This is a genomic window from Buchnera aphidicola (Chaitophorus viminalis), from assembly GCF_026122795.1.
In the GTDB taxonomy this organism is placed as follows: Bacteria; Pseudomonadota; Gammaproteobacteria; order Enterobacterales; family Enterobacteriaceae; genus Buchnera_J; species Buchnera_J aphidicola_BK.
Window position 1 is genome coordinate 1 of record NZ_JAIWQV010000002.1, and the last position, 83,451, is coordinate 83,451.

At 20.1% G+C, this 83,451-nt stretch carries 71 protein-coding genes, 1 tRNA gene and 1 other RNA gene; 49 read left to right on the top strand and 24 right to left on the bottom strand.

Translation table 11 applies throughout. From position 1 onward, the window contains the following. Window positions 1-190: 190 nt before the first annotated feature. From LDP12_RS01225 to fliP, 3 genes are all read left to right on the top strand, one after another. Window positions 191-1,795 (top strand): hypothetical protein, encoded by a 1,605-nt coding sequence (locus tag LDP12_RS01225; protein WP_265226562.1) that lies wholly within the window; start codon window positions 191-193, stop codon window positions 1,793-1,795. A gap of 435 nt (window positions 1,796-2,230) precedes the next feature. Beyond that, window positions 2,231-2,551: a flagellar biosynthetic protein FliO gene (locus tag LDP12_RS01230; protein ID WP_265226563.1), complete on the top strand. Its 321-nt coding sequence runs from the start codon at window positions 2,231-2,233 to the stop codon at window positions 2,549-2,551. A 71-nt stretch (window positions 2,552-2,622) separates the two neighbouring features. Continuing rightward, on the top strand, window positions 2,623-3,366 hold the full coding sequence (gene fliP, locus LDP12_RS01235; protein WP_265226564.1) for a flagellar type III secretion system pore protein FliP: 744 nt from the start codon (window positions 2,623-2,625) through the stop codon (window positions 3,364-3,366). Between the two features lie 784 nt (window positions 3,367-4,150). On the opposite strand, the gene rpmG is transcribed toward fliP, so the two are convergent. The 3 genes from rpmG to ppa form a co-directional block, all read right to left on the bottom strand. Continuing rightward, window positions 4,151-4,318, bottom strand: a complete 168-nt coding sequence (gene rpmG, locus LDP12_RS01240; protein ID WP_265226565.1) for a 50S ribosomal protein L33 — start codon at window positions 4,316-4,318, stop codon at window positions 4,151-4,153. 9 nt (window positions 4,319-4,327) lie between these two features. Next, window positions 4,328-4,552: a 50S ribosomal protein L28 gene (gene rpmB, locus LDP12_RS01245; protein WP_265226566.1), complete on the bottom strand. Its 225-nt coding sequence runs from the start codon at window positions 4,550-4,552 to the stop codon at window positions 4,328-4,330. An 81-nt stretch (window positions 4,553-4,633) separates the two neighbouring features. Further along, window positions 4,634-5,170 (bottom strand): inorganic diphosphatase, encoded by a 537-nt coding sequence (gene ppa / locus LDP12_RS01250; RefSeq protein ID WP_265226567.1) that lies wholly within the window; start codon window positions 5,168-5,170, stop codon window positions 4,634-4,636. Window positions 5,171-5,331: 161 nt separating this feature from the next. On the opposite strand from ppa, the gene pmbA reads away from it, so the two are divergent. Continuing rightward, window positions 5,332-6,681 carry a metalloprotease PmbA gene (gene pmbA, locus LDP12_RS01255; RefSeq protein ID WP_265226568.1) on the top strand — a complete coding sequence of 450 codons (1,350 nt, stop codon included), beginning with the start codon at window positions 5,332-5,334 and terminating at the stop codon, window positions 6,679-6,681. A 51-nt stretch (window positions 6,682-6,732) separates the two neighbouring features. On the opposite strand, the gene rnpB is transcribed toward pmbA, so the two are convergent. Beyond that, an RNA gene (rnpB, locus tag LDP12_RS01260) (RNase P RNA component class A) lies at window positions 6,733-7,116 on the bottom strand. Window positions 7,117-7,148: 32 nt separating this feature from the next. Continuing rightward, complete coding sequence (gene rsmI / locus LDP12_RS01265; protein ID WP_265226569.1) at window positions 7,149-8,000, bottom strand: 16S rRNA (cytidine(1402)-2'-O)-methyltransferase; 852 nt, start codon at window positions 7,998-8,000, stop codon at window positions 7,149-7,151. Between the two features lie 88 nt (window positions 8,001-8,088). On the opposite strand from rsmI, the gene LDP12_RS01270 reads away from it, so the two are divergent. The 4 genes from LDP12_RS01270 to dapE all read left to right on the top strand — a co-directional run bounded on the left by LDP12_RS01270 (window position 8,089) and on the right by dapE (window position 13,576). Further along, a complete protein-coding gene (locus LDP12_RS01270; protein ID WP_265226570.1) occupies window positions 8,089-9,327 on the top strand; it encodes a beta-ketoacyl synthase N-terminal-like domain-containing protein in 1,239 nt (412 codons plus the stop codon). A gap of 69 nt (window positions 9,328-9,396) precedes the next feature. After that, window positions 9,397-10,353: a transaldolase gene (gene tal / locus LDP12_RS01275; RefSeq protein ID WP_265226571.1), complete on the top strand. Its 957-nt coding sequence runs from the start codon at window positions 9,397-9,399 to the stop codon at window positions 10,351-10,353. Between the two features lie 47 nt (window positions 10,354-10,400). Then, window positions 10,401-12,413: a transketolase gene (tkt, locus tag LDP12_RS01280; protein WP_265226572.1), complete on the top strand. Its 2,013-nt coding sequence runs from the start codon at window positions 10,401-10,403 to the stop codon at window positions 12,411-12,413. A 32-nt stretch (window positions 12,414-12,445) separates the two neighbouring features. After that, complete coding sequence (gene dapE, locus LDP12_RS01285; RefSeq protein ID WP_265226573.1) at window positions 12,446-13,576, top strand: succinyl-diaminopimelate desuccinylase; 1,131 nt, start codon at window positions 12,446-12,448, stop codon at window positions 13,574-13,576. A gap of 119 nt (window positions 13,577-13,695) precedes the next feature. Here the strand turns inward: dapE and dapA are convergent, their stop codons facing one another. Together dapA and aroC are read right to left on the bottom strand one after the other, a co-directional pair. Further along, window positions 13,696-14,610 (bottom strand): 4-hydroxy-tetrahydrodipicolinate synthase, encoded by a 915-nt coding sequence (gene dapA, locus LDP12_RS01290; protein WP_265226574.1) that lies wholly within the window; start codon window positions 14,608-14,610, stop codon window positions 13,696-13,698. 164 nt (window positions 14,611-14,774) lie between these two features. Further along, window positions 14,775-15,851, bottom strand: a complete 1,077-nt coding sequence (aroC, locus tag LDP12_RS01295) for a chorismate synthase (RefSeq protein WP_265226575.1) — start codon at window positions 15,849-15,851, stop codon at window positions 14,775-14,777. A 222-nt stretch (window positions 15,852-16,073) separates the two neighbouring features. Between aroC and smrB the strand changes: the two genes are divergently transcribed. From smrB to gnd, 10 genes are all read left to right on the top strand, one after another. Continuing rightward, window positions 16,074-16,598 carry an endonuclease SmrB gene (gene smrB / locus LDP12_RS01300; RefSeq protein WP_265226576.1) on the top strand — a complete coding sequence of 175 codons (525 nt, stop codon included), beginning with the start codon at window positions 16,074-16,076 and terminating at the stop codon, window positions 16,596-16,598. 214 nt (window positions 16,599-16,812) lie between these two features. Next, window positions 16,813-17,712, top strand: coding sequence for an ATP phosphoribosyltransferase (hisG, locus tag LDP12_RS01305; RefSeq protein ID WP_265226577.1), 900 nt, complete (start codon window positions 16,813-16,815; stop codon window positions 17,710-17,712). Between the two features lie 7 nt (window positions 17,713-17,719). After that, the gene (gene hisD, locus LDP12_RS01310; protein WP_265226578.1) at window positions 17,720-19,033 is read left to right on the top strand and encodes a histidinol dehydrogenase; all 1,314 of its coding nucleotides are present in this window, start codon (window positions 17,720-17,722) and stop codon (window positions 19,031-19,033) included. Further along, window positions 19,026-20,093, top strand: a complete 1,068-nt coding sequence (hisC, locus tag LDP12_RS01315) for a histidinol-phosphate transaminase (protein WP_265226579.1) — start codon at window positions 19,026-19,028, stop codon at window positions 20,091-20,093. The genes hisD and hisC overlap by 8 nt, the downstream gene beginning before the upstream one ends. Window positions 20,094-20,120: 27 nt before the next feature. Next, window positions 20,121-21,188 carry a bifunctional histidinol-phosphatase/imidazoleglycerol-phosphate dehydratase HisB gene (gene hisB / locus LDP12_RS01320; RefSeq protein ID WP_265226580.1) on the top strand — a complete coding sequence of 356 codons (1,068 nt, stop codon included), beginning with the start codon at window positions 20,121-20,123 and terminating at the stop codon, window positions 21,186-21,188. Further along, window positions 21,188-21,787 (top strand): imidazole glycerol phosphate synthase subunit HisH, encoded by a 600-nt coding sequence (hisH, locus tag LDP12_RS01325; RefSeq protein ID WP_265226581.1) that lies wholly within the window; start codon window positions 21,188-21,190, stop codon window positions 21,785-21,787. The genes hisB and hisH overlap by 1 nt, the downstream gene beginning before the upstream one ends. Further along, window positions 21,784-22,530 carry a 1-(5-phosphoribosyl)-5-[(5-phosphoribosylamino)methylideneamino]imidazole-4-carboxamide isomerase gene (hisA, locus tag LDP12_RS01330; RefSeq protein ID WP_265226582.1) on the top strand — a complete coding sequence of 249 codons (747 nt, stop codon included), beginning with the start codon at window positions 21,784-21,786 and terminating at the stop codon, window positions 22,528-22,530. The genes hisH and hisA overlap by 4 nt, the downstream gene beginning before the upstream one ends. Further along, window positions 22,500-23,276, top strand: coding sequence for an imidazole glycerol phosphate synthase subunit HisF (hisF, locus tag LDP12_RS01335; protein ID WP_265226583.1), 777 nt, complete (start codon window positions 22,500-22,502; stop codon window positions 23,274-23,276). The genes hisA and hisF overlap by 31 nt, the downstream gene beginning before the upstream one ends. Beyond that, the gene (gene hisIE / locus LDP12_RS01340; protein ID WP_265226584.1) at window positions 23,270-23,884 is read left to right on the top strand and encodes a bifunctional phosphoribosyl-AMP cyclohydrolase/phosphoribosyl-ATP diphosphatase HisIE; all 615 of its coding nucleotides are present in this window, start codon (window positions 23,270-23,272) and stop codon (window positions 23,882-23,884) included. Before hisF ends, hisIE begins: the two co-directional genes overlap by 7 nt. Before the next feature lie 121 nt (window positions 23,885-24,005). Then, a complete protein-coding gene (gene gnd, locus LDP12_RS01345; protein ID WP_265226585.1) occupies window positions 24,006-25,421 on the top strand; it encodes a decarboxylating NADP(+)-dependent phosphogluconate dehydrogenase in 1,416 nt (471 codons plus the stop codon). A gap of 185 nt (window positions 25,422-25,606) precedes the next feature. Here gnd and leuA read toward each other — a convergent pair whose 3' ends face one another. The 4 genes from leuA to leuB all read right to left on the bottom strand — a co-directional run bounded on the left by leuA (window position 25,607) and on the right by leuB (window position 30,384). Continuing rightward, a complete protein-coding gene (gene leuA / locus LDP12_RS01350) occupies window positions 25,607-27,139 on the bottom strand; it encodes a 2-isopropylmalate synthase (protein ID WP_265226586.1) in 1,533 nt (510 codons plus the stop codon). Between the two features lie 115 nt (window positions 27,140-27,254). Beyond that, a complete protein-coding gene (leuD, locus tag LDP12_RS01355; protein ID WP_265226587.1) occupies window positions 27,255-27,878 on the bottom strand; it encodes a 3-isopropylmalate dehydratase small subunit in 624 nt (207 codons plus the stop codon). Then, entirely contained in the window at window positions 27,875-29,290 is a 1,416-nt protein-coding gene (gene leuC / locus LDP12_RS01360) for a 3-isopropylmalate dehydratase large subunit (protein ID WP_265226588.1), read from the bottom strand. Before leuC ends, leuD begins: the two co-directional genes overlap by 4 nt. Before the next feature lie 2 nt (window positions 29,291-29,292). Then, complete coding sequence (gene leuB / locus LDP12_RS01365) at window positions 29,293-30,384, bottom strand: 3-isopropylmalate dehydrogenase (protein WP_265226589.1); 1,092 nt, start codon at window positions 30,382-30,384, stop codon at window positions 29,293-29,295. A gap of 272 nt (window positions 30,385-30,656) precedes the next feature. Between leuB and dcd the strand changes: the two genes are divergently transcribed. Continuing rightward, window positions 30,657-31,238 (top strand): dCTP deaminase, encoded by a 582-nt coding sequence (dcd, locus tag LDP12_RS01370; protein ID WP_265226590.1) that lies wholly within the window; start codon window positions 30,657-30,659, stop codon window positions 31,236-31,238. Between the two features lie 101 nt (window positions 31,239-31,339). Continuing rightward, window positions 31,340-32,974: a methionine--tRNA ligase gene (gene metG, locus LDP12_RS01375; protein ID WP_265226591.1), complete on the top strand. Its 1,635-nt coding sequence runs from the start codon at window positions 31,340-31,342 to the stop codon at window positions 32,972-32,974. A gap of 1 nt (window position 32,975) precedes the next feature. On the opposite strand, the gene tilS is transcribed toward metG, so the two are convergent. Together tilS and LDP12_RS01385 are read right to left on the bottom strand one after the other, a co-directional pair. Next, a complete protein-coding gene (gene tilS / locus LDP12_RS01380) occupies window positions 32,976-34,298 on the bottom strand; it encodes a tRNA lysidine(34) synthetase TilS (protein ID WP_265226592.1) in 1,323 nt (440 codons plus the stop codon). 43 nt (window positions 34,299-34,341) lie between these two features. Then, window positions 34,342-34,415 (bottom strand) — tRNA-Val (locus tag LDP12_RS01385). Window positions 34,416-34,576: 161 nt separating this feature from the next. Here LDP12_RS01385 and LDP12_RS01390 point away from each other — a divergent pair. From LDP12_RS01390 to tyrS, 3 genes are all read left to right on the top strand, one after another. After that, window positions 34,577-35,185, top strand: a complete 609-nt coding sequence (locus LDP12_RS01390) for a riboflavin synthase subunit alpha (RefSeq protein ID WP_265226593.1) — start codon at window positions 34,577-34,579, stop codon at window positions 35,183-35,185. Window positions 35,186-35,319: 134 nt separating this feature from the next. Further along, on the top strand, window positions 35,320-35,952 hold the full coding sequence (gene nth, locus LDP12_RS01395) for an endonuclease III (RefSeq protein ID WP_265226594.1): 633 nt from the start codon (window positions 35,320-35,322) through the stop codon (window positions 35,950-35,952). A gap of 69 nt (window positions 35,953-36,021) precedes the next feature. Further along, window positions 36,022-37,302, top strand: coding sequence for a tyrosine--tRNA ligase (gene tyrS / locus LDP12_RS01400; protein WP_265226595.1), 1,281 nt, complete (start codon window positions 36,022-36,024; stop codon window positions 37,300-37,302). Between the two features lie 31 nt (window positions 37,303-37,333). Here tyrS and LDP12_RS01405 read toward each other — a convergent pair whose 3' ends face one another. Continuing rightward, window positions 37,334-37,702: an iron-sulfur cluster assembly accessory protein gene (locus LDP12_RS01405; RefSeq protein WP_265226596.1), complete on the bottom strand. Its 369-nt coding sequence runs from the start codon at window positions 37,700-37,702 to the stop codon at window positions 37,334-37,336. 210 nt (window positions 37,703-37,912) lie between these two features. Between LDP12_RS01405 and LDP12_RS01410 the strand changes: the two genes are divergently transcribed. The 8 genes from LDP12_RS01410 (at window position 37,913) to pheT (ending at window position 47,259) form a co-directional block, all read left to right on the top strand. After that, window positions 37,913-39,022 (top strand): AI-2E family transporter, encoded by a 1,110-nt coding sequence (locus LDP12_RS01410; protein ID WP_265226597.1) that lies wholly within the window; start codon window positions 37,913-37,915, stop codon window positions 39,020-39,022. 407 nt (window positions 39,023-39,429) lie between these two features. Then, on the top strand, window positions 39,430-40,476 hold the full coding sequence (locus LDP12_RS01415; protein ID WP_265226598.1) for a 3-deoxy-7-phosphoheptulonate synthase: 1,047 nt from the start codon (window positions 39,430-39,432) through the stop codon (window positions 40,474-40,476). 87 nt (window positions 40,477-40,563) lie between these two features. After that, window positions 40,564-42,471 carry a threonine--tRNA ligase gene (gene thrS, locus LDP12_RS01420; RefSeq protein WP_265226599.1) on the top strand — a complete coding sequence of 636 codons (1,908 nt, stop codon included), beginning with the start codon at window positions 40,564-40,566 and terminating at the stop codon, window positions 42,469-42,471. A gap of 25 nt (window positions 42,472-42,496) precedes the next feature. Then, window positions 42,497-43,033: a translation initiation factor IF-3 gene (gene infC / locus LDP12_RS01425; protein WP_265226631.1), complete on the top strand. Its 537-nt coding sequence runs from the start codon at window positions 42,497-42,499 to the stop codon at window positions 43,031-43,033. 56 nt (window positions 43,034-43,089) lie between these two features. Further along, window positions 43,090-43,293, top strand: coding sequence for a 50S ribosomal protein L35 (gene rpmI, locus LDP12_RS01430; RefSeq protein ID WP_265226600.1), 204 nt, complete (start codon window positions 43,090-43,092; stop codon window positions 43,291-43,293). Window positions 43,294-43,333: 40 nt separating this feature from the next. After that, on the top strand, window positions 43,334-43,693 hold the full coding sequence (gene rplT / locus LDP12_RS01435; RefSeq protein ID WP_265226601.1) for a 50S ribosomal protein L20: 360 nt from the start codon (window positions 43,334-43,336) through the stop codon (window positions 43,691-43,693). A gap of 167 nt (window positions 43,694-43,860) precedes the next feature. Continuing rightward, entirely contained in the window at window positions 43,861-44,847 is a 987-nt protein-coding gene (gene pheS / locus LDP12_RS01440; protein WP_265226602.1) for a phenylalanine--tRNA ligase subunit alpha, read from the top strand. A gap of 12 nt (window positions 44,848-44,859) precedes the next feature. After that, complete coding sequence (gene pheT, locus LDP12_RS01445; protein WP_265226603.1) at window positions 44,860-47,259, top strand: phenylalanine--tRNA ligase subunit beta; 2,400 nt, start codon at window positions 44,860-44,862, stop codon at window positions 47,257-47,259. Window positions 47,260-47,617: 358 nt separating this feature from the next. On the opposite strand, the gene glyS is transcribed toward pheT, so the two are convergent. Continuing rightward, a complete protein-coding gene (gene glyS / locus LDP12_RS01450; RefSeq protein ID WP_265226604.1) occupies window positions 47,618-49,690 on the bottom strand; it encodes a glycine--tRNA ligase subunit beta in 2,073 nt (690 codons plus the stop codon). 17 nt (window positions 49,691-49,707) lie between these two features. Continuing rightward, window positions 49,708-50,586, bottom strand: coding sequence for a glycine--tRNA ligase subunit alpha (gene glyQ, locus LDP12_RS01455; RefSeq protein ID WP_265226605.1), 879 nt, complete (start codon window positions 50,584-50,586; stop codon window positions 49,708-49,710). A 223-nt stretch (window positions 50,587-50,809) separates the two neighbouring features. On the opposite strand from glyQ, the gene nfo reads away from it, so the two are divergent. Next, window positions 50,810-51,655, top strand: a complete 846-nt coding sequence (gene nfo, locus LDP12_RS01460) for a deoxyribonuclease IV (RefSeq protein WP_265226606.1) — start codon at window positions 50,810-50,812, stop codon at window positions 51,653-51,655. Between the two features lie 60 nt (window positions 51,656-51,715). Continuing rightward, window positions 51,716-52,000, top strand: a complete 285-nt coding sequence (gene rplY, locus LDP12_RS01465) for a 50S ribosomal protein L25 (RefSeq protein WP_265226607.1) — start codon at window positions 51,716-51,718, stop codon at window positions 51,998-52,000. Window positions 52,001-52,130: 130 nt separating this feature from the next. On the opposite strand, the gene LDP12_RS01470 is transcribed toward rplY, so the two are convergent. Beyond that, entirely contained in the window at window positions 52,131-52,898 is a 768-nt protein-coding gene (locus LDP12_RS01470) for a DedA family protein (RefSeq protein WP_265226608.1), read from the bottom strand. Window positions 52,899-53,471: 573 nt separating this feature from the next. On the opposite strand from LDP12_RS01470, the gene rsmA reads away from it, so the two are divergent. Together rsmA and LDP12_RS01480 are read left to right on the top strand one after the other, a co-directional pair. After that, window positions 53,472-54,299 carry a 16S rRNA (adenine(1518)-N(6)/adenine(1519)-N(6))-dimethyltransferase RsmA gene (rsmA, locus tag LDP12_RS01475; protein WP_265226609.1) on the top strand — a complete coding sequence of 276 codons (828 nt, stop codon included), beginning with the start codon at window positions 53,472-53,474 and terminating at the stop codon, window positions 54,297-54,299. Between the two features lie 81 nt (window positions 54,300-54,380). After that, window positions 54,381-55,199, top strand: a complete 819-nt coding sequence (locus LDP12_RS01480) for a symmetrical bis(5'-nucleosyl)-tetraphosphatase (RefSeq protein WP_265226610.1) — start codon at window positions 54,381-54,383, stop codon at window positions 55,197-55,199. A 399-nt stretch (window positions 55,200-55,598) separates the two neighbouring features. On the opposite strand, the gene carB is transcribed toward LDP12_RS01480, so the two are convergent. The 5 genes from carB to ileS form a co-directional block, all read right to left on the bottom strand. Further along, window positions 55,599-58,841 carry a carbamoyl-phosphate synthase large subunit gene (carB, locus tag LDP12_RS01485; RefSeq protein ID WP_265226611.1) on the bottom strand — a complete coding sequence of 1,081 codons (3,243 nt, stop codon included), beginning with the start codon at window positions 58,839-58,841 and terminating at the stop codon, window positions 55,599-55,601. Further along, on the bottom strand, window positions 58,834-59,997 hold the full coding sequence (carA, locus tag LDP12_RS01490; RefSeq protein ID WP_265226632.1) for a glutamine-hydrolyzing carbamoyl-phosphate synthase small subunit: 1,164 nt from the start codon (window positions 59,995-59,997) through the stop codon (window positions 58,834-58,836). Before carA ends, carB begins: the two co-directional genes overlap by 8 nt. A gap of 63 nt (window positions 59,998-60,060) precedes the next feature. Continuing rightward, complete coding sequence (gene dapB / locus LDP12_RS01495; protein ID WP_265226612.1) at window positions 60,061-60,879, bottom strand: 4-hydroxy-tetrahydrodipicolinate reductase; 819 nt, start codon at window positions 60,877-60,879, stop codon at window positions 60,061-60,063. A gap of 119 nt (window positions 60,880-60,998) precedes the next feature. Then, window positions 60,999-61,502 carry a signal peptidase II gene (locus tag LDP12_RS01500; protein ID WP_265226613.1) on the bottom strand — a complete coding sequence of 168 codons (504 nt, stop codon included), beginning with the start codon at window positions 61,500-61,502 and terminating at the stop codon, window positions 60,999-61,001. Beyond that, window positions 61,503-64,325, bottom strand: coding sequence for an isoleucine--tRNA ligase (gene ileS / locus LDP12_RS01505; RefSeq protein ID WP_265226614.1), 2,823 nt, complete (start codon window positions 64,323-64,325; stop codon window positions 61,503-61,505). Window positions 64,326-64,500: 175 nt separating this feature from the next. Here ileS and rpsT point away from each other — a divergent pair, with 175 nt between their 5' ends. After that, entirely contained in the window at window positions 64,501-64,767 is a 267-nt protein-coding gene (gene rpsT / locus LDP12_RS01510; RefSeq protein WP_265226615.1) for a 30S ribosomal protein S20, read from the top strand. A gap of 93 nt (window positions 64,768-64,860) precedes the next feature. On the opposite strand, the gene dnaJ is transcribed toward rpsT, so the two are convergent. Both dnaJ and dnaK read right to left on the bottom strand, forming a co-directional pair. Continuing rightward, window positions 64,861-65,997, bottom strand: coding sequence for a molecular chaperone DnaJ (dnaJ, locus tag LDP12_RS01515; protein WP_265226616.1), 1,137 nt, complete (start codon window positions 65,995-65,997; stop codon window positions 64,861-64,863). A gap of 109 nt (window positions 65,998-66,106) precedes the next feature. After that, window positions 66,107-68,026 carry a molecular chaperone DnaK gene (gene dnaK / locus LDP12_RS01520; protein ID WP_265226617.1) on the bottom strand — a complete coding sequence of 640 codons (1,920 nt, stop codon included), beginning with the start codon at window positions 68,024-68,026 and terminating at the stop codon, window positions 66,107-66,109. A gap of 334 nt (window positions 68,027-68,360) precedes the next feature. Here dnaK and ndhC point away from each other — a divergent pair, with 334 nt between their 5' ends. From ndhC to LDP12_RS01585, 13 genes are all read left to right on the top strand, one after another. Continuing rightward, entirely contained in the window at window positions 68,361-68,762 is a 402-nt protein-coding gene (gene ndhC / locus LDP12_RS01525; RefSeq protein WP_265226618.1) for an NADH-quinone oxidoreductase subunit A, read from the top strand. Between the two features lie 15 nt (window positions 68,763-68,777). After that, a complete protein-coding gene (locus tag LDP12_RS01530) occupies window positions 68,778-69,440 on the top strand; it encodes an NADH-quinone oxidoreductase subunit B (RefSeq protein ID WP_265226619.1) in 663 nt (220 codons plus the stop codon). A 68-nt stretch (window positions 69,441-69,508) separates the two neighbouring features. Further along, the gene (gene nuoC / locus LDP12_RS01535; RefSeq protein WP_265226620.1) at window positions 69,509-71,296 is read left to right on the top strand and encodes an NADH-quinone oxidoreductase subunit C/D; all 1,788 of its coding nucleotides are present in this window, start codon (window positions 69,509-69,511) and stop codon (window positions 71,294-71,296) included. Between the two features lie 7 nt (window positions 71,297-71,303). Then, the gene (nuoE, locus tag LDP12_RS01540; RefSeq protein WP_265226621.1) at window positions 71,304-71,804 is read left to right on the top strand and encodes an NADH-quinone oxidoreductase subunit NuoE; all 501 of its coding nucleotides are present in this window, start codon (window positions 71,304-71,306) and stop codon (window positions 71,802-71,804) included. Beyond that, window positions 71,801-73,114, top strand: coding sequence for an NADH-quinone oxidoreductase subunit NuoF (nuoF, locus tag LDP12_RS01545; RefSeq protein WP_265226622.1), 1,314 nt, complete (start codon window positions 71,801-71,803; stop codon window positions 73,112-73,114). Before nuoE ends, nuoF begins: the two co-directional genes overlap by 4 nt. A 113-nt stretch (window positions 73,115-73,227) precedes the next feature. Then, window positions 73,228-75,945: an NADH-quinone oxidoreductase subunit NuoG gene (nuoG, locus tag LDP12_RS01550; RefSeq protein ID WP_265226623.1), complete on the top strand. Its 2,718-nt coding sequence runs from the start codon at window positions 73,228-73,230 to the stop codon at window positions 75,943-75,945. A gap of 1 nt (window position 75,946) precedes the next feature. Beyond that, window positions 75,947-76,924, top strand: coding sequence for an NADH-quinone oxidoreductase subunit NuoH (nuoH, locus tag LDP12_RS01555; RefSeq protein ID WP_265226624.1), 978 nt, complete (start codon window positions 75,947-75,949; stop codon window positions 76,922-76,924). Window positions 76,925-76,937: 13 nt separating this feature from the next. Next, complete coding sequence (nuoI, locus tag LDP12_RS01560) at window positions 76,938-77,480, top strand: NADH-quinone oxidoreductase subunit NuoI (RefSeq protein WP_265226625.1); 543 nt, start codon at window positions 76,938-76,940, stop codon at window positions 77,478-77,480. Window positions 77,481-77,492: 12 nt separating this feature from the next. Continuing rightward, the gene (locus tag LDP12_RS01565) at window positions 77,493-77,996 is read left to right on the top strand and encodes an NADH-quinone oxidoreductase subunit J (protein ID WP_265226626.1); all 504 of its coding nucleotides are present in this window, start codon (window positions 77,493-77,495) and stop codon (window positions 77,994-77,996) included. Window positions 77,997-78,013: 17 nt separating this feature from the next. Next, on the top strand, window positions 78,014-78,316 hold the full coding sequence (nuoK, locus tag LDP12_RS01570) for an NADH-quinone oxidoreductase subunit NuoK (protein WP_265226627.1): 303 nt from the start codon (window positions 78,014-78,016) through the stop codon (window positions 78,314-78,316). Beyond that, complete coding sequence (locus LDP12_RS01575) at window positions 78,313-80,175, top strand: NADH-quinone oxidoreductase subunit L (RefSeq protein ID WP_265226628.1); 1,863 nt, start codon at window positions 78,313-78,315, stop codon at window positions 80,173-80,175. The genes nuoK and LDP12_RS01575 overlap by 4 nt, the downstream gene beginning before the upstream one ends. Before the next feature lie 53 nt (window positions 80,176-80,228). Beyond that, complete coding sequence (locus tag LDP12_RS01580) at window positions 80,229-81,701, top strand: complex I subunit 4 family protein (RefSeq protein ID WP_265226629.1); 1,473 nt, start codon at window positions 80,229-80,231, stop codon at window positions 81,699-81,701. Window positions 81,702-81,750: 49 nt separating this feature from the next. Continuing rightward, window positions 81,751-83,214 (top strand): NADH-quinone oxidoreductase subunit N, encoded by a 1,464-nt coding sequence (locus LDP12_RS01585; RefSeq protein ID WP_265226630.1) that lies wholly within the window; start codon window positions 81,751-81,753, stop codon window positions 83,212-83,214. The last annotated feature ends 237 nt before the right edge of the window (window positions 83,215-83,451 follow it).

Consider the following 83,451-nt stretch of genomic DNA (forward strand, 5'->3'; position numbering starts at 1 on the left):
TTACTTGATTAATATAAGTTATATTATTTTATAGTGTTTTTTATTATTTTTAATATAAAAAATTTTATATACTTTATATAATTTTATTTTATTATATTAGATGAATAAATACATAAAAACTCAATCTGTTTTATATATTTTTTTTTTAGATATAATATAATAATTTATATAAATTAGGTTATTTTAAATTATGAATTTTTATTTTCAAGAAAATAAGTACATAAAAAAAAAAATATTTATAGTAAATATTTTATTATATTTACGTAATAATACAAATATTTTACTTTTCATATTTTTTTTAATTTTTTCTATTTTTTATTCTTTAATTTATTGGAATAAATCAATATATTATAAAATTATTTGTAAAAATTTATCTATAAGAAATAGTCAAATAATAATTCAAAAATTAATAAATTTTAAAATTCCGTATAAATATTCTAAAATTTCAAAATCTTTATTAATTCCTGAAAAAAAAATACATTTGTATAATATTTATTTGAAAAATATTAATTTAGAAAATAATTTTATAAAAAATAAATTATTTAATTTTAAGAAATTTCAAATTAACAGATTTTATAATAAAATCAATTCTCAAGATATATTGAAAAAAAAGTTTTTAAAATATATTAATAATTTTAATTTTATGAAAAATATTTTTTGTCATATGAATTTTTATAAAAATTTTTTTACTTTAGATGCATGTAATAAATCTTTTGAATTAGTTTTTGTAAATTTTGATATACAACAGAATATCATTTCAGAAGATTTTTTAGATGCAACTATTTATTTATTGTCTAAAAAAATTCCAAATTTTTTAAATACAGATTTTATTTTTTTAAATCGATTTGGAGATTCATTAAATTTAAAAAAAAATCATTTATATTTTCAATTAAATTATCAAAATTTTTATAATATTAATTTAATTCAAAATAATAATAAAAGTAATATAGAAAATTTTTTATTTTATGTATTTAGAAAAAAAAATACATTAGATAAAATTACGAAAAAAAATTATTTGAATAGATTTCATTATAAAAATAATTCTTATATATTATATAAAAAACATTTACTTAATTCTGAACATTATAATTTATTTCAGAATAATAAATATATTATTAATAAACATTATAGTAATAATCATACACTTAAAGAGAATAAAAAAAATTATGGTACTATTATTTTTAGTAATTATGATCAGAGATATGATATAAAGAAAAAATATCATATATTAAATTTTTTAAAACATGAAAAATATAATTTTGATTTTAATAAAAAAAATATATTAAATTCAATTAATTTATATACAAGTAATCTTGAAGATTCTAATTTTAAGTTTGATTGTTCTTTTAAATCAAATTTTACTTTAGATATTGGAGAGATTACTAATTTTTCTAAATCTTTATTAATTTATAATGAACAAGAAGATAATGAAAATAGATATATTTTTTTAGTAAATAATGAATTTTTAAATATAAAAAATTTATTTAAAGAGTTTATAGAATGTTCTTTATTAAAAGATGATTCTACAGAAATTGTAAATTGTAATTTTATTGAGCCAGAAATTCCTGTAATTCCATATATACCTATTACAAAAAACGAATCATTTAACAGAATATTACATTTAGTTCCATGGTTTATATTATTTTTTTTTATAGTTTTATTAATAACTTCTTTTTTTTCTTTTAAAAAATTAACTAAAAAAATTCAAGATAGTAACATAAGTATTATGTGTAATACAAAAAATAACATTACAAATTCAAAAGATAATAATATTTCTAATGAAAATAAAACATAAAAACATATAATTTTAAAAAAAAATATAATACAATTTTTATATAAAATAATTTTTTAATATATATAAAATATTATTTTTATTTAATTAAATAAATTTTACAATGAGCATAATTTTTTTTTAAATGAATATTTTTTAATTAGTTTAAGTATAAAAATTATTATTTTTATACAAAATTAATTTCATATATGAATTATTATAAATATAATTTATTTATTTTTAATTATTTAAAATAAAATATTTTTAATATAATTGTATAATAAATTATAAATTAATATATAAAATATCAATTTATTACATAAAATAAATTTTATTAAATAAAATAAATGGTTTTATTAAAAATAAAAAATATAATATTTTTTTAAAAAATGTATTATTGAATTTTCAATTTAATAACAAACAATCACATTATTAATATACTACAAAACAGCATAAAATATGAAAACATTATTGCAATCTATTAATTATTACTTTCCTTTAAACAACACAAATAATTGTTTATATTTGTATTATTGTATTATTATTCTTGTAATAATATTTATTATAAATAGATGTATTTACTTTGCTAATTATAGAAATAATTCTTATATAAAAATTAAATCGAGTATTTCAATTAGTCCGAATCAAAAAATTGTTTTTTTAGATCTCAAAAACGTTAGATTAGTGTTAGGTATCACTACAGATAAAATAGTTGTTTTACATCGTTATGAAAACAAAAAATTTAGTTCAAAAAAAGAAATTAAAAGTAAAAAAATTTAGATACAATAAAAAAAATTTATGAAATTATTTTTTTTAAATTAATATTTTGAAAAAAAATTTGGAATAATATTATGACATATTTGTTTTTTTTTATAATAATGTTTGTATTTTTTTCACCTAATGTTTATGCTTATAATTTATTCTCTGTAGAGAATTTTTTATCTCATACTTATCATTCTGTGAATACATCTTTATCTTCTCAAACATTATTTTTTCTTACTTTATTGGTTATTTTACCATTTGTTATATTTACAATGACTTGTTTTACAAGAATTGTTGTTATTTTAGGGTTTTTAAAAAATTCTATAGGAATGCCATGTTCTCCTCCAAATCAAATTTTAATTAGTATATCTTTATTTTTAACTTTTTTTATCATGCAACCAGTTTTTCATAGAATTTATTCGAATTCATATATTCCTTTTATAAATAATCAAATTAATATTAAAACAGCTATAAATAAAGGATTAATGCCTTTAAAACAATTTATGTCGCATCAAACAAAACAATCAGATTTATTAATGTTTTCAAAATTAATGAATATTAAGTTACGTGATCATAATATTAATCATGCTCCGATTAGAGTTCTTGTTCCTTCTTTTATGATCAGTGAATTAAAGTTTGCATTTAAAATAGGATTAACTATTTTTCTTCCTTTTTTAATTATTGATTTATTAGTTTCAAGTGTCTTAATGCTTTTAGGAATGATGATGATTCCACCTGCTACTATTTCTATACCATTAAAATTAATAATTTTTATTTGCGCAAATGGATGGACGCTTCTTATTAGTTCTTTAGCATTTGGTTTTTATTCTTAAATAAAATTAGTAGTTAGAAAAATTTTTTATATAAAAATTTCTATAAATTATTTAATTTATTAAAAAAAATTTTAATTTATTTTATATAATTTTTAATTTTTAAATGAAATTTTATTTATATTTTAAATATTGATTTAATTTTTAAAATTAATAGAATTTTATAAAAAAATATATTTTTTTTATATCTAATTTAATTTAAAAAATATATTATATTTTCTTAGATATTTATTATAAGTTCTTTATAATTTAATTATAGTTTTTTAAATATTTGATTGTAAAAAATTTATTTTAAAAAACAATTTTTTATTTTTAATAGTTAATTTTTTTTAAATAATATAAAAATTAAACTGTTTCACTATTAATATTATTTTGAAATTTTTATTTATTAAAATATTTTTAAGCAAAAATTTTTTTTAATTTTTTTTAATGTATAAAAACATTTTCATTTGATGAAATAGATGATATTTTATATTAATTAATATAAATTAATTTTATATATTTTAGAATAATTCTTATAAATAAAAATATTGATATATAATAAATTTTTTTATTTTATTTTTTTTAATTTTAATATATCATCTCATTTCTGAAATTTTTAAGATATAAATTTATAAATTATAAATTTTATAAGATTTTGAGTTTTTATAATTTCAAAAAAAAAAAAAAAAAAAAAAAATGAAAATTTTTAGAAAATATTTTTTAAAATAGTATAAAAATATAAAATTTTTATACTAATTTTAATTTTTAAAAAGATACTTAAATTAGAAAATATAAAAAAATATATTTATCTTAATTTAAATTCTGTATAAAACGCTCTTTTACGTGCAATTGGATCATATTTTATTATTTTTAATTTTTGTGTGGTATTTCTTTTATTTTTTGTTGTTGTATAATAATGTCCAGTTTTTAGAGAAGAAATTAATTTAATTTTAATTCTAGAACTTCTAGCCATTTTTTTTTCCTATTTTTTATTTATTTTTTTTAAAAAATATTCTATACTTTTTTTATTAATTAATCTAATTGCTTGAGTAGATACTTTTAGTTTAATAAATCTTTTTTCAGATTTAATCCAAAATTTATGATTTTTTAAATTAATATTAAATTTTCTTTTAGTAGTATTTAAAGAATATGATTTTCTATGACCAAAAATAGCTTTTTTTTTAGTAATTTGACAAATTTTAGACATTTTAAATTTTTACCTATTTATAATAATTTAGCGTTAAAATTTTTATTTTTTTTTAAATAGAAATATATTTATAATATTTTGTTATATTTTATTTTTTTTATATCTTTTTATAGATTTTAAAATTTCTTTATATGTATAATTTTTGTCTTTCCATCCTAATATTTTTGTCCATTTATTATTTTCTAATTTTTTGTAATATTTAAAAAAATGTTCTATTTGATTTAATGTCTTTGGAGATACATCAGAAATATTTTTAATATTATTATATTGAGTACATATTTTTTTTATTGGTATACATATTATTTTATAATCTTTTCCAGATTCATCTTCCATATTTAATGTTCCTATAGGTTTACATAAAATAATTGAATACGGAAGAAGTGGATAAGGTGTAATTACTAAAGCATCTAAAGGATCTCCATCTAACGATAATGTTTTATTAATAAAACCGTAATTACAAGGATAAAACATAGCTGTAGGAATAATTCTATCTACCGTTAATAATTGATTAGTTTTATCAATTTCATATTTTATTGGAGTAGAAGATGCTGATATTTCAATAATAACATACACTTCTTTTGGTATTTTTGTTCCAGTTTTTATTTTTTTTAGATTCATTTTTTTTTTATTATTAAATAATTGATAATTTTTTAAGAATTTTATATATCATATGTTATGCATATTATTATAGCAATATTTAGAATTTGAATAAAAATATACTTTTATTAAAATATTTTCATATATAGGAATTTTTAAAATAAATTACAAGAGAGGTATAAATGTATGTTATCAAAGATATTTTAAATGAAGAAAAGTTTTTAAAAAATATAATTTCTAAATCTTTATTAATAGCTCAAAATAAAGTAGATGAAGCGTTTATATTTATTAGAAAAACTTATGATATGAATTCAGTTATAAGAAATGGAAGTAAAGAATATATAGAATTTCATGAAGATTGTTCTTTTTCAATTACAGTATATTCTAATTATCATAAGGGATATGCTTCATCTACAGATTTAAATATACAATCTATTAAAAATACTATTACTGCAGCAATTGAAATTTCTAAATATACATCTAAAGATATTTATTCTACACTTCCTAGTATAAATTTAAAAAAATATAAAGTTTTAGATTTAGATTTATTTCATTTATCTAATTTAAATTTAAAAGAAAGTTTAAAAATGGCATATTTAACAGAAAAATACACTTTAGATTTTGACAAAAGAATTGTAAATTCTGAAGGTGGATGTTTTTCTAGTGGATATACAATTATTGCTTTTGGAAATACAAAAGGTCTTATTCAAACATATAAATTCAGTCAATATTCTTTATCTATTTGTGTTGTTGCAGAAAATAATAAATTCAATACACAAGAAAGAGATTATTATTATTCTATTTCAAGAAAATTAGATGATTTAGAATCTCCTCGATCTATAAGTAAAAAATGTGCAAAAAAAGTTTTGTTAAAATTAAATTCAAAAAAAATTATTACTCAACGTTGTTCTATCATTTTAACTTCTGATGTTGCTGCAAGTTTATTTAATCATTTTGCAAAATCTATTTTTGGATATCAAGTTTATAATAAATCTACTTTTTTATTAGATAGTTTAGGAAAGTTAATTTTTCCAAAATGGTTAAGTATTTTTGAAAATCCTCATATTAAAAAAGGGATTGCTTCATCTCCATTTGATAATGAAGGAACTTTAACTAAACCTCGTTTTATTGTAAAAAATGGAGTTTTACAAACATGGTTATTAGATTCTTATTCATCTAAAAAATTAAATTTAAAGAATACAGGTCATTTAGGAGGAATTTATAACTGGATTTTTATACAAAAAAATAATATTTCTTTTCAGGATTTATTATATCAAATGAATACAGGTTTAGTAATAACAGATTTAATGGGACATGGAGTAAATATTGTTAATGGAGATTATTCTAGAGGTGCTTCAGGATATTTTATAGAAAATGGATTGTTTAAATATTCTGTTAAAGAAATTACCATTTCTGGAAATTTAAAAAATATATATAAAAAAATTATTGCTATGAGTAATGATTATGATATTAGAAAAAATATACAATGTGGATCAATTTTTATTTCTAAAATGATTATTTCTGGAAAATAAATAACAATATATTTTACCAAAATAGATTTATTGAAATTATTTTATTTAGTATTATGAAGTTGACCTATAAGCCGGATTCTGTATTAGACAATCATTAATCTTGACTAAAAATCACTTTTTAGTTCTATCGGCTTACCCAGGTTTATAAAGTATGGACCATACGTAAATCACCTATATTTAGCCTTTCTCCAAGCGGAGTTTACCTAATGTCTATATATTGTTACCAATACATACGGTGTGCTTTTACCACACCTTTTCACCCTTACCTAAAAAATATTTTATAGGCGGTTATTTTCTGTGGCACTATTCGTAGATTTTCATCTCCCAGATGTTATCTGGCGCTTTGTCCTAATGGAGCCCGGACTTTCCTCTCTCATTATATAATTATAATTAAATATATAAAAAATTTTTAAGAGCGATTGTCTGGTCAACTTCAATATAAATTTTATAATATTTTTTTAAATATGTCATTTTTTTGTTTTATTAACAAGATATTTATATATATATTGTTTTTTTATATTATACATTTTAGAAATTATTACAGAAATTTTATTTTTCGGTAAAAATTTTTTTAAGATAGATAATATATATTTAACTTTTTTTGAGATAATTTTTTTTTCTAAATTTTTATAACCTGATAAAATTAAAACTATTTCACCTTTACAGATTAATTTATTATTTTTATACTTATAAAGTATATTTTCAGCTGTATCAAATATAATTGATTCCCAAGATTTAGTTAATTCTTTAGCTAATGTGATTTTTCTTTTTTTTCCTAATATTTCTACTATATTTTGTAAACTATTTATAATTCTATGTGGTGTTTCATAAAAAATTATAGTTCTTGGTTCATATTTTAATAAATTTAGTATTTTTTTTCTTTTTATTTCTTTTGATGGTAAAAATCCTTCAAAACAAAATTTATTTGAAGGAATTCCAGATGCGCTTAAAGCAGTAATAGCTGAACATGCTCCAGGTAATGGAATAACTTTTATTTTTTTTTGATGACATTCTCTAATTAAACAAAATCCTGGATCATTAATAGTTGGAGTTCCAGCATCTGAAACTAATGCGATATTTTTTTTTTTTTCGATTTTATTAAATATTTTTTGAATTTTGTTAAATTCGTTATGTTGATTAAAAGATATAATTGGTTTACTAATATTAAATTTATTTAAAATTTTTTTTATTTTTTTATAATTTTCAGCTGCAATGTAATCAATTTTTTTTAAAACTTGAATTGATCTATATGTTATATCATATATATTTCCTATAGGAGTAGGTATAATAAAAATTTTTCCATATTTTTTTTTTTTCATTTTTTTTTTTTATTAACATTTTTTAAAAATTATATCATATCTGTTTATATTATTAATGTTATTTTATAATGAAAGATATAAGGTTTTTATGAAGAGAGTAGTTATAACTGGAATAGGATTAATATCTAGTATAGGAAATAATAAATTTGAAGTGTTAAAATCTTTAAAAAATGGATTTTCTGGAATTTTTTTTTCGAATGAAATGAAAGAATTAGGTATGAAAAGTAATGTTTGGGGTAAAATTTTTTTAAATTTTAATACAAAAAATTCAAATAAATTTTTAAAATATATGAATACAGAAACTTTGTTTTCTTATTTAGCTATGAAAGATGCTATTAAAGATTCTTTTTTAAAGAAATCTGAATATCAAAGAAATACTAAAGTAGGCATAATAATTGGTAGTGGATTTTGTTCTTCTAGAAATTATTTATTAAATTTAAAAAACAAATTACATATTAAGAATGTTTGTAATAATTTAGATCATGTTAATATATATACTATATTTAAAATTATGAATTCTAGTATTTCAGCGTGTTTATCTACTTTTTTTAATATTTATGGAATTAGTTATTCTATTAGTTCAGCTTGTGCAACTTCTTCTAATTGTATTGGTCATGCTTATGAATTAATTAAATCTGGAAAGCAGGATATTATGTTTGCAGGAGGTGCGGAAGCTTTAACTTTAGAAACAGCTTCATATTTTGATAAAATTAATGTTTTATCTAAAAATTTTAATGATAATCCTAAAATATCATCTAGAGTTTATGATATAAATCGTGATGGATTTGTGATATCAGAGGGTAGCGGTATAATAGTTCTTGAAGAATTGAATTCAGCTTTATTAAGAAATGCACATATATATGGAGAAATTATATCATATAGTTCAAATTCTAATGGATATAGTTTATTTATGCCATCACAAAAAGGTATAGAAAGATGTATAAAATCTTCTATAAAAAAAATAAAAAAACAAACTATAGAATGTATTAATGTTCATGCTACTTCAACAAAAATTGGAGATATTAAGGAAATTAATGCAATAAAAAAAGTTTTTAAAAATCAATTTATTCCATATATTTCTTCTACTAAATCAATGACAGGGCATTCTTTAGGCGCTTCAGGAGTACATGAAATAATTTTTCTGTTATTAATGTTAGAAAACAATTTTATAGCTCCAAGTATTAATATTAAAAATTTAGATCCAGAAATTAAAGATATTAAAATTATTACTTGTTATACAAAAATAAAATTAAATATTGTGATGTCTAATAGTTTTGGTTTTGGTGGAGTTAACACAGTCATAATATTTAAAAAATTTTATAAATAAAAATTTTTATAACAAACTTATTTAAATAAACAGATAAATAAATTTTATTAATTAATGTATGGTAATTATATGAATCAATTAGAACAATTAAAAAAATATACTAAAATTGTTATAGATAGTGGAGATATTGAAAAAATTGAAAAATATACTCCATATGATGCAACTACTAATCCTTCTTTAGTATTAAAAGCTATACAGATGAAAAAATATAGATCTTTATTACAAGAATCTATTAATTATGCTAAAAAAAAAGGAGGAAATAGAAATAAAATAATTACTAATGCTACTGATAAAATTATTGTTAGTATAGGAGCAGAAATTTTAAAAAAAATACCTGGAGTTGTATCTAGTGAAGTAGATTCTCGTTTATCTTTTGATACACATAAAAGTATAGAAAAAGCAAAAAAACTGATTTCATTATATGAAACAGAATTTGGTATTAGTCGATCTAGAATTTTAATTAAACTTGCAGCTACATGGGAATGTATACAAGCAGCAAAAGAATTAGAAAAAGAAAATATTCGTTGTAATTTAACTTTATTATTTTCTTTTGCACAAGCGCGTGCATGTGCAGAATCTAAAGTATTTTTAATTTCACCTTTTGTGGGAAGAATTTCGGATTGGTATAATGTAAATTATTCTAGTTCTCAATATAAATCATCTTTAGATCCAGGTGTTCAATCTGTACAAAAAATTTATAAATATTATAAAAAATATTCTTATAAAACTGTTATTATGGGTGCTAGTTTTAGAGATATTAAGCAAGTATTATCTTTATCAGGATGTGATTGTTTAACTATATCACCAGAATTATTAGAAATATTACAATCTAAAAATACAATAATTAAACAAAAATTATCTACTCCAAAAAAGATTTTTCCTAATCATACTGATATATTATCACATTCTGATTTTCTTTGGTTACACAATCAAGATTCAATGGCTGTAGAAAAATTATCTCAAGGAATACGTCAATTTGGAACAGATCAATATTTATTAGAAGAAATTGTAATTAAAAACATGTAATATTTTATTTGTATTATTATTTAAAAATTTTATATTAGGAGAAATAAATGTTTTCTAAAAAATATTTATCTAATGTTATTCGAGTTATTAGCATAGATGCTATACAAAGAGCAAATTCTGGTCATCCAGGAATGCCGATGGGAATGGCTGATATTGCAGATATATTATGGAGGTTTTTTTTAAAACATAATCCGAAAAATCCATTATGGGATAATCGAGATAGATTTATTCTTTCTAATGGACATGGTTCAATATTACTTTATAGTTTATTACATTTAACAGGATATAAAATTAGTATTTCTGATTTAAAAAATTTTCGTCAATTAGATTCTAAAACTCCTGGTCATCCAGAAGTTGGTTACACTCCAGGTATAGAAACTACTACAGGTCCTTTAGGACAAGGTTTATCTACAGCAATAGGAATGGCTATATCTGAACGTTTATTAAGATTATATTTTAATCGTCCTAATTTTAAAATTATAGATCATTATACTTGGGTGTTTGTTGGAGATGGTTGTTTAATGGAAGGAATTTCACATGAAGCGTGCTCATTAGCTGGAACTTTAGGATTAGAAAAATTAATTGTATTATATGATAAAAACAATATTTCTATAGATGGAAAAACTGATTCTTGGTTTTCTGATAATACAAAAAAAAGATTTGAAGCTTATAATTGGTATGTTATTGATAATATTGATGGACATAATTCAGAAGAGATTTTTAAAGCTATTAAATATGCTAAAAAAATTAAAAATAAACCAGTAATTATAATTTTTAATACTATTATTGGTTTTGGATCTCCTAACAAAGCTAATACATCTCATGTACATGGTGCTCCTTTAGGTGAAGAAGAAGTAGCTTTATGTAAGAAAAATTTAAATTGGAAATATAAACCGTTTGAAATACCAGATTTTATTTATAAAGAATGGGATGCTACTGAAAAAGGTAAAAATTTAGAAGATAAATGGAATAAATTATTTTTTCAATATTCAAATAAATATCCTAAATTAGCAAAAGAATATTTACGCCGTATGCATAAAAAATTACCTCAAGATTGGAGAAAAATTAATAAAAATTTAATAAATTCTTTAAAAACTTCTTCTAAAGCTTTGTCTACTCGACAAGCATCTCAAAATATTATTGAATATTTAGGAAAATATCTTCCTGAATTAATTGGTGGATCAGCTGATCTCTCTCCGAGTAATTTAACGAAATGGTCAGGTTCTAAATCTATTAATAAAAATTTGTATGGTAATTATATTCATTATGGTGTGAGAGAGTTTGGAATGACATCTATAGCAAATGGAATTTCTCAACATTCTGGTTTTATTCCTTATACAGCTACCTTTTTAATTTTTTTAGAATATGCTAAAAACGCAGTGAGAATGGCAGCTTTAATGAAAACTAGACAAATTTTAATATATACTCATGATTCTATTGGATTAGGTGAAGATGGACCGACTCATCAACCTATTGAACAAATTTCTAGTTTACGTTTAACTCCTAATGTTAGTGTATGGAGACCATCTGATATTATTGAAACCGCTTTTGCTTGGAAATACGCTATAGAAAATCAAAATGGTCCTACAGCATTAATTTTATCTAGACAAAATTTGTCTTTTAATAATAGAACTGATGCACAAATTAAAAATATTAATCGTGGAGGTTATATACTAAAAGATAGTTTGAAAGATTTAGATATAATTTTAATTTCTACAGGATCTGAAATTGAATTAACTGTTAATGTTAGAAAAAAATTAAAAAAATTAGGATATTCTGTTAGAGTAGTTTCTATGCCTTCTACAGATGTTTTTGACAAACAAGAAAAATCTTATAGAAAATATGTTTTACCAGATAATATTACTAATAGAATTTCTATTGAAGCTGGAATTCCAGATTATTGGAATAAATATATTGGTTTAAAAGGAAAAACGATAGGAATTAAAACTTTTGGAGAATCTGCTCCTGCAAATGATTTATTTAAAAAATTTGGATTTACTGTAAAAAATATTGTCCACAAAGCGGTAAAATTAATTAAAAAAAATCATAAAAGTGTTTAAAATATTTTTGATTTCCTAATTTAGGAATATTTATGTTAGACGATATTATTTATTTAAGTAAAAAGTTAATTAAATTACCTTCTATTAGTCCTTTAGATTTAGGTTGTCAAAAAATTATTTCTAAACGATTAAAAAAAATTGGTTTTTCTATAGAAAAATTTAAAATTAATAATACAAATAATTTATGGGCGTATAAAGGAATAGGGAAAACATTAACTTTTTTAGGTCATACAGATGTAGTACCACCTGGGAATTTAAATGATTGGAAAACAGATCCTTTTGATCCAATTATTAAAGATAATTTTTTATTTGGACGTGGATCTTCAGATATGAAGTGTGCTTTGTCTGCTATGATTATTGCTGTAGAATCATTTTTGAAAAAATTTTCATTTTTTTCTGGAAGAATATCTTTTTTAATTACATCTGATGAAGAATCTTTTGGATATGACGGAACGAAAAAAATTATAAAAATTTTAAAAAATAGAAATGAAAAAATAGATTATTGTTTAGTTGGAGAACCTACAAGTAATTTAAAAGTGGGAGATGTTATTAAAAATGGCCGAAGAGGTTCTATTAGTGCAAAAATAATTTTTTATGGTATACAAGGACATATTGCATATCCTAATCTTGCAAAGAATCCAATTCATAGTGCTCTACAAGCAATTAAAAATTTTTTAAATTTAAAGTTAGATTTAGGAAATGATTTTTTTCAACCTAGTAATTTACAAATTTTTTATATATCTTCAGGTAATGAAAATATTACAAATATGATTCCTGGATCAATTAAAATTGGATTAAATATTAGATATAATACGGAAATTTCTCAAAAAAGAATTGTTTTTAAGATAAAAAAAATTTTAGATCAATGTGGTTTAAAATATCATATAAATTGGATTTTTTCAGGAAAACCTTTTATTACGAATTCAGGATTTTTATTAGAAACTGTAAAAAAATCTATTTTTCAAATTAATAAATTTTTTCCAAAATTATCTACTTCAGGAGGAACTTCTGATGGAAGATTTTTTACTTGCATGAATTCTGACATTATAGAGTTAGGATTAGTTAATAAAACTATACATCAAGTAAATGAATGTGTGAAAATTAGTGATTTATATAAATTAAGTAAGATATATAGAAATATTTTAAAAAATTTATTTATTTAAAAATTTATATTTTTGAATTTTTTTAAATATAAATTGTTACTTTCAAATAATATAAATTTTTATTGAAATATATTTCTTTAGAAATATATTTCAATTTTATTTTATATAAATATTATATTTTAAGATAAAATAAAATGATTATATTTTTTTTGCATAATTTCTAAATTTACTTTTTTTAATTCATTTAAGATCATTTTCTTCAATTTTTTATTTGGTGGTATCATAGGCAATCTTAATATGTTATTTTTAATTAAACCAATTTTTTTTGCGGCCCATTTAATTGGTATTGGGTTTGATTCTATAAATAAAATATTATTTAAATTTATTAATTTTTTATTGATTTTTCTTGCTTGGGAGAATTTTTTTTTTAAAGCTAATTTACAGATTTTAGAAATTTCTTTAGCTGCTATATTAGATGTTACTGAAATAACACCATGTCCTCCTAATTGTATAAAATCTAAAGCAGTTGAATCATCTCCACTTAGAAGAATAAATTTTGAATCTACTAAAGATTTTATTTGATTAACACGAGATAAATTTCCACTAGCTTCTTTAATTCCAATAATATTTTTAAATTTAGATAATTTATATACAGTTTTAGGTAATAAATCACAACCTGTTCTAGATGGTACGTTATATAATATTTGAGGAATAGAAGTGTTTTCTGAGATTTTTTTAAAATGTTGATATAATCCTTTTTGAGAAGGTTTGTTATAATATGGTGTTACACTTAAACATGCAGATATTCCACTATTTTCAAATTTTTTTGTTAATATAATTGCTTCTTCTGTTGAATTTGCTCCAGTACCTGCAATAATAGGAATTTTATTATTAGCAATTTTTAAAGTTAATAATACTAATTTAATATGTTCTTTTTTAGTTAAAGTTGAAGATTCACCTGTAGTTCCTACCGATACAATCGCTTTAGTTTTATTATGTATATGATAATTAATAATATTTGTTAAACTATCTATACAAATTTTTCTTTTTTTATTCATTGGAGTAATTAATGCAACGATATTTCCTTTAAACATTTTTTTCACCATCAGTATGATTTAATATGTATTTTTATTCAAAAAAAATAAAAAATTAATTTTTTTATAAAGTTGTTTTTAAAAACATTTTTATTAAAATTTAAAATTATCGGTTTCAAATATTTTTAAAATATTTTTTAATATATTTTAAAATATTATTAAATTTATATTTTTATTATTTGTTGCGAACATTGAGCTCGAAATCTAAGTATGTGATCCATGATTGTTATTGCAACCATAGATTCCATTATAGGTACAGCACGAATACCGACACATGGATCATGTCTTCCTTTAGTAATAATATTTATGGATTCGTTATTTATATTAATACTTTTTGCTGGAATACGAATACTAGAGGTCGGTTTAAAAGCAGCTTTTATAATGATATCTTGCCCGTTACTAATTCCTCCAATAATTCCTCCATCTCTATTGCTTAAATAACCATGCGTATTTATTTCATCTCTATGCTGACTTCCTAGTTTTTGAATTACATCAAATCCATCTCCTATTTCTACTCCTTTTACTGCATTGATACTCATAACAGAATGAGCAAGTTCTGCATCTAGTTTATCAAATACAGGTTCTCCTAGACCTATTGGAACGTTTTGTGCAATGGTAGTAATTTCAGCTCCTATTGAATCTCCATTTTTTTTAATGGTACGTATTAATTTATCAATTTTAATAATTTTTTTTTTATCTGGGCAAAAAAAACAATTATTTTCTATTTCTTTTATAGATTTTAAGTTAAATTTAATATGGCCAATTTGAGATAAATATCCTTGTATTAAGATTCCATATTTTTTTTTTAAATATTTTTTTGCTATTGCTCCAGCTGCTACTCTCATAGCTGTTTCTCTAGCAGATGCTCGACCTCCTCCTCGATAATCTCTAATTCCATATTTTTTTTGGTAAGTAAAGTCAGCATGCCCTGGACGAAAAGAATTTTTGATGTTTTGATAGTCTTTAGATCTATAATCTGTATTTTTTATTATTAATCCAATACTTGTACCTGTCGTTTTTTTTTTAAAAACTCCAGATAATATTTTTACAATATCAAGTTCTCTACGTTGAGTAGTATATTTAGATTGACCTGGTCTTCTTCTATTTAGTTCTTTTTGTATATCTGATTCAGATATTTTTAGACCTGGAGGTGTACCATCAATTATACATCCTATAGAATGACCATGAGATTCTCCAAAAGTAGTTACTGTAAATATTTTCCCTATAGTATTTCCGGACATAATTTACCTTTTTAAAGTAGAATTTTTTATGAATTATATATTTTAAGAAAATTTGAAAATATAAATTTGATAAGTTATTATTATAAAATAATTTTACAAATAAAATTTATATTTTTATTTATTTTTAATAAATATCATTTTTAATTAAAAAAAATTTGTATTTTATTTGGTTTGATTTTTCATATATAAATAATATTATAACGTAATATTGTGGTAGTAAAAATGAGTAAACAAAATTTTTTAAAATCTAAAGAGAAATTTTTTTTTCGAGAATATTTTAAAGAAGCGAAAAAAATGATTCAAGATACTATATATCATGTAAAAAATAATGTATATTTTTTTTCTCGAAAAAAAAGAATAAAATATCAAGAACGATTACATAGTAATTATTTTTCATGTTCTACTATAAAAAATAAATTTAATAAAGATCCACTTTATTATTGTAGATATGATTTTAATAAAAAAAATTTAAATAAATTAAAAAAAGGATATTATGTTCCTGAAGTTTTATTAGATGTACATGGATTTAATCAAGATCAAACTAAAAAAGAATTGGGAAAATTAATATATTTTTGTATTCAAAAAAAAATAAATTGTATTAATATTATGCATGGATATGGAAAAAAAATTTTAAAAAAGAATATTCCAATATGGCTTTCTAGACATCCAAACGTAATTGCTTTTCATCAAGCTCCGAAAATACTTGGATATGATGCAGCAATTTTAGTTTTAATTGATTTTTTATAACTTAAATTTTTTATTTTTTAATATATTATTTTAATATTTTTATGAAATAAATTTTAAATATTTTTTAATTTAATATTAACAGTTTTTATTTATATTTGTTAGAATATTTCTTGTATAATGTTTGATTAAAAAATATTTTATTAAAAATTTTATTTTAATTATTTTATAATATTAAACAATATTAATAATAATGTTTTATAAAATTGAGGTTTAAATGTTAAAAAAAAATAGATTACGTATTGCTATGCAAAAATCTGGTCGTTTAAGTTATGATTCTAAGAAGCTATTATTAAATTGTGGTATTAAAATTAATTTAGAACAAAAAAAATTAATTTCATTTTCGGAAAATATGCCAATTGATGTAATTCGTGTGAGAGATGATGATATTCCTGGATTAGTAATAAATCAAATTGTAGATTTAGGTATAGTAGGAGGAAATGTTTTAAAAGAACATATATTAAGTAAAAATTGTATTAAAAAAAAAAATATGTATAAATTATTATTAAATTTAGATTTTGGAATTTGTAGATTATCTTTAGCATGTCGAAAAAGTAGTGAATATGAAAATTTACAGTCATTAAAAAATTTTACTATTGCTACTTCTTATCCATATATTTTAAAAAAATATCTTAATAAAAGAAATATAAATTTTAGATCTTTTACTTTAAAAGGATCTGTAGAAATTGCACCTAGAGTAGGATTATCAGATATGATCTGTGATTTAGTTTCTACAGGTGCGACTTTAGAAGCTAATAATTTAAAAGAAGTACATGTAATATATAAATCTAATGCACAAATTATTTCTAGAAAAGGAAATATTTCTGATCTTAAAAAAGAATTAATTCATAAATTAATTACTCGTGTTCAAGGTGTAATTCAAGCTAGAGAATCAAAGTATATTATGTTACATGCTCCTATTTCTAAGTTAAATCAAGTTATGTCTTTATTAAATGGAATTGAAAATCCAACTATATCAAAATTAGTTGGCTATCCTCAAAAAGTAGTTTTACATATGGTTAGTAAAGAAAATCTTTTTTGGGAAACTATGGAAAATTTAAAAAAAGTAGGTGCTACTTCTATATTAGTTTTACCAATTGAAAAAATGATGGAATAAATTTAATATGAATAATTTTAAGAATATTATTTTTTGGAAAAATTTATCTAAAAAAAAAAAAAAAAAAATATTAAGTAGACCTATTTTTCATGTAAATAAAAAAATTAAGAAGAATGTTTCTAATATTATAAAAAATGTAATTTTAAAGAAAGATGATGCATTGAAAAAATATTCTTTATTGTTTGATCAAGTACAATTAAATGATATTAAAGTTTCTATGGAAAAAATTAATACAGCAGATGAAAAAATTGACATAAATTTTAAAAAATGTATTAAACAAGCTATAAAAAATATTTATTCTTTTCATATTCAACAAAAATCAAAAAATTTAAATATTGAAACAATGCCTGGAGTTATATGTGAACACTTAATACAACCAATTGATTCTGTTGGTTTATATATTCCTGGTGGTTTATTTCCTCTTTTTTCTACTTTTTTAATGTTAGTAATACCTGCTAAAATTGCAGGATGTAAAAATATTTTTGTATGTTCACCTCCTCCTATATCAGAAAAAATATTATATATTGCTAAACTTTTTCAAATAAATAATATATATCAAGTAGGTGGCGCTCATGCAATTTCAGCTTTAGCTTTTGGTACTCAAAGTATTCCTAAAGTAGATAAAATATTTGGTCCTGGAAATGAATATGTAACTGAAGCTAAACGTCAATTAAACTCTTTTTCTCAAACTATTTCTATAGATATGTTAGCAGGTCCTTCTGAATTATTAATTATTGCTGATTTATCTTCAAATACTGATTTTATTGCATCTGATTTATTATCTCAAATCGAACATGGAAATAAATCTCAAGTGATTTTATTAACGGATTCAAAGGAAATAGCATGTTTAGTTATTAAAAAAATATATATTCAAATTAAGACTTTTAAAAATTCTATTTGTATAAAAAATTTTTTTAAAAAAAATTATATTATAGTAACTAAAAGTATTAAAGAATGTATTAAGATTTCTAATCAATATGCTCCTGAGCATTTAATCATTCAAACTAAAAATCCGCGTCAAGTTTTAAAAGAAATTAAAAATGCTGGTTCAATTTTTTTAGGATTATGGTCGCCTGAATCTGCAGGAGATTATGCTTCTGGAACAAATCATGTTTTACCGACTTATGGATTATCTAGAAGTTGTTCTGGTATTAGCGTATCTGATTTTTTAAAAAAAATTAGCGTACAAGAATTAACTCAAGATGGTTTTTTAAAATTAGCGCCCGTATTACAAAAATTATCTTTAGAAGAAAATATGTTAGCTCATAAAAATTCTATCGATGTTAGATTATCTTTATTAAGGAATAAAAAAAATGATTGATATTCATAAATTAGTTCGAAAAAATATTAAAAAATTAATACCATATCAATCAGCTAGAAGGATTAAAGGAAATGGAGATATTTGGTTAAATGCAAATGAATCACCTTTTGAACAACAAAAAAATTTTTTTTTTAATAATTTAAATAGATATCCTGATAAAGAATATAAATTATTGTTAAAATCTTATTCTAATTATACCAAAATTAGTTATAAAAATATTATAGCAACACGAGGTTCTGATGAAGCTATTGAACTATTAATTAAAGCTTTTTGTGAACCGAAAAAAGATTCTATTATGATTTTTCCACCTACATATGATATGTATCAAGTATATGCAAATATATTAAATGTAAAAGTTATTTCTATTTTACAATTAAAAAATTTTCAAATAGATTTAAAGAATTTAAAAAAATTTATAAAAAATACAAAATTAATTTATCTTTGTAATCCAAATAATCCTACTGGTACTTTAATTAATCATAAAGATATTATAGAAATTTTAAAATTTACTAAAAATAAATGTTTAGTTGTAATTGATGAAGCTTATATAGAATTTTGTTTTAAAAATACTGTTGTAGATTTAATGTGTAAGTTTGATCATTTAATTATTTTAAGAACTTTATCTAAAGCTTTTGGATTAGCTAGTATTAGATGTGGATTTATTCTTGCACATATAGAAGTTATTAACATAATAAAAAAAATTATTGCTCCTTATCCTTTGTCAACTCCTACTTTACAAATTGCTAGATTTTTTCTTTCTAAAAATAATCTTATATTATTAAAAAATAATATTTTAGAATTAAAAAAAAACAAAAAAATTTTAATACAAGAATTAAAAAAATTATTTTATGTTAAGAAAATTTTTTCTAGTTCAACAAATTTTATTTTGGTATTTTTTCATTCTTCTAAACAAGTTTTTAGTCAATTATTAAAATATAAAGTTGTAACTAGAGATCAAAATTTTAAAATTTTATTACAAAATTGTATTAGAATTTCAGTAGGAACATATAAAGAATGTATAAATTTAATAAATATTTTTAAAATTATTAAAATTAAATAATTATACTTAGTTTATGAGAATATTATAATGAATAAAAAATTTATATTTCTTGATAGAGATGGAACTTTAATTAAAGAACCTAAATTCGATTGTCAAATTGATTCTTTAAAAAAATTTCAATTAGAACCTAATGTGATTTCTGTTTTATTAAAATTAAGTAAGTTAAATTATAAATTTATTATGATTACAAATCAAGATGGATTAGGAAAAACTTTCTCTATACATGATTTTTATTTATATCATAATTTAATGCTTTCAATTTTTTCATCTCAAGGAATTTTTTTTAGTGATGTATTAATATGTCCTCATTTTATTCAAGATAATTGTGTATGTCGTAAACCAAAATTTTCTTTATTAAGAAATTGGATTATTAATAAAAAAAAAAAATTTATGAGAAAATGTTTTGTAATAGGTGATCGTGAATCTGATATGCAATTAGCTAAAAATATTGGAGCAATAGGTTTAAAATATGAAAGAAATAATTTAAATTGGAATGATATTTATAATAAAATTATATATAAAAATAGATTTGCTTATATACATAGAAAAACTCTTGAAACTAATGTTTATATTAAAATATTTTTAGATAAAAAGAGAAAAAATTTTATAAATACAGGAATATATTTTTTTAATCATATGTTAGAACAAATTTCTATACATTCAAATATTTCTTTTTATATTGATGCAAAAGGCGATATTGATATTGATGATCATCATATAGTTGAAGATGTTGCTATTACTTTAGGAAAATGTTTATCTAAATCTTTAAATAAAAAAAAAGGAATTAATAGATATGGATTTACATTACCTATGGATGAAAGTATTTCTTCATGTATTTTAGATATTTCTAATAGACCATATTTAAATTTTCAAGCGAAATTTAAATATCAAAAAGTAGGAGATTTAAGTACTGAAATGATCTATCATTTTTTTTATTCTTTAGTATATTCTATGAAAATTACTTTACATTTAAAATCTAAAGGTTTTAATGATCATCATTGTGCTGAAAGTTTATTTAAATCTTTTGGAAGAGCATTAGGGCAAGCTATTCAAATAAATGGATTTAATATACCTAGTTCTAAAGGTGTTTTATAATGAATATTGTTATCTTAGATCCTGGATTTTCTAATTTATCTTCTATTTATTGGGCAATAAAAAGACTAAAATATAATCCTGTGATTAGCGATAATCCTGACATAATTAGAAATTCTGATAAATTAATTTTTCCTGGAATTGGTACTCCACATGCTGTTATGAAAAATTTATTTAATAAAAAATTAATTAAAGTAATTCAAGAATATAAAAATCCTATTTTAGGTATTTGTTTAGGAATGCAATTATTTTTTCATTATAGTGAAGAAAGTAAAGATGTATTAATGTTAAATATTTTTAAAAATAAATGTATTTATAAATTTAATAATCAAATAATTTTACCTCATATGGGTTGGAATAAAGTTTATTTTAAAAAAAAACATCCATTATTTAAAAATATTTGTAATGGAGAATGGTTTTATTTTATTCATAGTTATATTTCATTAATTAGTTCTATTACTGTTGCAAAAACTTATTATGGTTCTTTTTTTAGTTCTGCAGTACAACAAGATAATTTTTTTGGAGTACAATTTCATCCAGAAAAATCTGGTTTAAAAGGTATGTATTTATTAAAAAATTTTTTAGAGATTAATATTTTATGATTATTCCATCTTTAGATTTTTATCAAGGTAAAATAGTACGTTTATATCAAGGAAACTATGATTTAAAAAAAATGTATATACAAGATTATTATACATATATACAAGATTGTATACAAAATAAAATAAAGAATATACATATAGTAGATTTAGATGGAGCAAAAAATTTTCATAATAAACAAAGTTTTTTATTAAAAGAAATACTTCAAATAAAAAATATTAATTTTCAAGTAGGTGGAGGTATTAGAAATAAACAAGATATTGAAAAATTATTTTCTTTAGGTGCAAAAAAAGTAGTAATTGGATCTGCTATTTTTGAAAAAAAAAATGAAGTAAAGCAATGGATTCAAGAGTATGGAAAAAATTCTATTGTTTTAGCTTTAGATGTTATAGTTCAAAATAATTTTACTGAAGTTATAATTTCAGGATGGAAGAAAAATACTGGAAAAGATATTAATGATATTTTAAGTGATTTTTATTTCACTGGTGTAAAAAATATATTATGTACAGATATTACGCAAGATGGTACTTTAAATGGTCCTAATATATCTTTATATGAAAGTTTGGTAAAAAAATATCCTCGTATGAATTTTCAATCATCTGGAGGGATTGGAAGGTTAAAAGATATAATAAATCTTAAAAAAATTGGAATTAAAGATATAATTATTGGAAAAGCTTTTTTAGAAAATAAATTTACTATGACTGAGGCTGTACAATGTTGGCAAAAAGAATTATTCCATGTTTAGATGTAAAAAATGGATTAGTAGTTAAAGGTGTTCAATTTAAAAATCATAGAATTATAGGAAATATATTATCTTTGGTAAAAAGATATATTCAAGAAGGAGCAGATGAATTAGTATTTTATGATATTTCTGCATCTGTTAAAAAAAAATTAGTAAATAAAAATTGGATTTCTATGATTGCTGAAGTAATTAATATTCCATTTTGCGTAGCTGGTGGAATTAAAACTCTTAAAGATGCAAAAGAGATTTTTAACTATGGTGCAGATAAAATTTCTATAAATTCTCATGCTATTAATAATCCTTCTTTAATAACTGAGATTGCAAATAATTTTGGAGTTCAAGCAGTTGTAGTTGGAATTGATTCTTATTTTCATAAAATTGAAAAAAAATATTTTGTTCACCAATACACTGGAGATTCTAAATATGAAAAAAAAACAGTTTTAGAAACTTCTAAATGGGTTAAAATTGTACAGAAATATGGCGCAGGTGAAATTGTTTTAAATTGTATGAATCAAGATGGAGTTAAAAATGGATATGATATTAAACAATTAAGAACAATAAGAAAAGTATGCAAAGTACCTTTAATTGCTTCTGGCGGAGCTGGACATATAAATCATTTTTATGATGTATTTAAATTTTCAGACGTAGATGGCGCTTTAGCAGCATCTATTTTTCATGATAATATCATTAATATTAATAAATTAAAAAAATTTTTATCTAGAAAAAACATTGAGATTAGAACATGTTAACTATTAATCAAATTTCCGAATTAAACTGGAAAAAAGTAAATCAATTAATTCCAATTATTGTACAAGATATATCTTCTAATGAAATTTTAATGCATGGATATGTAAATCAAGAATCACTATTAATTACATTAAAAAAAAAAAAAATAACTTTTTTTTCTAGAACTAAAAATCGTTTATGGACTAAAGGTGAAACTTCTAAAAATTATTTAAAAGTCATTAATATTATTCCTGATTGTGATAAAGATAGTTTATTAGCTTTGGTTCAACCTATAGGTAATACATGTCATTTAAATAACAAAAGTTGTTTCCAAAATAAAAAAAATATAAACATTTCTTTTATTTTAGAATTAGAACGTATTTTAAAAAATTATAAAAATAACAATAATAATACTTCATATACAAGTAATTTATATAAAAAAGGAATTAATAAAATTTCTCAAAAAATTGGAGAAGAAGCAGTAGAATTAGTAATTGCTGCAGTAAATCAAGATAAAAAAAATGTTTTCGAAGAATGTGCAGATTTAATGTATCATATATTAGTTTTATTTAGTTATATTGATATAAAATTTATTGATTTAATTAAAGTTTTAAAAAAAAGAAATACTTAAAAATTTTTAAATAAAATATTTATAAGTTTTTTAATTGTGTTTAATGTTATTTATATAACAATTCTATATAATTTTTTTTTCAAAAATAGTATATGTTTAAATTATATTTAGGAGAATTTGTATGTCTTTACAAAAAATTGGTGTAATAGGAATGGCAGTTATGGGAAAAAATTTAGCTTTAAATATAGAAAGTAAAGGATATACTGTTTCTATTTTTAATAGATCCAAAATAAAAACTAAAGAAGTAATATTAAATAATAAAAATAAAAATCTGATACCATTTTTTACAATTAAAGATTTTGTATTATCTTTAAATAGACCGAGAATAATTTTATTAATGGTACAGTCTGGAATAGCAACAGATTCCACTATTGAATCTATTATTCCTTATTTAGATTCAGAAGATATTTTAATTGATGGTGGTAATAGTTTTTATCAAGATACTATAAAACGTCATTCTTTATTACTTAAGAAGAAAATACATTTTTTTGGAGTAGGAATTTCTGGTGGTGAAGAAGGTGCATTGAAAGGTCCAGCAATTATGCCAGGTGGAAATAAAGTAGTTTATAAAAAAATATCTTCTTTATTTAAAAAAATTTCTGCAAAAACAAAAAATAATGAACCATGTGTTAGTTATATTGGAGTAGATGGTTCTGGTCATTATGTTAAAATGGTGCATAATGGAATTGAATATGGAGATATGCAATTAATTTCTGAATCTTATTTGATTTTAAAAAGATCTTTAAATTTAAATAACAAACAAATTTCTAAAATTTTTTCTAATTGGAATAAAGGTGAATTAAAAAGTTATTTAATTGAAATTACTAGAGATATTTTTTTAAAAAAAAATTCTTCTGGAAAATATTTAATAGATTTAATATTAGATAAAGCTAATAATAAAGGTACAGGAAAATGGACAAGTCAAAGTGCATTAAATTTAGGAGAACCTTTATCTTTAATCACACAATCTGTATTTTTTAGATATTTATCTTCTTTAAAAAATCAAAGATTAAAAGCTTCTAAAATTCTTTATGGCCCTAATTTTTGTGAAGATATTTATAACAAAGAAGACTTTATTGAAAATGTTAGACGTTCTTTATATTTTGGAAAAATTATTTCTTATGCTCAAGGATTTTCTCAGTTAAAAAAAGCTTCAAAAGTGTATAATTGGAATTTAAATTATTCTAAAATTGCAAAAATTTTTCGTGCAGGATGTATTATTAGAGCTGATTTTTTAAAAGAAATTATTTATGCGTATCAAAAAAATAATAATTTAGAAAATTTATTATTATCTTCATATTTTACAAAAATTTCTAATGAATATCAAAGATCTTTAAGACATATTGTATCTTATTCTGTAATGAATGGTATACCAATTCCAGCATTTTCTTCTGCAATTTCTTATTATGATTCTTATAGATCACCTATATTGCCAGCAAATTTATTACAAGCTCAAAGAGATTATTTTGGAGCTCATACTTATTCTAGAATTGATAAAAAAGGTATTTTTCATACAAATTGGACAAATAAAAAATAATTTTATATAAAAATTTAGATTATAATTTAAGATAAATTATTTTTCAAATAAAGATTAATTTAATAGTAATTTTTATATTTTTAAAATATTTTTAAAAATTTTTAATTATATTATGTTACTTATTCAGTAACCTTCTTAGAAAAATTTTATTATAATTCATCTAAGAAGGTTTTTAATTGAAAAGATTATATTTTTTTTTTGATTTGTTTAAATTTTAAAATGTTATTTAAAATATTAATTATACTTTCAACAGAAGCTTGTATAATGTCTTGTGATGTATAATTTCCATAAAATATTTCATTTTTATATTTAGCTATTATATTTACTTTTCCTAAAATTTTTTTATTTTTTTTTATAGATTTAATTTTAAATTTTTTAAGTAAAAATTTTATTTTAGTAATTTTTTTTAATGCTTTATATATTCCATAAATTATTCCATTTTTTGTATAAATTTTACTTTTATGCGTGATTGCATTATACAAAACTTGAATATAAATATTTGTTTTATTAACAGATTTTGAAGAAAAAGAGATATTTTTTAAAACAAGAGTATTTTTTTTTATAGAATATTTTTTTATAAAAGCTAGTTTTTGTAAATCATAATCAAAAATTTGACCTTTTTTATCAGCTAATATTAAAAATTTTTTATATAATTTTTTTAAGTTATAATCTTTTTCAGTATATCCCATTTCTTGCATTCTATTTTTAACTGCAGCTCTACCAGAACGAGATGTTAAATTAAATTTAATTTTTTTTAATCCAATATCTTTTGGAGACATGATTTCATAATTTTTTCTATTTTTTATAACTCCATCTTGATGAATACCAGAAGAATGAGCAAATGCATTTGAACCAATTATAGCTTTATTAATAGGAATAGAAATATTACATATTTTGCTAATAATTTTACTTGTTTGATAAATTTCTTTATGTTTTATTTCAGTAAAAAAATTTAACATTTTTTGTCTTGTTTTGATAGTCATTATTACTTCTTCTAATGCTGCATTTCCTGCTCTTTCACCAATTCCAGTTATTGTACCTTCAATTTGACGAGCTCCAGCTTGAATAGCAGAAATAGAATTACCTACAGCCATTCCCAAATCATTATGACAATGTACTGATATTATTGCTTGATCAATATTAGGAACACGTTTAAATAATTCTGAAATGATTTTACTGAATTCATTTGGAATAGTATATCCTACGGTATCTGGAATATTGATTGTTTTTACACCGTTTTTTATTAATGATTCTACAATTAAACATAAATTATCTATAGATGTTCTTCCAGCATCTTCACATGAAAATTCTATATCGTCAGTATATTTTTTAGCTAATTGAATAGATTTTATAGCCATATCTTGAATTTCTTGAAAATTTTTTTTTAATTTAGATTCTATATGTAATTTAGATGTTCCTAAAAATAAATGAATTCTAAAATGATTTAATTTAGACATTGCTTGTGCAGCAATTTTTATATCTTTTTCTATACATCTAGCTAAACTACATACAGTACTGTTTTTTATTTTTTTACAGATTTCTTGTACAGATTTAAAATCTCCTGGAGAAGATATGGGAAATCCAGCTTCTATAATATCAACATTCATTTTTTCTAAAGCTAAAGCAATTTCAATTTTTTCTTGAGTATTTAAACTAGATTGAAGAGATTGTTCTCCATCACGTAGAGTGGTATCAAAAATAATAATTTTGTCTTTCATTTTTTTTCTTATATAACATGTTATATTTATTAAATATGCAAATTCTTAAAGTATATAAAAAAGTAATTTTTTTAATTTAATTTTATATTTTAGAATTTTTTATTTTATATTTAAATTAAGAGTATAATTTTCTATTTTTTAAATATTTAGGTTGATTATTTTTTTCATAATTTATAATATTTTTAATATATTTAAGTGTTAAATCAATATTATCTAATCCATATAATAATTTTAGACGATATTTTTGATCAATTTTAAATATGTATTCTATATCTTGTATAATTATTTTATTTTTTATAAGATTAACTGTACATTTGTTGGTTTTTTCTTTTTCAATTAATAATATTATTTTTTGAATTTTTTTTTCAGGTAATTTAATTAATAATAAATTATTATTAATTGAATTATTATAAAAAATATCTGAAAATTTAGATGCAATAATTACTTTAAAACCATAATCTATTAAAGCCCATACTGCATGTTCTCTAGATGATCCACATCCAAAGTTTTTTCCTGTAATTAATATGCTTGAATTTTGATATATTTTTTTATTTAATATAAATTTTTTATTGGTTTTGTGTTTTTTATTATTTAAAAATCTCCAATTATAAAAAAGATTTTTTCCAAATCCAATTTTTGTAGTTTTTTTTAAAAATTGTTTGGGTATGATAATATCTGTGTCAATATTAATAATATTTATAGGAACAATAATTCCAGTATGTATAGTAAATTTTTTCATAAAATATTATTCTCACGATAAATTTTTCTAACATCTATAAAAAAACCAAATATTGCAGCTGCTGCAGCCATAGAAGGACTCATTAAATGTGTTCTTCCTCCTCTTCCTTGTCTACCTTCAAAGTTTCTATTACTAGTAGATGCACATCTTTCTTTATAATTTAATCGATCTTTATTCATTCCTAAACACATTGAACATCCTGGATTTCTCCATTCAAAACCAGATTTAATAAAGATTTTACTTAATCCCTCTTTTTCTGCTTGTATTTTTACTGAATTAGATCCTGGTACAATAATAGCTTTTACATTTGAATGTACTTTTTTATTTTTAACAATTTTAGCTACTTCTCTTAAATCTTCAATTCTAGAATTGGTACATGATCCTATAAAGACTTTATCAACAGTTATTTTTTTTAAATAAGAATTTTCTTTAATTCCCATATATTTAAAAGATTTTTTAGCTGTTTTTTGACTACTTTTATCTAAAAAATTTTTTATTTTCGGTGTTTTTTTATCAATAGAAATTATTTGATCTAAATTAGTTCCCCATGTAATTTGAGGTGCTAAAAAAGAGATATCTATATAAAAATTTTTATCAAAATAAGCATCTTTATCAGATTTTAATGTATTCCAATGTTTTATAGATTTTTCCCAATCTTTTCCTTTAGGTGAAAATTTTGTATTTTTTAAATAATTAAAAGTAGTTTGATCAGGTTGTATTAAACCAGATTTAGCACCCATTTCAATAGCCATATTACAAATTGTCATTCTTTCTTCCATAGTAAAATTTTTAATAATTTTACCACAAAATTCAATTACGTAACCTGAACCTCCTGATGATCCAATTTTTTTAATAATATATAAAATGATATCTTTGGCCATAATTCCTGGTTTTCGAATACCATTTATTTCAATTTTCATATTTTTAAATTTATTTTGTTGTATTGTTTGTGTAGCTAAAACATGTTCTACTTCTGATGTTCCTATTCCAAAAGATAAAGCTCCAAATGCTCCATTAGTAGATGTATGTGAATCTCCACAAACTACTGTCATTCCAGGTAATATCATACCTTGTTCAGGAGCAATCACATGAACAATTCCTTGTTTTTTATGTAATATATCATATAATGGTATATTTGAATTTTTACAATTTTTAATTAATTGTTTCATTTGTATTTCTGCTGTTTTTCCAGAATCAGAAATATCTTTTTTTAGAGTAGAAACATTATGATCCATTGTAGCAAAAGTTTTATCAGGTCTACGTACTTTTCTATTTTTTATTTTTAATTCATAAAATGCTTGTGGAGATGTTACCTCATGAATTAAATGTAAATCGATATATATAATAGATTCTTTATTTTTTGTTGGAATCAAATGAGAATCATATATTTTTTGATAAAGAGTTTTTTTCATATTTATAATTCCTCAAGAAATGATTTTACAATTTCATTACCCATTTTTTCAGTTGTTACAAAGTTTTTATCATTAGAAATATCATATGTTCTAAATCCTTTTAATAAAGTTTTATGTATTGCAAGATTAATTAAATTTGAAATAGAATTCATTTTAAAACTATGTTTAATTAACATAGATAAAGATAAAATTTGAGCAATAGGATTAGCAAGATTTTTTCCTTGAATATCAGGAGCAGTCCCTCCTGCTGGTTCATATAATCCAAAATTTTTTATGTTAAAACTTGCAGAAGGAAGCATTCCTATGGAACCAGTTAAAATTCCGCATTCATCTGAAATAACATCTCCAATTAAATTTGGACATAAAATAACATCAAATTGATATGGATTTTTAATTATTTGCATAACAGCGTTATCAAAATATAAATGAGATAAATGTACTTTAGGATATTTTTTAGAAATTTCGTTAATAGTTTTTCTCCATAGTTTAGACGTATATAAAACGTTTGCTTTATCTATTGAAGTGACTTTACATTTTCTTTTTAACGCTTCTTTAAAAGCTATTTTTGCAATTCTTTTAATTTCATATTTATGATAAATAGCAGTATCTATAGCGTAATGCATATTTTCTTTATGAATTTCTTGAGAAGGTTTTCCAAAATAAATACCTCCAGTAAGTTCTCGAATACATAAAATATCAAATCCATTTTTTATATTATTTGTTTTTAATGGAGATAAATAATTTAATTTTTTATATAAAATTGCAGGTCTTAAATTTACAAACAAATTAAAATATTTTCTAAGAGGTAATAAAGATGCAATCTCTGGTCTTTCTTTTGAAGGTAGTGTATCCCATTTTGGTCCTCCTACAGATCCTAATAATATAGCATCAGATTTTTTACATCCTAATAAAGTTTTTTTAGGTAATGCAGTACCATGTTTTTCAATAGCAATTCCTCCTATGTCATATTCTGAAGTTATGATGTTAATACAAAGTTTTGTTTGAAGTATTTTAATAATTTTATAAGTTTCTTGCATAACTTCTGGTCCAATTCCATCTCCTGGTAATATTGCTATTTTATATTTTTTATGCATATTTTTTTCCGTATAATATAATTTATAATCTTAATATTATTATTTAAATATGATTGATCGTATCATATAAATAAATAGTTTAAAACTTTTGAAAGATAACTTTTAAAAAAAAATTTATAAATAAAATAAATATTTTTTTATTTTTTTTTTATTGTAAAATAAATATTTAATTTCGTATAAAATTTTTATTAATATTTAAAATATTTTTGAGATATAATAATTTGATAAAGATGTTTTAACTAAAAATTTTTTATTTAAAAAGAGTATATAATATGAGATTATGTGATGAAGATATTAAAAAATGGATTTTAAAAAAAAAGTTAATTATTACTCCTACTCCTAATATGAAAAAAATTCATGGAGCAACTATTGATATACGTTTAAGTAATAAATTTAGAATTTTTAAAAAATCTCATGATGCTATTATAGATTTAAATAAATCTTCTGAAAATATTAAAAGTGTTTTAAAAAAAAATATTAGTGATGAAATTTGTATTGCTGATAATAAATCTTTTATTTTAAAACCAAAAAATTTTGCATTAGCCTTAACAATAGAAAAAATATCTATGCCTAATAATTTAGTTGGATGGTTAGATGGTCGTTCTTCTTTAGCTAGATTAGGATTAATGATTCATATGACTTCGCATAGAATTGATCCAGGTTGGAATGGAAAAATTGTTTTAGAATTATTTAATGCAGGAAATTTTATTTTAGCTCTAACTCCAGGGATGTTTATTGCAGCTTTAAGTTTTGAAATTTTATCTGGTTTTTCTAGTAAACCTTATAATTATAAAAATAGATCTAAATATTTTAATCAAGAAAGTATTATTTCTAGTTTGATATATAAAGAATAAAATTTTAAATATGTAATATAAATATTAAAAAAAATAGTTTATATAAGATATATTTTTTTATAAAAAATATTAATTTTATGTATATATTTGGAATCAATATTATGATTAAAAAAAATAAAAAAATTCTTGTTACTTGTGCTTTACCGTATGCTAATGGTCCGATACATATCGGGCACTTATTAGAACATATTCAAGCAGATATTTGGGTTAGATTTCATAGAATGAATAAAAAAATTGTTTTTTTTATTTGTGCAGATGATTCTCATGGTACTGCAATTATGTTAAAATCTAAATCGATGAATATTTGTCCAAAAGATTTAATAAAAATTGTTTTTAAAAAACATTTAAAAGATTTATTGAATTTTAATATTTCTTATGATAATTATTCACATACTCATAGTAAAGAAAATTTATATTATTCACAAAAAATCTTTTTAATATTAAAAAAACGAGGATTTATTAAAAAAAAAAAAATTTATCAATTATATGATTCTTTAGAAAAAATTTTTTTACCAGATAGATTAGTAAAAGGTATATGTCCTAAATGTTTTAACATTGATCAATATGGTGATCATTGTGAAAGTTGTGGATCTGTATATAATGCTAAAGATTTAATTAGTCCTAAATCACAAATTTCTGGATCTATTCCTATTTTAAAAAATTCTACTCATTTTTTTTTAAATTTACCTAATTTTGAAAAAAAATTAAAATTATGGATTAGTTCTGGTATTTTAAATAAAAATGTTGAAAATAAAACAAAAGAATGGTTTAAAAAAGGTTTAAAATTATGGGATATTTCTAGAGATTCTCCTTATTTTGGTTTTAATATTCCAGGATATAAAGATAAATATTTTTATGTGTGGTTAGATGCTCCAATATGTTATATTAGTACTTTTAAAAATCTTTGTTTAAAAAACAAAAAAATTAATTTTCAAGAATTTTGGAAAAGTTCTAAAAATACTGATTTATATCATTTTATAGGAAAAGATATAATTTATTTTCATAGTATCTTTTGGCCATCTATTTTAGAAGGAATAAATTTTAGAAAACCAACTAAAATTTTTGTACATGGACATGTTACTTTAAATAAAAAGAAAATGTCTAAATCAAAAAATAAATTAATTAAAGCGAGTACATGGTTAAAATTTTTTGATTCTGATAGTTTAAGATATTATTTTGCTTCAAAATTATCTGCTTCTATGAAAGATATTGAATTTGATTTAAAAGAATTTGTACATAAAATTAATTCAGATATAGTAAATAAAATTGTAAATCTTGCTTCTAGATGTTCTAGCTTTATAAATAATTACTTTAATAGTATGTTAAGCGATAAATTGTTAGATTTAAATTTATATAATGTTTTTTTAAAAAAAAATAAAAAAATTTTTAAATTATTTAAATCTAGAAAATATTCTTCTATAATATATATTATTGTTAAATATGCAGAAAAATCTAATTATTATATAAATGATGCGAAACCTTGGAATTTATTTAAAAATAATAAATATAATATACAAATACAATTAATTTGTACTATGGGAATAAATTTATTTCGTTTTTTAATAACTTGGTTAAAACCTATTATGCCGGATTTAAGTAATCGTGTAGAGCAATTTTTAAATATTAAACTTTCTTGGAAAAATTTAAATTTTCCATTATTAAATCATAAAATTTCTAAGTTTAATCATTTATATAATCGATTAAATCATTGTTCTTCTAAAATTTTTTATAAATAATTTATTCTTTTTTATGATTCCAGATAATAGATATTTTTTTACAATCTATATTGTATTTTTCTTGTGTAGAAAATATTCCAATTATAGAAATAAATTTATTATCATAAAATAAAAGTGGTGTTATTTTTCTTTTCCATGGAGGTATTTTGAATTTATTAAATATTTTTTTAATATTTTGTAATTTTTTTATATTTGTATTTATTTGAATTTTTTGATTAGTATAAAATCTAATATTTACTAGTTGTTGTTGTTTTGGTGCTTGAATATTTAAAACGTTGTTTTTATGTATTTTTTTTTTTATTTTTAGATATCCGTTTTTTTTTGGTAAAAATATTTTTTTTTTTATATTATGCCAAAATACAATATATTCTTGTATATTGTAAGTTTTTTTTAACCAAAATAATTTATTTTGATAATTCCAGATTTCATTTTTTTTAAATTCTATTCTTGGATTTTTTTTTTTTTTATTATGAATAACATTTTTTAAAATAGATTTTAAAAATTTTAATGTAGGCATCTGCATACCCTGTAGATTAATCCATTTTCTAATAATAAAATATTGAATATCTATGTCCATTTTTTTAATATTTTTAATATTTAAAATTTTTTTTTTTAATAAATTTTTTTTAAAAATAGGTTTAATAAATTTATTTAATAATTTATGTTCTGAATAAATTAATTTTGTAGTTCTTAAGCAATTTTTAAAAAAAAATTTCCATTTTTGATTGATTTGAGGAAGTATTTTATGTCTAAGAAAGTTTCTTTCATATGAAGTGTTTTGATTACTTTTATCTTCAATCCATTTTATTTTTTTATATTTTGCCCATATTTCTATTTCTTGCCTAGAAAAACTCAGTAATGGTCTTATTAAATAATTTTTAAAAAATTTTTTTTTATATGCTATTCCAGATAATCCTTTTGGACCGCTTCCTCTTTTAATTGCTAATAATAATGTTTCACATTGATCGTTTAAATTATGACCAGTTAATAATATTTCTTTTGATTGTAAGTTTTGTTTAAAAATTTTATAGCGTTTTTTTCTAGCTTCAGATTCAATGTTTTTATTTTTAGTATTTAATAAAATTTTTTTATATATAAATGGAATTTTATGTATTTGACAAATTTTTTGACAATGTAATCTCCATTTTTTAGATTCTGGATGAATTTGATGATCAATATGAATTGCACGAATTGTTATATTATTTTTTTTTTTTATTTCGATTAACTGGTATAATAAAACAGTTGAATCTATACCACCACTATAACCTAAGAGAAATTTTTTATATTTTATTATTTTTTTTTTAATTTTAATCACAAGAATCATTATACGAATATTTTTAGAAAATTTTTAGATTTTTAAAAAAATGTACGTTCGAGTGGACTTGAACCACTGACCACTACTATGTCATAGTAGTGCTCTAACCATCTGAGCTACGAACGTTTTTATTTTTTAATTTGATATTATCACATAGAAAAAAAATTTTACAACTTTTTTATATCATTTTATTTTAAATATAAATTTTTTATTTGTAAATAAAAAATTTTTATTTTTTATATTTATAAAAATTACTAATTTTTATAAAATTTTTTAAGGAGTATACATTGTTTACAGGTATTGTTCAAGGAACTGCAACTTTTTTATATATTAAAAAAATAAGTTCAATGTATTATGAATATTCTATTCAAATGCCAGATTTTTTATTAAAAAATATTCAAGTTGGAAATTCTATTTCAAATAATGGATGTTGTTTAACAGTTGTAAAAATTTATAAAAATATTGTTATATTTAATTTAATTCAAGAAACGTTTAAGAAAACTAATTTAAAATTTTTAAAAAAAGGAGATCAAATTAATGTCGAAAGAGCTTCTAAATTTGGTGATGAAATTGGAGGACATATAGTTTCTGGTCATATTATCACTACTGCTCAAATAATAAATAGTTTCAAAAAAGAAAATACTTGTACTTTTCTTTTAAAATTAAAAAAAAAAAAAATTATGAAATATATTTTTTATAAAGGTTTTATTTGTTTAGATGGTGTTAGTTTAACTGTTGGAAAAATTTTAGATAATAATTTTTATATACATATCATTCCAGAAACATTATTAAGTACTAATTTTTTTTATAAAGATATTAATTATTTTTGTAATGTTGAAATTGATGTTTTTTCTCAGACTATTGTTGATACTTGTATAAAATTTATGAAAAAATAGTTTTATAGTTAATAATATATTTTAAATTTTTGTAATAAATATTTTAAATAAAAATTTAATTTATTAAATTTTTATTTAAAATAATTTTATTATGTATTAATATTTTTATTTAAAAAAAAATATTTTATAAATTTATGAAAACAAAACAAAGACTTTTATTTTTATCATTGTTAAAAAAAAAATATAAATTAAAACGTAGTACAGAGCTTATTTTTTCTAATCCTTTTGAATTTTTAATAGCTGTCATATTATCTGCTCAAACACGAGATATAACTGTAAATAAAGTTACAAAAATTCTTTTTTCTATCGCAAATAGTCCTAAAAAAATACTTTCTTTAGGAAAAAATAAGTTATTAAATTTAATTAAAAATATTGGTCTTTATAAAACTAAAACTAAAAATTTAATTCAAACATGTAAAATTTTATTAAAAAAATATAATGGTAAAGTACCAAAAAATAGAATAGATTTAGAAAGTTTACCTGGCGTCGGAAGAAAAACTTCTAATGTTATATTAAATTTTATTTTTAATAAAAAAAAAATAGCTGTAGATACACATGTTTTTAGAGTATGTAATCGCACTGGATTTGCTGTAGGAAAAAATCCTCGATCAGTAGAACGCATATTATTAAAAGTAGTTCCAAATAATTATAAATTATACATTCATACTTGGTTTATATTACATGGTAAAATTTTTTGTCGGTCGAGAAAAATGCATTGTAAAATATGCATTTTAAAGAATTTATGCAAATTTTTTAAAAATCAATAATATTTGATATTAATTTATATTATTATAGATTTTTATAGATTTTTTTTTTTTACTTAGGAAAATTATTTTATGTTTAAAAAAAGTTTTTTTCATGAATTAAAAAATCGCAATTTAATAACTCAAATTACTAATTATAATAAAATTAAAGATATTCTAAAAAAAGAAAAAATTACTTTGTATTGTGGTTTTGATCCTACAGCTGATAGTTTACATGTAGGACATATTCTTCCTTTATTATATTTAAAAAGATTTCAATTAGAAGGACATACTCCAATTGTGATTATTGGAGGAGCTACTAGTTTAATAGGAGATCCAAGTTTTAGATCTGAAGAGCGTAAATTATTAAATTTATCTAACAATAATTTTACATGGATTAAGAACATAAAAAGTCAAATTTATAAATTTTTAGATTTTTCTAATATTTCAAATAAAGCAATTATTTTAAATAATTATCATTGGTTTAAAGAAATTAACATTCTTTCTTTTTTAAGAAACGTAGGTAAACATTTTTCTATTACTCAGATGATTAATAAAGAATCTGTTAAACAAAGAATTATGAGAGTTGATCAAGGAATTTCATTTACTGAATTTTCTTATAGCTTATTACAAGCTTATGATTTTTATTTTTTATATAAAAAATATAATGCTTGTCTACAGATTGGTGGATCTGATCAATGGGGTAATATAATTTCTGGAATTAATTTAATTCATTCTTTAAATAAATCTGAAGCATTTGGAATCACTTTTCCTTTATTAATAAAATCTGATGGTATTAAATTTGGAAAAAGCGGCACAAAAACTATTTGGTTAGATCCAAAAAAAACAACACCTTATGAATTTTATCAATTTTGGATTAATATCTCTGATCAGGAATTATATAATTATTTAAAATATTTTACTTTTCTTGATTTAAAAGAAATAGATAAAATAAAATGTTTAAAAAATAATAAAGTTAAATTTATAAAATTTAAAAAAAAATTAGCTAAAGATATGACAATTTTAATACATGGACAAGATAAATATCTTTTTGTAAAAAGAATTTCTACTTTGTTTTTTTCACATACTTTAGATGTTTTAACTGAAGAAAAATTAAATCAATTTAAAGATTATGGAGCTCCACATATTATTATAAAAAATTCTTTATATTCCATACAAGAAATATTAGTTTTATCTAATTTAGCTAGTTCTAATCGACAAGCAAGAAATTTAATTTCTTCAAATTCTATTTCTATAAATTATAAAAAAATTAATATTTTAAATTACTTTCTTTTAGATTCAGATAAATTATTTAATAAATATACAATAATTACTAAAGGAAAAAAAAATTTTTGTTTAATAATATGGATATAACTATATTAAATTTATATTTACATAAATGATATTATAAATTTATTTGAAAACTTTCTCCACATCCACATTTATTTTGAGAATTTTTATGATAAAAATCAAAATAATTATTAAATTTATTTTTAATAAAATTAATAGTTATTCCATCTAATATATGAATTTTATTTTTTGGAAGAAAAATTGAGATATTATCTTTAACAAAAATAAAATCTGTATTAGTATTTTTTGTAATATACTTTAATATATATTTATATCCTGCGCATCCTGTTTTTTTGATATCAATTTTAATTCCTATAATATTTTTTTTTATATTATATATTTTAATTATTTTTTTTAAAGCGTTCTGAGTAACAAAAATTCCTTTTAATTTTTTTTCATTTGATTTTAATAAATATTTTTTCATATTAATAAGGCTCTAATTATATAAATTTATTATTTTATAAAGTATATTTAAAAATTTTTAATCGAAAATTTAATATAAATTTTAAATATATTAATATAATAAATAATTTTTTATTTTAAAATTTATTGATAATTTTTTTTTTTTAATTTTATTTGAATTTCACACAATAATTAGTTAAAAATAATACCAAAATAATAGAGGTATAATTTTGTGAAATATTATAAAAATAATATAGATTTATTTAAAACAATTATTTTATTTACATCTGTTTTTTTTATTATTATATCAAGTTTTTATATCATTCGTCCATTTTTACAGAGTTTATTTTGGGCTAGTATTATTGTTATTTCTACATGGCCAATTTTATTATATATACAAAATTTTTTTGGAAATAAAAAATGTTTATCTATATTTTTTATGGTTTCTTTATTGTTATTATCTGTTTTTATTCCTTTTTTTATAATATTTACTTCTATAATAAAAAATGCATTTTATTTTTTTAGTTATATTAGTTTAGAAAAATGCATTTTTCCTAAATTAGATTTTTTACAAAATATTCCTATATTTGGATTAAAATTTTCATTACTGTATAAAAATTTTATACAAGGAGAAGAATCAGAAAATTTTTTTAATTTTTTACAACCGTATTTTGGTCAAATAATAATTTTTTTGTTTCATAAGATGAAATTATTAAGTAGTTTATTAATAAATTTATTTTTTATTTTTATATTTATTTGTTTTTTTTATTGGGAAGGAGAAAAAATATGTTATTTTTTAAAAAATTGTTTTTTAAAATTAAATTTTAAGTCAAAAAATTCAATATTTTTAATTATTGAAAAATCTATTCGAGCTGTATTTTTAGGAGTAATAATTACATCTTTAATACAAGGAGTTTTAGGAGGATTAGGATTAATAATTGTAGGTGCTCCATATATAGTTTTTTTTGTTGTAATAATTATTTTTTTCTCTTTGATACAATTAGGATCTTTACCTGTTTTAATTCCTATTGTTTTATGGTTATATTTTAAAAAATTTTTTATATATGGAACATTTTTACTTGTATGGAGTATTATATTATCTATTTTAGATAATTTAATTCGATTTATATTTATTAGATTAGGAATGAATTTACCGTTTTTTTTTATTTTTTCTGGTATTATAGGTGGTTTATTAACTTTTGGTATGATTGGTCTATTTATAGGTCCAGTTATATTAAATATATTTTATAAAATCATTTTTGTTTTTTTTAAAAAACGTATTTCTTCTAAAAATACTATACAAAATATTACACTAATTAAAAATAATTCTAATGATTTTTGAATATTTTTACAGATTTTTTAAATATAATTGTATGTAGTTTTTATCTTGATTAAAGTGAATTAATATTATTTTTCAAGAAAATAATTAAATTATTTTTCATATATTTTCTGAAATGAATATTTTAAAAAATAAATTTTATGTAAATAAAATAATTTTTAAAAATATTAATATATTTTAAAAATTTAATTTAATTTTTATATTTTATGAGTAAAAAATGAATTTGTTAAAACTTAATTATTATATATAATATAATGATTTTAAATATAATTTATATAAATTATTAGTTTAAAATAAAATAAATTTTAGTAATTTTATAGAAATATCATTTTATAAAAAAAAATTAATACAAATAAAATATTAATAATTATTTTATATTATTTAAATATATTAACATTTTAGAGAAAAATATGAAAAAAACAGATGAATTAAGAACAGTTAAACTAGATCCTCTTATTACTCCTGCTCATTTATCAGAACGTTATCCTGTTACTTCTCAAATTATGGATAATGTTATTAAGACAAGAAAAAATATCGAAAATATAATTTCCGGAAAAGATAAACGTTTATTAGTTATTATTGGCCCTTGTTCATTACATGATCCTATAGCTGCTATAGATTATGCAAATAAATTAAATGATTTAAGAAAAAAATATTCAAATTCATTAGAAATTATAATGAGAACATATTTTGAAAAACCTCGTACTGTAATTGGTTGGAAAGGATTAATTTCAGATCCTGATATTGATAATACTTTTAAAGTAAATAAAGGATTACGATTAGCTAGAAAATTATTATTAGAAATCAATAAAATTGGTTTACCTGCTGCAACTGAATTTTTAGATATGGTTATTGGGCAATTTATTAATGATTTAATTAGTTGGGGAGCAATTGGTGCACGTACTACTGAAAGTCAAATTCATCGTGAAATGGCTTCAGCTTTATCTTGTCCAGTGGGTTTTAAAAATGGAACTGATGGAAACATATTAATTGCAATAGATGCTATTAGAGCAACAAAAGTTCCTCATATATTTTTAGCACCAGATAAAAATGGTCATATGACTATTAATCATACTACTGGAAATTCTCTTTCACATATTATTATGAGAGGAGGAAAAAATCCAAATTATCATCTGGAAGATATTAATTTAGCTGTTTCTTATTTAAAAGAATTTAAATTACCTGAAAAAGTTATGATTGATTTTAGTCATGGAAATTGTTTAAAACAACATAAATTACAGTTAAATGTATGTAAATCAGTATGTAAACAATTAAGAAATGGTTCAAAAAATATTTTTGGTGTAATGATAGAAAGTTTTTTAGTAGAAGGATCTCAACCTATTAAAAAAATAAATAAAATGAAATATGGTCAATCTATTACTGATTCTTGTTTAAATTGGGAAGATAGCGTTTTTATTATAAAAGAGTTATCTAGAGCAGTTTTAAAAAATTTATAAAGATATTTAAAAATGTTATATTTATAGATTTTTTTGTATTTAAATAAAAATATTTATTTTATTGTTTTAGGTATAAGGGTTTTCAAAATGCCAGTTATAACTTTTCCTGACGGTTTTAAAAAAAAGTATAAAAATTCAATTTCAATTAATAAAATTTTAGAAACTTTTCAAGATATTCAAAAAAATAAATATATTGCTGGATTTTTAAATAATAAAATTGTAGATTTTCATACTATTATTACGAAAGATTCAAAATTGTCTTTTATTAAAAAAAAAAATAATTTATCTCTATCAATTATTAATAATACATTTGTTCATTTATTAGGTTATAGTATAAAAACTTTATGGCCAAAAATTAAATTACATAAATTTTTATCAGATGAGAATAAATTTTATTATGATTTTTATAAAAAAAATCCTTTAAAAGAAAAACATATAGCTTTAATTGAAAAAAAAATGCGAGATTTAATAAAAAAAAAATATTATATTTTAAAAAAAGACTTGCATTATCAAGATTTAAAAAATATTTTAAAAAAATTAAATGAAGATTATAAAATTAAAATTTTAAAATTCAATTTTAAAAAAAATAACTATATTAGTTGTTATTTTCATGAAAATCATATTGATTTCATGATAGATATAGAAGCTCCTAAAATAAATTTTTGTAAATATTTTAAATTAAATAAATTATCTGGTGTATATTTAAATTCAGATAAAAAAAATAAAATGATTCAAAGAATTTCTGGAATATCTTTTTTAAATAAAAAAAACTTTTATTCATATTTTAAAAATTTAGAGTTAAAAAAAAATTTTGATCATAGAAAATTAAATCTAACTTTAAATTTATTTCATTTACAAGAAGATGTTCCAGGAATGGTGTTTTGGCATAATAATGGATTTTTTATATTTAAAAAATTAAAAAATTTTATTAGAAGAAAATTAAAAAAATATAATTATCAAGAAGTAAGAACACCTATATTAATGAATAAATTTATATGGAAAAAAAGTGGTCATTTAGAAAATTATAAAAATTTAATGTTTTCTACTTATTCCGATAATAAAGATTATTGTATTAAACCAATGAATTGTCCTGGTCATATAAACATTTTTAATTATAAATTAAAATCTTATAGAGATTTACCAATTCGTATGTCAGAATTTGGAAGTTGTCATCGTCAAGAACCTTCTGGAGCTTTACATGGATTAATGCGTTTAAGAAATTTTACTCAAGATGATGCGCATATTTTTTGTACTAAAGAACAATTACAAGATGAAATTAATCTTTGTATAAAAATGATTTATGAAATATATAACATTTTTTCTTTTAAAAAAATTATTGTTAAATTATCTACTCGTCCTGATAATAGAATTGGTGATAATTTTGTATGGGATCAGGCTGAATCTATATTAAAAAAAGTTTTAGAGAAAAATAATATATTATTTTCTTATCAAATTGGAGATGGTGCATTTTATGGTCCTAAAATTGAATTTGATTTACAAGATTCTTTTAATAGAAAATGGCAATGTGGAACAATTCAATTAGATTTTTATTTACCTAAAAGATTAGGATCTTTTTACATTGATAAAAATAATATAAAAAAAACTCCAGTTTTAATTCATCGAGCAGCGTTAGGTTCATTAGAACGATTTATAGGAATTTTACTTGAAGAATATAAAGGTTACCTTCCAATTTGGTTATCTCCTATACAAGTTAAAATTATAAATATTTCACAAAAAAATATTAAATATTGCCATACTATATTAAATTTTTTACAAAAAGAAAATATTAGATCTGAATTAGATTTAAGAAAAAAAAGTTTAGGTTTAAAAATTAGAGAAAGTACATTATTAAAAATTCCTTATATATTAATTTGTGGAGATAAAGAAGAAAAAAATAATACTATATCTTTTAGAAAAATTCAAGAAAATAAGATTTATAATATGAATTTATCAGATTTTATTCAAGAAATTTATAATGAAAATAGCGGTTTTTAAATAAAGTACTATGGAGGAATAAAATATTAAAGGCTGGAAAAGAGTATCAAATATAAGAAAACATAGAATAAATAATGAAATTCGTGCTTTAAAAGTACGTTTAACTGGTTTAAAAGGAGAAAAAATAGGTATCGTTAGCATATATGATGCTTTGAAAAAAGCTGAAATAGAAGGGTTAGATTTAGTAGAAATTAGTCCAAATGCAGAACCTCCTGTATGTAAAATTATGAATTATGGGAAATTTATTTATACTAAAGCTAAAGCTTTAAAAGAACAAAAAAGAAAACAAAAAATTATTCAAATTAAAGAAGTAAAATTTCGACCAAGTACAGATGAAGGAGATTATCAAGTTAAATTAAGAAATTTAAAACGTTTTTTAAAAGATGGTCATAAAGTTAAAATTACTTTGAGATATAGAGGAAGAGAAATGGCTCATCAAAAAATTGGATTAGACGTATTACATAGAATTAAATTAGATTTAAGTAATATTTCTTCAATAGAATTTTTTCCTTCTAAAATAGAAGGTAGACAAATGGTGATGATTTTATCTCCTAAAAAATAAATTTATGAGATATTATTATTAATATTAATTTATTTTTCAAATTATATAGGATATACATGAAAAAATTAAAAACTTTAAAAAGTGCAATTAAACGTTTTAAAAAAACTTCTTCTGGTCGATTTAAAAGAAAAAAAGCTAATTTAAGACATATTTTAACTAAAAAATCTACTTCAAGAAAAAGAAATTTAAGAAAAAAAACAATTATTTCTAAAGCAAATATTAAAGTAGTAAAATCTTTTTTTCCATATTATTACAAATAAAATATTTAAAAAAATTTTTTAACAAATTAAGGATTCTAAAATGGCTCGAGTTAAAAGAGGAGTATTCTCTCGTGCTCGTCATAAAAAAATTTTAAAACAAGCAAAAGGATATTATGGTGCACGATCTAGAGTATATAGAGTAGCAAATCAAGCAGTTTTAAAAGCTGGCCAATATTCTTATAGAGATAGACGTCAAAAAAAAAGAATTTTTAGAAAGTTATGGATTTCTCGTATTAATGCTGCTACTCGAATACATAACTTGTCTTATAGTAATTTTATATATGGATTAAAAAAAGCATCTATTAATATCAATCGTAAAATATTATCAGATATAGCAATTTATGATGAACTATCTTTTAAAAAATTAATAGAAACTGCAAATATACATTTATCTAAATAAGATATTATTTTATATAATATTTCTTTTAATTAAAGAAAATTATAATTAGTATTTAATTAAATGTTATATAAAATTTAAAGAATATTTTTTTAAAATGAAATACACTGATAAGCTTCCTTTAAAGGAAGCTTTTTAGTATATTATTAATTTCTATGGAATTTTAAATTATGAATGATAATAAAAATTATATTCAAGATATTATATTAAAATTGAATAAATGTAAGAGTAAAAATGATTTAAATATGATACGTTCTCAATATTTAGGTGTTAATGGTATTATTACTCAAAAATTTAAAAAATTAAAAACATTAGATGTAGAAAGTAAAAAAAAATTCAGTATAAAAATTAATAAAATTAAAAAAAAAATTTTAAAATTATTATTTTTAAAAAAGAATACTTTAAAAGAAACTATGATTAAAAATTTATATAAAAATAATAATATTGATATATCTTTATCAAGTAAAGAAGTAAATCTTGGTTCAGTACATATTATTACTTATTCTATAAATCGTATCATAAATTTCTTTTCTAAATTAGGTTTTGAAGCATTATATGGTCCAGAAATAGAAAGTGATTATTACAATTTTGATGCATTAAATATAAAAAAAAATCATCCATCTAGAGATAATCATGACACTTTTTGGTTTAATAAAAATATTTTATTAAGAACTCAAACTTCAAGTATGCAAATTCGTACTATGGAAAAAAAAACTCCTCCTGTGAGAATTATTGTTCCTGGAAAAGTATATAGAAATGATTCTAGCTTAACTCATAGTCCGATGTTTCATCAAATAGAAGGTTTTATTATAGATAAAAAAATTAATTTTTCTAATTTAAAATGGATTATGAAAAATTTTTTATTATTTTTTTTTAAAAAAAAATGTAAAATTCGTTTTAGAAATTCATATTTTCCTTTTACTACTCCATCTGCAGAAATAGATATTTTTAATGAAATATCTAAAAAATGGTTAGAAGTTCTCGGATGTGGTATGATTCATCCTTTAGTTTTAAAAAAAGTGAATATTAATCCTGAGAAATATATTGGATGTGCTTTTGGGATAGGAATAGAACGTTTAATTATGTTAAAATATAATATTTTAAATATTCGTTCATTTTTTAAAAATGATTTAAGATTATTAAAACAATTTAAATAACAGTGAGAACAAATGAAATTTAGTTTATCATGGTTAAAAAAATTTTTAAATAGAGATTTAAAAAATTCTTTAATTTGTAATCAATTAACAGAAATTGGTTTAGAAGTAGAAAGTTTACAAAAAAAAAAAAATTTTTTTAAAAATTCTTATATTGGAAAAATTATTTCTATATCTAATAAAAGTGATAAAAATATTTTAAAAATTAAATTCAATAAAAAGTTTATAATTAATGTTCTTACAAAAAAAAAAAATTTTTATATAGGTATGAAATTAGCTGTTGGATTAAAAAATCAAGATTTAATAGATTTTAAAAATTTTGTTAAAATAAATAAAAAAAATAATTTATTAATTTGGAAAATATATACATATTATGATTTTAAAATTTTTGGCAATAAAGATTATATCGTAGAGTTTCCTAAAGATCAAGAAATAGGAATTTTAGTTGAAAAATATTTTAATAAATTTCCAGATGATTTATTAACTTTAAATATTACTCCTAATAGAAATGATTGTTTAGGAATTTTTGGTATAGCAAGAGAATTATCTGTTATTAATAATTTCAAATTAAAAAATAAATTTAAACATTGTAATAATTTGAAGAAATTAAAATATAATAATGATTTTAAAATTTCTATATCTAATCATAGTATTTGTTCCAGTTATTTTATAAAAATTATTAAAAATATAGATTTATCTATTCAGACTCCGTTTTGGATTAGAGAGAGATTAAGAAAATCTCATATTAATTCTATTAATATTATTTATGATGTTGTTAATTATGTTTCTCTTGAATATGGTCAGTCTATTCATATTTTTGATTTAGATCAATTTAACAAAAAAAAAATAAAAATTAGATTATCTAAATCTGATGAAAGTATTTTATTGAAAAAACATTCTTTAGTTAAAATTTTTAAGAATACATTAGTTTTTGAAAATAATGGAAATATTTTTTCTTTAGGTGGTTATATTAATTCTAAAAATTATTTGATAAATGAAAATACTAAAAATATTTATATTGGATCAGGAGTATTTAAAAATAGTTTAATTAATTACATTAAAAAAAAATATAATAAATATTATGTTTCTTATGATAATTATTATAGACAATGCGAACTTAATTTATGTATTTTTTCTTTAGAACGTATTTCAAAAATATTATCTAAATTTTTTTCTGGTATTCATACTTCTAATATTTGTTTAATAAATAACAGAAATATTAAAAAAAATATAGTTTTATCATATAAAAAAGTTAATAAAGTTTTAGGATTTGTTATTAATAAATTTATGGTTTTAAATATATTAAAAAAATTAGAATATATAATTTTTGAAAAATTATATAAATTAATAGTTATTCCTCCTAACTTTCGTTCAGATATTATATATCCAGAAGATGTTATATCTGATTTAATACGCTTTTATGGATATAATAAGTTACCTAGTTTACCTTTAGAATTAAATTCATATATACCAAAAAAAAATTTTGTTTTAAATAAATTGTTTAAAATAAAAAAATTTTTATCTCATAAAGGATATTCTGAAGTAATAAATTATAGTTTTACTGATAAAAATTCTCAAAAGTTATTTTTTAAAAATAGAAAACTAATAAAAATTATTAATCCAATTTCAAAAGATTTGTCTTATATGAGAACGTCTTTATTTCCTGGTTTATTAAAAAATTTAAATTATAATGTAAATCGTCAACAAGAAAATTTTCGTTTATTTGAAAGTGGATTATGTTTTATTAAAAATAAAAATAAAACACTTAAAACTAATCAAAATTTATTATTATCAGGAATAATTAGTGGAAGTAAATTTCAAAAAAATTGGTTTAATAAAGAAATAAAATTTAGTTTCTATGATTTAAAATATGATCTAGAAAAATTTTTATTATATTTTTATAATATAAATAATATTTATTTTAAAAAATCTTATATAAATGGATTTGATGCAAATATATGTGCAAAAATTTATTTTCAGAATATTAAATTAGGATGTATTGGATTATTAAGTTCTTCTATTAATAAATTTTTTAATATTATAAATAATATTTTTGCTTTTGAACTTTTTATAGAAAAAATTCCTATATTAAAAAAAAATCCTATACAAGAATTTTCTTTTTATCCTTATAGTGTAAGAGATATTTCAATTATTATTTCTAATTCTATTAGTGCTTTAGATGTGATTAAAGAATGTTATAAAATTTCTTTAGAAAATATTTTTAAAATTACAATAATTGATGTATATCAAGGAGATAAAATTCCAAAAAATAAAAAAAGTCTTTCATTAAGAATTTTTTTTAAAAATTTAAAAAAAAATTTTACTTCTAACGATATAGAAATATTATTTAGAAAATGTATTCATAAAATTAAAGTTAAATTTCAAGCAGTTTTACGAGATAAAAAATTTTTATAAAATATTTTAATATATTTTTAAAAAATAAATTTATTTTGTATTAATATATATTTAATATTAATTATAATTATTAAACTTAAATTTACAATATAAGGAATTAAATATGTTAGATTTTTTTATTTCAATTTATTTTAATTAATTTGTGTATAAATATTAATAAATTTTTATATTTTATAGTTTGTTATATTTATTTTATAAAATAGAAAAATAAACAAAAAAAAATAAAATATTTTTTGTAACAAAAATATTTCATATTTACAACAAAAATATTTTATTTAAATAGATTTTTTGACTAAAAATTTTAAAAAAATTATTTTTTTTTTTAAACATTTTTAGTCAATTTAAAACTATAAAAATATTAATATAAATAAGAAAAAATAGCTATTTTTTGAAAAGTTTTATGAATCATATATAAAATATTTAATCTATTTTTTTGAATTTTTTTAATTTTATGATTAATTTGAATTGTATTAAAAAATTTTTCTAAAATATCGTGAATATTTATAATTTCTATAATAGATTTTTTATATTTTGTTTGTTGATTGAAGATTTTAATTTTTTTGTTTGTATGTTGAATTTTTTTAAACAGTTTTTTTTCTAGTTCATGTTGAAATAGTTCAGGTTTAATTATAAATGAATTTTTAAAATCTTGATTTTTTAAAATATTTGTAATTCTTTTATTAAGATTTAATATTTTTTTTGAATCTTTAGATTTAAGAAATTTGATCATTGTTAGAATTTTTTTATTAACTTGAAATAAATTAATTTTATTTAGGTTAATTATAGATTTAACAATGTTTTTAATGTTTTTTTCTTTTTTATAAAAAAAATAAAATCTATTTATAATAAAACAAATTATTTTAGATATAATTTTTTTGATATTTTTTTTAATTCTATAGATTAAAATTATTTTTTTTATTAATTTATTTAAATTAAATGAAATATTATAGAAAATTATTATTTTAATAATTCCTATAGAAATTCTTCTTAATGCAAATGGATCTTTATCTCCTTTAGGAATCTTACCTATAATAAACATACCTATTAAAGTATCTAATTTGTCTGTTATAGATAATGCAATACCTATATTTGAAGTAGGTAATTTATCATTTTTATATTTTGGTAAATAATATTCTTTTAAAGCGTGGTAAACTTCTTTTACTTCTCCATTATTTTTTGCATAGTAAGATCCGATTATTCCTTGTAGATCAGGAAATTCTGATACCATATAACTGATAATATCACATTTAGATAAAAATGCTGCTCTTTGAGCGTTTTTAGAATTAAATAAAATTTTTTTTCTTAATAATAATATTATTTTCTCTAATCTATTTGTTTTATCTTCTAAAGTACCTAAATTTTCATAAAATAAAACTTTTTTTAATAATTTTTTATTATCAGATAATTTATTTTTTATATCTTTTTTAAAGAAGAAATTGATATCTTGTAATTTAGAAGATATTAATGTTTGATAACTAGATATAATTTTATTGCATTTATTGGTTTTTGTGTTAATTATACAAATAAATTTAGATTTTAATTCTTTTTTTTTTTTAAATAATGGAAAACATTTTAAGTTATTTTCAAGAATATAAATTATAATTTCTTTAGGTAAAGATAAAAATTTTTTTTTAAAAGATATTATTAATGCAGAAGGCCATTCTACTAATGCTGTAATTTCTTCTAATAAAAAATTATTTATGATTATATAACTTTTATTTTTTTTTGCTAAATTTAAGATATTTTTTTGAATTTTACTTTTTCTAACTTCATAATCTGCAATTATTTTTCCTTCATTTTTTAAAGTAGATAAATAATTTTTAGCATGTAAAACATTTATTTGATTTTTGTTTTTGATTAAATAATGACATTGAGTTTTTCTATTTGGAATTAAACCAAAGATTTTTTTAGAAATAATTTTTTTATTAATTAACATTATAATATTTCTAATTGGTCGAATAAATTTATATTTTTTATCGTTCCATTTCATTAAATGAAGATGTGAACATGTATAAAAAATTTTTTTTGTAATTTCAGATAATTTTTCTGAATAATCTAAATATTTTTTTTTCTGTTTATATATTAACCATTTTTTTTTATCTTTTTTTAGTATTTGAATGTGTGAATTATTAATTTTAAATTTTTTCATCCATAATAATGCTGGTTTTTGTATAATTCCTTTTTTATTAAATGCAATTGAAATCGGTGGACCTTTTTGTATTATATATTCGTTTTTTTTATAATATTTAAAATTTTTTATTTGAATAGCGATTCTTCTAGATGTAGCAAACCAGTATATTTTACTATAAATTATATTTTCTTTTTTTAATATTTCAATAAATTTTGTATAAAAAGATAAAGAAATTTTTTTTAATTTTTTTGCTGGAAGATCTTCTGTGTTTATTTCTACTAAAAATGTTTTTTTTTTCATTTAAAAATTCTCATTTTTTAAATTTTATTTTTTATATAAGAAATAGCAATTTTTTTTGTAATATTTCTTATTTTAAAAATATAATTTTGTCTTTCTGTTGAAGATATAATTTTTTTTGCATCTAGTAAGTTAAAACAATGAATTGCTTGTAATATACATTCATATGCAGGAATTAAAAGAGGTTTGTTTAAATATAATAATCTTTTAGATTCTAAAAAATATAATTTAAAATTTTTTAATAAAAATTTTTCATTAGAGTAATTAAAATTATATTTAGAATTTTCGATTTCATTTCTATAAAATAAATTTTTATATGAAATTTTTTTTTTTTCATGTCTAGACCAAATTATTTTATAAATATTATTTAAATTTTGTATATGCATAGCTAATCTTTCTAATCCATATGTAATTTCTACTGATATTGGTTTGCAATTTATAGATCCAATTTGTTGAAAATATGTAAATTGTGTAATTTCTATTCCATTTAACCATATTTCCCATCCTATTCCAGATGCACCTAATGTAGGATTTTCCCAATTATCTTCTATAAATTTTAAATCGTTATTAAATATTTTAATATTTAATTTTGATAAAGATTTTAAATATATTTCTTGAATATTTTTTGGGGCTGGTTTAATAATTACTTGAAATTGATAATAATGTTGTAGTCTATTTTTATTTTTTCCACTTCTTCCATCTGTAGGTCTTCTAGAAGCTTGAGTATAAGCGTATGATATTGGTTTTTTTTCTAAACATGAAAAAAATGTTTTATGATGAAAAGTTCCAGCTCCTATTTGAATATCTAATGGTTGTATAATTGTACAACCTTGATTTTCCCAAAATTTTTGTAAAGATAGAATAATTTCACAAAATGTTTTTTTTTTATTTTTTTGCATAATTTTTATTTGTTAAATTTATGTGAGAAATTTTTTATTTTATTTTTAAAATTTTATAAATATAATTAAAAGTATTAAATGTTTAAAAAATTATTATTTTTTTTGCAACAATTTTAATTTATTTTATATTATCTTTAATAAACATATTATATTAACTATAATATATTAAAGATTTTATTTTGTTTAAATCTATTTATTTTAAATTATATAGGATAAATAAATAATGAAATATGTTGGATCGCATGTTAGTATTTCTAAAGGAATATTATTTGCTATAAAAGAATCTTATTGTTTGAAATCTACAGCTATAGGTTTTTTTATTAAGAATCCTTTACGATGGAAAGTTCCTAATATTACTGAAAAAATGATAAAAGATTTTAAAAAAACATGTAAAAAATATAATTATTCATCTAAGCAAATTTTACCACATAGTGGTTTTTTAATTAATTTAGGACATCCAGATTCATGTTTGTTAAATAAATCTAGAAATTCTTTGTTAGAAGAAGTTATAAGATGTGAAGATTTAGGTTTAAGATATTTAAATTTTCATCCAGGTAGTCATTTAAATAAAATTTCAAAAGTAAAATGTTTAGAACGAATTTCTGATTCAATAAATTTTATTTTAAGCAAAACTAAAAAATTAATTTTAGTTGTTGAAAATACAGCAGGACAAGGAACAAATTTAGGTTATAATTTTGATCAATTATCTATAATCATTAATGGAGTAGAAAATAAAAAAAGGATTGGGATTTGTTTAGATACATGTCATTTATTTGCATCAGGTTATGATTTGCGAACTAAAAAAAATTATATTAAAACTTTTGATTCTTTTGATAAAAAAATTGGATTTAATTATTTAAAAGGTTTACATTTAAATGATTCTAAAAATATTTTAGGAAGTAGAAAAGATCGACATGAAAATTTAGGATTAGGATATATTGGTAAAAATTGTTTTAAATGGATTATGAAAGATTATAGATTTAAAAAAAAACCAATAATTTTAGAAACAATTAATAAAAATTTATGGTTAGAAGAAATTTCTTGGTTGCAGTCAAAAGATATAATTTAAAAACATATTTCTTGTTTTTTTTTAAAATTTTATAAAATTTTTTTTATAAAGGAATAAAATATGATTAATATATATGCTAGAAAAAGATATTTTCATGGAACACAAAATAGTAGAAAATTACGTTTAAAAAATTATTTTCCATCAATTATTTATGGAAAGAACAAACAATCTTTATTAATTCAATTAAAACAAGATGAAATTTTAAATTTATTGAATAAAAATAATTTAAAAAATAATAATTTTTTTATTGTTATTAAAGATAAAAAAATTAATGTTAAATTAAAAGAAATACAAAGACATCCATTTAAACATAAATTTATTCATATAGATTTTTTAAGAATATAAATTTATATTTTTTTTAAAAAATTAAATATAATATTTTATTATAAATTAATGTGAGAATTATTCTTATAATATGAAAATATAAATTTTTTATAGATTTTATATTTTTAAAATGTTTAAAGATTGATGAAAACTATTTATAATAAAATATTTTTATGATTAAAGATCTTAATATAATCATTTCTGGATGAAATTGTAAAATTATAAAATTTATTATTCCAATTATTAAAATTATTATAGGTAACCAAGACATATAGTTTTTTTTTAAAAAATGTATTATTTCTATATAATTTTTATTTTTAAAATTTTTTAAAATTATCCATAAACTTAAAAAAATAATTATTATATTAAATATACAGAATTTTTTAAAACAATTATCTTTAGAATAATGAGGAAGTTGAGTGAATAAGAAAGTTATGATACCTGGCATTAAATATATTATAGGCCATAATATACAACCAAGTAAGTTTGGAAAGAAAAATTTTTTAAAAAATGAAATTTCTAACATTCCTGACAAAACTGGAATAATCGGTCTAGTAATTCCAATAAATTTTCCAAATAATATTGTTATTAAATTATATGTTTGTAATAATTTTTTAATTTTTTGAATTATAATAAAGTTATTTTTAAAAATTTTTAAATTTTTAATTAAATGTTTAAATTTCCATCCTATAAAATAAGAAATCCAATCTCCTAATAAACATCCTATAGTAGAAGCAATCCAAATAGGATAAAATTTATTATGTGTATGTGCGATTATTGCTCCTAATGATGACATTATTACTATTCCAGGTAAAAAACAACCTATCAAAACAAAAGATTCTATAAATGAAATAAATATAGTGATTAGGATAAAAAACATAGTTGATTGTTTTGAAATATAATTTGAAATTACTTCCATCGTTTTATCCTTTGAATAAACTTATTTATTAGATATTATATTAATTAAACAAAATATAATATTTTTATATTAATAATATTAAATATTAGTAATATTTTTTTATATTAAATATTATAGTTTAATATTAAAATAAAATTATTTTTTAAAAAAAAAATAATATTTTTAATATTTTATAATTTTGTTAAAAATTTTTTTTTAAATATTTTTAAATTTAATTAAATATATTTTATTATAATAAATTAATAAATTTAAAAAATATCTAAAAAAATAAATTATAAAAGATATTATTTTGTATTTTAACTTTTATTATATTTATTAAAAATATATTTTTATTTATAACATATTTTATATATAAAATAAAAAATTTTTTCATAAATTATTATTATTTTTTTTAAAATATATTAAATAATATAAATTTATAAATTATTATTTAATTATATTTATTTTAATAATAATTATTAATTTTTGTTTTTTTATAATTTATTTTTAAAAAATTTTTTAATAAAATATAGAAATTAATAATTTTATAAATATTATAATGATTGATCAATATTTTAATTTATAAGAGATTATATGATATATAATAAAAAATATAAATATAAAACATTTATTCCAAAAAAAAAATTTGGTCAAAATTTTTTAAAAGATTCTGTAATTATTGAAAAAATTATTAAATGTATTAATCCTTTAAAAAATGATTTATTAATTGAAGTTGGTCCTGGATTAGGAGCTTTGACAATTCCTATATGTAATATTGTAGATACATTAAATGTAATTGATATTGATGTTGATATGTTGAATTTTCTTAAAAGTAAAGTAAATTTTTCAAAAATAAATTTTTTTTTAAAAGATGTTTGTAATTTTAATTTTCTTAAATTTTATTCAAATAATAAAAAAAAAAAAATAAGAATTTTTGGTAATCTTCCATATAATATATCTACTTCTTTATTAATTAATTTAACTAAGGTTAATTTTATTATTAAAGATATGTATTTTATGTTTCAAAGAGAAGTAGCAAATCGTATTTTATCGCATCCTAATAGTAAATTATATGGACGTTTAAGTATTTTAATACAATATTTTTTTAAAGTAAAAAAATTATTTGATATATCTCCTAATTCTTTTTATCCTTCTCCAAAAATTTATTCAACTTTTTTAAAGTTTTCTCCACATAAAATTTTTCCACAGTTTAATTTTGATTTAAATATATTAAGTAAAATTACAAAAATTGCTTTTTCTAGGAGAAGAAAGATACTAAGAAATAGTTTAAAAAATTTATTTACAGAAGAGATTTTATTAAAATTAAATATTAATTCTAAATTACGTGCAGAAAATTTATCTTTAAAAAAATATTGTAAATTAACAGATTATTTAATATGTAAAGATATAAAAAATTCATAAAACCTATTTTTTTTTTTTTTTTTTTTTTTTTTTTTTTTTTTTGAAAAAATTATATAAATTTTTAATAAGGAAGATTTATTTATGAGTACTTATTTTATAGGTGATATTCATGGATGTTATGATCAGTTTTATTCACTTTTAGAAAAAGTAAAATTTAATAGTGTTAAAGATGAAATATGGATTACAGGAGATTTAGTAGGTCGTGGACCTAAATCTTTAGAAGTGTTAAAATTTATTTTTTCTTTAAAAAATAAAGCTAAATTAGTTTTAGGTAATCATGATTTAAATCTTTTATCTATATATTTTAATGTAGAAAAAAAATCTATAGAAAAAGAAATTTCTGAATTATTAAATTGTTCTGATTTAAGTTTTTTGATTAATAAATTAAAAAATACTCCTTTAATTCAGTATGATTTAAATAAAAAGTTAGTTATGTCTCATGCTGGCATTTTTCCAAAATGGACAATGAAAGAAGTTATAAAATATTCTAAAGAAGCACAGAATAGATTATCTGGAAAAAATTTTTTAAAATATTTAAAATGTATGAAAGGTGATTTTCCAAATATTTGGTCTTCAAATTTAAATAAGTATGATCGTTTTCGTTTTATTATAAATTCTTTTACTCGAATGAGATATTGTCATTTAAATGGAGAATTAGATTTTAATTATAAAGATACACCTCCTCATTTTAATAAGAATTTAATACCTTGGTTTTTGATTAAAAATAAATTAAAGCCAAATTATTCTATATTTTTTGGACACTGGTCGTCTTTAAGAAACACAACAACACCAGAAAATATTTTTTCCTTAGATACTGGTTGTTGTTGGGGTAGAAAATTAACTATTTTAAGGTGGGAAGATAAAAGATTTTTTACAATTAAATGTAATTTATTTAAATAATATATTTTAAAGATTTTTAAAGTTTTTATAAAATAAAATCAATAAATATTTTATTTATAAAATTTGTGTATATATTTTTTTTTTAAAATAAATTATTTTTGAAAATTTTTTTGTAATTAAAATATATTTAATTTTAAATAGGGAGAAATTGAAAATATATATTTCTTTTCTTCCTATAATCATTTTAAAAAAATTATTTTGAATTTACTAACGTATTTAGATTTTATATTATTAATAATAATATCTATTTTAATAGGTTAAATAATTTTAAAATTCTATATATTATACTGAATGGTTATTTTTAAATATGATTTGATTAAATTATAATATTTTTTTGAAGATGTTTTTAAAATTTTATTTTTTAGAAATTGTATAATTTTTTATATATTTTAAATTATATTAATTATATTTTATTTTTTTTTTAATTTTTTTATGTAATTCTTGTAAACTGATAATATTTTTAAATGGATTTGTGTTTAATGATTGAACTGCAGCTAATGCTCCATTAATTGTAGTATTATAGTAAATTTGATTTTTAATAGCATATCTTCGAATAATTTTTGATTTTTTTATTTCTTCTGTAGAATAAGCAGTATTAATAATATATGAATATTTGTGATTTTTTATATGATTTTTAATATTTGGTTCTTGTTCATTAATATTATTTACTTTTTTTACAGGAATATTATTTTTTTTTAACAATTTAAATGTATTAGATGTAGCATCAATTTTAAAATTAAATTTTATTAATTTTTTAGATAATTTAATAATTTTTTTTGAGTGAATATCTTCAATAGATAATAAAACTTTTTTTTGATTATTAATTACAGTTTGAGTACTTACCATTGCTTTTCCAAAAGCTTCTGAAAAAGTTTTTCCTATTCCCATTACTTCTCCAGTAGATTTCATTTCTGGTCCAAGAATCGGATCTGCATGAGAAAATTTATTAAATGGAAAAATAGATTCTTTTATAGAAAAATAAATAGTTTGAATTTCTTTTATACAAAATTTTTGTTTTTTTAAAGATTTTCCAATCATAACTTGAGTTGCTATTTTAGCTAATGGGATACTGGTAGCTTTAGAAATAAAAGGTATAGTGCGTGCTGCTCTTGGGTTTACTTCAATTACATATAATTTATCATTTTTTACTGCAAATTGTATATTTATTAATCCTTTAATTTTTAACTCTAAAGCAATTTCTTTGACTTGTTTTCTAATTAGTTTTAAAATTTTATGATTTAGAGAAAATGAAGGAAGTGAACAAGCTGAATCTCCTGAATGTATTCCTGCTTGTTCAATATGCTCCATAATTCCTCCAATTAGTACTTGTTTTTTATCGCAAACAGCATCTACATCTATTTCTATAGCATTATTTAAATAGTGATCTATTAAAACAGGATTTTTTTGATTTTCTTGTATTTTATCTTTAAAATATTTTTTTAGATTTTTTTCATTATATACAATTTCCATAGATTTTCCTCCTAATACATATGAAGGTCTAATCATCATTGGATATTTAATTTTTTTAGATTTTTTAATAGCTTCTGATAAATTTATTACTGTAGAATTTTTCGGTTGTTTAAGATGTAATTTAGTAATAATTTTTTGAAACATTTTTCTATTTTCAGCTTTATCAATAGATTTTGCATTTGTTCCAATAATTTTAATTTTTTCTTTTTTTAAAGATTTAGCTAATTTTAATGGTGTTTGTCCTCCAAATTGAATAATTACTCCTTGAGGTTTTTCAATTCGAATAATTTCTAAAACATTTTCTAATGTAATTGGTTCAAAATATAATCGATCTGAAATATCATAATCTGTAGATACTGTTTCTGGATTACAGTTAATTATAATTGTTTCAAAATTATTTTCTCTTAAAGCTTGTGCTGCATGTACACAACAATAATCGAATTCTATTCCTTGTCCAATTCTATTAGGTCCGCTTCCTAAAATAATAATTTTTTTATTATTTAATGTAGGTTTAGATTCGCATTCATCTTCCCAAGTTGAATACATATATGCAATAGAAGTTTTAAATTCTGCAGCACATGAATCTACTCTTTTATATACTGGATATATTTTATTTTTATATCTTAATTTTCTAATTTGACTTTCTGTTTTTTTAGTTAATTTAGCTAATCTTATGTCAGAAAATCCTTTTTGTTTCATTTTTTTTAAAAAATTAATTTTTTTAATTTTATTGGGATTTTTAATTATTTTTTTTTCTAAATCAATAATTTCTTTAATTTGTATTAAAAACCATTTATCAATATATGTTAATTTATTTATTTTTTTAAGAGTAATGTTATGTCTAAACGCATCTCCTATATACCATAATCTGTCAGATCCTGGTTTTTTTAGTTCTTTTTTTATTTTTTTTATAGCGTTTTTTTTATATAATTTAATTTTTGAATTAAATCCATGAGAATCAATTTCTAAACTTCGAATTGCTTTTTGTAAAGATTCTTGGAAATTTCTTCCAATAGCCATAACTTCTCCAACAGATTTCATTTGAGTTGTTAATCTATTATTACTATTAGGAAATTTATCAAAATTAAATCTTGGAATTTTAGTGACTACATAATCTATAGATGGCTCAAAAGAAGCTGGAATATTTGTTCCAGAAATTTTATTATTTAGTTCGTCTAATGTGTATCCAATAGCTAATTTTGCAGCGATTTTAGCAATAGGAAATCCAGTTGCTTTAGATGCTAAAGCAGAGGAACGAGAAACTCTAGGATTCATTTCTATAACGACCATTTTTCCATTTTTTGGATTAATTGCAAATTGTACATTTGATCCTCCAGTTTCAATACCAATTTCTTTAAGAATATTAATTGAAGCATTTCTCATTATTTGATATTCTTTATCAGTTAATGTTTGAGCTGGAGAAACTGTAATTGAATCTCCTGTATGTATACCCATAGGATCAAAGTTTTCTATTGAACAAACTATAATACAATTATTATTTTTATCTCTTACAACTTCCATTTCATATTCTTTCCAACCTATCATAGATTCATCAATTAATAATTCTTGTGTAGGAGATAATTTTAATCCTTGTATACAAATATTTTTAAATTCTTTTTGATTATAAGCAATTCCTCCTCCTGTTCCTCCCATAGTAAAAGATGGTCTGATAATACATGGAAAACCAACTTTTTTTAATATAATTAAAGCTTCTTTAAAAGAATGAGCAATACCTGATTTTGGAACATTTAGATTTAATTTTTTCATTGATTTTCTAAATAAACTTCTATCTTCTGCTTTCTTAATAGATTTTACTGTTGCACCAATCATGTTTACTTTATATTGATCTAATATTTTTTTATGATAAAGTTCTAACGCACAATTTAATGCTGTTTGACCACCCATAGTTGGAAGTAATGCATCTGGTTTTTCTTTTTTAATTATTTTTTTTACTATTTTCCAATGAATTGGTTCAATATATGTTTTGTCTGCAATTTCTGGGTCAGTCATAATGGTTGCAGGGTTAGAATTAATTAAAATAACTTTATATCCTTCTTCTTTTAAGGCTTTGCAAGCTTGAGCTCCAGAATAATCAAATTCACATGCTTGACCAATAATTATAGGTCCTGCTCCAAGTACTAATATAGATTTAATGTTTGTATTTTTAGGCATTGTTTTCTCTTTGATATTTTTTTTTTTTATTTACTAATTTTGTAAATTGATCAAATAAAAATGATGAATCATTAGGTCCAGGACATGCTTCTGGATGTCCTTGAAAACTAAACATAGGTTTATTAAGGATTTCTATTCCTTGTATAGTGTTATCAAATAATGATATATATGTTATTTTTATTTGTTTTGGTAAATTTTCTTTTTTAATAACAAAATTATGATTTTGAGAAGTAATAAATATTTTTTTGGTACTAATATTTTGTACAGGGTGGTTGCTACCATGATGCCCAAATTTCATTTTTTTTATTTGAGCTCCGTTAGCTAATGCTAATATTTGATGTCCAAGACATATTCCAAATATTGGTATATTATATTGAATTAACTTTTTTATAGATTGAATTGCTTGAGTGAAAATTCTTGGATCACCTGGACCATTTGATAAAAATATTCCATCTGGAGATAGTTTGAGTACATCTTTAAAATTTGTATTTTCTGGAACTACAATTAAATTACATTTTCTATCTTTTAACATTCTTAAAATATTTCTTTTGATTCCAAAATCATATGCAATAATATTTTTTTTTTTCATATAATAAGTACAATAATTTTCTTTTTTTTGAGAATAAATATTTATACTTTTTTCTTTCCATATATATATTTTTTTTTTATTTTTATATTTAATATTTTTATTTTTATATAATAAAATATCTTTATAATTTTTGAATTTTGGTATTTTATTTAAACATATAATACAACCTTTTTGCGAACCTGTATCTCTTATTTTTTTTGTTAATTTTCTAGTATCAATATTAATGATAGTTAATATTTTATTTTCTTTTAAATATTCTATAAGACTTTTTGTACTTCTATAATTACTAGATATAGGAGAAATTTCACGTATTATTAATCCTTTAATATGTATTAAAGAAGATTCCTCATCGTTTATATTTACTCCTACATTACCAATATGTGGATAAGTAAATGTAATTATTTGATCTTTATAAGATGGATCAGTTAGTACTTCTTGATATCCTGTCATAGATGTATTAAATACAATTTCTCCAGTTTGAATACCTTGAATTCCTATAGATTTTCCGTAAAATTTACTTCCATCTTCTAAAATTAAAACAGCTTTTTTTTTCAAAATTTCCTCTATATTTTAAGTTTAATTGATATGAATAAAATATTTAAGAGATATCTAAATAATGATTTAAATTTTTTAAAATTTATCATTTTTTAATACATCATTGATAGTAAATAAACCATTTTTTTTATTATATATCCATATTGCTCCTTGAAGAGCACCTTGAGAAAAAGGTTTTCTATTAAATGCTTGATGTGTAATAGTAATTGTTTCTCCTATAGTAGAAAATAATATAGAATGTTTTCCTATTATTTTTCCTGCTCTAATACTACTAAATCCTATTTCATTTTTTTTTCTTTGATAGTTTGATTTATTTCTATTATATACAGCAATATCATGAAAATTTAATTTCATATTTTTTGCAATACATTTTCCTAAAGTAATAGCTGTTCCAGATGGTGAATCAATTTTTTCACGATGATGAGATTCTATAATTTCTATATCAGATTTTTTACCAATTTTATTTGTAGTAGTTTTTAAAAGATTTAATATTAAATTAATACCTATACTAAAATTTGTTGCATGTAAAATACTAATTTTTTTAGATTTTTTTTTAATATTTAAATAATTATCTTTAGATAAACCAGTTGTTCCAATTATAATTTTTTTGTTATTTTTATAACAAAAATTTAAATTTTTAATAGTATTTTTAGGATTTGTAAAATCTATTAATATATCAAAATCTGTTGTATTATTTATTTTGGTGTAAATATTAGTTTTATTTTTTTTGAGTTTTTTTAGTATTTTAAAATCTTTTTTTTTTATATTTTTTTTAGTTTTAATAAAAATTGAATTTAATTTAAGATTTTTAAAATTTTTTATTTCTTTGATTAAAGATTTACCCATTTTTCCTAATGCTCCAGAAATAGCAATTTTAATAATTTTATTATTCATGTTTGTTTTATCCTTGAATTTTAATTTTTATAAAACATATTTTTTATAAAATAATTTTTAAAATATATAAATTATATATTTTAAAGAGATAAATTTTATATAATATAAGAAAAGTATTTTTAACTTATAAAATAATTTTTTGAAAAACTTATATAATTTTTTAAAAAAAAAATATAGCCAAATATAATACATATATCAGATATATTAAATATAGGAAGATGTACATATTTATAATGTAAATCAAAGAAATCTATAATATATCCGTATTTGATTCTATCTATAGTATTTCCAATAAAACCTATAGTTAAAAATAAAATAGAATAATAGTTTTTAGAATTTTTATTTAAAATATAATAATATGTAAAAAGAATCATGATTATAATAAAAATTATATTTATTGTATTAATTAAAATATAGTTCCAAATATGTTTATATGCATACCATCCAAATATAAATCCATAATTTTTTACATATACTATATTTAGTATATTAAAGATTTTAATTTTATTATAAATTTGAAAATTTTTAAAAATAAAAGATTTAGTTAAATAATCTATAAATAATATTAATATAATAATAATTATTTTATGATATTTTTTTATTTTAAAAATAATTTTATTCATTTATGCAAATATTCTATTTTCTTCTTTTTTATTAATATTTTGTACACATCTATTACAAATTTTTGATTTTTCTGTTTCATTATTTTTTTTAATTTTATAATAATTCCAACATCGATGACATTTTTGACCAGTATGTTTTTTTAGTTTAATTTTTATTCCTTTAATATTTTTATTTTTTTTTAAATTTTTTGGAGCTTTTAAATATTTTTTAATATAGCATTTAGAAGTTAAAAATATAAATTTTAATTCATTATTAAAAATAATAAGTTTTTTAAAAAGATTATTATCTAGATATAATATTAATGATATATTTAAAGAACTTTGAATATTTTTATCTTCTTTTTCTTTTTCAATAAGTTTATTTATTTCATTTTTAATTTTAAAAATTATTTTCCAAGTTTTACTATTAATTATATCTTTTTTAGGTATTAAAAAGAGTTTTTTAAACCATTTTTGTATAAAAATATTTTCATTTACATTAGGTATATATTTCCATATTTCATAAGATGTAAATGGTATTATAGGAGTAATCCAAAGAGTAAAAGCTTGTATAATAAGATATATTGCCGTTTGACAGCTTCTTCTATTTTGACTATTTTTATCAGAAGTATATAAACGGTCTTTGATTATATCTAAATATATGGAACTCATTTCTATAAAACAAAAATGCAAAATTTTTTTAGTAACTTTATGAAATTTATATTTTTTATAAAGATGTATAATTTTTTCTTGTGTCTTAAAAGTTTTTTCTATGATCCAAAGATCTATTTTTAGCATTTTTTTTTTAGATAAAGAATTTTTTTTAGGATCAAAGTCATAAAGATTACTTAATAGAAATCTAGCTGTATTTCTAATTTTTCTATAAGAATCTATAGTTTGATGAAGGATTTCTTGAGAAATAGAAACATCTTTTGAATAATTACTAGATGCTACCCATAATCTTAATACATCTGCTCCATATTTTTTAATTATATTATTTGGACTAATAGTATTTCCAATAGATTTAGACATTTTTTGTCCTTTTTGATCTATTGTAAAACCATGTGTAATTACTTTTTTAAATGGAGGTTTTTTTTGAATAATTGAAGAAATAATTAAAGATGACATAAACCATCCTCTATGTTGATCTGATCCTTCTATATATAAATTAGCAATGTTGTGTTTATTTTTATATAAATATCTAGGAGAAGTATGCATACATCCTGATTCAAACCAAACATCTAGAATATCTGAAGATTTATAATAAAAGTTTCCATTTTTTTTTAAGAATTTATTTTTATCTAGTTTCCACCATGCTTCAATTCCATTTTCTTTTACAAGATTAATAATTTTTTTTAATAATTTCTTGGTATTATTATGTAATAATCCTGTTTTTTTATGTATAAAAAAAGGTAATGGAACACCCCAAGATCTTTGTCTAGAGATACACCAATCTGGTCTGTTTTTAATTAATAATTGTAAGTGATTTTCTGTCCATTTAGGAATCCATTTTACATTTTTTATTAAATTAAGTGTATTTTTTCTAAATTTTTTTTTATTAATATTAATAAACCATTGTTTTGTAGATCTAAATATTACTGGAGATTTATGTCTCCAACAATGAGGATAGCTATGTATAATAGTATGAATTTTTAATAAAGATTTTTTTTTTTTTAATAAAGAAAGAATTATTGAATTAGATTTAAAAATATTTTTTTTATATATTTTTTTATGAATATTTTTTTTATAATAACCATAAGAATTAATTAAATTTTTTGGTTGAATATTATATTTTTGACATGCAATATAATCTTCTTGTCCATGTGCTGGAGCAGTATGTACAATACCTGTTCCGATTTCTAAAGTTACATGTGTACTTAATATTATTGGTATTTTTATTTTTAAAAATGCATGTATAAATTTTATATTTTCTAATTTTTTTCCTTCAATATTATTAATTTTTTTATATTTTTTAATGGAAAGAAGTTTAAATACTTCTTTAATTTTTTTTTCAGCCAGAATGAATATTTTATTTTTTGTTTGAATTAAACTATAAATAAGATTAGGATTAATTGAAATAGCTTGACTTGCAGGTAAAGTCCATGGTGTAGTGGTCCAAATTATAATATATATATTTTTTATATGAAGATTTTTTTTTTTATATCTAAATATTTTAAATATTTTTTTTGGATTATATGATTTTAAAGAAAAATATATAGAATCTGATTTTTTTTCTTTATGTTCTACTTCTGCTTCTGCTAAAGAAGATTGGCATTTTATACACCAATGTATTGGTTTTAATCCTTGATATAGAAAATTTTTTTTAAAAATTTTATAAACAATCTTAATTATATTAGCTTGGTTATTATAATCCATTGTTAATAATGGATTTTTCCAATCAGCTAATATACCTAATCTGATAAAATCTTTTTTTTGTTTTAAGACTTGTTTTGATGCATGTTGTCTACATTTTAAACGAATTTTTTCTTTAGTTAAATTATTAAAATTTTTTTTATATTTTTTTTCAATGTTATGTTCAATAGGTAAACCATGACAATCCCAAGACGGTATAAATGGTACTTGATATCCTGATAAATTTTTAAATTTAATTATGATATCTTTTAAAATTTTATTTAAAGCATGACCGATATGTATCTTTCCATTTGCATATGGTGGTCCGTCATGTATAAAAAATTTTTTATTATTTTTTTTTGATTTAATAATGATTGAATAAATATTTTTTTTTTTCCACTCTTTTAATATTTCTATTTCTTTTTGCGATAAATTACCTTTCATAGAAAATTTTGTTTTAGGTAAATTTAAAGTGTTTTTATAATTTATCATAGGTATTTTCTTAATTTTTTATTAATAGTATATTTAAATATTTGTGAAGAATATTTTTTTAAAATAAATTTTGTTAATTATAATTTTTTATATCTTTTATAGTTTTTTTTGTACTAAAATAATTATTTTAGTATAATGAATTTATATTATAAGTATTTAAATATAGGAGTATAAAGTGGCTAATTTAAAATCCTCTAAAAAAAGTATTGTTTTATCTGTTAAAAAAAAACTTTCTAATAATAAAAATCGTTCTATTATTAAAACATATGTAAAAAAAGTTTTATCTTATATCATGATAAATGATTTTAAGAAATCAATGATTGCTTTTAATAAAATGCAATCTTTAGTAGATCGATATTCTATTAAAAAAATTATACATAAAAATAAAGCAGCGCGATATAAATCTAATTTATTTAAAAAAATTAAAAATATACCGAAATAAGTATTTTTTATTTAATAAAAATTTTAAGAAAAGCAGTATTTTTTCTAAATTTTAGATAAATTTATGAAATTAATACCGCTTTATATTTTATTATCATGTTGTTAAATTTTGAAAAAATTTTTTTACACCATCAAAAAATTTTTTAGATTTAGGATTATTTTTTTCTCCTTTTGTTCCTTTTAAACTATTATTTAAGTTTTTTAATAATGTTTTTTGATATTGATTTAGATTAATTGGAGTTTCTACTATAATTTTACATAATAAATCTCCTGTCATGTAATTTCTAATTGATTGTACTCCTTTTCCTTTAATTCTAAATATTTTTCCTGTTTGTGTTTCTGGTGGAATTTTAATTTTAACTTTTGTATTTAAAGTTGGAACTTCAACTATTCCACCTAATGCTGCTAGAGTGAAATTAATAGGAATTTCGCAATATAAATCATTTTTTTGTCTTGTAAAAATAGAATGTTTTTTAATATTTATTTTTATATATAAATCTCCAGAAGAAGCTCCATTTTCTCCTGCTTCACCTTCGTTATTTAATCTAATTTTATCATTATTATCTATTCCAGCTGGAATTTTTATAGATAATTTTTTTGATTTTTGAATTCTTCCATGTCCATTACAAGTGGAACATGGATTTTTTATAAATTTTCCTTGTCCTTGACAGGAAGGGCAAGTTTGCTGTACTGTAAAAAATCCTTTTCTCATATGTATATTTCCTTTTCCATGGCATGTATTACAATTTTCTGGTACAGTTCCTTTTTGTGTTTTTTTTCCATCACATGAATGACATTTTTGTAAAGATGGAATATGAATTTCTTTTACTGTTCCTTTTACTGCTTCTTCTAAATTTAATGAAATATTATATTGAAGATCAGAACCTCTATAATTTTCTCTTTGATTATTGCTTTCAAATATATCTCCAAATACGTCTCCAAAGATATCACCAAAATCTGTAGAACTAGTAAAAGATCCGTTAAAATCACTTCCAGAAGAATTTTGTTCAAAAGCAGAATGCCCATATTGATCATATGCTGATCTTTTTTCTGGATTAATTAAAATTTCATAAGCTTCTTTAATTTCTTTAAATTTTTTTTCTGAATATTTACTGTTATTATTTCTGTCAGGATGATATTTTACTGCTAATCTTTTATAAGCTCTTTTGATTTCTCTATCATTGGCTGATTTTGAAATATTTAAAATTTCATAGTAATCTTTCTTATTCATTTTTAATCTCTTTAAAAATATTTATTATATATATTTTAAACGGGCGTAGATTTTTTTATTCTGCGCCCGTTTATACTTTAAAATTAATAAATATATAATAGTATTAAATTTATTTTTTCGGTTCTTTAACTTCTTCAAATTCTGCATCTACTACTTTTGGATCTTTTGTTGTATTAGAAGAATTATTATTTTTATTAGATTCTGTAGATTGATTATTGTTTTTAATAGCTTCTATTAATTTTGATGATACTTTTAGTAGTTCTTGTATTTTAGATTCAATATCTTGTTTGTTTTCTGTTTTTAAAGCTTCATCTAAATTTTTTAGTGCTAATTCAATAGATTCTTTATCTTGAATATTAAGTTTATCTTTAACTTCTTCTAGTTGTTTTTTAGTACTATGAGAAATTTGATCTCCTTGATTTCTAGTTTGTACTAGTTCTTCAAATTTTCTATCTTCTTCAGAATGTTTTTCTGCATCTGAAATCATTTTTTTTATTTCTTCTTCTTTTAATCCTGAAGAAGCTTGTATTGTAATTTTTTGCTCTTTTCCAGTTTTTTTATCTTTTGCAGAAACATGTAAAATTCCATCAGCATCAATATCAAATGTTACTTCTATTTGAGCCATTCCTCTAGGTGCTGGTTGTATACCATCTAAATTAAATTGACCTAAAGATTTATTATCATAAGATTTTTTGCGTTCTCCTTGTAATACATGTATAGTTACAGCTGATTGATTATCTTCTGCTGTAGAAAATATTTGACTATGTTTAGTTGGTATTGTTGTATTTTTATTGATTAAAGTAGTCATTACACCACCCATAGTTTCTATTCCTAAAGATAATGGTGTAACATCTAATAATAAAACATCTTTTACATCTCCTGCTAATACTCCTCCTTGTACTGCTGCACCTACAGCAACTGCTTCATCTGGATTTACATCTTTTCTCGGTTTTTTTTCAAAAAATTCTGATACTTTTTTTTGAACCATCGGCATTCTTGTTTGACCACCGACTAATATAATATCATTTATATCTTTTATAGATAATTTTGCATCTTGTAGAGCTATTTTTACAGGATTAATAGATTTTTCTATTAAATCTTCTACTAGTGATTCTAATTTAGATCGGGTAACTTTTATATTTAGATGTTTTGGTCCATTTGAATCTGCTGTAATATATGGTAAATTAATATTTGTTTCTTGAGTAGAAGATAATTCTATTTTAGCTTTTTCTGCTGCTTCTTTTAATCTTTGCATAGCTAATGAATCATTTTTTAAATTAAATCCTTGTTGTTGTTGAAACTCTTGTACTAAGTAGTTAATTAATCTACTATCAAAATCTTCTCCACCTAAATGTGTATCTCCGTTAGTTGCCAATACTTCAAATGTTTTTTCTTTATCTACTTCATCTATTTCTATAATAGAAATATCAAATGTTCCTCCTCCTAAATCGTATACTGCAATAGTTTTATTTCCTTTATTTTTATCTAATCCATATGCTAATGCTGCTGCAGTAGGTTCATTAATAATTCTTTTAACATTTAATCCTGCTATTTTTCCTGCATCTTTTGTTGCTTGTCTTTGAGTATCATTAAAATATGCTGGTACTGTAATAACAGCTTCTGTTACTTTAACTCCTAAATAATCTTCTGCAGTTTTTTTCATTTTTTTTAAAACTTCGGCAGAGATTTGAGGAGGAGCAATTTTTTTATTTTTTATATTAATCCATGCATCATTATTATCTGATTTAACAATTTCATAAGGCATGATAGAAAGATCACGTTGTACTTCTTGATCTGTAAATTTTCTACCAATTAATCTTTTAATTGCAAAAAGTGTGTTTTTTGGATTTGTTACTGCTTGTCTTTTAGCAGGTTGTCCAACTAGAATTTCTCCATTTTCAGTATAAGCAATAATTGAAGGTGTAGTACGTTCTCCTTCTGAATTTTCTAATACTTTTGCTTTATTACCATCCATAATAGCAACACAAGAATTTGTAGTTCCTAAATCTATTCCAATAATTTTACTCATCTTATCTCCTTTGTTACGATATTTGAAAATTAAAAATTTTTAATAGAATTTATAAAAATTTTAATATTTTAAAAAAAATTATATAAATTTATTATTATCAATAACAATAAAATGTGGGCTATTTAAAATACCTCAAGTCTTTTAGAATAAATTATTTTTAAATATGTTTAAAATATTTATCTTATAATTTTATAATATTTTTAAAAAATATCTTAACAATGTTATTATACTTGAAAAATGATTTTTTTTACATGAGATATATTCCACAGAATAAAAATATTTATAATATAAATATTTTTAATCTGTAAAAAATATTTTTTATCTTGGAGGTAACATGCATCATCAAAATATTATACAATATATGAATTTTTTTTCTTTTATATTTTTTATATTTTCTTTTTGTTGTATTTCATTATTTTTTAGTTGGATTTTAGGAGGTAGATCTACTTCTCAAGATAAAAATATTCCTTTTGAATCTGGAGCTCCTTCTACTGGTAATTCTCATTTAAGATTTTCAATAAAATTTTATTTAATAGCTATGTTCTTTGTAATATTTGATATAGAGTCTTTATATATATATTCTTGGTCTACATGTATTAGAGAAACCAAATGGATTGGATTAATTGAAATGTCTTTTTTTATTTTTATGATATTATTATCTTTAATATATTTATTTAGAATTAAAACACTAAAGTTATTTGAAAATAATAGATTTAAAAACAATAATTCATCTTAATAATATGAGGATTTAATGAAATATACTTTAACAAAAATAAATTTTAAAAAAAATAATCAAAAAAAAGAAAAAATAACTGATGATCCTATTAAAATTGCAATAAAAAACAATATTTTTTTTGGAAATTTAAAAAAAGTATTAAATTATTTAATTAATTGGGGTAGAAAAAATTCTTTATGGCCTTATAATTTTGGATTATCATGTTGTTATGTTGAAATGGTAACATCTTTTACCGCAGTACATGATATCTCTCGTTTTGGATCAGAAGTATTAAGAGCATCTCCTAGACAAGCAGATGTTATGATTGTTGCTGGAACTCCATTTATAAAAATGGCTCCTATTATTAAACGTTTGTATGATCAAATGTTAGAACCAAAATGGGTGATTTCTATGGGTTCTTGTGCAAATTCTGGAGGAATGTATGATATTTATTCAGTTGTTCAAGGTATCGATAAAATTTTACCTGTAGATGTTTATATACCTGGTTGTCCACCTAGACCTGAAGCTTATATTCAAGGATTAATGCTTTTACAAAATTCTATTTCAAAAGAAAGAAGACCTTTATCTTGGATTATAGGAGATCAAAAAATTTATAAAGCAAATCTAAAATCTAGAAAAGAAAAAAATCGTTTTAAAATAACTTCTTTATACAATTTTAAAAATCCAAATAAAGTATAATTTATATTTTTTAAAATTATATAAATTAGTTTGATTATAGAATTTTATAGTAAGGTATAAAAAAATTTATGAATAATAATACTTTTTTTTCTAAAAAAAACACATGGGACAAGTATTTTAAATTTCCTATTGTTAAGGAATTATGTAATGTTTTTGGCGTAGAAAGTTTTTTTATACAAAAAACTTCTATTAATCATCCAGTTATTTGGATTAGTAAAGAAAATTTATTAAATTTTATAAATTTTTTATATAAAAATAATTATTATAATATGTTATTTGATTTACATGCAATAGATGAAAGAGTACGTATTAATAAAAAGAATTTTCCTAAATCTGATTTTTCTGTTTTTTATTATTTTCTATCTATTGATAATAATTCAGATTTAATGTTAAAAGTGCCTTTATTTGAAAATGATTTAAATATTCCAACAATAACTAATTTTTATTCAAATGCAAATTGGTATGAAAGAGAAGTGTGGGATATGTTTGGTATTTATTTTTTAGGACATCCATGTTTAAAGCGTATTTTAATGCCCAAAAATTGGATAGGTCATCCTTTAAGAAAAGATTATCCTGCAAGAGCTACAGAATTTTCTTTATATACTTTAACAAAAGAAGTACAAGAATTAGAAATGTCTTCTTTAAAATTTGATCCAAAAGAATGGGGTATGCAAAAAAGTCATCATAATGAAGATTTTATGTTTTTAAATTTAGGACCAAATCATCCTTCTGCACATGGTGCATTTCGTATTATATTACAGTTAAAAGGAGAAAAAATTATTAATTGTGTTCCAGAGATTGGATATCATCATAGAGGTGCAGAAAAAATGAGTGAAAGACAGTCTTGGCATAGTTATATTCCTTATACTGATCGTATTGAGTATTTGGGTGGATGTGTGAATGAAATGCCATATGTTTTAGCTCTTGAAAAATTATCTGGAATAGTTGTATCTTCTCGTGTTCAATGTATTAGAGTAATGCTTTCAGAGTTATTTCGTATCAATAGTCATTTATTATATATTTCAACTTTTATTCAAGATGTTGGATCTATGAGTTCTGTTTTTTTAGCATTTACAGATCGTCAAAAAATTTATGATGTTATAGAATTAATTACAGGATTTCGTATGCATCCTGCTTGGTTTAGAATTGGAGGTTTAGCACATGATTTACCGAAAGGTTGGGAAAAAGTATTGCAAGAATTATTAGATTGGTTACCTAAAAGATTAAATTTATATACAAATATTGCATTAAAAAATAGTATTTTAATTACCAGGTCTAAAGGTATTGCTGCTTATAATAAGAAAGAAGCATTATCTTGGGGAATTACAGGAGCTGGATTAAGAGCAACAGGAGTAAATTTTGATTTAAGAAAAAATAGACCATATTCAGGATATGAAAATTTTGATTTTGAAATACCGATAGGAAATGAAATTAGTGATTGTTACAATAGAGTTCTTTTAAAAATGCAAGAAATATATGAAAGTTTAAAAATTTTAAAACAATGTTTAAAAAATATGCCTGAAGGTGAATATAAATCTAATCATCCTTTAACTACTCCTCCTGCTAAAGAAAATACATTACAAGATATAGAAACTTTAATTACACATTTTTTACAAGTTTCGTGGGGAACAGTAATTCCATTTGGAGAAAATTTACAGATGATTGAGGCAACTAAAGGTATTAATAGTTATTATATAATTAGTGACGGAGGAACAATGAGTTATCGTACTAGAATTAGAACTCCTAGTTTTGCTCATTTACAACAAATTCCTTCTGTTATCAAAGGTAGTTGTATATCAGATTTAATTACATACTTAGGAAGTATTGATTTTGTTATGTCAGATGTAGATAGGTAAAAGTCAAATGAATAAAAAAAAAGTTTTTAATCAAAAAGTATTTGTTATTAATAATTTAATATGTAAAGAGATTCGTTGTTTAAAAAAACATGTTCAAGATAATCGATCAATTTTAATTGAATCTTTAAAAATTGTACAAAAATATTATGGATGGGTATCTGATAATTCTATGATATTTCTTTCAGAGATATTGAAAATTCCAGTAAGTGAAATAGAAAGTGTAGCTACCTTTTATAGTCAAATTTTTAGAAATCCTGTAGGACGTTATGTTATAAAATTTTGTGATAGTGTCGTATGTTATATTACTGGATATAAAAAAATTAAAAAAACATTAGAAAAAAAATTATGTATTAAATGCGGTGAAACTACTACAGATAATAATTTCACATTATTACCGATTTGTTGTTTAGGTGCATGTGATAAAGGACCTGTACTTATGATTAATAATAAAACATATTTTCATTTAAATAAAAGTTCTATTTTAAAAATTTTGGATTCATTAAAATGAATAATAACAATTTATTAGAAGAATCACATCCTTTAACTTGGCGTTTTAGAAAAGATAAAAAAACTGTATGGATTAAAGAATATATTAAAAAAAATGGTTATTTTGCTTTAAAGAAAAGTTTAAATGAAATGACTTCTAAGCAAGTTATTGATAAAGTGATTCAATCAGGTTTAAAAGGAAGAGGAGGAGCTGGATTTCCAACTGGTGTAAAATGGAGTTTAATGCCTCAAGATATGAAATATAAGAAAAAATATTTAATATGTAATGCAGATGAAATGGAACCAGGAACTTATAAAGATAGATGGATAATTGAAAATTCTCCTCATCAATTAATTGAAGGAATGATTATTGCAGCATATGCTTTAAATGTTTCATCTGGATATATTTTTTTACGCGGAGAATATTTTACTCCAGAAAAAATATTAATTAAAGCTTTACATGAATCATATAAAAATAATTTTTTAGGTAGAAATATATTAAATAGTAGTTTTTCTTTTAATCTTTATTTACATACTGGAGCAGGAAGATATATTTGTGGAGAAGAAACAGCTTTAATTAATTCATTAGAAGGAAAAAGAGCAAATCCTAGAATTAAACCTCCATTTCCTGCTAATATAGGATTATGGGGAAATCCAACTTGTGTGAATAATGTTGAAACTTTAACTAATATTCCAGCAATCATTTCTAATCCAATTAGTTGGTATAAAAATCTTTCAAGAAATGAAGATTCTGGAACAAAATTAATGGGATTTTCTGGTCTTGTAAAAAATCCAGGAATATGGGAATTACCATTTGGAATTACTGCAAGAGAAATTTTAGAGAAATATGCTAAAGGAATGAAAAATAATTTAAAATTAAAAGCATGGTTACCTGGAGGAGCAGGAACTGATTTATTATTAGAAGAACATTTAGATATAGAAATGGGTTTTTCTAGTATTCAAAAAGTTGGAAGTAGATTAGGTACAGGTTTATCTTTAGCAATAGATAATAAGACAAATATTGTTAATTTATTACTTAATTTAGAAAAATTTTTCTCTAGAGAATCTTGTGGATTATGTACACCTTGTAGAGATGGTTTACCATGGATAGTAAAAATTTTAAGGTCTATGAAAAATAATAAAGGATGTCAAGGAGATATAGAAATTTTAAAGGATTTATGTTTACAAATGAGTCCTGGAAATACTTTTTGCGCGCATGCTCCAGGGGCTGTTGCACCTTTAAAAAGTGCTATAAAATATTTTCTTCAAGAATTTAAAAAAACGATTACAATTAAAAAAAATGATATAAAAATTAGAATACCTGGTATATAAACTAATTTTAAAAAAAATTAAAGGAAAATTTTTAATCTATTTTAATATTTTAAAAATTTTTAAAAATTTATTTAATGTCAGTATTTATTTTAAAAAAATTTGGAAAATTAGATATGTTTAAAATTAATATAGATGGAAAAAATTATGATGTTAATCCATCCAGCAATTTACTTCAAGCATGTTTAACTTTAGGATTCAATATTCCTTATTTTTGTTGGCATCCTAAATTAGGTAGTATTGGAGCATGTAGACAATGTGCTGTAAAAAAATATCAAAATAAAAAAGATACTTCTGGAAGAATTGTGATGTCATGTATGACTCCTGTAGAAGAAAATTCTATAATTACTATTAATGATATTGAATCTCAAAATTTTAGAAAAAATATTATTGAATTATTAATGTTAAATCATCCTCATGATTGTCCTGTATGTGAAGAAGGTGGAAATTGTCATTTGCAAGATATGACAGTTATGACTCAACATGTACATCGTCGTTATAGATTTAATAAAAAAAAATATAAAAGTCAATATTTGGGATTTTTTATTTCTCATGAAATGAATAGATGTATTTCATGTTATAGATGTGTAAGATATTATAAAGATTATGCAGATGGCAAAGATTTTGATGTATATGGAATTAATCAAAATCTTTTTTTTGGTAGATTTCAGAATGGAGAATTAGAAAGTGAATATTCTGGAAATTTAATAGATGTATGTCCAACAGGTGTTTTTACTGATAAAACATATTCAGAAAATTATACTAGAAAATGGGATTTACAAAATGCTCCTAGTATATGTTCGCATTGTAGTATTGGATGTAATATTATTGCTGGGGAAAGATCTAATGAGATTAGACGTATAGAAAATAGATATCATGAAGATATAAATAATTATTTTTTATGTGATTTAGGTCGTTTTTCATATGGATATTCTAATTTTAAAGATAGATTAAAATATTGTTATATAAAAAATAAAAATATACATCAAAAAGTAGATCTTAATACAGCAATCCAAAAAGTTGTAAAAATTTTTCGTAATTCTTCAAATGTAATTGGAATTGGATCATCACGTGCAAGTATTGAAACTAATTTTATGTTAAAAAAATTAGTTGGAGAAAAAAATTTTTCTACTGGAATGCTTGATATAGATCATAAATGTACAAATTTAATTTTAAAAATATTAAAAAAAAATACTATTAAAATACCATCTTTAAAAGAAGTAGAAAATTATGATGTTATTTTTGTTTTAGGAGAAGATATTACACAAACTTCTTCAAGATTAGGGCTTTCTATTAGACAAGCTTTAAAGAAAATTTCTTCAGAAAAATTAAAATTTAATAATATACAAGATTGGCATTCTGTGGCAAATAAAAATGTATCTCATCTTGCTAATAATTTTTTATTTATTACAAATACATATCAGACCAAATTAAATGATATCTCAAATTTTTCTTATGAAGCAAATCCACAAGAACAGGCTTATTTTGCTTTTTGTATTTCAGAAAACTTAAAGAATAATTTTTCATATTCGAATACATTACCTGATTATTTAAAAGAAAAATCTATATATATTACAAATATATTACTTCAAGCAAAAAATGCTTTAATTATTTCTGGATCACATTCTAGAAACTTAGATTTAATTAAGTCTTCATATAATATTGCCAGAAATTTAAAAAAATTAGGATTAAAAGTTGGTTTAATGTTTTTAACACCTTGTTCAAATTCTATGGGAGTAAATATTATCAATGGATGTTCTTTAAATGATGCGCTTAAAAAAGCTCAGAAAAAAAATTGTACTCTAATTATTACAGAAAATGATTTATTTAATTCATTATCTAAATCTATTTTAAAAAAAAAATTAAAAAATATAAAAAATATTATTGTTATAGATCATCAAAAAACAAAAGTTTTTAATTATTCTCATGTTTTTTTGCCAGCTTCAAATTTTTTTGAAAGTTCAGGAACTTTAATAAATTATGAGCTTAGAGCTCAAAGATTTTTTCAAGTATATGATGTAAATTTTTATAATCATAAAATTAATATTTTGCCTTCTTGGAAGTTTTTAAATTTGATTAATAAAAAAATAGATTTGAAAAATCATTCTTTCGATTATTTAGATAACATTATTGATTTATGTGCAAGAGAAATATCATTTTTGAAAAATATTAAAGAATCTGCTCCTAATTCATTATTTAAAGTTTTTGGACAAAAAATTCCTCGTTCATCTAATAGATCTAGTGGACGTACCTCTTTAAGAGCTGATATTAATATTCATGAGATTTCTCAAACGAAAGATAATGAAACAATGTTTTCATTTTCCATGGAAGGTAGCTCTATTTATAAAAAATATACATCTTTTATTCCTTTTGTATGGTCTCCTCAATGGAATTCTTCCCAAGGTGTGCATAAGTTTCAAAAAGAAGTTTCTGGAAGTTTATTAGCTGGAAATACAGGAAAATTTTTATTAAGTTCTAAATTAAATCATAAAAATATTAATTTTTCTAAAATTCCAAAAAAATTTATTAAAACTAATAATCTTATTGTAGTACCATATTATTTATTATTTGGAAGTGAAGAAATTAGTCAATATTCTCCAGTTGTTCAAAAAAAAATGGTTAGTCCGTATTTAATAATTAATAAAATAGATGCACAACGTTTAAAGATTTTAAATAAAAATAAAGTTTCTTTTACATACTTATCAGATACTTATACTTTTTTTGCAATATTTTCTAATAACTTAGCTTTAGGACATATAGCTTTACCTATAGGTCAGTTTAGCACTCCTATTTCTTTAATTGGAAAAGAAATACAAGATTTAAAGGAAGTATAAAATGAATTATTTATTTGTAACAAACTCTCAATTTTTATTAAATTTTTTTAAAATTTTTATTATTTTTATTTCAATAATTTTTTTTGGAGCTTTTTTAAGTATAGTTGAAAGACGAATTTTAGCTTTATTTCAAAATAGATATGGACCAAATAGAGTTGGTTATTTTGGTTCATTGCAGTTATTTGCTGATATGATAAAAATATTTTTTAAAGAAGATTGGACTCCTTCTTTTTCAAATAAATTTATTTTTAATATTTCTCCAATATTAGCATTTAGTACTATTTTTATAGTATGTGTAATTATTCCATTTGATATGAATTTTTGTATATTTAATTTAAAAATAGGTATTTTATTTTTTTTAATGATGGCAAGTTTATCGGTTTATTCAATATTATTAGCGGGTTGGTCTAGTGGAAATAAATATTCTTTATTAGGTGCAATAAGAGCTTCAGCTCAAACTATAAGTTATGAGATTTTTTTAGGTTTATCAATAATGCCAGCTGTGATTAAAAGTGGATCTTTTAATTTAATAGATATTATAAATAGTCAAAAACATTTATGGAATATTATTCCACATTTTTTTAGTTTTATTATATTTTTTATTTCAGCTTTAGCAATATGTCATCGACATCCGTTTGATCAACCAGAATCTGAACAAGAACTTGCTGATGGTTATCATATAGAATATTCTGGAATGAAATTTGGAATGTTTTTTATAGGAGAATATATTTCTATTATAATAATGTCTTTTTTAATTACATCTTTGTTTTTTGGAGGTTATTATGGAATATATTGTTCTTCTTTTATATGGTTTTTATTAAAATCTTTATTTTTTATATTATTTTTTATGTTAATTCGCGCTTCTTTACCTAGACCAAGATATGATCAAATGATGATGTTTGGATGGTTAATATGTTTTCCTGTTGCATTAGTAAATTTACTAATTATTGCTTTTTTCACTTTAATTTATAAAGTTTAGTATTGAGGTTAATATGTTTTTCAAAAACTTAATAATAGGAATAATATCTCAAATAAATAGTATTTTTTTAGTTTTTTTAAATGCTTTTTCTAAAAGAGAAACAAAATTATATCCTGAAATTCCTGTTTCTTTAGTTCCTAGATATCGAGGAAGAGTAATATTAACTAGAAATAAAAATAAAGAAGAACGTTGTGTAGCTTGTAATTTGTGTGCAGTAGTATGTCCTGTAGGATGTATTTCGTTACAGAAAGAAAATTTACCTAATAATCGCTGGAAAGCAAAATTTTTTAGAATTAATTTTTCTAGATGTATTTTTTGTGGATTATGTGAAGAAGCTTGTCCAACAGCAGCAATTCAATTAATTCCAGATTTTGAATTATCTGAATATAAAAGAAAAGATTTAATATATGAAAAAGAAGACTTATTAATTTCAGGTCCTGGAAAATATTCTGATTATGATTTTTATCAATTTTCTGGGATATCAATTAAGGAACCTAAAAAAAAATTGAAAAATAAAAAAAATAACATGATAGATAGAAAAAGTATTTTACCTTAAGGAGAAATTTTTATGACTATTTGTTTTTATATATTTAGTTTAATTACAATTATTTCTACAATATGTGTTATTTTTCAAAAAAATCCAATATATTCTTTATTATATTTAATAATATCTTTTTTATCTATATCAGGTATTTATTTTTCTGTAGGATTATTTTTTATTGGTGCTATAGAAACTATTATATATGCTGGAGCTATAATGGTATTATTTGTTTTTGTCATTATGATGTTAAATTTAGAAAATAAAAATTTTTATAAAGAAAAACAATTTATTTCGTTTTGTACTATATTTCCTTTTTTTTTATCAATATTTTTTATAATTTATATACTTTATAGAAAATATATATTAGATCATAAATCTATTTTTATTAATTTTATAGATACAAATATAATTGGAAAATATTTATTTTATGATAATATATTTTTTTTAGAAATTATTTCTATGATTTTATTAGCTTCATTAATTGTTATTGTTCATTTATGTATTAATAGAAAAAATATTAAAATTGACTAATTTTTTTGAGGTGTATTTTGATTACTATTTTTAGTGGTTTAATTTTATCAATATTTTTATTTTTTTTAGGATTTATATGTTTAATTGTTAAAAGAAATTTATTATATATTTTAATTGGTTTAGAAATTATGATTAATTCATTGGCTTTAATGATGGTTTTTATAGGTAATTATTGGAAGCAAGTAGATGGTCAAATTATGTATATTTTTATAATTACTATTGCTGCTTCTGAAGCTAGTATTGGTTTAGCTTTTTTAATAAATATTTATAAATATAAAAATACTTTAGACATTAATGTATTAAGTGAGATGAAAAAATGAATTTTTTCTGTTTGACAATTTGTATTCCGTTAATAAGTTTTATATTAATAGTTTTTTCTAGAAAAAAATTTTCAAATTATATATATAATTTTATTGGAGTTATACCAGTATTTATTTGTTTTATATTAATAAATTATTTTTATATAAATTTTTTTGATACAAATAAGTATATTGAACAAAATTATTGGAATATTTTTTCTATACATAATTTTTATATTAATTTTGGTTTATATTTAGATAATTTATCTTTAACTATGTTGCAAGTTATTACTGGAGTAGGATTTTTAATACAATTATTTTCAATTTGGTATATGAGTAATAAATCTGATATTTCTAGATTTTTTGCATATCTAAATTTATTTATTTCTAGTATGAATTTATTAGTATTATCTAATAATCTTTTATTAACTTATATAGCATGGGAAATAGTAGGTTTTTGTTCATATGTTTTAATTGGATTTTATTATGTTAAAAAGAAAAATATAAAATCTTCAATGAAAGCATTTATTATTACAAGGATTGGTGATTTATTTATTTTATTTGCTATTTTTTTAATTTTATTTAAATGTCATACATTAGATTTTAGTAAGTTGAATATAATATTTTTGCAATATCATGATTTACCATTTAATAATGTTTTAATATTAAGTGCTTTATTTATTTTTTTAGGAACTATAACTAAGTCAGCTCAATTTCCTTTTCAAGTATGGTTAACTAAAGCTATGGTTGGTCCTACACCTGTATCTGCTTTAATTCATTCAGCAACTATGATTACAGCTGGAGTATATTTAATAATTAGAATGCATAATTTATTTGAATTATCTTCACTATTATTAACTTTAATTTCTATTGTGGGATCTATTACGATTATTTTATCTAGTATATCTGCTATTTTTGAAAATAATATCAAAAAGATTCTTGCCTATTCTACTATGAGTCAAATTGGTTATATGTTTTTAGGATTAGGTATGAAGTTATGGGATTTAGTTGTGGCGCATTTAGTTGTTCACTCATTTTTTAAAGCATTATTATTTCTTTCCTCTGGGTCTTTAATTTTTTCTTGTTATAATGAAGTAAATATTTTACGTATGGGTGGATTAAGATATAATTTAAAATTATTATATTTTATGTTTATGATAGGTGTATCTTCTTTAATAGCTTTACCTGTTATTACTTCTAGTTTTTATACTAAAGGTTCTATTATTTGGAATGCTTTTATTCAAAAATATTATTTCTTTTTTTTAATTGGAATAATAGGATCATTTTTAACATCTATATATGCATCTAGATTTTTTTTCTTAATTTTTTTTGATAAATTAAAAATTTTAACTCAAAAAACAAATAATTTTTTTAATTTATTTCCTTTATTTATTTTATGCATATTATCTTCTGTTTTAGGTGTTTTTTCTTTTCGTCCTATATTAGATATATCAATATACTCTGAAATTACACATTTAAAAAAAAATATATTTGAAATATTTTTATCTATTTTAATATTTTTAGGAATATTTGTTTCTTATTATTATTTTTTAATACATAAACAAAAAACTTTAAAAACTATAAAGAAAAAAGAATTTTCTTTTATATTATATGTTTTGAAAAAAAATTTTGGTTTAGATTGTTTTTATAAAATTTTTTTTATAAATTCTTTTGAATTTATTAAAAAATTCTTTTATATAGATTATATAGAAAATTTGATAAATATTTTTTATATTTTACTTAAAAAAAGTAATCAGTTTTTAATAATATTTCAAAATGAATCTTTACGTTTATATATTTTATTTATTTCTTTAGGAATCATGATTTCTATTTTATTTATTAATATAATTATTTATATTTTTTACAAGGATATGATTTAATATCATATACTTTTTAAGTTTTGTGAATATTTTTTAAAATAGGACTGTTTATTATGTTTCTTTGTGAATTAATTTTTATACCTTTATTAGGAGGAATTTTTTCTTGGAACTTAGAATTTTTAGGAAAAAAGGTACCTCGTTGGATTTTATTATTTTGTATGAGTTTAAATTTATTTTTGCTTATAAATTTTTTTTATAATCAACAAAATTTTTTATTTAACACAAATATACATCATTTTTGGTATACAGAATTTAATGTTCCTTGGATTTCTAATTTAGGTATAAATTTTCATTTAGCTTTAGATGGTTTATCATTTTTAATGATATTACTAACTATTTTTTTAACTTTTATTTCAATTTTATTAACTTGGAATGAAAAGATAAAAAATATAGGTTTTTTTTATTTTTGTATGATGTTTATTGTGTCTAATTTAATAGGTATATTTTTATCTGTAGATTTATTTTTATTTTTTGTTTTTTGGGAAATATTATCTATACCTATATATTTTTTAATGGTTCTTTGGGGAAAAAAAGTTACTTCAATTGGTAGATCTAAAATTGCAAATAAATATTTAATAAATTCACAAATATCTGGATTAATATTATTAATTTCTATAATTAGTTTAGTGAAAGTTTATTATGATCAAAGTAATATTTTGACTTTTAATTTAGATATTTTAAAAAATGTTACTTTAAATAATAAATATGGATTATTTATTATGATTGGATTTTTTACATCTTTAATGATTAAAATTCCTTTAGTTCCGTTTCATAGTTGGTTTCCAAATTTTCATAAAAATACTCCGGTTTCTGGTGCATTTGATTTAATAGGAATTATAATTAAAACAGGAATATATGGTTTATTACGTTTTAATATTTTTTTATTTTCTAATGTATCACAAAAATATTCTATTTTTTTTTATATTTTAGGATTATTTTGTATTTTTTATAGTGTATTTTTAGCTTGTACTCAAAATAGTATTAAAAAAGTTATAGCATATATGTCTATTTCACATATGGGTTTTGTATTAATTGGAATTATTTCTGGAAATAATTTAGCTTATAAAGGAATTATCTTATATATAATTTCTTATAGTTTATCTACATCTGCATTAATTATTCTAACAAGAATATTATATAAAAATTTTCAAACTGATAATTTTAAAAAAATGGGTGGTTTGTGGAAAAATATGTTTTTTGTACCAGGATTTTTTTTATTTTTTATTATGTCTAGTTTAGGAATACCTGGAACAGGAAATTTTATTGGAGAATTTTTAATATTATTAGGTAGTTTTCCTGTAAATCCTATATTTACTTTAATTTCTATGATAGGATTAGTTTTTTTTGCGATTTGTTTTTTAAATATGTTTCATAAGATTTTTTATGGATCTAATAAAAATTTTTTAGTGGTATACAATATTTCTATTTTAGAATTTTTAATTCTTTTTATTTTATCTTTTTTAATAATATTTTTTGGATTATATCCGAATATTATTTTTAATATTTCTAATTTTTTAATAATATAAAATTAACAAAAAATTTTTATTTTTATTTTAATTTTAAGGTGAATTTATTATGCCTTTTATTTTAAGCAAGTTTTCTTTATTGCTTCCTTTTATTGTATTAATTATTTCAGTTATAATTAATTTCTTTATTATTATTTTTAAAAGAAATTTTTTTTTATCTTTTTTAGTGACTTTAACAAGTTTGTTTTTATCTTTTTATTTTATAATTAAATTAAATTATGATGTAGATTTAAATATATTGTACTTATTTTTTTTACAATCTATTAATTTTTTTTATATGTTTATATTTTTTTGTAGCAGTATATTAACATGTATTTTTTCTTATATATTTCTAAGAAATAAAAATATTAATAAAGAAGAATTTTTTATATTATTATTATTATCTAATATTGGAGGTTATTTATTATTATTATTTAATGATATGATGTCTTTATTTTTAGGAATAGAATTATTATCTTTACCATTATTTGGAATGATAGGATATGTTTCTTCTCAAAGTTTTAAAAATTTAGAAGCATCTTTTAAATATTTTATTTTATCTTGTTTAGCTTCTATATTTTTATTATTTGGTATAGTTTTGATTTATTTATCTTTTGGAACATTAGATTTTACTACATTAATATCTATTAATTCTTTATTTTTAAAAAATTTTCATTATTTATTTTTTTTAGGAATAATAATTTTATGTTTAGCATTATTTACTAAATTTGTTTTGTTTCCTTTTTATTCTTGGATTCCTAATATTTATGAAGGTACCCCTTATCCTATTTTGATATATCTATCTAATGCAGTAAAAATTGTAATTTTTTCAACATTATCAAATATATTATTATTGTCAGATCAATATAATATTTTTTTATTATTTTTAAAAATTATATCGTTTATATCAATTTTTATAGGAAGTATATTATCTTTTTTTCAAAATAATATTAAAAGATTATTAGGATATTGTACTATAGTAAATTCTGGATATTTAACTCTTTTTTTAATATTTTTTAATAAAAATTCTATGTTTTATGAATCTATTAGATTTTATTTATTAGGATATTTAATTAATAGTAGTGTATTATTTGGATCTCTAACATTAGCATCTAATTTATTAAAAGAAAAAAATTCTTATTCTTTTAGAAATTATTTGGGCTTGTTTTGGAAAAGTAAACTATTATCTATTTCTATAATTATTTCTATGTTTTCTATGACTGGAATTCCTTTAACTATTGGTTTTTTTAGTAAATTTTATTTATTAAAATTTTTAATTCAACAAAATTCTATAGCATTTATTACAATTTTATTTTTTGGAAGCGTAATGAGTATATATTATTATTTCAATTTTATAAAATTATTTTTTTATACAAAAAACATTACATATTCTAAATTTTTTTTTAAACCTACAAAGTTATACATAATGTTAAAGTTATTTTGTTTTATTTTTTCATTATTAATTATAATTTTTGGAATATTTCCGAATTTAATTAATAATTTTTTATATTTATTACAAAGATTTTATATATAAAATTTATTTAAAAAATGATATTTTTATGTAAAATTTTTTTGTAAAATCTTTATTTTTTTATTTTTTTTAAATTTATTCAAATATAAAAATTTTATTTTATTTAAAATATTTAAATAAATAAAACATTAAAAAATATTAATATACAATATTTTTAATTTAATAATTTTATATTTGTATGAAATTAATTAAAATTTCAGACTCTATATAATATAAGAATACATATTGATAAATAAATTT

What these genes read in the sequence shown, in the direction of transcription:
- LDP12_RS01225 (WP_265226562.1), top strand. Translation starts at nt 191, where the DNA reads ATGAATTTTTATTTTCAAGAAAATAAGTACATAAAAAAAAAAATATTT.
- LDP12_RS01230 (WP_265226563.1), top strand. Translation starts at nt 2,231, where the DNA reads ATGAAAACATTATTGCAATCTATTAATTATTACTTTCCTTTAAACAAC.
- fliP (WP_265226564.1), top strand. Translation starts at nt 2,623, where the DNA reads ATGACATATTTGTTTTTTTTTATAATAATGTTTGTATTTTTTTCACCT.
- rpmG (WP_265226565.1), bottom strand. Translation starts at nt 4,318, where the DNA reads ATGGCTAGAAGTTCTAGAATTAAAATTAAATTAATTTCTTCTCTAAAA.
- rpmB (WP_265226566.1), bottom strand. Translation starts at nt 4,552, where the DNA reads ATGTCTAAAATTTGTCAAATTACTAAAAAAAAAGCTATTTTTGGTCAT.
- ppa (WP_265226567.1), bottom strand. Translation starts at nt 5,170, where the DNA reads ATGAATCTAAAAAAAATAAAAACTGGAACAAAAATACCAAAAGAAGTG.
- pmbA (WP_265226568.1), top strand. Translation starts at nt 5,332, where the DNA reads ATGTATGTTATCAAAGATATTTTAAATGAAGAAAAGTTTTTAAAAAAT.
- rsmI (WP_265226569.1), bottom strand. Translation starts at nt 8,000, where the DNA reads ATGAAAAAAAAAAAATATGGAAAAATTTTTATTATACCTACTCCTATA.
- LDP12_RS01270 (WP_265226570.1), top strand. Translation starts at nt 8,089, where the DNA reads ATGAAGAGAGTAGTTATAACTGGAATAGGATTAATATCTAGTATAGGA.
- tal (WP_265226571.1), top strand. Translation starts at nt 9,397, where the DNA reads ATGAATCAATTAGAACAATTAAAAAAATATACTAAAATTGTTATAGAT.
- tkt (WP_265226572.1), top strand. Translation starts at nt 10,401, where the DNA reads ATGTTTTCTAAAAAATATTTATCTAATGTTATTCGAGTTATTAGCATA.
- dapE (WP_265226573.1), top strand. Translation starts at nt 12,446, where the DNA reads ATGTTAGACGATATTATTTATTTAAGTAAAAAGTTAATTAAATTACCT.
- dapA (WP_265226574.1), bottom strand. Translation starts at nt 14,610, where the DNA reads ATGTTTAAAGGAAATATCGTTGCATTAATTACTCCAATGAATAAAAAA.
- aroC (WP_265226575.1), bottom strand. Translation starts at nt 15,851, where the DNA reads ATGTCCGGAAATACTATAGGGAAAATATTTACAGTAACTACTTTTGGA.
- smrB (WP_265226576.1), top strand. Translation starts at nt 16,074, where the DNA reads ATGAGTAAACAAAATTTTTTAAAATCTAAAGAGAAATTTTTTTTTCGA.
- hisG (WP_265226577.1), top strand. Translation starts at nt 16,813, where the DNA reads ATGTTAAAAAAAAATAGATTACGTATTGCTATGCAAAAATCTGGTCGT.
- hisD (WP_265226578.1), top strand. Translation starts at nt 17,720, where the DNA reads ATGAATAATTTTAAGAATATTATTTTTTGGAAAAATTTATCTAAAAAA.
- hisC (WP_265226579.1), top strand. Translation starts at nt 19,026, where the DNA reads ATGATTGATATTCATAAATTAGTTCGAAAAAATATTAAAAAATTAATA.
- hisB (WP_265226580.1), top strand. Translation starts at nt 20,121, where the DNA reads ATGAATAAAAAATTTATATTTCTTGATAGAGATGGAACTTTAATTAAA.
- hisH (WP_265226581.1), top strand. Translation starts at nt 21,188, where the DNA reads ATGAATATTGTTATCTTAGATCCTGGATTTTCTAATTTATCTTCTATT.
- hisA (WP_265226582.1), top strand. Translation starts at nt 21,784, where the DNA reads ATGATTATTCCATCTTTAGATTTTTATCAAGGTAAAATAGTACGTTTA.
- hisF (WP_265226583.1), top strand. Translation starts at nt 22,500, where the DNA reads ATGTTGGCAAAAAGAATTATTCCATGTTTAGATGTAAAAAATGGATTA.
- hisIE (WP_265226584.1), top strand. Translation starts at nt 23,270, where the DNA reads ATGTTAACTATTAATCAAATTTCCGAATTAAACTGGAAAAAAGTAAAT.
- gnd (WP_265226585.1), top strand. Translation starts at nt 24,006, where the DNA reads ATGTCTTTACAAAAAATTGGTGTAATAGGAATGGCAGTTATGGGAAAA.
- leuA (WP_265226586.1), bottom strand. Translation starts at nt 27,139, where the DNA reads ATGAAAGACAAAATTATTATTTTTGATACCACTCTACGTGATGGAGAA.
- leuD (WP_265226587.1), bottom strand. Translation starts at nt 27,878, where the DNA reads ATGAAAAAATTTACTATACATACTGGAATTATTGTTCCTATAAATATT.
- leuC (WP_265226588.1), bottom strand. Translation starts at nt 29,290, where the DNA reads ATGAAAAAAACTCTTTATCAAAAAATATATGATTCTCATTTGATTCCA.
- leuB (WP_265226589.1), bottom strand. Translation starts at nt 30,384, where the DNA reads ATGCATAAAAAATATAAAATAGCAATATTACCAGGAGATGGAATTGGA.
- dcd (WP_265226590.1), top strand. Translation starts at nt 30,657, where the DNA reads ATGAGATTATGTGATGAAGATATTAAAAAATGGATTTTAAAAAAAAAG.
- metG (WP_265226591.1), top strand. Translation starts at nt 31,340, where the DNA reads ATGATTAAAAAAAATAAAAAAATTCTTGTTACTTGTGCTTTACCGTAT.
- tilS (WP_265226592.1), bottom strand. Translation starts at nt 34,298, where the DNA reads ATGATTCTTGTGATTAAAATTAAAAAAAAAATAATAAAATATAAAAAA.
- nth (WP_265226594.1), top strand. Translation starts at nt 35,320, where the DNA reads ATGAAAACAAAACAAAGACTTTTATTTTTATCATTGTTAAAAAAAAAA.
- tyrS (WP_265226595.1), top strand. Translation starts at nt 36,022, where the DNA reads ATGTTTAAAAAAAGTTTTTTTCATGAATTAAAAAATCGCAATTTAATA.
- LDP12_RS01405 (WP_265226596.1), bottom strand. Translation starts at nt 37,702, where the DNA reads ATGAAAAAATATTTATTAAAATCAAATGAAAAAAAATTAAAAGGAATT.
- LDP12_RS01415 (WP_265226598.1), top strand. Translation starts at nt 39,430, where the DNA reads ATGAAAAAAACAGATGAATTAAGAACAGTTAAACTAGATCCTCTTATT.
- thrS (WP_265226599.1), top strand. Translation starts at nt 40,564, where the DNA reads ATGCCAGTTATAACTTTTCCTGACGGTTTTAAAAAAAAGTATAAAAAT.
- rpmI (WP_265226600.1), top strand. Translation starts at nt 43,090, where the DNA reads ATGAAAAAATTAAAAACTTTAAAAAGTGCAATTAAACGTTTTAAAAAA.
- rplT (WP_265226601.1), top strand. Translation starts at nt 43,334, where the DNA reads ATGGCTCGAGTTAAAAGAGGAGTATTCTCTCGTGCTCGTCATAAAAAA.
- pheS (WP_265226602.1), top strand. Translation starts at nt 43,861, where the DNA reads ATGAATGATAATAAAAATTATATTCAAGATATTATATTAAAATTGAAT.
- pheT (WP_265226603.1), top strand. Translation starts at nt 44,860, where the DNA reads ATGAAATTTAGTTTATCATGGTTAAAAAAATTTTTAAATAGAGATTTA.
- glyS (WP_265226604.1), bottom strand. Translation starts at nt 49,690, where the DNA reads ATGAAAAAAAAAACATTTTTAGTAGAAATAAACACAGAAGATCTTCCA.
- glyQ (WP_265226605.1), bottom strand. Translation starts at nt 50,586, where the DNA reads ATGCAAAAAAATAAAAAAAAAACATTTTGTGAAATTATTCTATCTTTA.
- nfo (WP_265226606.1), top strand. Translation starts at nt 50,810, where the DNA reads ATGAAATATGTTGGATCGCATGTTAGTATTTCTAAAGGAATATTATTT.
- rplY (WP_265226607.1), top strand. Translation starts at nt 51,716, where the DNA reads ATGATTAATATATATGCTAGAAAAAGATATTTTCATGGAACACAAAAT.
- LDP12_RS01470 (WP_265226608.1), bottom strand. Translation starts at nt 52,898, where the DNA reads ATGGAAGTAATTTCAAATTATATTTCAAAACAATCAACTATGTTTTTT.
- rsmA (WP_265226609.1), top strand. Translation starts at nt 53,472, where the DNA reads ATGATATATAATAAAAAATATAAATATAAAACATTTATTCCAAAAAAA.
- LDP12_RS01480 (WP_265226610.1), top strand. Translation starts at nt 54,381, where the DNA reads ATGAGTACTTATTTTATAGGTGATATTCATGGATGTTATGATCAGTTT.
- carB (WP_265226611.1), bottom strand. Translation starts at nt 58,841, where the DNA reads ATGCCTAAAAATACAAACATTAAATCTATATTAGTACTTGGAGCAGGA.
- dapB (WP_265226612.1), bottom strand. Translation starts at nt 60,879, where the DNA reads ATGAATAATAAAATTATTAAAATTGCTATTTCTGGAGCATTAGGAAAA.
- LDP12_RS01500 (WP_265226613.1), bottom strand. Translation starts at nt 61,502, where the DNA reads ATGAATAAAATTATTTTTAAAATAAAAAAATATCATAAAATAATTATT.
- ileS (WP_265226614.1), bottom strand. Translation starts at nt 64,325, where the DNA reads ATGATAAATTATAAAAACACTTTAAATTTACCTAAAACAAAATTTTCT.
- dnaJ (WP_265226616.1), bottom strand. Translation starts at nt 65,997, where the DNA reads ATGAATAAGAAAGATTACTATGAAATTTTAAATATTTCAAAATCAGCC.
- dnaK (WP_265226617.1), bottom strand. Translation starts at nt 68,026, where the DNA reads ATGAGTAAAATTATTGGAATAGATTTAGGAACTACAAATTCTTGTGTT.
- ndhC (WP_265226618.1), top strand. Translation starts at nt 68,361, where the DNA reads ATGCATCATCAAAATATTATACAATATATGAATTTTTTTTCTTTTATA.
- LDP12_RS01530 (WP_265226619.1), top strand. Translation starts at nt 68,778, where the DNA reads ATGAAATATACTTTAACAAAAATAAATTTTAAAAAAAATAATCAAAAA.
- nuoC (WP_265226620.1), top strand. Translation starts at nt 69,509, where the DNA reads ATGAATAATAATACTTTTTTTTCTAAAAAAAACACATGGGACAAGTAT.
- nuoE (WP_265226621.1), top strand. Translation starts at nt 71,304, where the DNA reads ATGAATAAAAAAAAAGTTTTTAATCAAAAAGTATTTGTTATTAATAAT.
- nuoF (WP_265226622.1), top strand. Translation starts at nt 71,801, where the DNA reads ATGAATAATAACAATTTATTAGAAGAATCACATCCTTTAACTTGGCGT.
- nuoG (WP_265226623.1), top strand. Translation starts at nt 73,228, where the DNA reads ATGTTTAAAATTAATATAGATGGAAAAAATTATGATGTTAATCCATCC.
- nuoH (WP_265226624.1), top strand. Translation starts at nt 75,947, where the DNA reads ATGAATTATTTATTTGTAACAAACTCTCAATTTTTATTAAATTTTTTT.
- nuoI (WP_265226625.1), top strand. Translation starts at nt 76,938, where the DNA reads ATGTTTTTCAAAAACTTAATAATAGGAATAATATCTCAAATAAATAGT.
- LDP12_RS01565 (WP_265226626.1), top strand. Translation starts at nt 77,493, where the DNA reads ATGACTATTTGTTTTTATATATTTAGTTTAATTACAATTATTTCTACA.
- LDP12_RS01575 (WP_265226628.1), top strand. Translation starts at nt 78,313, where the DNA reads ATGAATTTTTTCTGTTTGACAATTTGTATTCCGTTAATAAGTTTTATA.
- LDP12_RS01580 (WP_265226629.1), top strand. Translation starts at nt 80,229, where the DNA reads ATGTTTCTTTGTGAATTAATTTTTATACCTTTATTAGGAGGAATTTTT.
- LDP12_RS01585 (WP_265226630.1), top strand. Translation starts at nt 81,751, where the DNA reads ATGCCTTTTATTTTAAGCAAGTTTTCTTTATTGCTTCCTTTTATTGTA.